The organism is Bacillus sp. FJAT-27245 (assembly GCF_001273955.1).
Classification (GTDB): domain Bacteria; phylum Bacillota; class Bacilli; order Bacillales; family Cytobacillaceae; genus Bacillus_D.
The window spans coordinates 1911112-2025643 of sequence record NZ_LIGI01000001.1 but is presented as its reverse complement, the minus strand read 5'-3'; the positions used below and the strand labels follow the sequence as shown (position 1 = coordinate 2025643).

Sequence of the window (114532 nt, the reverse complement as noted above, 5' to 3'; positions counted from 1 at the left end):
GAATTCACCTCGGATTCAGACGGGTTCTTTATGAACATCGGCTCCCTTTTACCAATTGTGATTGGGCTTGCCACAAGCTTTGTTGCTGAAAAATACTATCTCTCTAAAGTAAAGAAAAATCTTGGCTGATGTCCCGGCCAAGATTTTTTTTTATGGACGAACCTTTTTGAATATGCGGTGAATGATTAAATCGTCTGACCTTTTATCCAGCATGCTTTTCGCCAGCATGTTGTTTTCCGGCCGGCCTCACTGCCTTGAATACCCCAAAAAGGAACACGGCCATTGCAAACGCCCAAAAAACGCCTGCCAGCCCGATATTCAGGGAGGCTTCCTCTGATTGCATCGTTTCCGGCACTCCGCTCCTCACCACATTAATCGCCTCAAGAAGAAAGTAGCCAGCGGACAAGAAGAAAATCAAAAACACAATGAATGGAATCATTTTAGCTGATTTATAACGGATCATGAAGAAAACAAGCAAAAATAGTGTCACCGCCATTACGCCATAAAAACCAATTGTGAGCATCCCTGGTACTTCCTGCTCAAGAGGCATCAGGTTCCCTCCTTGCCATTTTCTTTATCTTACCAAATTTTTCTTCATGGGACCGAATCTTTTACAGTTAATCCCCGTATCATACTCAAGGAGGAGTGATGACGATGGAGAACAAAGGATGCATTAAATGCGGCAGCAGGGACGCAGGATCAAAGGATGTTGCGATGACAGGCACCGGCCTTTCGAAAATGTTTGATATTCAGAAAAACACATTCACGGTAATATATTGCAGGAATTGTGGCTATTCCGAGTTTTACAACGTGAATACAAGCATGGGTTCCAATCTACTCGACCTGTTTTTTGGCGGGTGAACTAAATTTAATTAATATCGAGGGCTTCCATTTGGAGGCCTTTTTAATTAACGTTTACTTAAAAGTTGGCCTGGTTGTCCAAGCTTGGTCCATCCGCCGGAGAAAAACCGGTTCCTTCAATACGGGTTTACGATTGTGTTAAGGTGCTGGATTTTCATATGTAATGGACGGCTGTATATTTTTAATTCGAAAAGTAAGTTGATTCTGACTCCAGCGGTAGAAACGGCAAGGTGAAGACTCTACGGAAGTAAGTTTTCTATATACCTAGTACTTAAACGCTACTCTATCATAAATTACCGAAATGAAGAATCTTGAAATTATTAGGAATTTAATATTAATTTCCGGATAAAAAGGGGAGAAATTCCGGATAAAATTGTGAACTCTCCTGGTAAAGTTGTGAACTTTCCGGATAAAACCGAAAAATCTCCGGGAATCGCTAGCAGCCTGCTAGCAAATGCAGAGAGGTTTCTACCGATTCTGTACAAAAGGTTATACAATGATGCTTTCTTCAGCCCATCGCCATGCTACATGGTTTTTTCACGCAGTAATTCCAGGTAGTTTCTTTAATCACCGTTTAAACCTCAGGACAGGCAAAAGGCAGCCTGTCCCTGGGATCATTATTCTCAGAGGTATTTCTTACGGAGCGGAAACCATCCGCAATATTCCAAAGAGAAAAAGCCGCTCAGGCTTTGCGATCTTTCAGAATGGTGTGTATGTCCCTTGCCGTCATGTCCACTGCCTGCTGGAATGTATTGACGTTGTTTTTTTTCCAAAAGTCAAAGACCTTAAGCAATGCGTTCCGATCGTATACTTTGTTGGCGAATGTTTTATAGAAATAGACGAGGAGAACATTGACGATTTCGGAGGGCTGTCTATTTTTTACAAGGACGCGCCTTAGCGCAAGCAAATCGAGCCCTCGGACTTTGCCCCCGGTTACGGTGTGTAGGACCTCAAACGGGCATGAATGCCTGCATTTTTCGTATAGGTTCAATTCTTTCTCATCGAGCACCATGCCCGCTCCCCCGCTCTTCTGAAATGGCTTTCTAGTCTCATTATAAACGGCGAGGAGGCGGGTTCCTATACTACTATAGCAGTTTTATCGTACTMCCATAGTAGTAACTTTTAATGATTCAGTATCCCCTATCATCGACCCGCCAGTTATCTGTTTTGCTGTCCCTTATTAAGATCCATTTCCAGCCGGTATGGGTTGAATTCGGCTCAAAGGTTTCTTCGGCGCCCCATGAGTTTACTTTAAAATTTGAGAACAGAACGATCGCGTTTTCCGGATTGACCCCGTTTGATGCTCCCCTTCCATGCTTCAAATAGCCTTCTATCTCTTTCTCGGAATCTTTTTCGGAGTACCATATATCGGTGAGTTCACATCCTCTATAGCTCCAAAAATTTCTCTTTACGGCTTTTACCGCATCATTTATTTCCTCGGTGGAAAACTTTTGGGATTTTTCGATGTTCACGCTGGCATTATAGGTTTTGCCAATTTGTGTGTAAAACAAAATGGCAAGTACGGCAACAATAACACCAACTATCATTCTGGCTCTTTTCATCTCATCCCCCCCCTTTCTTATCGTGTAGGCAAGTTCAACAATTCAAGTACCGGCATGGTGTAGCTGTCGAATTTCTCCTTATCATCCATGCTGATCCAGGCTGCCTCAATGATGTCGTTGTTTGCTTCGTGCTCCTTGTCCACATATAGACTGCCGCCAATGACTTCCGCTTCAAATGTATATTTGGAGGTGTTTTTCATCAGGAGCCTCGTAATAGCGACTTCATAGCCGGTTTCTTCTTTAACTTCCCTTATGCATGCCTGCTCGGGTGTTTCATAGCCCTCGATTCCGCCACCGGGAAAGTTCCAAACAATATCGCCCCTTTGGACATATTGTTTTACCATGAGGACGTGGCCGTTTTTAATGATGACGCCTTGTGAAATCATATCTGCGCCTGCTTTCCAGCTGGTTCGGAAGCTGATTCTTCAAGGAGCTCCCTGAACCAAAGCACGCATTGATACGTATTTTCCCAATCAGTTTTATCTTCTACGCACCAGCAAGCGTATAGCGTTGCGAGTGCTATTGCTGCTTTCAAAAGCAATTGCCTGTCCATTGAAAACTCGTTGCAAATCAAGTCAACCCTAAGTTTTAGCAACTCTTTAGGATTGGGCTTTTCATTTACATAGTTTACGAGGAAGGAGACGATATCGAAATACGGGTGCCCGGTAACGCCTTTCGGGTCAATCGCCACCCAGCCGCGGCCTTCCGCATAGAGGATGTTCTCGTGATGGAGGTCGCCATGGAGAAGCTGCTCCTCCCCCAACTCCGCAAGTTCTTTGAAAAATGCTGCCGCCGTGTCGACTGCTTTAAATGGAATCGGTTCCCCGCCTTTCGGGAACATGGCTCTGTACCTTTCAAGACCGGAAGCCCAGTCCATTATCGAAGGAAACGTTCCGGCTTTAGGGATGGGTGTGCGGATTTTTTTCCAAACGGTGATGTATTCCCTTGTCGCCTGCTCCTCGTCCTCTATTTTGGACAGGTTTTGGCCAGGTACAAGCCGCTCAAGCAGCATAGCGCCATTTTCGGCATCCTCGGCGAGCAGTCGCGCAAAAGAGTTCCCGTTGTATGCCTTAATAGCCTGGATTTCATTTTTGAAATCTCGATTTGGCACGCCAAGCTTTAGGATGACCGGAGTTCCATCCGCATCCTTCGCTGTTGTCACATAATTATAGGAAAGATTCGGCACGGGGCTTTCAATTGCAAGCTCCCATTTCTCGGTGTAATGCATGATTTGGCCATCCAAGCCCGCGAGCCACTTTTCGCCCTCCTCCCCAAACGCACCGGTAATCTTTGTGATAAAATCCTTCGGCAAATCCAATTTATCAAAACTCATCAGCGACTCTCCCTTTGGATGTTTAATGCCAGGCACCATTATGGGACAGAAACATCCACATATGGTACCTGGCGGCTTTATTTCTTTTTCCAATCGGGGTTGGCCGATTGGATGAATTGCTCAATTTCGTCCCGCTGTAGCTTTCCTTTGATGATTTCATAATACGTTCCGTTTATTATGAGCGGGTCGATGAACGTGATGGACAAGAATTTCTTCTTTCCTTCATAAAAATCGGCGGCGTGGATCCAGCCAACACGTGCCTCTGGATTCACCTCTTTTTTCACAACATAGCCGTCGAGCTTCCCAATGAACTCGGAAATTTTCCCGGCATCCTCAAGGCTGAATGGCTGATTCATTCCCCTTCCGTCACGGAACACAATTTTTGTCGTACTGTCCAGCTTCGCTCCAGCAGCATCTGACAGGGTCTTTTCCTTATTTGCCGCGTTCCCCGAAGCGATGAAAAAAAGCAACAGCGCAAGCAGAATAGCCAGCAGGACCACAAACCATTTTTTATTCAGAAAGCTGCCTTGGTACGCCCTTTTCCTCAAAGGAATCCCCCCAATTGGCTGTAAATTCACTCATTAACGTACTACTATTCAAACTTTGACAGCTCTATTCCTCCGTGGCCGTTTTTCAGAGTGCGAGCACCATCAAATCCTCGCTGTAAAGCTTGTCGTCTATTTTCAGCGCTGACTGGTCAACTCCGTACGTCACAAATCCGAGTGATTCGTACATTTTTTTGGCCGGCATGTTGGTGGATGTGACAGCGAGATAGACGTGCGTGACCCCCTCCAGCTTCCTGGTGTAATCAAGTAATGCGTTGACCAGATTTTTCCCAACACCTGCCCTTCTGAACTTGGGCGCAACATACATGGCGACAAGGGATACCCGGTGCTTGAACTTCTTTTTCGTTTCGGGGAAAAGTGTAACCGTTCCTGCCAATTCGTCCTCGATAAAGGCTCCGAACGTCACAGCGGGCCCGTTGCTGAAACGTTCCTCAAAAAAGGAAAGCGGATATTCGAGTTCTTCCTCATAGCTAGAACCAAACGCCTCAGGATGGCTGCGCAACGCTTCAAGCCTGGTTGTTCGGTATTTGGCTGCGTCATTAAGGGTAAGTTTTCTAATCTCCATTATTCGGTCCTCTTTTCGTAAAAATAGAATACGCTAGCGGTTTCTTTTCAATTGATATACAATTTTTAGTATTAAGACAATTTTATGGGAGATAGGGAGAGAGCACAATGCCTAATGTAGAAACATTTTTGCAGGAGTTAAATACGGAGATGGAAACGCTGTTAAAGAGCGTGACTGAAACAAGCTGGATGGCGCAGACGACGGGGGACGCTGAATGGGCCGACAAGCTGACAGAAGCAAGCACCGCGTTCAGCCTGTTTTTCGCGAATAAGGATACATACGAGAAAGCACAGCAATATTTAAAGGAAGAAGGCCTTAATGAGGTTCAGAAGCGCCAGCTTGAATTGTTCGTCAATAGCATGAAGCGGAACCAGCTTCCCGAAGAGATTCTCGCCGACCTGTCAAAGCGGTCTTCGGAACTGAATTTGCGATTCAACACCTATTCGCCGGAAGTGGATGGGAAAGCTTACTCTGCCAATGACATCCGCGACGTGCTGACGAACAGCAACGACCTGGAGCTTCGCAAAAAGGTTTGGTTCGCGAGCAAGGAAGTCGGCCGCGAAGTCGAGAAGGATTTGATCGAGCTTGTTAAGAAGCGGAACGAGGCAGCGCGCCTGCTTGGCTATACCAATTATTACGAAATGGCATTCGAGCTTCAGGAGCTTGACCAAAATGAAGTGATTGGCATTTTCAAGGATTTTGTTGAGCAGTCCGATGCTAAATACCGTTCGATGAAAGCGGAACTTGATGGTAGGCTTGCTGAAAAGTTCGGGATTGATGTGTCGGAAATCCGCCCGTGGCATTACGTCGATCCATTTTTCCAGGAAGCGCCTCCTTCCGATGCCACTAACCTGGACCGTTTTTACAAGGGGAAGGACCTTGTGCAACTGACGTCCGACACGTTCAATGCGATGGGCATCGACATTACCGACCTTTATGAAAAGAGCGACCTGTACCCGCGGGAAAAGAAAAACCCGACAGCGTTCTGTACCGACATTGACCGCGCTGGCGATGTCCGTGTCCTGTGCAATTTGACGGAAACAGCGTACTGGATGGAGACGAACCTCCACGAATTCGGGCATGCGGCGTATTTTAAGTATATCGATTCAAGCCTGCCGTTCGGCCTCCGCTCCTACAGCCACACGCTGACAACCGAAGCAATCGCGATGCTTTTCGGAAAAATGGGCAAGGATCAGCGCTGGCTGTCGAGGTTCCTCGGTCTTGACGAGGCAACCGTGTCCGAACTGGCTCCGGAACTGGAAAAATACCAGCAGCTGCAAATGCTCATTTCCGCGCGCTGGATCATTACGTTCGTCTTTTTTGAAAAAGAGCTTTATGACAATCCGGACCAGGATTTGAATTCGCTATGGTGGAAAACCGTCCAGGAAATCCAGCTCGTCACTCCTCCGGATGATGTGAACAATCCGGATTGGGCGGCGAAAATCCATTTCACGCTTGCGCCGGTTTACTACCACAATTACGCTTTGGGCGAGCTGACGGCAGCCCAGCTACAACGCTACATTGAGCGGACGATTTCTGAAGAATTCTTCACCGAAGAAACCGGAAAGCTGTTGATTGAAGAATTTTTCAAGCCAGGCGCCCTTTATCCATGGAACGAAAAAATCGCCCGGGTAACAGGCGAAAAGCTGAATCCTCAGTATTTTGTTGAGTTGTATTGCTAGTTGGATCATGCCCCGGGCCGGGTTTCGGCTCGGGGTTTTGTGTTTTGGAGCGGGGCTGCCTGGACTGGATGGTTTGGTTTTTTTCGTATATTCTTTCGTTTTAATGCGTATTTTTGTCAACGTACTTGCCGTAATCAGGTACGGCAATCTGATCAAATTCATTGACGAGTTTTTTCAGGCTTGAGGTTAGCAATTCTCCCGACATTGGCAGTCCGTGGCCGGTAACAGCTACAGATGGCCTTAATGCCTCAAGTTTGTTGACGGATTCCTTGGCGGTTTCCCAGTCTGTTGTCAGGTAGCGTGGAGGCCCGCTTATTTCCTGTTCCTGGGTAAGCACCTTATACAGGTATTCCTGCTTTACCGTAACAAATGCATCACCAGCGATTAACGCGCGGTCTTTTTCCCGGAATAATGACACATGGCCTGGAGAATGGCCGGGTGTATGGATCCATTTGAACCCTGGCATATGTGGAACAGTCCCGTCATCAGGGAGGGTTTGGACGTTGTTCCCCAAGTCTATCGGTTCGTTAGGGAATATAGGCGACATTTTCGCTACCATGCCGCCTTCAACCGTGGGGTCAGGATCCGGGTAACTTTTCTGGCCTGTCAGGAATGGCATTTCCAGTTGATGAGCATAAACCGGAACACCCCATTGTTTAACGAGTTCAATAACTGCCCCGACATGGTCGAAATGGCCGTGGGTTAAAATGATTGCTTTCGGATGGCTGTTTTCGCCGAATCGTTCTTCGGTGGCAGAAATGATTTCTGCTGCCGATTCAGGCATTCCGGCATCAACCAAAACAAAATCATCAGTTTCAGGATTCCCCACTAAACAGATGTTGACAATTTGGATCGTGTAACAGTATAAATCGGGCAAAACCTCAATCCCCATCCCACTCCCGATGGAAGTTGCCGGAATGAATTTGTAATCACTTCCGTAGTTCATTTGTTTGTCCATTGGATTTCCTCCTTTGGCGATATCAATTTCATTGGATATTGTGCCCTAATTTTTCTATTTCCTATTTCGCTTTGTTGTTTTTATCTTGTACCTGTTCATCTTAGTATGGGCTTTCTCGTTTGAGTTGATTGACTTTGATTCTGAATTTCGTTCTAACAATGTGTCACTCTCATGATCATTTGTGCGACCCCTTTTTGGGAATTCATCCATCTTTGTCTCTCTTTTCTGTCTGTATGGCAAACAAAAAATATTCATAATGATGAATTTCCACCAATCAAAAAAGAGCACCCCGGCCAACCAAGCCTGGGTACTCTCCTAATTTATACTTCCCTTCTCAAAGCGCTTAACACATCAACCTGGGTGGCGCGTTTTGCCGGACGCATGCCCGACAGAATTGTAACGATGTAACAAATAACAAAGCTGATGACTGGCAGCGACCACGGGATGCTGCTGAACGTCAAACCTTCCGGCGGATTTTCGCCGAACGCCTGCTTGATGATTAGCGGCAGGCCGAAATTGACGGCAAAACTAATTAAGTAGGCGACCGCCGTCCCAATCGCGGCGCCGATAATGCCGATGTAGCTGCTTTCCAAAAGGAAGATGCTTTTAATTGTTTTCGGGTTCGCCCCGATTGCTTTCATGATGCCGATATCCTGAGAGCGCTCGGTAACCGCCATCGTCATCGTGTTGTAAATGCCAATGGAAGCAATCAGGACAGCGATGGTGCCAATGAAGATCAACCCGGCTTTTACTATCATGAACATCGTATTCACATTCTTTAGCTCACTCACGACCGAGTAAACATAATACTTATCCTTCTCAAGTTTATCTGAAATTGCCTTTACCGCTTCAAGGTTTTTCGCGTACACCTTCACTTCATCATAGGAATTGTCCGGCCGCGGCTCAATTTCCATATCGGGATTGTTCTGGTCCTTTATCATGCCGCGTGGGGTTCCTGTGAACTCTTCAATTTGCTTCATAAGGCCTTCGGAAATAAAAACGGTTCTGTCGTGCATCCATTGCTTTGAAGGTTCTTTTCTGATGCCTGCCACTTTTACCTCGAACGGCTGCTTCACTTCTTTTCCATCCTCGAACTTCCGGACAGTCAGCGTCAGCGTTTTTCCAAGCAACGATTCGCCAACCTGGTATTCTTTCTTTATTTTTCCATGATTGTCATACAAGTCATCGCCTTCAAAATTCTTCGGAACAAACCCATCAATGAAATTGTAGCCGAGGATAATCTCGTTGTCTTTTTCAGCAACCTTTCCTTCGGACAATTCAAAGCCGGCTTTCAGCTCGGAAGGCATATGCGTGACCACCGTTTGGGCGAAAGCTTCATGCTTACCATACTCAAAGTGCCCGTCCTGCTGAAGGTTTTTCCTCCTCGTTACTGCCTTAACATTATCGATTTTCTCAAACTTGGCAATATCTGCATCGCTTAATTGATGGTATCCATCCGTACTTTCCTGCTTCCCATGCACCTGTATCTCGGTGACAATCTGCCGCTCGGTGATTTCCTTTACGACAGATTTATGAAGCCCGAATCCGACTGAGGCGAGGACGATGAGGAATGCGCTCCCCATTGCCGCCGCCAAAATCGTCATGAACACGCGTGTCTTACTTTTCTTCATATTTTGCCGGACGAACCGGAACTGGTCTTTCAGCTTCATGCGTAAACCCCCTCAAACACCCTGCCATCCCTAAGTTCAATCGTCCGATGCCCGACCCTTGCCACCTGTTCATCGTGTGTGATGATTAGGAACGTGATGCCGAGCTCGCGGTTCAGCTGGACGATGAAATCAAGGAGTTCCTTCTCCGTTTCACTGTCCAGGCTGCCCGTCGGCTCATCTGCAAGGATGATTGGCGGGTTGACGACAAGCGCCCTTGAAATGCTGACACGCTGCTGCTGGCCGCCGGACAATTCGCCCGGATAATGGTCGCGGAATTCGAGCAGCCCGACTTTCTCAAGCATCTCCTCGGTTTTCTTTTTCCTCCGCGACTCGCTCATTCCTTGTAAAACGAGCGGCAATTCAACGTTCTCGTACGCCGTCATGCTCGGGATCAGCTGAAAGCTTTGGAAAATAAAGCCCACATGCTTAATCCGGAAATCAGCAAACTTCGCCTCGCTCAAGCCAGTAACCGTTGTTCCGTTAATCGAAATTTCTCCCTGCTTCGGACGGATAAACCCGCTTACTAGGTTCAGAAGCGTCGACTTCCCGGACCCGCTCCGCCCAACGATTGTGACAATTTCACCCTCGCCGACCGTAAGTGAAACATCCTTCAGAACGGGAATCACCGTTTTATGCCCCTTTTTCCCAATCTCAAAATCATGGGACAAGTTCTTTATCGATATCATTCGAAATCTCCTAGTCTAGTAAATTTTTCAAAAAAATCATGCAGGCTGCTTATCAAGCACCGCTTTTTTCAAATGGAGCCGGGCCCGGTACAGCCTCGTCCTCACCGTTCCCGATTTCAGGTTCAGGACAGATGCAATCTCGTCCTCCTTCATCCCATAATCAATCCGCAGGACAAGAACATTTTGGTACTCCTTACCCATCCGGTAGACGGCACCGCGCACTTCTTCCTTAAGGGCCATAAATTCAATCTTCTTCTCGGTCGATTCAGCAGCTCCCTGTTCCGAAATCCGTTGCTCCATCACGGTCTGGTCCGCAGGCATCCACCGTTTCCGCTTTTCACCCCTGACGAAATCAATCGCGGTCCTTCTTGTCACTGAACCAAGCCATGCGGCAATTTTCCTAGTATCCTGCAGCGTACTAAGCTTTTTATATGCTTTTAAAAAACTCTCCTGGACAACATCCTCAGCGAGGTGGAAATCCCGAGTGATGCTGTATGCGATTTGTTGCAGCTTCCCCGCGTACGTTGAATACAGTTGGTCGAAATCCAGCTCCTTCATTTGGATGGACCCCCTTTCATCCTGAAAAATTCTCTTTCTGTCAAAAATCATTTATCAAAATGGCTTTTAATGAATTCCGGGACATTGTTTTCATCGAATGACCTCATTTCCTTCATTCCGTACTGTTTATAAACAACAACCGCGACATAGCCTTCGTTTTCGCCCCAGCCCCGCCCTGATTGTTCCAAAGCGCGCTGGATATCCTGTTTTTCTTTAATGATTAGCTTGTTTGAATACGGCATTAAAGGATTGTCGAAAAATTCACCCGTATACCGGCTCCTCCAATCCTGGGAATTTTTTAAAACTGCTATATATTCGACATCTTTCGCAGAGATGCTTGCTTCCTCCAACAGCCCCAACTCATTCAGCCAAGCCGCAAACTCGTTGTATGATTTTTTTAAATCAAGCTGGACAGAACCCTTGTAGGACTGGATTTCGATGATTGATTTTGTGCCGACAGGCTTTTTCCATTCTTCATATGACTCGTTTTCAACTTCCTTTTTTAAGATGGACAGAGCTTCTTTAACCTCGCGGCTCTCGGAAATGATTACCTTTTTGTTTAACCCAACGCCATCATGAATGACAATTTGCCTTAACGAAGATTCTTTTATTTTGAAAATTGGATTGATTGAATGTTTATATTCCTTGGAAAGCTCAAGCGGCCTGAGCCATGATTCATATTCATTGGGATTGATGTTGTATTCCCGGACAACTTTCCCGCCGTCTTTCAGTTCATACGTTATGAAAAATTGCTGGGTTATCCGTGGTTCCCGGCTGTTGGATTTTCCCTTTTCAATAATCGTAGCGTGAAGTTCCCTGGCCAGTTCAATCGCCTCTTCACCCTTCAGCGGAACCGGCCGGTAGAGTGCATCGGTATCGTCGTATATGCGTAAATAATTCGTAATCAACACGCTCTCTATTTCTTTTTGGGCAGGAATATGCTTTTCATATGGGCCAAAAGCCTGCAGCCCCAAAATCATCACGGCGATTATACCCGCATAAATCGCGAAACCACGGAAATTGTTGAAGACACGCCATGTCTTTTGTAAAACCATTTCGGCAACAAAGTATCCGATACTCGCTCCAAAGGCATAGCCAAATACCATCCATCCAAAAGAGCGCTGGAAATCACCGAAATACATCCCGCCGAGCATCATTGTGCAAACAGTCACTCCGAATTTGAAGACAACTTTCAGTGAATCGAAAGCAATCGCATCGGAGGCAGCCTCGGTTTTTCTTTTTTGATAGATGAATAGGCCGAGCACATACAGAACAGCCGAGATGGCTATGTAGACGAGCACTTCCATCCAGCCAATATGGCCTTTTGAAGTTTCAAGTACGGTAAAATTCGTGAGCGGCGACAAGTATTCAAGATTGCGGACGCCATAATAGCTGCTTGGAAACCCGTAAAGCAGCATACCAAGATTGTAGATGACCAAAAGCGATATGCCCGCGGGAAACAGGAGTAAAATATACGTGAGAACCGCCTGTACCGCGGAAATTCCGGTAACCATCGCGACAAAAACCCCCGCGAGGTAAAAAAGGAAATTAAAAACAAGCGTCAGCCCAGTCCAGATCGCAATATCCTCAACAGACATATACAAATTCCAGCCGTATACGGTGTGCAGGACAAGAATGATTACACCAATCAGCAAAATCGGAAGAGCCAAAAAGACCAATCCGGCTACAGTATAAAAATTGTAAATATGCGTCCTTTTTATCGGCAGGCTGTGCATAAGGTCCGACCACTGCCTGACGTGAAGGTAGCGGTAAAGGAAAACCGATAACAGCACAGGCGCGGCTATCAATAATACGAATTGAATACCAAATTCGTATAGGAACAAAGTTTCCTGTGGTGCCCATCCGTGGATATCCCTGTCCGCATACATCATCATCATCCGGATCGGCAAGATGAAGAGCAGGACGAGGAAGTATACGATCGAAATCCAGCCGACACTGCGTCCGATCTGAAGAATCATATCTTTATTAAACAATGACATTCTTGATGGCATACCCAATATCCCCCATTTCATAGATGAAAATTTCTTCAAGGGTAAGCGGAAGCCAATCGAAAATAACTGGGCTGGTCTTTTTAATCAAACCTACTATTTCGTCTTCGCTGCCCCTCACAATCAGGACCTGCACACTCCCCCTTCGTTCGGAGTGAAGCACATTCAATTGTTCAGTCAGGCCCTGTGGAATCCCATCCTTGTAAGCCAGCTGTACTTTGTGGATGTCTGACTTCAAATCATCAATATCTTTTTCGAGAAGGAGTTTTCCTTTATGTAAAATGCCAATATGATCGCAAAAATCCTCAATCTCGCGGAGGTTGTGGGATGATACCAAAATCGTCATTTCCCTTTCGGCCACATCCTGGACGAGCAGGTTTTTTACCTTCCTCCGGACAACAGGGTCCAGTCCATCCATCGGCTCATCGAGGATCAGGAAATCCGGCATCGCCGAAAGGCCAAGCCAAAACGCAACCTGCCGCTGAACCCCTTTTGAAAACGTATGGATTTTCTTGTTCATATCAATCTCGAAAACTTCCTTTAATTTTTCAAAACGCTGTCCGTTCCAGCGGGAATACATGCTCCGGTAAAAATGGGCCATCTGCTTCGTCGTGTACTGAGGCAAAAAATACGGCTGGTCGGGGATGAAAAAAATCCTGTCCTTCAAGGCTGTATTCCCGTAAACAGGCTCCCCGTCCAACGTGATTTCGCCGCTGTCCTGCCTGTAAATTCCGGCAAGCATCTTAATCAAGGTCGTCTTTCCTGCACCGTTCGAACCAATCAATCCATATATCGAACCATGCCCGATGTTCATGTCGACACGTTGAACGGCAGGCTGGCTGTTAAAAGTTTTTACCACACTATTCATTTGAATCATTTCAGTCTGCCCCCTTCTTGGCATCTGTCTCTACAACCATGGCCTGCAGCTCCTCCACCGTCACGCCAAGAAACAATGCTTCTAAAATAAGCTTCTCTAGTTCCTGCTTCACCTGCGAAATCTTCTCCTTCTCCATTCCTTTTGCAATCGGGTTGACAAAGCTGCCCTTGCCCTTCAGCGAGTAAATGAATCCTTGAATCTCCAACTCGCGGTACGCCTTCTGAATTGTATTCGGATTAATTGTCAAATCCTGCGCAAGAGTCCGCACCGACGGCAGCTGCTCATCAGCCTTCATCACTTCATTGACAATCAGCTCCTTCAGCTTCTCAACAAGCTGCTCATATATCGGCTTCCGGCTCCTAAGGTCAAGATCGAACATGGTGACCCCCTATCTGTACTACGTGTACTAGGTGTACTATTACTCTTAATACAGTTGATTATATTCGATGGTTTGGAAAAAGAAAAGCATTTTGTGGAAAAAATTTTAGGAACACTTTCCGCCAAACTTTTTCCAATAAAAAAAAACCTATTTCTCTTAGAAAAATGGGTTCGGTTTTGAAGTGCAAAATTAGAATTGGCAGTGCCTTTCGTAGTGTATTTCGCAAATGAATTCGCAAACACTTATGCAGTAAAATTAGCACGAAAAAAGCCCGGAGCAAGTATGCTTCGAGCTTACTTTATAGTAGCACGTTGTTTAAGATACGCACCCGATAGTTTAAGTGCAATCCTTCACAATTTAAAATACTATTTTTTCGTTACCTTAGTATATAACCAAGGAATCCCAACAAAGATAATAATTCCTGAAAGAAATGATAGGAAGATGAATTGACTTATAACCTTCATCAAGAAAAGCACCGTTAACGCAACTACGACAAATATCCTCCAATACAGAATTAAGTTTTTCAAAAAACCTCTCCTCTTTTATTTGCATCGAAAAGCCGTTTAAATATAGATTATCCCAAAAATTTTAACGACTTAATGTAGTAAATTCATCATCCTAACTGAATATTCCTTCCTTCACTATTCTACCCCGTTTGTTCAATATGTGGGCGGCAATACTCCTATTGACCAATCGCCCAATTAGTTAAAGATGCTATTTATAATGGGTGGAGAAAGAATTAAGACTATGGAACTTAGTATTAGTATTTTGGAGAGCTTTGGTGGGAGCTTTTCTCTCCCTTCACCCTTATACCAACCTGAAAACTGCCATCTATTTCTGTAAAGAACAAAAAGGATAACATAAATCCCAAGCACGCAAGCCCATCCATATTGTTCCATATTTATACCGAAATCAGAATATAATGCTCCAACTGCATATCCTAAAATACTTCCAAGAAATAAAAATATCAAAATAATACGAGTTAACTCTAATAATACCCTCAAATCAGAACCTCCCTATCAAATAGTTCTAATCCCTCTAGTTTCAACATAATTATCCATTTTTCTATTTAATGCTTTAGATAATCTTCTTCAACATAACTCCCTCTTAGTACAAGAAGGAATTCACTACATCATTCTTCAGCAGTTCATCGTATCCAGCGATTTTATTGATTTTTAGAGTTAGAATTCAGTAATTCTGCCTCTATTTCTTCATCTGGCACTAATACCTCTTTATTGTTTTGATCCTTACCTTTAGGTATCAGCATTAAAATACCAAGAATAAAAACGATTAAAATGAGCAAAACAGAAACAGTATGCAAACTTTGCCCTGCTGCCATAGCAACTTGCAATAAAATTGAGGCTGTAAGTAGTGATAAACTAATTATTAAAAATCCGAATAACTTAGACATAACTCCCCAACTCCCTTTTTCAATTACCTGCCGTTATTTATATTTATTCTAGTATTTACTACGGATTCCTTCTTCCGCTAAACTCCCTTATCTTGAATAAGTTCTCTTATCATTTTAACATAAATATCCAAAAACACGTTTATCATTTTCGCCCCCCGCTTCTTTTGGCAATTACATCCGAATTGGCAATTCGACAATTACTTATGTCAGCTTCCTAAATGGGATTCGGATTTTAGCTAAAACATCTTTAAATGCACAAAAAATCTTGTTACATCAACAAAAAGATGCAGTCCAATTCAGTTGTGAACTGGACTGCTAATTTGAGTGTAAATTAAGTTTTTGTACTCCCAAAAAAGAATTCTTATTTTTTCACCATAAAGTTTTTGAAAAGCCTCCCTAAAAGAAAAAAACCTTCAATCCGTTTCCCGGATTAAAGGTTTTCTGCTACTAAAGCGTCTTCGCTTGGAAATTTGTGTTTCTGAATGTAGAGGAGCCTGGAGGACAGCGCGATTCCTGCTGCCAAAAGACCGATTGTCAGGCCAATCCAGTAACCCGGAGCGCCAAGGCCGGTATTGTGTGCCAACATGTAACCGATCGGCAAACAGACGAGCCAGTATGCAATCAGCGTCATGATGAACGCAAGATTCACGTCCTTATAACCGCGGAGTGCGGCAAGCGCGGTTACCTGGATGGCGTCGGCAAATTGGAAGAACAATGCGTAAATCAGGAATGATCCGGTCAGTGCGATAACAGCCGCGTCATTCGAATAAAGGCCGGCGACCTGGTCGCGGAACAGCACGACAAGAGTTCCCGTACCCGTTGCGGTAATAATGGCCAGGATGATGCCAAGCCAGCTGTAAGCCCGGGCATCCCGGTACCTGCGCGCGCCTACTTCGAACCCGACGAGGACCGTTTGCGCCATCGAGATTGAAATTGGGACCATGTACAGGAACGAAACAATATTCAAAGCCGATTGGTAAGCCGCGATCGTTGTGACATTGAATTTTGAAATAAGGATCGTCACAACGGCGAACATGCTCGTTTCAAAAAAGAGCGAAAACCCCATCGGAATTCCGATTTTCAAAATTTCCGAAAAACGCCCACTCGAAATTTCTTTAAAGTTGTTAAGAGACACATAAGCGGAAAAAGGTTCCTTCGTTTTGATGATAAAGGCCGTTATTCCCGTAATAACCCAAAACGTTACGGATGTCGCAATCCCGGCACCCGCCCCGCCCAGTTCCGGGAATCCCAGATTTCCGAAAATAAGTACAAAGTTCAGAAAGAAATTGACCGGCAGCGCCATCAGGAGGATAACCATGACAATTCTCGTTTTGCCGAGCGCATAAATGAATGAACGCAGTACGTTGAAGATGAACAATGGAATGATTCCAAACCCGAGATTAACGAGGTAGTTGTGTGCAGTTTCATGGACACGCGGATGCAAATCCATCGCGTTTAACAGCGGATTCAGTACAAGCGCCCCTGCGACGATGACAATCAGCGCAATCCCGATTGCAAGGTAGATACCGTGTGAAAGGATTGAGGAAACTTCGTGGTCTTTCTTTTCGCCAAACTTTTGTGCTGCAATTGGCGAAACTGCGAGCAGGATTCCGCTCAAGCCAACGAACACCGGATTCCAAATCGACGAACCGATTGCCACTCCGGCAAGGTCGGCCGGATTGTATTTCCCCGACATAATCGTGCTGAAAAACACCATCGAAAACATCCCGAGCTGTGTAATCAGGATAGGAATCAGCATAACAAAAATTTGTTTGATTTTTTCTTTTGTTGTAAATGTCTGATACATCTCAATGCTCCTAAAATAACAATATGGCAGGTTAACCATTTAACCCATAGGATAGAGTATACCAGACTTGGCGGAATAGGAAACATTTTGCTTATGAGGCGTGAAAGCTTTTTTAAAAAATGAGGAAGCAATACCGCAGCGGGTAATCAAAGAATTATTGTGTAAGTGAAAAGCATTTTTTTGTTTAAACCAATTTGTCGATGGAAATATTTTGAATAATTCGGCTATATCGTTTATTTTGTAAATAGTGGGATTTTTTATGAAGATTATTCGAATCGCCGTGACGTCTTTGCATAACATGAACATATTTTTTAAAAAAAGCAGCTGTGTATGCATACTTTATCCCTCTTTTTGCCGCGGCAGCTTCGGCCATCCTTGTAAATGTGTCCTGGTAGAAAAAATTAAAGGGGAGTCAGTCAATGGTCTGGACCACAGTAATTCGAAAAATTAAAGCTGGCTTGCTGGCAATTCCTTTATCCACCCTTGCCGTTTACATTTATCATTATAATGAAATTGGGATAGCAACTTTGTGGATGGTCTTTCTCATTTTTGCTTTGGCGATTATGACGTATGGATTGGCGGCCGCCTGCTTCGCTGAATTTGTTTCAAGAAAACTATCCTCTGGAACACTGGCATTCCTCTCACGATTCATTCTTCACATTCTCTTTGGGCTTGTCTTAATTGGCGGCAAATTCATGGTCATCTACAGCCTTAGCGCCTCGCTGATTTTCTTATGTGTCGATGAAATCCTCCGGGTAAAGGGGCGAATTCCTGAAGAAGCCTAATCGTTTTTAAAATTGCAGGAAAATTTAAATGACTTTATGAAAATGGGGGAATTCGATGAAAAGGAAAAAATTGATTGCTATCTCATTTGTTTCTTTACTTTTGATTGTCAGTGCGATATTAATGTGGACCAAACCAACCGAAAGCCAGTATGCAAGCTGGATGGAAGAAACCTACAAAGTCCGGTGCCTGGATTATAACTGTGATACGTTTAAACTAATTTATTCAGAAGTTAATGAACGGAAGGAACTAACTATGACTTCTGTTTATGGGAGCTATTCTCCAGGTATTTTTATGATCAGAAAGAATAATAGTTATCGGAATTTGGAGGATCCTTCCTATATTTTAGACCTTAAGGTCAAAGGTATCTTTGGTAAAATCCTGATCGAAAATGAAAGAAAACAGTTATCTTTTAATTGATTGGCCTCCAGTAAAAGAGGCCATTTTTTTATGCATTTAACAGCCAATCGACAGTCTGGATTGTTATGTTGATCGCCTTTTTCCCGTACAGTTTGGTATGAAAATTATCTTTTCTTTGCCAGTTCAATAATCTCTTTCAGTTCATTCCGGAAGCCCTTAACCGCCTTATCCCCGTAAACCGTGACTGGCACCCCCAGGAAACCGTATTGTTCGACTTCTTTTTTAAAAAGAGGGTCTTCGGAAATATTTCTCGTCTCGAACGGTACTCCCTCCTCCTCGAGTACCCTTTTCACCATTGTGCACTCAATGCAGTCATTTGTCGTATAAACGAGAACCTTGTCGGCCAAATGAAACAACCCCTTTTCTATTTGTCAAGAAATTTATTTTGAAAATTCATAAAATTTACTCTTTTAGTAAGCGGTTTCACTGTTGTATACTTACAAAAATAAATGTATAAAACATTGTTTAAATGTTGCATATACATTTAACAATGATAACAGAGAAAAACAGCAAATGGGGGAAAACAGCATGATTTGTTTTTGCGAAGAGCTCGATAGCAAAAAATACGGGCTTGATGGGAAGGTTGTTATTTTGGAAGGCAGGGAGACAATCCTGCAGGCGTATGGGCTGAAAAGCGGCCGTTATTTGGAGCTGGCCGGAATTGACACACGGCTTTTGACGATGTTTTATAAATCGATGATGCCCGGAATTGACTGGTTCATCGTCGTTTACAATTACAATCAATTTTGCTCGGATCCGGAAGTAAAAGAAGCAATCATCTGGCATGAGCTCGGGCATATTGAAAATCCTGTGGAAAAGGACCAGCTGAATGTGGAATCCGAAATCCGCTGCGACGAGCTGGCAATTATGCGGGGCTACAAGGAAGGCATGAGGCGCGTCCTTGATATGACGCAGAAAATGGCCAGGGCTCTCAATAACAAGCTGCTCGACGAGATGACGAGCGAACGCTTAATGAGGATTACAGGGTAATGCCCGTGGTTGAACAATCCAAAACAAAAATGCGGCAGGAACTCGCCTACTTGAAAAAGAGGCCAATCTCCTGTCGCATTTTCTCTTTGTTCTCGGCAAATTGTTTATGCCGGTGGCCATTGCTTCCCGAAGGATGCGGAAAGCCAGACACTAAATACCGTGTATCCATCCGCCCGCTATTGCCGAGTTCCTCAATCACACGCCGGACGTTCACTCCGAGCGGAATGATGAGCGGCGCGTTCAACACCGAATGGTCCTTTGCGAAATAGGTTTCGATCTGTAACCGGAGCAAGTCCGTTTTCCACGGGTCCGGCCTTGAACCGTTATAATTTTTTCCATCAAAAAAGACCGCATGCGGCAGAATCGACGCGGTCTGGACCAAATAGTTTGATTTTCCGAAAAGGTCCATTGTCGTTGGAATCCTAAGGTGATTGGCGAGCCCAAGCTCGTCCAGCATAGCTACGAGATTTTTTCTCATTTGCCCTTCAAAGCTTGACCGCTTCTTCACTTCGTGGAGGATTTCCTCATCCGGTGCGTCCTTGCCACGAAAATCATGAACGGTTTGGTAAGCAACCCGCATCTGGTGCATGCCAGGGGTGATGCCGGCAATGAGGATTTTGGCATCTGTGTTTATGTATTCAAATGGCGAGTAAAAGATTTCGAGCTTCCGCTGTACGTCTTTTTCCAAAAGGAATTGCTCGCTCTTTAAGTCCTCGTCCCGCATTGGGGAAGGCAACGAGAAGATTTTCTGCTTATATGCTTTGAACATCGAAGTGCCAACGATTCCCATTGAGATTCCCTCCGCGAATTTTATCAAGTTTCCGTTGTTCCACAGTACTTATTACTTTTACATATTTACTATACCGATTCCATTCGATAGGTAAACCCCCCGCAACTCGCGAGGGGTCCATAGCAATTTATTTAGTTAAAACCCATTCCTTAATCGCCTTCGCAACCCCGGATTCATTATTGCTGGACGTAACCCAATCCGCCTCATCCTTCACGATTGGCTGGGCGTTCCCCATCGCGACCCCGAGGCCGGCCTCTTTGATCATCATCATATCGTTCATACTGTCGCCGACTGCCATGACATTTTCCATGCCAATCCCGAGAAATCCGCACACCTTTTTGAGGGCTTCCCCCTTATTGATCCCCACGGCATTGACCTCGATATTAACAGGGCTTGAATTGCTGATTTCAAGCTCCTTTTTTTCGCGGAGCAGCTTCAAAACCGCTTCCCGCACAGCATCATCGGGAATATCAAAACCGAACTTCAGCCACTCATGGTCGGCAAGGTTTTCCGGAATCTCGTTTCGGTAAACCCGCTCCGTGCTGATCGCCCAGAAGTCGGTCTTATGCTTTTTCGATAGGTCGAACATCCATTCCATCAACGGCAGGCTGACTGGATTCCGTTCAACAAGATCCCCCTCCGGACCCCAGATTTCCGCACCGTTGATCGTCACCAGGTAGGAAGACAATTCAAGTGAAACGGCATAATCCCGGCATGTCGCCAAATTCCGTCCCGTGCTGAGGACAACCTTAACCCCTTTCGCCTCCGCCTCCCGGATCGCCCTTTCATTTTCCTCCGAAACTTCATGACGGTCATTCAAAAGGGTTCCGTCCATATCAAGCGCAATCAATTTGATGTCCATTTGCCCCTTCTTCATTCCTCACACTCCAAATTCTCTCAATTGTTCTAGTGACCATCTTAACACGTTGCCAAAGCGGATGAAATTGTTATGCCTTGGAAGACAGCCGTCATCCCCCTAATTCCCCCGCGGCAATCCGGGCAAACTCCTCCAGCGAAGTCGAATATTTCACATATGTACGCGGTAGTTCGAAGTTCTCATTTGGCGCACTACTTTTCACAAGAGGTCCAGGCGTCGTCGTCAACCCGAACTTATAGTACTTTTTCGTTTCGTCGACCACTTTCCGGTTCACCGTCCCATAAGGGTACGAAATCGCAATCACCGGCTTCCCCGTAATCCGCTCGATTTTCCGCTTCGACTCCCCCAGCTCATACTCATAATTCGTGATTTTCGTCAGATCGGGATGGGTTGCCGTATGCGACTGGACCGAGAACATCCCCGACGACGACAGCTGCCGCAAATCCTCTTTAGACAAACGGTTCCTTTTCCCGATAAAGTCGGAAATAACGAACAAAGTCGCCGCCGGCCGGAACGTTTCACCCCTTATTTTTGAAAAAATGGCCGCCACACTCAGGTTGTTCTTATAGCCATCATCGATCGTTATGAAAATCGGTTTCACTACCCGGCCCGCTTCATCCCAGCGTTCTAACGTAAGCGGCGTAAAACCGTTCGCTTTTAAGTATTCCATCTGACTTTGAAAGTTTTCCGGCGTCACATACAGCTCCTTCTGGCCAGTGCCTGTGAATTCCGCGATTGAATGGTATACCAAAATCGGGATTTTCTTTTCGGCATATGTCTTTGCCGGGGTTAGGAGAACAATCGCCGCCACCACGATTGAGATTAGCTTCTTCATCTTTTTTCCCGCCTTTGTTAAAATATTTCTTAGTTTGAGGCAGGAATCGCAAACTTATTAGGGAAACTATTTAAAGAACATTTTTAGGAGGAGTGAGCGTTTATGAAACAAGTTATAACACCTTATTTAAGCTTTAACGGCAATGCGAGGTCCGCGTTGGAGCGGTACAAGGAGGTTTTCGGAGGGGAACTGGAGCGGGTCCAAACGTATGGGGAAGCGAATTTCCCGACGCCGCCTGAAGCCGACAATCTACTCATTCACGGTCGCCTTCGTGTTGGTGAACTGGTCATCATGGTGTCCGACGCTGGACCAGGCCGTGATGTAACAGCCGGTAACAATGTTTCGCTCGTCCTTGAATTCGAGAGCGAAGAGGAAATCAACCGCGTGTACGAGGCACTTTCTAGGGATGGGTCCGTCTTCATGGAACTCCAGGACACCTTCTGGGGCGCCAAATACGCAAAAGTCCGCGACGAATTCGGAATCATCTGGGATCTGAACTTTGAAAAGGGACAGCAGTAAAATAGTCTGAAAGAGGAAGCCGTGAATTGCGGCTTCCTCTTTTTAAACAACTAGATGACTGACAATGTTTGGGCTTGGCCTAGAAAATGTGTCGAACAGGTTTAAAAGAACATCGGCAAGTTTTAGACAATGGAGCGGTGAAATCCTTTCTGTCCAAACATCGGGGTTCTTAGGACTACTTCCATTTAGATTTCACTTTGCGTCCCAACATCGAATATCTTTGGACACACTCCCCATGAGATTTCTCCTTGCTGGGCGGCGCGAGATCAGTTGCGAATTGCTTTGCCATTCCAATAATAGCGAACCACCCAACGCAAAGAGGGACACTTTAAAAGTGCCCCTCCCCTGGCCAGCCCAATGCACAGCCAGCCTTAACTATATCAACCTGTATTCCTTAAGCCGGCGGCAATTCCGCTGATCGTAAGCAGAACCTGGGTCATGAGCTCCTCATCGGGCTCGTCCATTTTCCTCAGTTCCTTAATCAACTCGACTTGGATGAAGTTGAGCGGATCGACATATGGATTGCGGCGTTTGACGGAGTCGCGAATGTTCGGTGAGTGCTCGAGTAGCTCGTCATCCTCCGTAATCGCAAGCAGGATTTCTTTTGTCCGGTTGTATTCTTCTTCAATGTTCCCGAAAATCCGGTCCCTGATTTCCGTATCCTCCACCAGGGCGGCGTATTGCCTTGCGGTCGTGATGTCCGCCTTCATGAGCGCCATCTGGAGGTTGTCGATGGTCGAGCGGAAGAATGGCCAGTTTTCATACATTTCCCGTAGCAATGCCAAGTTCTCTTCACTTTTACGAGCAAAGCTCTCCAATCCTGTACCTGCAGCATACCAGCCTGGCAACAGTTGCCGGCTTTGCGTCCAGGCGAATACCCACGGAATGGCGCGAAGGTTTTCGAATTTGGCGCTGTTTTTCCTCGCCATTGGCCGTGAGCCGATGTTCAGCTCGCCAATTTCAAAGAGCGGCGTGGCTTGGTTGAAATACGTGAGGAAGTCCTTGTCCGCGAAAACAAGCGACTGGTATTTCTCAAGCGATACGGAGGAAATATCCTCGATTGCCTGGACAAACCGTTCATCAAGGATTCCCTGTTCCGATTCGGTTGAAACATGGGCCGCCACCTCAAGCATCGTCGATGTGGCCTGCTCAAGGCTCCGGTAGGCAATATCTTCAAGCAAGTAGCGTGAGGACAATACCTCGCCCTGCTCGGTAATCTTGATTCCATCGCCAAACGTTTCAGCCGGCTGGGACAGCAGGCTCCTGTTCAGCGGTCCGCCGCCGCGGCCGAGCGAACCGCCGCGTCCGTGGAAAAACTTCAGGCGGATGTTATGTTCCCTCGCCATTTGATGGATTTCAAGCTGTGCCTTGTACAGTTTCCAGTTGGCGGTCATCGTGCCGCCGTCCTTGCTGCCGTCGGAATAGCCAAGCATGATTTCCTGGCAGTTGMCGAGCATTTGCAAATGATTCCTGTATACTGGCATATTGAATAGCGTTTCAATAATTTTCGGCCCGGCGGTCAGGTCATCGATTGTCTCGAGAAGTGGTGCGACATTCAAATACGACTCGACCTTCCCGTCTGCATGGAGCTTATAAATGCCCGCTTCTTTTGCCAAAACAAGAACTTCAAGAAGGTCACTTACCGATTGGGTCATGCTGACGAGGTAAACAGAGATGGATTGTTTCCCGAATTCCTCATGCGCCTTTTTGATCAACTGGAAGACGTTGATTATTTCCTGCGTTTCTGCCGAATAATCTTCGTGCAAAAGCAAAACCGGCCTTGGGTCGGCGAGCAACCGTTGAAGAAGCTCCTGTTTTTCTTCTTCGCTCAGCGACTTGTAATCCTCCGCAATCCGGACCTTCCGGAGAATTTCCGTAATGGCCGCTTCATGTTCGCCGCTGTGATTACGGATATCAAGGGTTGCGAGATGGAAGCCAAACAGTTTGACTTGCCTGGACAATTTTTCTAAAAGCTTCAGTTCATGGTTTGCGGGATGGTGCTGATAAACGCTCCGTTTAATGAGTTCAAGGTCAGCGAGCAGCTCCTCGGGCAGCTTGTAACCGGACTCGTCCCGGCCAACATTTCTGACACGCTCAATCATGACAGCGAACTTCCGTCGGTACTGTTCCTCGGCGACTGACCAGCGCTTGTCTTCAGGCAAATAGGCCTGTTCATCCTTTGCGACCGACTCGATTAGCTCATCGCTCACCTTAACACGGGCGGTTGAATGGCTGAACCGCCTCATTAGTTCGACAAGCACTTCCCGGTATTTTTTTAAAACCAGCTTACGGTGCCTCGTCAGTGTTTCCCACGTCACATCGGACGTAACATGCGGGTTGCCGTCCCGGTCACCGCCGATCCAGGATCCAAATCTCAGGAAAGTCGGCACCTTCCAGGCTTCTTCCGGATAATGATCCGCGAGGCATTCCTCGACTTCCTGGTGAATTTCAGGCAGCACGTCAAATAGCGTATGATCAAAATAGTACAGGCCATTCCGCACCTCATCGATTACGGTCGGCTTTCTGTCACGGAGTTCATCCGTCTGCCAAAGGGCGGCCACCTCGTTAAATAGGCTGCCTTCAATTTTTTTCCGTTCCTTTCTTGCCAGGAGAGGATTGTCAAGGTTTTTCAAAAGGTCGGCAATCCGCTTCTGGATTTCGAGGATTGACCGCTTCGTCGCTTCAGTCGGATGCGCGGTCATCACAAGTTCCAGTGACATTCCGTCCAGCACTTTTTTGAGGACTTCGGCGCTGATGCTATGTTCCTTCAATGAGAGAATGGCACTTTCTATCGAGCCGGGTTGCGCGTTCGCATCTTCCCGCAGCTGATACTCACGCCGCCTCCGGATACGGTGGTTCTGTTCGGCGACGTTGATTAAATGAAAATAAACGGCAAATGCACGGATAACCTGGTTCCTTAGTTTCGGATCCAGCCCGGTAATTTCCTTTTTCAATTCTTCAAAAATCGTTTCCTCGAAAGTCTCGCGGAGAACCTTGAATTTAAGCCGGAGTTTTTCGACCGTTTCAAAAAGCTCCTGCCCGCCGTTGTATTGCAATATGTCCCCGAGGATTTTCCCTAGCATCTTCACATCCCGCCTAAGCGGAAGGCTGCTGTCATTTGTTTTCAATTCCGTCATCGTCTCACCTTCCTACATACTGCATTACAGTAAAGTTTTTTATTACTATAGCACGAAAGTATCTTGTTTGTTTATTTTTTTAGTATGATTTTTTTAAAAAATTAAAATAAGCCTCCACTGGAAGCTTATTTTTGGCCATACGTTTTGAATTTTTCAGCGAGCGTCGCCATTTCCTCTTCAGGCAACAGAACCGGCTCACCGATTGATTTCGTCTGATAATAAATTTGCGAGCAAAACTCGATTTCTTCGGCAATTGTGAAAGCTGTCGCGATATTATGCGCTCCTGCGATCACCCCATGATTTGCGAGCAGGACTGCGCGCCGGTCTTCCATTCCTTTGAATGCCGCTTCGGCGAGCTCCTTCGTCCCAAATGTTGCATATTCCGAGCAACGAACATTCGGCCCTGCATAGGCAACGAGATAGGAAACAGCCGGCAGTTCCCACCTTAGCGAAGCGATTGTTTTCGCAAAAGGCGAATGGGTGTGGACGAGTGCGTCGATGTCGTCCCTTTTCCGGTAAAAAATCAAATGCATCTCCAGCTCGCTCGACGGCTTGCGGACGCCATCGACCACGTTGCCATCAAGGTCGACAACGACGATATCCTCCGGTTCCGTCGAAAAGTAATCCAGGCCGCTCGGGCTGATGGCGGCAAGGCCTTTTTCCCTGTTAAAAATCGAAATGTTGCCGCCTGTCCCTTTTGTCAGGCCGCTCGTGATCAATTTTTTTCCATATTCAACGATTTTCTCTCGTTCGTGTTGCAACAGCATGCGGAATCTACCGCCTTTTTTAGTAGTTTAAGATGACCGTTTTGCATCGCCTGAACTGGATTGAAGCTGGTCCCAGTTGGTGTTGGCCAATTTTCCCAAAAAATCAATAAAATAATTTCTTCAGGTTTTCCTTATATGGCGCGCGGACGATGCCTTTTTCGGTGATGATGGCCGTTACGTTTTCGTTCGGCGTGACGTCGAAGGCCGGGTTGTAGACCTGGATGTCCTGAGGCGCGGAGAATTGCCCGAAGCGGTTGATGACTTCGTGGGCGTGGCGCTCCTCGATCGGGATGTCCTTGCCGGTTTCGGTGCGCATGTCGATTGTCGGTGTTGGTGCCGCGACATAGAACGGGATGCCGTAATGCTTGGCGAGGATGGATACGCCAAGGGTGCCGACTTTGTTCGCGACATCGCCGTTGGCTGCAACGCGGTCGGTTCCGACGATGACGGCGTCGATTTTGCCTTGCGACATGACGACCGCTGCCATGCTGTCGGTGATGACGGTTACATCAATCCCGGCGCGCTGCAGTTCAAGTGCGGTCAAGGTGGAACCTTGGAGGCGCGGCCTCGTTTCATCGGAATAGACCTTGATGTCCCAGCCTTTTTCCTTCGCCAGGTACATCGGCGCGGTTGCGGTTCCGTACTTTGTTGTGGCGAGTGCTCCGGCGTTGCAGTGCGTAAGCAGGCCCATTCCGTCGTTCATGAGGGTTAGTGCATTTTCGCCGATTTTGCGGTTGATTTCTTCGTCTTCCTTATGGATGGCAATCGCTTCTTCAAGGAGTTTCGCCTTGATTTCATTTATAGGTTTCTCCTTAAGTGATGCGGCGGTGTTTTCCATCCGCTCAAGCGCCCAGAACAGGTTAACCGCGGTCGGGCGGGATGTTGCGAGATAATCGGATACTTCTTTTACTTTTTTGGAAAAAGATTCGTAGGAGTCTTCGGGTGTGTCCTTGACGCCAAGGTACAGCCCGTATGCGGCCGCAACGCCAATCGCCGGTGCTCCGCGGACTTTCATGACCTGGATTGCGTCCCAGACGCCTTCCGCGGTCGTAAATGTTTCATATACTATTTCATTTGGTAATAGTGTTTGGTCAATCAATACAAGCCCATCATTTTTCCACTCAATCGTAGTCAACGGTTCAGCCACGCCGAATCCCCCTTTTGTCTATCATGCCTTGGTTGTTCTATCCTCTCCGCCTTCAGTCTATCACCTGCAGGTTCATACGGACAAGCAAAAATCCGTTTGAAAAATACGAACAGAGTCAGGCACCAGTAGAAAAATGTCGAAATGCGAACGGGGCCTGTCACCACCCGAATTTTGGCGAGGGGGCGTTTTATTGTTCGTCCATCAATTCACCATAATGGTGTTATGTAAACAAAACCTCTTTCTTTTATAAATTTCCTCCTTTACATAAAAAACCCAATATAGTACGTTTATTACGTAATCCGAAATAATAAGGAGTGATCGGAATGAATTATCGCAGGTTGGGGAAAACGGGGCTGAAAGTGAGTGAAATCAGCCTTGGAAGCTGGCTTACATATGGAGGATACGTTGAGGAGCAAAATGCGGAGGCGTCGATTGACAAGGCATATGAACTTGGCATCAATTTTTTCGATACGGCCAACGTTTATATCCGCGGCGAGGCTGAAAAAGTGGTCGGCAAAGCTCTTAGCAAGTATCCACGGGAGTCTTATGTGCTTGCCACGAAAGTGTTTGGCAAAATGGGTGAAGGCCCGAATGACAAAGGCTTGTCTCGCAAGCATATCATCGAGCAGGCTAATGCCAGCCTGAAGCGACTCGGAACGGATTATGTCGACCTTTACTATTGCCACCGGTATGACCCGGAAACTCCCTTAGAGGAAACGCTTCGGGCGTTGGATGATCTCGTCCGCCAGGGGAAAGTGCTGTACATCGGCGTCAGTGAATGGACTGCCGAGCAAATTTCCGAAGCGGTCCACCTTGCCGATAAGAAACTGCTCGACCGGATTGTCGTGAATCAGCCGAAGTACAGCATGCTGCTGCGTTATATCGAGGATGAAGTGCTGCCGGTCAGCATGAAGCACGGCATCGGCCAGGTTGTGTTCTCCCCTCTCGCGCAGGGCGTCCTGACCGGAAAGTACAAAAAAGGCGAAGGCATCCCAGCCGGCAGCCGCGCCTCCGTTGAGGGGTATTCTAACCTGTTCGGGCTGCTAACGGATGAAAACCTCGAGAAAGTTGAACAGCTGAAAGGAGTCGCGGCCGAACTGGATTTGAGCCTTTCCCAACTTGCCCTTGCGTGGATCCTGCGCCAGGAAGGCGTTTCGAGCGCGTTGATTGGCGCGAGCCGCCCGGAACAGGTCGAGGAAAACGTCAAAGCTAGCGGCGTCAAGCTCTCGGCCGATGTGCTTGCTGGTATTGAGGATATTCTCCGCTAGATTAACCGGGAACCTCCTTGTAGATAGGGTTCTGACTCTTTTTGACGGTTGGCTGCCGTGGCCAATGTAGTTGTTTGTTAAAAAGCCGAACCTGTTTAATTTGCGCGGTTCCAAGAAAAGATAATACTGGCACCCCTGTGATGCCAGCGTTTCACCAAAATCCTGCATAGAGGTGATAAAATGAGCTACAAGGATTATCTCGATCCGCGTTCAGGTCTTTTTCACCAGGCGTTTCAAAGCCGAAAGCACACAAAGTCGCAGCTTAACGGCCAAACGAAAATGTCACAAACAGACATCATCCTGAGGAGCAACGCAAAAGCGCACCGCTGGTGATGGCTGGCAGGAGAAACGTACATGCGGCACCCCTAATTAATGGAGGGGTGCTGTTTTTTTTATGTGCAGGGCATCCTTTAACATGATGGAGCCGTGTTTTTGTTTACGAGCAATCCTATTACTTTGAGGGAGACTGCGTTTTTTTGCGCGGCAACCTACTACATGGGGGTGACTAGTTTTTTTGCGTGGCATCTTATTGCTTGGGGGGCCGAATTTTGAAGGTGAATCCTTCTTTTTAATAAGGGGTAGCGTTCATTTGAACGGCATTTTTATTTGCGGTAGATGTTTCTTTTTCAGGTCCCCTTTTCTCACACGGCGGTGCTGTTTTCCCATCGTAATTGTGTCTAAAATTTGACAGTTTTCGATAAGTGGCTTGTAATTTTCGATAACTTGAAAATTCTTTCGATATCCCGCCTGAAACTTTCGATATCTGCTTAAAAGTGGGGGATATAATAGGTTGGCCCCAAATCTGCCTTCCCTTCCGGCGTCAATCGGACCGTTTTTTCGCAAGGTATTGCCTCTGAAATGTGCAATTCCAGATATCTATTAAAAAGTTCCGGATATAATTATAAATTCCCCGATAAAGTTGAAAAAGTCCCGATAAGCACGTAAATTCCCGGATAAACGAGGAAAATTCCCGATAAAAACGAAATTGGCGTCTCATTCATTTTCCAAACCCAGAAACCAACCCATCATATTTATTAAATGCCATCAAAACCCCTAAAAAGGGTGGAAACCTAAACCTAGAACAGCCAAGACAAACCCATTAAATTGAACAAATGCCGGCTCGCTCTTATTTCGGCCGAAACCTTCCTGCCAGCGATTTAACATCCTGCCCCCTTCCACTATCTTCCTGAACTTTGCCTAAATCCCCCTTTATTGGTATGTATCTATTTTGACATTGCCGTCTCTTTTGGTATCCTTCTGCTATAAGCTAAATCGATTGAAGGTTGGTTTCTTATGGAAAAATTGCATCCTATTTGGGATAAATTGCGTCCCTATTGGGAAAAAGTGCGCCGTTTTTGGAAAAAGCGGCATTTGACTCAGATTATTTTATTGGTTGCATTAATTACACTTCTGGTAACGATTCTGTTTTTCGCATGGCTTGCGAGCCGAGCCAATGTGGAGTCCCTGAAGGAGGGGCTCAGCCAGTCGACGGTTATTTATGATAGAGATGGGGTTAAGGCGGCGGAAGTAACGGCCAACCGTATAGGTGGGACAAAGATTGACGAATTGCCCGACCGTGTAAAAAATGCGGTCATCTCGATTGAGGATGAGCGTTTTTACGAACATCATGGTTTTGACGTCAGAGGGATTGCCAGGGCGTTCTTCGGCAACCTGTTTGCCGGACGGATTACGGGCGGCGGAAGCACGATTACCCAGCAGCTTGCGAAAAATGCACTGCTCTCTCCTGAACAAACGTACCGCAGGAAAGCCGAGGAATTGTTCCTCGCAGCAAAACTTGAGCACACGTATAAAAAAGATGAAATACTTGAAATGTACCTAAACCAGGTTTATTTTGGCAGCGGCGCATGGGGAATCGGTTCCGCTTCACAGCGTTATTTCAATAAAAACATAAAAGATGTGACGATTAGCGAAGCCGCCCTCCTGGCTGGATTGCTCCAGGCCCCTTCCGCCTACGATCCGTTCAATCACTATGACCGGGCGCTGAAACGAAGGAATGTCGTACTCGCAAAGATGCACGAACTGAACAAAATTTCCGATGCGGAATACAAGCGCGCCGTAAAAGAAAATATCGCCCTCAGCGATGGCCAGGGCACAAAGGTTAAAAGGAAATACCCGTACTATGTGGACGCGGTCATCAATGAAGCGAGCAAAAAATACGGGCTGACACAGGATGAAATTTTAACAAGAGGCTATCGGATTTATACGGAACTTGATTCCAATTTGCAAACTTCACTTGAAAAAGTATACCAGCGCGATTGGCTCTTCCCGCGCGGACGTGGTGGGGAAATCGTCCAAAGCGGCGCGGTGCTGATTTCGCCGAAAACAGGCGGGGTTATGGCCGTTGTCGGAGGGCGCGGTGAGCATGTATTCCGCGGCTTCAACCGCGCGACACAGCTTAGGGCCCAGCCAGGTTCAACGATGAAGCCGCTCGCCGTGTACACCCCGGCGCTCGAAGAAGGATTTTCACCGGACTCCGAGCTCGTAGATGAACCAATGTCATTCAATGGTTACACACCGCAAAACGCGTCAAGAAGGTTTTCCGGAAAAGTTCCAATGTACAAGGCAGCCGAGCAATCAATCAATGTGCCGACCGTTTGGCTTCTGAATGAAATCGGCGTCAGCAAAGGCGCGGAGGCAGCGGAACGGTTCGGCATCCCAATCCAGAAGGAAGACCGCAACCTTGCCTTGGCGCTTGGCGGGATGCACAACGGCATCTCCCCTCTCCAGCTCGCATCCGCCTATTCGGCATTCGCAAACGAGGGCAAGCGGCATGACCCGCATTTCATCGTCCGGATTGTCGGCCCGACCGGCAATGAAATCGCGAGCCACAAGGACAAGACCGTGAAAGTGACATCTAGAAGGGTCGCCCGCGAAATCACTTCCATGCTGCTTGGCGTCGTGGAAAATGGCACAGGGAGAGCGGCAAAGGTCCCGGGGCTCGATATTGCCGGGAAAACAGGTTCAACCCAGGTGCCAATCGAAGGTATTAATGGGACGAAGGATCAATGGTTTGCCGGCTACACGCCGGAAGTTGCCGGAGCGATTTGGCTTGGCTACGACCGGACCGACCGCGAGCATTATTTGACGACGAACGCTTCACAGGGAACCGCCCCGATTTTCAGGGCAATCATGCAGGAGGCAAAGCCATTCTTGCAGGAAGAATCGTTTGGCATCGCTGTCGCCGGCGAGGAACCGGAATCGTTTTTTTCGAAAAAAGAAATTCTCGCCCAGACCGAGAAATTGAAGGAAGAAGTTAGCCAAGCTGCTGAAACGATCAAACAGGAAGCCCCGAAATGGAAAAAGGCGCTTGATACGGGCGTTGAAGCGATGATGGACGGACTTGGCAGGCTCGCTGATAAAATCCAGGAGCTGAAGAACAGGTAGTATTCAAAGCCAGCCACAGCATGCATATGAAGTTTTAGCAAGGCAGTACACAATTCGCATATGACTAAAAAAAGGCGAATGGACATACATCATTGCCTCATAAAAAAAGTTACCCGCCGGGATCAAAATCACCTGGCGGGTTTTCTTTATTTTTCAAAGGCTATAAGTAATTATGAGGCTTAAAAGGAACAAATATGTGGATTCCATGGCAACAACATAACCTCAAGATTCCCTTTGTATAACAGCCTTGCATTCAACCAAACTAAATTTAAGATTGTTCTTTTAAAAGGAGGAGCCATGAAAGCAGCTGATGTATTAGTGACGTGTCTTGAAAACGAAGGTGTCGAGTATATATTTGGGATTGTCGGGACGGAGGTGCTCGCGCTGGCCGATTCCCTGGCGAAATCGGAAAAAATCCAATTCATTAATGTTCGCCATGAAGAGGGTGCTGCATTTATGGCCGATGTGTATGGGCGGTTTTCCGGAAAACCGGGCGTTTGCCTGGCAACCCTTGGGCCGGGCGCTACGAATCTTGTGACAGGGACAGCAAGCGCACACCTGGACCATTCCCCTTTAGTCGCGCTGATTGGCCAGGCTGCCATGAAACGCCAGCATCCTGAGTCGCACCAGTATGTGGACCTTGTTAAACTGTTTGAACCAATTACAAAGGATTGCACGCAAATTATCGACCCGGATACCTTGCCTACCATTATCCGCAAATCATTCAAGCAGGCGATGATGGAAAAGCCGGGCGCGGTGGCGATTGTTGTACCCGAAAATATTTTATCCGAGGACACGGAAAAATCGCCTTTAGAGACCACTCCCCTGCCCGCGGGCGTGCCAACCAGAGAAGCCATCAAAGAAGCGACCAAGCTGATCCACCAACATGCCAAACCGTATGTTCTTATTGGAAATGGCGTGTTCAGGCAGGATGCAACAGAGGAACTAAGAGAATTCATTGACCACCTAAAAATGCCTGTTTCCCACAGTTTTAAGGCGAAAGGAATTTTGGACCCCGACCACCCGCAAAACTACTTTACCTTTGGTTATAACGAAAAGGATGAGGCACTCCCGGGAATCGAGGAGGCGGATTTATTGATCGTAATCGGGCTCGACTTTTCCGAAAAGCTGCCCGATCACTGGAACAAGGGTAGAATCCCAGTGTTGCACATCGACTCCCTGCCTGCGGAAACGAATGAATATTACCCAGTCGCCGCCGAACTTACCGGAAACATCAAGGAGACACTCCGGTTGTTCAATCAATCGGAAATCCCGGAGAAAGCGTGGGCTCCCTCAGGTAATCTTAAGGCAACTATTGCGAAAAATTATCAAATACAGCAACCCTCCGATTCCGGCAACGGGCCAATGAAAATAGAGCAGCTCCTTCAATCGATCGAAAGGCTCGCTCCGAGTGAGACGATTTTAATCTCCGATGTCGGCGATCATAAAGTTTCCATCGCGAGGACGTATCAGCCTAAAATGCCTAACCGGCTTGTCATTTCGAACGGGCTCGCCACGATGGGAATCGCGATTCCGGGTTGCATCGGGGCCAAACTCGCCTGCCCGGATGCCCCTGTCATCGCGATAACAGGTGACGGCGGCGCATTGATGAACTTTGCCGAACTAGAAACGGCGAAGAGGCTCGGGCTTTCGTTCCTCGTCCTCGTTATCAACGATTCGATGTTGAAGCTTGAAGTCAAGCAAATGGAAAAAAAGTTCGGCGAAAGCTATGGTGTGACATTCGAGAACCCCGTTTTCGGAAAATTGGCCGAAAGCTTTGGCATAAAAGGCAAACAGGTTACTACCGTAAAGGAATTTGAAACCGAATTAAACCAATATCTTTCCAAACCGGAAGGCATTACCTTGATAGAACTGAACATGTAATCCTTTTTTCCACAGGAAGCAGGAATATGGACGACTTCTAATTGAATATGAAGGTAGAAAGGCCGGTTGCGTTTGCGGCCGGCCCGAACACCGAGAAAAACATACCGGGATTCCAATTATCGTTGATGCCCAGTCCGAATTCCTTGTTAACCATCCTAATGAATTTCATACGCCAACGTTCCAGAATGTTACCAGGGTAGGATGTCCTTCATTTTTTTAAAAAAGAACAAAGCACCTTCAACCCACAGCCATGCGTAAAGGAATGAAAAAAGCGTGATTCCGCCTGCTGCGAATGAAAACGAACCTGATGCCACTGGCCCGAGGACCGGGAAGCGCAACGCATACAAAAGAATGAGGATTCCCGCTGCTAAACTAACCGCGCCGGAAAAAATGATGCCCAATCTCCTTTTGCCAAGCGAAAAAGCAATGCCCAGTCCCATCCCGAGCAAGCCGGTTGTAAACGGGAAAATGAATAGTTCACTTGGCTGCAGGATGACGAGCAACAGGCATGTGAGGAAATACGACAGAGTCCCAGTCCAGAGCGATACGATAAAACAAAGCAAAATCGGTCCGGTCGCGAACGGGCTGACCGCGTACCCGGCCCCGGGGAAAAAGCCGCCCGCTGATTGCAGGACTGCCGCAATGCCGGCGAAAAGCGCGCCCAGAACGAGCTTCCTCGACGTTGAGTACGAATTAAATTTTGTCTGGGCGAACCGAATATCGCCTGTTACTTCTTTTAAAAAAACCATACGACCACCTCGCTTCCATACTATGCAGGCGACCCTGCAGGATAGTAATCGCGAGGAATCGGAAGTTTTAAAAACCCTATAAAGGGGGTGCTGAAATGATCACAATCAATCAGAAAGTCGTAGAGGTTAACAAACTTTACGCCGGGAAGCCTTCAAGACAGAAATTGAAGCTTCTTCAATGGATGGGGAAATCGAAGAAGGTTTATGAATTCGCGACCATCCACGAATTGGACTTTGAACTGGGAATGAGGCTTCGCATCTTGCGCGCGGCCGTATTATTGAATAAAAGCGGTGCCGGTTTTGCGACGTTTCGGACGACGAGGTGCAATGAAAAGTACTGGTTTCTGGATAGACGCGGCGCCATTGTAATCAAACCAAACGTACTGCCTCAAACCGCTCTTAACGATATTTTTATAAACGGCAAGAAATACGCCTTCGAATGCGCGACTGCGATGCTGATCATCTTTTATAAAGCCACGCTCGAGTCGATCGATGAAGCAATGTTCAACCGGCTTTTCGCGGGGCTGACGTTGTACGATTGGCAGTATGACGAGGACCTTGACCTGCAAATATTCAACAGCACAGACTTCTTGCCGGGAGATTGCCTCTACTTCAAAAATCCTGACGTCAACCCTGAAACCCCCCACTGGCAAGGCGAAAATGCAATTTACCTGGACCGCGACCTCTACTTTGGCCACGGAGTCGGAATCGTTCCCGGGAAAATCATCATTGACTTCCTTAATACGAAAAGGAAGAAAAATGCTAAACGCGAGGCCTACCTCACCGATGTCGTAGCCATCCCGAACTTCCGCTACTTAAGCCAATTTCGCCTATTGGACGAACGCGGGGCAGCCGGGTTTCACGAAATTTGCCATACCTCCAACCTCATCGTCTCGGAAATCGGCACCCAAACCTACCTCATGTAACCCACACGAAAAAAGACGTATGCACAACATACGTCTTTTTATCATGAATGCGATGAACTTTTCCGATATTTCCGCACGAAAGACGAGGCACCAGCCAAGCACAGCTTTACAACCTTAATTTGTTGAAGAGCCGCAGCCCCTTTTCGGAAAACTTGGCCCACGAACTGTGAAACTCTTTCCCATGCAGTCAGGCTTCGCACGCCACCTTTTCGGAAAAATCGGCCAACGAACAGAGAGAGCCTTTCCCATGCCTTATTGCTTCGCAACCCTCTAATTGCCTCGGCATATCTCTCTGAAAACGCACATGCAAACCTTGCAGATTTCTGCCACAAAACTTGCTTTCTAACCTTTCCAAATATATCGGCTCCAATCTCAGAAACCTTTTCAAACAAACCGGGAGCCCGCCGAATCCGCGGCGAATGGACACGGCTTCGTTGAGTTTTTATCGGTTCCTCTTCAACATACCGCTTCCAGAAATACTGTCCAGCCTCTTCAATCATGAATAATAAGACCCAAGCCCCGACAATCGAACCAATTACCCAACCAGGCATAGGCATTCTCCTTTTCGGTCTGGCTTTTAATACTCCTTTACCTCAAGGGGACAAACCTAAACGATGCATGGTCAATTATTCGGTTTAAAGACTTTTTTATTCCAGCATGAAACTAAACCAAACAGGTCGATCATTCAGTTTAAGCCAACAAGCTCTTTATTTCAGCAAGCAATAAAAACCTAAACGGAGCGCACGCATTATTCTGGCCCGAACCGTTTAACCTTTAAATTCGTTGGTCGGCATGCCTTTCACGCCTGGCTTTACCTTGAAAACGCCGCCTGCATGCGGGAACCGTTCAAGCTCTTCATCGGACATGCCGTTCCTTGCGGTTGTAATGTACAGTTCCGAGAAATCCGGGCCGCCAAACGCACAGGACGTCACATTTACAGCCGGAACCATGATATCCGCCACCTTTTCACCTGTTTCAGGATTCCACCTGCTCACCTTCCCACCGGCCCAATGCGCAATCCAAAGAAACCCTTCCTCGTCAATCGTCATTCCGTCCGGGAACCCTTCCCCGTCCGGCATCGTGACAACATCCTTTGGTTCACTGATTTCACCTGTTTCCAACTCATAATTGTACCGGGCCACTTTCCCGGTTGGCGTGTCGATTAAATAAAGGAACCGATTGTCCTGCGACCACGCAAGGCCATTCGAGATGCCTAGCCCTCCTAGCTTCTTTTTAAAAGAAAGGGATGGCTCAAGGCAATAGAGCGACCCATTCTTTCCAGAGCCGTTCTTATCCATCGTACCGGCCCAGAACCTTCCTGCTGGATCGCATTTCCCGTCATTGAACCGGTTCGTTTCCAGGCCTGTTTCCGGATCACAAATCGGCTCCAGCCGTCCTGTTTCTATGTTCAAAAAATGGAATCCCGACTCGAGTGCAACAACGGCTCCGCCTGATTCCCGGGGGACGACCGCACCGACCATCTGCCCAACATCAATCGCCCTGTTTTCCCCTGTACCCGGGTTAAAGAGATGGACCTTCTTCCCCTCAATATCGACCCAATACAGAACACCCGATTTCCTGTCCCAGCTCGGCCCTTCTCCTAGGATCGCCTTTGCGTCAACAACAAGCTCAACTTCTTTTTGCATGAAAATCCTCCTTATGTACATCATTACTAGCACATAAATGCTCTCTGTTTTACTAAACCCTCTTATATGGGTAAACAAACATCCTTCACCAAGCACCATGTGATTAACTGAACGGACTTAAGGGTAAAAGTATATTCAGCAAGTTAGGGAGGCATTTTTTTTCGGAAAGGATAGGGTACATGGTTGAAAATAAAACAATGATGCAATTTTTCGAATGGCATTTGCCCGCAGAAGGCAAACATTGGAACCGGCTGAAGGAGCTGGCGCCAGAACTGAAACGGATTGGAATCGATTCGATTTGGCTGCCGCCGCCCACGAAGGCGATTTCGCCCGATGATGTGGGGTATGCCCCTTATGACCTGTACGATCTTGGCGAATTCGACCAAAAAACAAGCGTCAGGACTAAATATGGAACGAAGGATGAGCTGGTAGAAGCTATACAGGCATGCCATGACAATGAAATCAAAGTTTATCTTGATGTTGTAATGAACCATAAGGCCGGCGCGGACGAAACAGAAACGTTCCAGGTAGTCCAGGTGGACGATATGGACCGTACCAAAGTAATCTCAGACCCTTTTGAAATCGAAGGCTGGACAAAATTCAATTTTTCCGGTCGCGGCGAAGCCTACTCTTCTTTCAAATGGAACCATCATCATTTCAATGGCACGGATTATGACGTCAAAACCGGAAAAACCGGCGTCTTTCAAATACTTGGCGAGCATAAATCGTGGAGCGACCACGTCGATGACGAGTTCGGCAACTACGATTACCTCATGTTCGCCAATTATGACTACGATCATCCCGATGTGCGGGAGGAAATGATTCGTTGGGGAAAATGGCTTGCCGATACAACCAATTGTGACGGCTATCGCCTCGATGCGATCAAGCACATCAACCATAACTTCGTCAACGAGTTCGTCCATGCAATGATGGACCACCGCGGCGAGGATTTCTTTTTCGTCGGGGAATTCTGGAAGCCCGACCTCGAGAAATGCCGGGAATACCTGGATATCGTTGACTATAATATCGCGCTGTTTGACGTACCGCTCCATTATAAATTGCACCATGCCTCAAAAGCCGGCCGTGACTTTGATTTAACGACGATATTTGATGACACACTCGTCCAGTCGCATCGGCGCAATGCGGTCACCTTTGTCGACAACCATGATTCCCAGCCGCACGAAGCGCTGGAATCATGGGTGGAAGACTGGTTTAAGCAAAGCGCGTATGCATTGATTCTGCTAAGGGGCGCCGGCTATCCTTGCGTTTTCTACGGCGACTATTTCGGAATCGGGGGACCCGAACCTTGCGAAGGAAAGAAAGCGGCCCTCGATCCCCTTCTCTACGCCCGGAAAAAATTGGCCTACGGCGAGCAGACCGACTACTTCGACCATCCGAACACAATCGGCTGGGTGCGCGGAGGCGTGCCGGAACACGAGAATTCGGGATGCGCTGTTCTCATCTCCAATGGGGACGAAGGTGAAAAGCGGATGTTCGTCGGCGAAGAGCGGGCCGGGCAAACGTGGAAAGACATTACCGGCAATCGTCAGGACGAAGTAGTAATTGAGGAAGACGGCTGGGCAACGTTTCGCGTAAACGGCGGCAGCGTTTCTGTTTGGGCGGTTAAGTAACAATTTGGCATATCACAAGTGAGAGTGCAGTATAATTCAGAGGTCAACTCGCTCGGTGGACTGATGCTTTGTTTTTTAAAAACACAATTTTCGTATGAAAAACCAATTGTCGTCTGCCTGGCTTTTCGTTCACGTTTTAACAATCCGGCTTTTACTCGTGATAATATGTAAAGCAAGACGGCTTTCCCTTTTGACAGGGAAAGCCGCTTTTCTTTTTTAAAAATTGAAGTTGTCAGGATCCGGGCCGACACGGCGGTCCTCATTCAGGCCGTTGATTTTTTCCATATCGCTCTGTGAGAGTTCAAAGTCGAAAATCGATGCGTTTTCGATGATGCGGTTCTCATTGATTGATTTCGGGATTGTGACCACTTCGTTTTGCAAATCCCAGCGTAAAATGACCTGGGCGACCGATTTATTGTATTTTTCAGCGATTCCTTTTAGTGTATCATTGTCTAGAAGCTTCCCTTGCGCAAGAGGCGACCAAGCTTCCATTTGGATACCTTGGTCACGGCAAAATGCACGAAGGTCACGCTGGGCCAATTGCGGGTGGTATTCAATCTGGTTTACCATTGGCTTGATTTCCGCGTCTTTCAAAAGGTCCTCCAAATGGTGGATGTGGAAATTGCTTACGCCAATTGCCTTGACACGGCCATCCTTGTAAAGGGTTTCGAGCGCGCGCCATGTTTCTTTGTACTTCCCTTCTACCGGCCAGTGGATTAGGTACAGGTCAAGATAGTCAAGGTTGAGTTTTTTAAGGCTTGTTTCATACGCCTCCAGTGTGGATTCATATCCCTGGTCAGCATTCCAAACCTTGGAGGTGATGAATAGTTCCTCCCTGCTCAGTCCATTTTCCTCAAGCGCTTCCTTGATTGCTTTTCCAACGCCTTCTTCATTCTTGTAGACAGCAGCAGTATCAATGCTTCGGTAGCCGTTTTTAATCGCGGCTTTCACCGCCTGGACAACCTCGTCCCCCTCCTGGACCAAATAAACCCCTAGACCAAACCAAGGCATCTTCACGCCGTTATGTAATGTCACAGTATCCTGCAAATGTTTCGCCGTCATCAGTATTCCTCCCAACAATTTTCGTAAAAATTGAATACTTTTGCTTGCACCTAACATATTGCCACTGAGCGTATTCGAATGCAACCATACTGGCTTGCGCGACGTGGATGGTGCAGGAGTGGGGTTGTAACCTGGAACCTGAAGGCGTAAGGCAATGTTTGAGTTTGGGGAAATAACTAGTTATCCGAGTAAATTCACTAGTGAGGGTCTGACCCCTACTACTTTTTGCAAAATTCTATAGTGAATAATCACTAGTGAGCGTCAGGCACCTCGAACAAAATTCACTAGTCATCCGAGTGAATTCACTAGTGAGGGTCTGACCCCTACTACTTTTCGCAAAATCCTATAGTCAATAATCACTAGTGAGCGTCAGCCACCTCGTTCAAAATTCACTAGTCATTCTAGTAATTTCACTAGTGAGGGTCTGACCCCTACTACTTTTCGCAAAATTCTATAGTGATTAATCACTAGTGAGAGTCATGCACCTCGATCAAAATTCACTAGTCATCCGAGTGAATTCACTAGTGAGCGTCAGCCGCCTCCCAAAAATTGCAATCTGAAAGAATGAACTTTTTGCAAATCCCCCAAATACTAGGTTATGATGAGAGAGACTCCACGTTTTGAACCTCTGGCAACATCGTTTTTAAATTTATTTCTCCAATTACTATTTTATAAGGAGTGATTTGCTTGCCCCGAAAAAAACGCGAATGGATTCCGGGCGGAATGTATCACATAACCTGCCGGGGAATCCGCAGGGCGCTGCTTTTTCACGATGATAAGGATAGGGAAATGTATCTGTTCATGTTGACACTGGCAAAAAGACGTTTCCGTTTTAATCTCCATACCTTCTGCCTGATGCCAAACCACGTCCATCTCCAAATTGAAATAACCACTTGCTTTCCTCCAAAAATCATGCAGTTTATCAATTCTTCCTACGCTACTTATTTCTATGAAAAACATAAATACTCGGGCCATGTTTTCGATCGGCGCTATTCGGCATTCCATGTTGGCACCAAAAGTTACGAACTGGATTTAAGCCGATACATCCATTTAAATCCTCTTAGGGCTGGCCTCACTACTAAGCCGGAAGATTACCGTTGGAGCAGTTGCCAGGCATATACCTCGCCATCTAGCGGAAATCTTGTACACACCACAAAGCTGCTTTCCTATTTTAAAGAACCCCAAAGAGGCAATTACTTCCGATTTCTCATGAGTCCAACTCATAGGTCTGCCTTCCTGAAAACAAAGTGACGCAAAGCTGCTTTTTTAAAAAAGGGTCTTCTAAAATATGCTTTGCAAACAAATTTGTTTTTATAAAAATCTATTAAACCTGCTTTAGTACAGAACAAATGGAAGATTTGGTATTGAGCCGAAATAAGTACCAAAACTATATTTAAAAAAGACACTTACATTATCTACTAAAAAGAAAGCCGCACAGGGACAAATGCTCCCAATGCGGCTTTTTCGAAGTATACAGGAACTCCTGTTTGTAACCAAGCACCTTCTGTCTGTAACGAACTCAAGTTTGCTTCCGCTTATCCCAAAAACTTAAACGTCGCATGCAGGAACGTTTTGACGCCGATTTCCAGCGCATCTTCATCGATTGTGAAGCGTGCGTGGTGGTGCGGGTAGACGATTCCTTTGTCTTTGTTGCCGGCTCCGACATAGAAGAACGCGCCAGGTGCCTTTTGCTGGAATGCGGAGAAATCCTCTCCGCCCATGTTCGGACGCATCATGTCGAGTGTTTCTTCGCCGAATACTTCACGGACCGTTTCTTCAATGACCTGCGTGACCTCGGCGTCATTGATGACCGGGCGGTAGCCGAATTCATATTTGAAATCATAGGATGCTCCATGGGCTTCGGTAATTCCCTTGATGACGCGTTCCATCAATTCAGGGACAGACTCACGCAGTTTTGGGTCAAAGCTCCGGACTGTACCGCACATTTGCACAGAGCCCGGGATGACGTTATGTGTTGTTCCGCCAATGAACTGTGTGACGGACAGGACTAGATTGTCAAGCGGGTCTGTATTCCTTGAAACGACGTGCTGAAGGTTTGTGACAACCTGGGCGGCAATCGCAATCGAATCGATTGTCTGATGCGGTAGCGCCGCGTGGCCGCCTCTACCATTTACGGTAATCCAGAACGTATCCGGCGCGGCCATCATCGGGCCGTAAACGACGCCTATTTTTCCAACCTCAAGCGGTGACCAAAGGTGGGTACCGATGACGAGGTCAACGCCATCCATTACACCGGCCGAAACCATTTCTTCCGCTCCGCCAGGGAACAATTCCTCGGCGTGCTGGAACAAAAAGCGGACTTCCCCTTTAATTTGGTCTTTCAATCCTGACAGCACTTTCGCAGTCCCGAGCAGCATTGCGGTATGGCCGTCATGGCCGCATGCGTGCATGACTCCAGGATTTTGCGATTTGAATTCGAACTCATTTTCCTCGGTAATCGGCAGTGCATCCATATCGGCACGGATAGCCAGTACCTTTCCGGGCTGCCCGCCAATCAGCCTCGCCATAACGCTCGTTTTTGTTGGCCTCGACAATTCAAGGCCGCCAAATCCGGCAAGTGTATCATAAACAAATTGTGCAGTCTTTTCCTCATGGAAGGATAATTCCGGGTTGCTGTGGAGATACCTTCTCCACTCGACCACCTGAGCCGAAATCTCCTCTGCCAGTCCGTTCAAATTCAATGTTGCGCTTGTTTCCATTTTCCCCATCTCCTTCGATTAGTTTGCCAGTTTTAGAAGAGTCCTGTACAGCACGTCCGCTCCGGCAGCGCAATCTTCCTGGGAAGTCCACTCCGCAGGGTCATGGCTGATGCCGTTTTTCGAACGGACGAAAATCATGCCAATCGGCCATAAACCAGTGAATTGCATCCCGTCATGGCCGGCCCCGCTAGGCAGGGTCATTGTTGGTAAACCGGCTTCTGCTATTGACTCACGGACCGCCTGCTGGATTTCTTCATCACATGGTGCGGGCGGAATCCGCTGCAGGTCTTCGACAGAGAGTTTGACCCCCTGTTCATCCGCAATCCGGCTCGCTTCTTTTAAAATTGCCCTTTCAACTTCATCCCGGGTTTCTTCATTGATATCCCTAAGGTCTAACGAAAACTCAACCCGGCCGGGAATGATGTTTATACCGCCTGGGAAAAGATTAAGCTGGCCGACCGTTCCAACAGACGTCCCTGTTTTAATGGCTTCCTGCTCGATCATCAACATCATCCGCGCTGCTGCTGTCATTGCGTCGCGGCGGATGCCCATTGGCGTATTGCCGGCATGGCCGGCCTCGCCTTCGACCGTAAACTTCATCCAAAGCGGCCCGGCAATCCCGGATACAACCCCGACAGCTAAATTCTCTTTCTCAAGAACCTTTCCCTGCTCAATATGTAGTTCTATATATGCTTTAACATCTTCTTTTTTCCGGGCGGCCTTGCCGAGTTCCTTAGGATTGAATCCCGATGCTTCCATCGCCTCCGCAATGGATACGCCATCCTTGTCCCTGTTTTCTAGCTCTTCACCGGTAATCAAACCGGCAATCGCTCGGCTTCCGAGCATACCGAAACTGAAGCGTGCACCTTCCTCATCCGTAAACGCGATTACCTCAATCGGATGATTAGTTGTTAGCCCTTCCTCCTCCATCGTCTGCAGCGCCTCGATTGCCGACATCACGCCAAGCGGCCCATCGAAATTCCCGCCGTCAAACACGGAATCGATATGCGAACCAGTCATTACGACAGGCGAACCTTCAACTGTGCCTTCCCTCCGGCCAATCAGGTTGCCGGCTTCATCCTCCCTAACCGAAAGGCCGGCCTCTTTCATAAATCCAGTAATTAAATTCTTCGCCTCCCGCTCTTCTTTTGTAAAAGAAAGCCGGGTAACGCCCCCGTTCTCTGTCGCCCCTACTTTACTCAGCTGCTGGAGCCTCTTCCACAGACGGATTGAACTTACCATATATCACAACTCCATTTAACAAATTATCATATAATTATAAATCTTTATAACAAAAAATGCGAACAGTGCCCTGTCACCACTCGAATTTTCTTGTTTCACAGCGCGCCTGGTCTTCTTTCCACTACGTTAAATCGTGTCTAAAATGTGACAGTTTTCGATATCCGCCATGGAATTTTCGATATAATTGAAAAAGTGGGGGATAAACTTGGAAAAGTGGTCGATAAATCCGAAAAAGTGGGCGATATATTCCATTAATCAAACGATAATCGAGGTAGCGACTTCAATCCATCCTACAAAAAGCTCCCCAACCCCTCCACCCTGCAAAAAAGACGGCATTTCGCCGCCTTATCACATTCAGAACATTATTTTAAAAGAAAAGCTCAACGGATTTCTTCGTTTCAACGGTAATCTTGCCGCTCTTCACGACGAAAAGCTTTGCTGGCATGTCGATGACCGCGTTGGTTACAGATTCAGTGTCTAGAAGGACAACATCGGCGTTATTTTCAACTTCGATGCCGTAACCGGAAACGTGCATAGCTTTCGCAGGGTTTGTTGTAATCATCGGCATTACAGTTGGCAGGTCATCCGCGCCGCCTAGGTGAGCGGCAGGGATTGCGAGCATTGCCGTCAGCATCACGTCGCCTGTTCCGTATGGAGTGAAGGCGTTGCGGATATTGTTTGTGGCAATACACATATTGACGCCGCCGTCGCGAAGTGTGCGGATTGGGGTCAATGCGCGGCGCACATTGTATTCGTCGTGCCTTCCGCCAAGGTGAAGGTCGGTTGCAGGCAAGCTCATGACGCTGATTTGCGCTTCAGCCATTTTTTCAATGATTGGCTGCAGGCGGTCTTTTGGAAGCGCGCCAAGTGCAGTCAAATGGCCGACTGAAACGCGTCCCTGGTAGCCTTCTTTAATTGTTTTATCGCAAACGTACTCGATGTTCATTCCCTCAGCGCCGTCTTTGAAGTCCTGATGGAAGTCGATTGGCTTATCGTATTTCTTCGCGATTTCAAATACGAGGTCAATATGCTTATCCCAAGGAGTATCATTGTAAGGGATTCCGCCGACAACGTCCGCGCCCATCTCCATTGCTTCGTACATCATTTTTTCTGTTCCGGGCGCTTTCAAAATCCCTTCCTGCGGGAAAGCAACGACTTGGATATCAACGATGCCCTTGTACTTTTCCTTCAGCTCCATTACTGTTTCGAAACCTGTAAAGCCTTGGGAAGGATCGAACTCGGATTGTGTACGGATGTGGGTCGTACCATGCTTGATCAGCATTTGAAGGGTTCGCTCAGCACGGTCGGCAATATCTTCTTTTGAAAAAGTAGGCTTCAGCTGGGCAGTTACCGAAAGTGCTTCCTGCAAGGTACCTGATTTGTTCGGAAGCCTGTCGGCAATCAACGCTTTATCCAGGTGGATATGGCTTTCTACAAGGCCGGGAATTAATACTTTCCCGTTGCCTTCGATTACCCTTGCAGCTTCAACATTCAATTCTTTTTCAATCGCTTCGATTTTTCCGCACTTGATGGCAACATCTTTCAGTTCTTCGCCATCTTTAAGCCGTACTTGCTTGAATAAAATATCCATCATTGCAACCTCCAAATTTTACAGTGGCCAAGCGTATAAGTATGTTTCCCCTTCAAAAAATTCTCTCACTCATCATACGAAACGTACCTGCGCTCCGCAAACATTCCGTTTTTTGAAACTAAAAGCTGCCTTTCCTGCATTCCGAACTTCCCTCGCATGTCCCGCGTTCCTAACCTTTTGTCATATAAGGTGACAGTTGCTATACTAGTATTATTTCTTATCAAGAACTTTTTAGAGAAAGAAGTTGAACTAGCATGAAAACAACTGTTGTGTACAAAACAGCCGACAACCTTGACATTAAAGGGGATTTTTATCCTGTGGAATCAAAAATGGCGCCAGTGATTATGTATATACACGGGGGCGGCCTTATTTGGGGATCCCGCGAGGATATGAAGGAAGAGCAAATCAAACTTTACAATGACGCTGGCTTTGCAGTGTTCACAATCGATTACAGGCTTGCCCCGGAAGCTAAACTTCCTGAAATCAAGCAGGACGTGGAGGATGCAATGCGTTGGCTGACATCGGAGGGTGCGGCCCAATTTGGAATAGACCCGGAGAAAATTATTGTTTCGGGTGGTTCGGCCGGCGGCTATCTTTCCCTGTTAAGCGGGACGTTTGAAACAAAGCCGAAAGCGATCGTTTCCTTTTATGGGTATGGAGACATTACGGGCAGCTGGGCGCTTGAACCAAGCCCATACTTTCAGGCGATGGCCAGGGTGCCAAAAGAACTACGGGCCATGCTTGTAAAAAAGGACGCGATTTCAGTAGGGCCAATCACTGAACGTTATGGGATTTATTTATATGGGAGGCAATCCGGAGAATGGATCGGGGATGTATCAGGAGTTGACACCCTCTTTGAGAAGAATCAGCTTCGTAAATGGTCGCCATTTTGGAATGTCGACGCGGATTACCCTCCAACAATGCTTCTTCACGGCACGAAGGATGATGATGTTCCGTATGAAGAATCCGAAAGAATGTCCCGGAAACTGACTGAAGCGGGCGTCCGGAACAAATTGATAACCATTCGCGGAGGCGCTCATCAATTCGACGAAAAGATGGACGACCCAGTGGTGAAGGATGCGTTCGCCGAAATAATCAGCTTCCTGAAATCGGTTATTTAAAGTGCCAGGGTGCCTTTATTTTTCAAAAAAACACCTTGAATTTATCAACCACTAAACCAATTAGCCCAAAAATCAAACAAACCGGACTGGACTGACCAGCCGGTTTGTTTTTTGCTAATCAGCAAGTTCTTTATTCTTAAAAATCCTCATCGCAAGGAAAAGCAATATGGCGAGGATTACGGCTGTCAATACGATTGCCATTATCCCATCTCGTTTCAGACTATCCTCGATAAGATAGGTTGAAGCGTATGCTGGCAGCAACCCCGGGCTCCATTCAAGAATGTGCGCGAGCGAATTGCTGACGAGTGATAAAATGATGCCAACTGCCGCGGCTGCAAATCCCGCCGCGCCGGGAACATTGAACACCGCGCTGAAAAACAAGGTAATTGTCAGGATGAATGTCAACCATAAGCCTTCAATGAAAAATGAACCGATAAATGCATCAAACGGAACCCAATCAAAGAGGAGCCCGGTATAATACCATGTTACAAGGTAACCGATAAAGAATGAGGCCCAAACAAGCAGTACGGCGCCAACCCATTTGGCAGCGATATAGTACCCGTGTTTCACCGGCTTGACCAGGATCATCGCCGCTATCCCGCTTTTCACCTCGCCGGCCACAAGGCTCATGCTTAGGAGAATGATAATAATGAATCCCATCATATTGTACTGCCCAATACCGCCTGCGAGTACTTCCGCCGGTGCTGGCGTCGGGATTTCGATGACCGCGCCTTCCGGAAGCCCGCCAAGCGAGTCAATAAGCTGGGGCATGTAATAGATTGACAACGGTTCCTGTACGCCGAGAATAATAAATACGATCGGAACCCAAACCCATTTAAAGTTCCGCCACATTTCAAGAATTTCTTTTTGCAGAAGGGTTAGGAACTGGCTCATTTTCCCACCACCTTCATAAAAATATCTTCAAGTGTCATCCTGCTGGATTCAATCTTCGTAACAGGAAACTCCCCATTTGCCGCAATCTTCAGTATGCTATTCGTTGCCTTATCGAGGTCAGTAACGAAAATTTTCATTTGGCCGTTTGTGACCTCGATATCCTGTACAAACTGGGCTGAAGAAAAAGCTTCTTTATATTCTGCCGCCTGCCCATTGAATTGAAGCTCCACCCTCGATTGCTTATGGCGGTCCCGCAGTTCTGCCATTGTTCCCGATTCAACGATTTCCCCATTATGGAGAAAGAGGATTTCATCGCAAACTTCCTCGGCATCATTTAATATATGTGTGGAAAATAGGACAGTCGTTTCGTTTTTCAATTTTTCAAGAAGCTCGAGTACTTCCCTTCTGCCAAAGGGATCGAGCGCGGAAACCGGTTCATCGAGCATGATGAGTTTTGGGCGGTGAATGAGCGCCTGTGCAATCCCGAGCCGCTGCTTCATCCCTCCTGAATATTTTCCAACATGCCGCTTTTTCGCATCGGCAATCCCGACCAATTCCAGTAGCTCCCCTGTTCTCTCTTTCGCTTCCTTTTTCGAAAGCCCTGCAAGCCTTCCCGCATACGACAAGAATTCCTGGCCAGACATCCAGTTATAATACACAGGAAACTGGGGCAGATAGCCGATAAACTTCCGAAGATCTTCCCCTCTTTTCGCATCCGGAAAAACAATTGTTCCTTCCGTCGGCTCCATTAGTCCGGACAGCATTCTAAGCGTTGTCGTTTTCCCGGCGCCATTTGGTCCAAGCAACGCTGTGCATTTTCCTTTTTTCAGGACAAAGTCGAGCCCCTTGATGACTTCGTTTCCCTTAAAGCTCTTTTTAAGGCCGCTAATTTCGACGAGGGGCATTAATTATTTCTCCTTCCGAAAATAAAATACAATATCGGCCCGATAAAACTGATGAATAAGATGACTAGTGCCCAAACCCATTTCGGCCCGTTCGTCTCCTCAGTCCGAATCAGGTCGATGATTGCGACGACAAGCAACACAAGTTGAATGAGCATAATCGGCACCAATAAGCCATAACCAATACCGCCAACATCCATTTTTCATTCCCCCTAAAATTTAAAAGTGATGACATTTCTGTGACTAAAGTCTTATTTTATAGTAGCATAAATAGGTAATGTGTCCATATTTTTCTAATATTTTCATAGAAAATAATAGTAAAAGGAATAAACTGATTCTCTCTAATTTTTAAGCGGTATATAACCGACCTCTTCCACAAGTTTTTGGCCCTGGGGACCTTGCATCCATTTGAGGAACGGTTCGATTGTTTGTTTTGGATTATCTTTTAGGGTAATCGCGAAAAGGTTGACCACATATGGATAGCTGCCTACTTGTATCGTTTCCGGGGACGGTTCAATCCCGTTAATCGCCAGCAATTTAATCTCCTTGGTTGGGTTCATGCCAGTTGTGAAAAAGCGGAACGAGTACCCAAGGGCATTCTTGTAATTCCTGTAGTCAGCAACCTCCTCAATGATATCACCCATTCCTCTGATTTCTTCCTTTAGCGGGTCCATCAGCGGCGTGCCTTTCATGATCATCTGCATGATGGTTTGCGAGCCAGAACCTTCGGGCCGCTGGAACGCCCTGATTTTGGCATTTCCTCCGCCCACTTCGCTCCAATTTGTTATCCCGCCGGAATAGATTCCCTTGATTTGGTTGACGGTAAGCGAATCAATCGGGTTCTTGCTGTTTGCAAAAAAGACAAAAGCTTCTTTTCCGATTGGCGTCATGACCAATTCTTTGCCCTGCGACTCCGCCAGCCGCTTCTGTTCCTCCGAAGGCTGCGCGCCAAAGAAAATATCAACCTCGCCGAATAGAAGCCGTTCAAACGCGTAAATCGTATTTGTAAAACTGACAATTTCCCCGTATTTCTCGTTTCCATCATTGATGGAGGCGATATTTTCATAAACCGCGTTAGCGAATGCCGCGTACACAGGGTAGGCTGCTTCAGCACCATCGAGAACCGGCATTTCTTCCTTCTTTTCAATTTTAAAAGTAGCCGGTTCATCGAGTTTTGGCAAAACATTGGCATTGTTTGTGACATAATAGGGGGTCAAATCGACGCTCGAATAGCCGTTTTCATACTTGAAACCATAAGATGGCAAAACTGTCTGGCTCCTTTGCCAAAGGACTGTTGCCGAAATGGCAAGGCATATCGCCACTGAAAGGCATCCGGCCCAAAAAGATTTCCACTTCGGCCGGTTCCGTTTAGCCGAAGCCACATATGCTCCCTGGAAACCAAGGAAATAAGCGAAAGGCGCGAGGAAGACAAGCATGATTTCCCCGCCCAAAACGTTTAGAAAGCTATTCGGCAGGAATGGGAAAAACAAGAAGATGAATCCTGCCCATAAATCATTGCCGAAATGCCCTTTTGTCGCAAGCATAAGGATGGCCGCCGTAAAAACGGTAAGGAATAGCGGCAGAAAGACTGGCAAGAACTTTTTTAATCCGCTTAAATCGTTTCGATCATTTTTTGAAAAATAAATGCCAGCCCCAATGCCACCGGCTAAAAATCCGGCAATACCGATAAATGATCCCGCTTCACCGACCGAAACGACCAGAAATCCTACAATCATAGATAAAACAAATGGAAAAAGCACATAAAAAATTGACACAAGAAAAACGATTCTCCGCAAGGCCCCACAACCCCTTTGGTAAGTTTAGTGTAATTTTACACCATATGCACATCAAAGTTCAATTCAGAACTTGGAATCATTTTCTTGTACGAGGTTTTAATAAACATGAAAAAGAGGGCTTGCCAAGTGGCGCGCCCTCTTTTTTGTAGAAAATTTTTCAGTTTATCACTTGTTTGGTTGGTGTTTGCTAGCAGACTGCTAGCGATTCCCGGAGATTTTTCAGTTTTATCCGGAAGTTTTTCCTTTTTATCCGGAAGTTTTCCTGCTTTATCCGGAAATTTCTCCACTTTATCCGGAAATTATTATTTAGCTCCGATTTACTTACACTCCACTTACTTTCCTGAACTGCATTTGCCCCTACGATAATTTATAAACCTCTGAATACTTCGCTTCAAGGTATTCGGCGAGGTAATCTGCATTCAATTCTTCGCCGGTTACTCGGACAATCAGTTCATTCGGCCTGTAAAGCGCACCGTACTGGTGGATTTTCTCCTTCAGCCACCCCATGACAGGCGCGAAATTCCCCTCAGCAACCGCTGCTTCGTAATCAGGCACTTCCTTCCTGATTGTATTCAGGATTTGCGCGGCATATAGGTTGCCAAGTGAATACGACGGGAAGTAGCCGATTCCGCCGAATGACCAGTGGACATCCTGAAGGACGCCTTCCCGGTCCGTCGCAGGCGTGATCCCAAGGTATTCTTCCATTTTGCTATTCCAGACGGATGGAAGTTCGTGAACCTCAAGTTCGCCGGCCATGAGCGCCTTTTCGATTTCATAGCGGACCATAATATGCAAATTATACGTCAGTTCATCCGCTTCCACCCTGATGAACGAAGGCTCGACAGTGTTAACCGCCCGGTAGAAATCTTCCTCACTTACATTTCCAAGCTGCTCTGGGAAATATTCAACCAGTCTTGGGTAAAAATAGCTCCAGAACGCCCTGCTGCGCCCGACCATGTTCTCAAGGAAGCGCGACTGGGATTCATGGATGCCAAAGGAAGTCCCGCTTGCCAACACGGTCCCGTCAAATTTCGTGTCGATGTTTTGTTCGTAGATGCCATGGCCCGCTTCATGGATGGTTCCGAACAGCGCGGAGCGGACATTGTTCTCGAGATACCTTGTCGTCAGGCGGACATCGCCGATATTGATGCTTTGCGCAAATGGGTGCACCGTTTCATCCAGCCTTCCCGCTTCCATGTCAAAGCCGATGATCGGCAAAATGAAGCGGTTGAATTCCTTTTGCTTTTCAACATTGTATTTCTGGCCGAAAATTTCCGAAGGCGTCTGGTATGGCGATTTCTTGATCCGCTCCAACAGGGCCACGCTTGTGTCCCGCAGCCTGGCGAAAATCGGGTCAAGCTTTGCCACCGTCAGGCCAGGTTCATATTCATCCAGTACAGCGTCATATGGATGGTTTTCATAGCCGAACAACTCGGCGAATTTCCTCCTGAACGCAACAATCTTTTCAAGGTACGGCGCGAAATGGCCGAAGTCATTGTGCTCTCTCGCATGCTCCCACGCATCATTCGCTTGGGCTGTCAAAATGGCAAATTCCTTGAATTCCTCAGCTGGAATTCGCTTTGAGCGATCATACTGTTCTTTTCGTTCACGAACCTGCGCGGCTGTCACTTCATCAAGCTCCACGGATTCCGAAGTCAATTCCTCAAGCAGCCTGCCCATCTCCTCCGAAACGGCAAGCTTGAACGCCTCCGTCCGCAATGTGCCAATCGCTTTGGCGAACTGGGCACGCCCTTTTTTCGGAGCCATAACTTTCTGGTCCCAATCCGTTAGGCCCGCTATGCTTTGGAAATGGGTAATTTTTTCATCAAGCGCTTTGAAGTCCTGGATTGCTTTCTGTCTATCCATCCAAATTCCCCCCTTTGAAAATTGGCCCCTACTATTGGTGGGCCGCCTACCCATTATACCCGTTTTTTCCCTGCCCTCCAAAAAATAGCTTAAATTTTCAATCTATTTTTTAAAACAAAAGGCATTAAAAAACCCGTTTTTTCGTAAAAAATATGCTAAAACTTATGTTTCCGTTATTCCAAAAATACAAAATTCGACAAATTTTGATTTTTTCTCCCTAGATTATCGTTTATTATGTATACTAGGAACGGACAACTTTAGAAACAATTCTTCCTGGAGCCTCACACAAATCATCAAAAAGGCAAATCCCCTGAAAAGGGGTGGCGCAAAACTATAGGGACTAAGGCGTAATGCTATGTTAGCCAGTTGCTGGATTCGTAAGCGCAAATGAATATTTGGCGCTTTTTTAAGGGGTGGATCATATGTTGAAAAAGCTGAGTGAAATTAAGCCAGGAGACATTCTGAACGAGAATGTGTACCTGGGTCAGCTGTTAATCTTAAAGAGGGGCATGTCCCTTTCTCCTATTTTCATAAAAAAGTTAAGCGACCTGGGGATTGAAGAAGTGAACATACTGCATCCTTCTTCCTTGCATGGGGGAACCGGAAGTCCTCCTCATCGCCTGAATGACATGAAGAATTCGAAATTGCATATCGAGCAATTTTTCAATCTTCTGGTGACCATTGGTACTGATAAAAGATATGGACACCTTCTATTTGAAATAGATGATCTTAATTTTGCCGAGACGATGTTCCTCCGCATTATGAGAGATAAAACAGTCTCTTCCCTTTTTTATAAAATGAAGGGATACGACACATTTACTTGGCAGCATTCCTTTGATGTTTTCCTTCTGGGAATCCTCCTTGCCAAAAAGATTGGCCTGCAGGACCTGGAGGAGATTGCTATCGGCTTTTTGCTGCACGACTTTGGAAAAACGAAGATCACCAAAGAGATTCTTGATAAGCCTGGAAAACTTACATACGAAGAATTCGCGGAAATGAAAAAGCATACGCTCTACGGGCACAGAATCCTTACAAAGAACGGGTTTTCCGGACCGATTGCCGCTTATGCAAAAAGCCATCACGAGCGTCTGGACGGCTCAGGTTATCCCGACGGCCTTGAAGCAAAGGATTTGGACATTTCGATGAGGATATTAATGATTGCCGATGTGTATTCCGCCCTAACCCTCGAGCGGCCGTACCGGAAGGCATACTCAGCCCAAAAGGCAATCCAGATTCTGCTCGAGGACGAAGAATGCTACGACCTTGATATTCTCCTCCAATTAATCGATTTGATGAAAATCTATCCTGAGGAAGCAGTTGTGAAGCTCTCGAATAACGAAAATGCAACTGTCGTAAAAGTGTTCGATGCAATCCCGACCCTTCCGATTATTCGGACTGAGTCAAAACGGGAAATTATCAAGCTTCCCGTTGACCATTCATTAACGATCAAGAGGCTTCTGAAATGGAAGAAGGTCAATTCCGCCCTGTTATTGGAGTCCTATACAGACGCCCTCCTCCATGGAAGAAAAACTCTCGCGGATGATTTATTCAGAGAGCTGACCGAGCATATGAAAATCGAGGAAATGTACGAAGAAGTCATCGCCAAATCAATGGAACGAATCGGTTCCCTTTGGGAAGAAGGCAGGATTTCCATAACACAGGAAAAGATCGCGTCATCCGTTACAATGGAGATCCTTGAAGGTCTTTCCTTAAAAAACCCACAAACGGGGCATAAAACTAAGGGAACTGTCATTCTTGCCGTGCCAGGAACTGAAAAGCATATCCTACCCCTTGAAATGGTGGCCGGCATATTGAATCTGCACGGAGTGAAAGTCCATAAGCTGTACAATTCGGTTTCGGATTCCGAACTAGCCGCCCTTATTTCCGAAAAGAATGCAATATGCGTTTGTTTTTCGGCAACTATGGCAGAGAATGTACCAGTTCTCAGCCGGACCTGCGAGAGATTAAAAGGCCTTTATCCTGACGTGGGAATCATAGTTGGCGGGATGGCCGTCCAAGGCAAAAAAATCAAGGCCGCCGATCTGATTGCCGAAAATGTCCTTGAAGCGGTTTGCTTTTTGAAAACATTCAGAGCTTCTATGGTGTCATAACAAGCCGCCCTATCAGCTTAGGCTGACACCTCATTACGATGGATTTGCAGAAGGTTTAGTTAGAAATTACTTTTTTCGGGTAAAAATAAAGAAACGAGTGTGGGAGGAGTCATAAGTATGTGGATTGTTTATTTAAGCATAGCCGCTATCATCCTTTCCCTGGGATACCTCGGCTATGTCGCCTTCAAAGCATTTAAAGAAGCAAAACCTGCCCTCAACAGGCTGAACGAGACGATTGCGAGAGTTCAGCAAAAGGCGGACACGCTGAAGGTTGAATCGGACCAGCTAACGAAAAGCCAGCAGGAACTTCTCGCCGACATCGATTACAAAAAAGAGGCGGTTTCCTTTACGGCGGATGCCGCCAAAGATACCCTTGCCACTGTTAAAAAGCTGGTGAAAATCCGGCCTGTGGCGAAATTGAATCGGAGAAAGAAGTCCAGAACGCCCGCCTATTAACGATTTTTCGTAAAACCCGCCTACTGCCGGCGGGTTTTTTTATTATTTCCCCTCCGTTCATCCATACTAAAAAGGAGGAGGGGCCCGAATATGTTGAAAACAGTTTTTCTGTCAGCCATTTTAACTTTATTGCCTATCAGTCATCACACGTTATTTATCGAGTCTGATGGACAGCTCATCACCGTCATTCACCGTGAGGATATAACCCTTCTCCCAGTTCCGGGCAGCGTGTTTCCAGACCCTTTCAAAGTCTCGAATTTACTGGACAGCCTTGAAAAAGAAGTGAAGGCCCCACCCGAAAACGCCAAAATTAATGGAGCCGGAACAATTTTACCAGAAAAGGCCGGCTGTGAGCTTGACCGCGTAAAAATGGAGGAGATTTTGTATTCCTTCCTTTATTCTGGAAAGCCTTTACGGACTGAAGTACCGACAAAAACGATTTATCCTGATGTTGACAGCGAGCTGCTCGACCACATTCGGACAAGGCTGATTGGCCGTTACACGACTTTTTTTAACGGGGGAAACAAGGAACGCGTCCATAACATTAGGCTGGCCACCGACACGCTTAATGGAAAAGTCGTGTTTCCTGGCGAGACTTTTTCTTTTAATAAGGCGATTGGGAAAAGGACAGCTGCACGCGGGTATAGGAAAGCCCCGGTAATCGTGCGCGGAGAATTATCGGAAGGGATTGGCGGAGGGATTTGCCAGGTTTCATCTACCTTGTTCAATGCTGCAGACAATGCCGGCATGTCAATTATCCAGCGGTATTCACATACAAAGGCTGTCACCTATGTCCCCTCTGGCCGAGATGCGACCGTCAGCTGGTATGGGCCTGATTTTGTTTTTAAAAACCCGTACAGCCAGCCGGTGTTAATCCGGGCCAATGCGTATGGCAGCACATTATCGGTTACCCTGTACTCTGCTACGAACATTGAGTTCAAGCCAAGGAGCATCCCGGGGGCGCCCGCCATCCTGCCCGAGGAAACAACGTTAAAACCTTCGGACCGATAAGGATTTAATTACAGTATTCCGAGACATTAAAAAAACCAAGGCAAACCCATTGGATTATGCGGATGCCTTGGTTTTCATTTTAAAAGAAACAGTTTTGGCTTTGACGATTTTAGTTCTCTTAATAAACATTGAAACAAAAACGTGTAAAAGGCCATAATAGCGGCTTCTTAAAAAAACTTCAATTCCTTTAACGCTTGTTCAAGGTTACTGTAAATTGAAACTCCTTTTAAATCGATTCCCAGATTGATGAATGTCTGGCTGAGCTCCCCTTTCATCCCTGTGATGACGGGCATGACGCCCAGGAGAGTGAGGGAGCGGATGAGTTTGAACAGGACTTCAATGCCGATCAAGTCCACTTCATACACTCCGGAAAGGTCGATGACAAGCGTTTCAATCCGCTTTTTCACACACGTATCTAGTGAATCAACGATCAATGTTTCCGAGCGCATTTCATTGATTTCCCCGATAAGTGGCAGAACAGCAAGTTTTTGCGAAATCGGTACAATTGGGACGGAAATCTTCAAATAAAGCTCCCGTGATTCCTGGAGGAGTTGCTCCGCATTGGTCGTAAACGAAGTACTGAAACCATGGACCATGTTGTTGAAAATATGGTCGGTTTCCATGATGATATCGAGTAATTCCTCGTTGTTTATTTGAATATTCCTACCCTCTTCCAACAAAAAGGACCAAATGACATTTTTATAAATTGTCACCCCTTTGATTGTGTTTCCAAGATCCCCCCCATTTTGGACGGACTTTGCGCCAATCAATTCTCCCCACTTAAAAGCATGGTCCTTTACATCCTCATCCTTCAGGCAATTAAGGACAATCTGGACAAGTTCCCTGAATTTTTCGGTCGTTTCCTTTTCCTGCACTTCATCATGAAAACGGAATTTGTAAAAAGAAAGCATTTCAGTTATGAGTTGATCTGTTATCCTGTCAATATTCGATTTGATTTTTTTGCTGAAGTATTTTTTCAATTGGTCCTTTTCCATTTGGCTTTTTCTCCTAAAAATTTTCTTAAATTGACCATACCATTTTCCTCGCCGGATGCAAAGCCGGGAGTGAACAAACGGGATATTTTCCTAAAATCGCTGTCCATATCCTATGTTTGATGCCTCCCGGCGGGGGTAAAAGTACAAAAGAATTCATTTGATGAAACGGAGGATGATGTACAATGGAAAAGGATCACGCGGTCCATAAGGATGGAGATTTCGAACCGTCAAAAGTGGATGAAGTTGTCGACCGGATTGACGAAGGCAAAATGTACGACAAACTTCAGGACTTCAATGAATTCCGCTCCTATCTGAGCAAGCGAATCGAGCTGGCCAAGCGGATTGGGATGGATGACGAAGAATTGGCGGTCGCAGCCCAAAAGGTTGGTAACTACCTCGCCAAAAACGCCGAACCGCAAAACCGTGAGGAAGCCCTCCTGATGGATCTGTGGCAAGTCGGAAACGACGAGGAACGCCATATGCTTGCCCACATGCTCGTGAAGTGGGCGGAATAAGAATAATTGACAGCACCGGCTTATCTGAAGCCGGTTTTTTTGTTCTGTTGGTTGCAAAAGAGCCAAATTTCATTTCAGATGCCCACTCAAACTCCGATAATTTTACCCCCTTTATTTTACCCAGAAATTGTGCTGGTTTATATTCCCCCCCTCTTTAGTTTTCCAATTTGGCACAGGAATGTAGAAAAATCGTAACAATACGCCGATTTTTCCACGATGCCCACTCTTATAATTAACTTATAGAACATCATGATTATGTTGCTTACCCAAAGGACAAATCATAGAACAAATACTAATGTGAAGCATGGTGATGAAAATGCAAGGAATGGGACATCCGAACGGAACGGGACACCCACAAGGAATGGGGCATCCGCACGGAGGCGGACACCCTGGAATGCGTACTGGCGGCCACCCCGGAGGCCACCCTGGGGGACATCCCGGCGGACATCCGCATAATATGGGACTCGGCCCGGCAATCGATTATGACGAAAATCCATTTATCGTTATTTGGGAAGTGACGCGGGCATGCCAGCTTAAGTGTGTACACTGCCGCGCTGACGCACAACTTAAGAAGGATCCTCGTGAGCTGACACATGAAGAGGGCATTAATCTTCTTGACCAGATTTATGACATGAATAACCCAATGCTTGTTTTTACAGGCGGCGACTGCATGATGCGCGAGGATTTATTCGAGCTAGCTGATTATGCCGTTAAAAAAGGCATGAGGGTTTCAATGGTTCCAAGTGCGACCGATAATGTCACGAAGGAAAAAATGCAGCGTGCGAAGGATGTTGGCCTCTCGCGCTGGGGATTCAGCCTTGATGGCCCGACGCCGGAAATCCATGACCATTTTCGCGGTACGCCAGGGTCATTCGATCTGACACTTGAGAAGATAAAGTACCTGAACGAGCTTGAAATGCCGCTGCAAATCAACACGGTCATTTCCCGCTACAACTATGACTCTCTTGAGGAGATGGCGAAGCTCGTTGGCGAATTGAAGGCGGTTATGTGGTATATTTTCCTGCTCGTACCGACAGGCCGTGGCCAGGAAGACAAGTGCATTACTCCTGCCGAGCACGAGAAGGTTTTCCGCTGGCTCTACCAGCTGAGCAAGACCGCCCCTTATGATATTAAAACAACTGCAGCCCAGCATTATCGCCGTGTGGTTCTACAGGAAAAGGCCCGCGACCACAAGATCTCAAAGGGTGAAATCCGCTACGAGGATACGATGACAATGGACCAGGAAGGCATCATTGACGGCCTGAAACGCGCACCAAAAGGCGTAAATGACGGAAATGGCTTTATTTTCGTTGACCATATTGGCGATGTGATGCCGAGCGGCCTGCTTCCGATCCCGGTTGGAAACGTCCGCGAAAAACCGCTCGCTGAGATTTACAGGAATTCCGAGGTGCTGAAGGATCTCCGCAGCCCGGATAAATACAAAGGCAAATGCGGTGTGTGCGAATACAACAAGATTTGCGGAGGTTCCCGTTCCAGGACGTATGCGGTGACAGGAGACTATATGGAAAGCGAGCCGTATTGCGTCTACATCCCGATGGCCATGCGAAAAAAAGAAACGGTTTAGTCCCAACAAAAAGAGGCGTCCCAATCGCGGGGCGCCTCTTCTTCCCTATCGTACTTCCATATACGGTAAAACAACTTTATCGAATTCCCGAAAGTCATCGAGGTAAAAGTCAGCTTCCGATTCATGGTTCTGATAGGATACGGTCCGAATTCCAAGCCTCCTTGCTGGCTCCAGGTCAATTGCCCGGTCGCCGATGACAAGATCGATGCCGTGCTTTTTATGCAAATAGGCATATGCGGCAGGGTCTGGCTTTCGCGGGAAGCCATTTTCAACCCCGACAATTTCGGCAAAATAACGGTCGAGATTGTAATGGGCAAGAACTTTTTCGACATCCTCTTTTTCCTTATGGGTCATGATTACATTTTTATCCGCTATTTTCAGGAGATCCTCGACCCCGGGGAATGGAAGGAACTCATCTGGCTTCAAACCCCTTACCTTTTCTAGCATTCTTCGGCTTTGCTCTTCGCTGATTTTAAAAAAACGGAACGCATGGCCGAATGAAATCTTCAACTGGGCCAATGTTTCCTCCTCTGTATAGCCGTCTCCCAATATTTCCATCAGCAATTTTGTGTACGACGGATAGGTGTTGAATATCGTTCCATCAAAATCCCATAATATATTCATTTCGCCACTCCCATCTTTCATTCTTCCACATCGATAATTAATTACCCCATTTAAGGGTATATAAATACTATAACCGCCTGATTGGAGGAATGCCGATGAGGAAGATTGCAACGGCAGGCCTTGCTGCGCTTGCCCTTATGGCAGGAGCCGCAGGATGCTCTTCGGATTTTAAAAAAGAAGATAACAAACCGGTCATGAATGAAAAAGGAACAAAAGAGAGTGACCGGAAATCGAACGATACAGGTAAGTAGACTTTCTCCTAACGATTGAAAAAATCACAAAATGGGAGGTAGACAATGAAGCGCGAAGAAAACCATCACGACGATCATAAGCTTGATGATGAACAAATCGCCGAAAACCTGACTGACCTTGTCAGCATCATTAATGCCAATGGCGATACGAAGAAAATCAAGAAGATCATTGACGAGAATCCAACCTCGGGTGACAATAATACAAAGAAGAAATAATAGAAAAGGATAGGTTAAGAGGGAAATCTTCCGGCTTAATCTATCCTTTTTTTAAAAATTTATTCGCCTGAATCACTCTATGGCATTTTGGAAATTGAGGAATTTCATTATTTCTTCATTTCAAAGAGATGAAACTTTAAACCGTACGGGTCGGCAAGCATCACACTTTTATCCGAGTATTCTTTCGTAATGACACACCCATTCTCCACTAAAATCTTTTTAGAAGGTTCAAAATCATCTACAGCGAATTCGAAATAAGTATTATTATGCTCGTGTTCTTCAATGAAGATATTCGTGCCGCTAATCGAAAACAAAGTCTCCCCAGCAGAGGTTTGCTTCTTTTCTTTTCCAATAATCGTTTCATAAAATTGCACAGCTTGATCATAGTCCTTCACGCCGATTGCAATATTATTTGTTAATTGGAAAGGTGAGCGGTTGTTGAGGTTTTGTTTTGCAACGACGCCTTCGGAACCGGATGGGAGAAGTTCGAACAATGGCCATGTCACACAAAAATCATCCCCTGGCCCAAAAGGTGCTTGAGCAATTAAGTAAATATTGTTTTCTTCGTCCTTACGGAATGTTGATACACCGGGGTACACGTATTTCCCTTTTTGGAAACCCATATCCTCGGCAAATGTACTTCCTTTAATTGAAACCATTTGGAACTGCCATTTTCGGCTTGCCGCAAAATCTTCCTGTATTTCAGGCGCGTCCGGACTTGAAACAACAAATCCGGCCTTCGCGATTAAATGGTGGAAAACCCCATTTAATCCATCCGCCCACATCGTACAGTACGAGCAGCCTTTCCCCATGTTATGAACGACGATCAATTCATTTTTATCGCCAAAAAGCTCCAGTAAAGAAGTGGTGCACCCGTTAGAAACTTGAAACATATAGTTTTCAACAAGTTTCTCCGGTACCGATTTTTTCAATTCATTCAACTGTTTCTTTTTTTCAATAATCTCATTTTGCAGTTCTTCAATTTGAGCTTGAACAATTGTAATCGACATTCCCTCAGCCCCCATTAACTTTTTCTGTTTATTTCTATAAAGATAACTCTTTTCCCTTTTATGTTTGTGGAAAAATTACAAAAACGACTGCTCTTCACCAAGCAGTCGTTCTGTTAACCTTTTAAGTTTAGTAGGCCTTTGCCCAAACAACCATCGACTCCGCTTTGTCGCCGCAGCATACACATGTGTCGGCCACTTTTTCCTGCTCGAACGGGATGCAGCGGGAGGTTGCCCCTGTTTCTTCCTTTATTTTATCCTCGCACTCGCGCTTGCCGCACCACATTGCTTTAATCATGCCTGGATTGTTCTCAAGCTTGTCCTTGAACTGCTCCAAGTTGCCAGCCGCAGATGTCTTTTTCTCAAGGTGCCCTTTTGCCCGGCTAAAAAGATTTTGCTGGATTTCGTCAAGCAGAGCGCCTAGTTTCTCTCCCACTTCATCAACCGCAACGATTAGTTTTTCCCCGGTATCGCGCCTTACAAGCACAACCTGGCTTTTTTCGATATCCCGAGGGCCTGCCTCAAGCCTGACAGGGACTCCTTTCATTTCGTATTCATTGAACTTCCAGCCAGGGTTTTTGTCGCTGGCGTCAATGCCGGTGCGGAATGCGCCTGACAGCCTTTCCTTCAGCCCGTATGCGAAATCAAGTACCCCTTCCTTGTGCTGGGCGATTGGGACAATCATCACCTGAGTCGGTGCCACTTTCGGCGGGATAACAAGGCCGCGGTCATCGCCATGTACCATAATTAGCGCTCCGATTACCCTTGTCGTCATCCCCCATGAAGTCTGGTGGACATGCTGAAGTTTCCCTTCCCTGTCCAGATAATTGATTCCGAATGCTTTCGCAAAACCGTCGCCAAGATGATGGGATGTCCCAGCCTGAAGCGCCTTGCCATCGTGCATGAGGCTCTCAACCGTATAGGTGAACTTTGCGCCTGCAAATTTTTCTTTTTCCGTTTTCTGCCCTTTTACAACGGGGACAGCGAGGTAATCTTCGAGCAACGACGCATAGACGTCCAGCATCCGCTTTGTTTCTTCATGGGCGTCCTCATCGGTTTCATGCGCGGTATGTCCTTCCTGCCAGAGGAATTCAAGAGTCCTCAGGAACGGACGGGTGGTTTTCTCCCAGCGGACAACATTCGCCCACTGGTTATAAAGCTTTGGCAAATCCCGGTAGGAATGGATGATGTTTTTGTAATGCTCACAGAACAGCACTTCCGAAGTCGGCCGTACGCATAGCCTTTCTGCCAATTCCTCGGAACCGCCATGTGTAACCCAGGCAACTTCAGGGGCAAAACCGGCAATGTGGTCCTTCTCTTTCTCGAGAAGGCTTTCCGGGATAAACAAAGGCATATACACGTTTTCATGCCCAGTTTCCTTAATCATCCCATCAAGCGCATCACGGATATTTTCCCAGAGCGCGTACCCGTACGGGCGGATAATCATCGAGCCCCGGACGGACGAGTAATCGACGAGATCCGCTTTTGTTACGACGTCGGTATACCATTGGGCAAAGTCTTTGTCCATGGCGGTAATGCTTTTTACAAATTCCTTTTCCATTTTTCATCCCTCATTTTTTTATATTAATGTCCGTGTTAAGGTATAGTGTTGATTTTTAACTACCGTTGATTGAAGCGGAGGGTACCGACTCCTCGAAAACGCTACGCATTTTCTTCGTGCGTGGGCGATTTCGGGGGTGCTATTCAGTGTCCTGCGGGATGCAGCGACAAGGTTGAGACCCCACAGGCGCAAGCGCCGAGGAGGCTCAACTGGCGCCCCGCGGAAAGCGTGTGCCCGGAGTGGAAATCAACAGCCAATTTAACACAGCTTTACTGAAAATCATTATCTTTTTGCAATGGCAGTGCCTATATATGAAAAGAAATACAAAAAGGCCATGAATCCCCTAAAAAAGGGACCATGGCCTGGCGGTACCACCCTATTTCGCGGGCACATGCCCACGCACTTAACGTTTAACGGAACGCTCCGCCGTATCTTCGCAATTGTCCGATACAGAACTCCGGGGCAGGTTCGAATGGCTGTCCTAAGAAGCCTTGCACCAACCGGCTTCCTCTCTGAGCAGGACAATGTTCCATTGTACTGGTCCCCATCATTGTTTCAGGTTCATTTTTTGAAAATTATATATATCCGGCCGGGCAATGTCAACCGGGAGCTGGAAATTTTTCCGGAAAAAGCTGCCTTTTAAGGCGTAAATGTTTGCCGATGTGCTTAGTTCGGATATTATGTAGAAAAAGGCACCGGGGAGATACGTATGATTCGAACACTTTCAATTAGCCATACCGGCGAGATTACCACAGCGATTCCCGTGGACCAATTAGCCGCAGAGGATTCCGCATCATGGTTCTGGATAGACTTTAACAGCCCGAGCGAGGAGGAATCGGAGCTGCTTGCCAATCCGTTGAAATTCCACCCTCTTGCAATTGAGGACTGCCTGCACAAGCTGCAGCGCCCGAAGCTTGATTATTACGATGGCTACACGTTTTTCGTTACCCATTCGATCAATCAGGATACACTCGAGAAGGAAGAGGTAAATATTTTTCTTGCAAAAAACTTCATCGTGACGTACCATAAGCAGCCTTCATTGGAAATAACCGAAATTTGGAACAGGGCCGCTTCTTCCGGTAAAAATGGTGAATGGAACCCCTCTCTTATCCTCTACCATATACTCGACCAGATTGTCGACAATTATTTTCCTCCTCTCTATGCCATTGAGGACCAGCTTGATGCAATGGACGAGAATTATACAGGCGACTCTACGGAAGATGTGCTGAAAGAGGTTTTTGAAATCAGGCAGCGGCTGCTGATGCTCCGGCATACCGTTACCCCGACAAGGGACTTGATTTACCGGATGCTCAATTCTCAAAAACTCACCGATCTCCAGACGAGGCATGCGTACTATTCCGATATCCACGACCATCTCCTGAAGCTGACGGATATGATCGATTCCAACCGCGAACTGACGAAGGACATCCGTGACAGCGTACTTTCAATGAACGCGCACGAAACAAACCGCGTCATGAAAGTGCTGACCGTCATTACAACGATTTTCATGCCGCTCACCTTCATCGCAGGAATTTATGGAATGAACTTTGAGTATATGCCGGAAACGGCGTGGAAGTATGGGTATTTTGCCTCTCTTGGTGTGATGGGGATGATTGCAGTGGCCATGTTCGCATTTTTTTGGAAAAAAGGGTGGTTTAAATAATGCCATCATTCAAGTAGAAAGGCTGCACCGGTACTTGGCCGGGCAGCCTTTTTTTAAAAAATAGAATATAAGAGCAAAAAAAGAGAAAGAAGCAAACCCGGGACATCTTACCAATCCTTGTACTCCACGTTTCCACCGGTCAGGTCGATTGTATTGCGTTCACCCTTGTACAAAAGCTTTCCGTTTTCCTCGACGATCAAATTCTCGAATGTATACACTTTATGTCCGTTCGGAAGGGTTACAATGACCTTCTGGCCGTTATCGAAAACAGGAGCCTCAATCTTGATCGTGCTCTGCGCATACCTACTGAAACCCAGCAGCATGCCGATGCAGACAAGCAGGAAAACAAATGTAAAAACCATTTTGTACACATTAATATTTTTCGGCTTCATATGCCGCATTTCGTACCTTGTCACTGGTCTCCCCCCTTATTAAAGCAGAATAGGAAATGCCCTTGAATAGCGGCTTCTTCGATATCAGTAATACCCCATTCCCACAAGTTTTAATCAAATATTGCAAAAATTTAACAGGCGCACCCTACCAGCTTATGCACCTGCTTTATAAAAAATGCCGGTAAAGACTAATAAATTGGGCAAAATTTGTCTCCATTCGCTCATTGCTGGATGTATAATTGAACAAGATGTACATGGAATCGGGTGGCTTTCTTTTTTATAAAAAAATAGCCAGTCCGTTCCCCGGCTTACTATACTGAATCATTGGAGGAGTAGCTTTATGGAACAGGAACGAATTGAAGAAATCGTCGGGATTCTGACTAACCTTGTTTCCATCCCAAGCCCTACCGGCAATACCGAGAAGGCGATTTCCCATGTGGAGAAATTCCTGCAAGAGGCTGGAGTGGAGACATACCGGAACAGGAAAGGCGGATTGATTGCGACCATCCCGGGAAAGGATAGCGGCAGGCACAGGATGCTGACAGCCCATCTTGATACACTGGGCGCGATGGTGAAGGAAATCAAACCGAGCGGCAGGCTGAAGATCGACCTGATTGGCGGGTTTAAATACAATTCGATTGAAGGCGAATATTGCACTATTGAAACTAGCTCGGGGAAAACATATACGGGAACGATTTTGATGCACCAAACGTCGGTCCATGTATACAAGGATGCGGGCAAGGCCGAGCGGAACCAGGAAAATATGGAGATCCGGATTGATGAGAAAGTACATAGCGCCGGGGAAGTAAGGGCTCTTGAAATTGAAGTCGGCGATTTTGTTTCGTTCGATCCTCGGGTCGAAGTAACGCCGTCAGGCTATATTAAATCCCGCCACCTTGATGACAAGGCGAGCGTTGCAATTTTGATGGAGCTTATAAAACGGATTAAAACGGACAATATTGAGTTGCCGTATACAACCCATTTTCTTTTTTCAAATAACGAGGAGATCGGTTATGGCGGAAACTCGAATATTACTCCGGAAACAGTCGAGTATCTTGCTGTCGACATGGGTGCGATGGGTGATGGGCAATCGACCGATGAATATACCCTGTCCATTTGTGTCAAGGATGCAAGCGGCCCGTACCATTATGGCCTCCGCAAAAAGCTAGTCAGCTTGGCGGAAGAGCATGGCATCCCGTACAAACTTGATATTTATCCATACTATGGATCCGATGCATCGGCGGCGATCCGCTCAGGCCACGACATCGTCCACGGACTCATCGGACCGGGCATCGATTCCTCGCACGCATTCGAACGCACCCACAGGCTGTCGCTCGGCCACACCGCCGCGCTGCTGTTTGAATACATCCAATCGGATTTGGTGTTATAATGTAGCCTTTGATGGTGCCAGGCACCCGCAACAGACAGATTTTATTTATAGGAAGGTTTGAAGAAGTATGGGTTCTATCCTAAAGAGCTATAAAACATCGATTATTCTCCTTGCCGCCATTATTGTGGGCGGAGCCGCAGGGCTGATTTTCGGGACGGATGCGACGGTTGTTAAGCCGCTCGGGGACTTATTTTTGAATTTAATGTTTACGATCATCGTCCCGCTTGTGTTTTTCAGCATCTCTTCGGCTATTGCCAACATGAGCGGAATGAAGCGTCTTGGGAAAATTATGGGGAGTATTTTTCTCGTCTTTTTCATCACGGCGGCCATCTCTGCGGTCGTTGCCTTTATTGGGACAACGGTTGTGAATCCGCTTGAGAATACCGACATTTCTTCGGTGAAGGAATTGATGGAAAAAGTCGAGGCGCCTGAGCACGCCGAGAAGCCGTCGCTCGCGGCCCAGCTTGTCGCCACCGTAACTGTACCGGATTTCGCCAATCTTTTCTCGAGAAGCAACATGCTTCAATTGATTGTGTTCGCGGTCATTTTTGGCCTGGCGACAGCAATGGCGGGCGAGAGAGGGAAACCAATCGCCTCCTTCCTTGCTTCGGGTTCCGAAGTTATGATGAAAACAGTCAAAATCGTAATGTATTATGCCCCTATCGGCCTCGGCGCCTATTTTGCCGCGGTCATTGGCGAACTTGGCCCGCAAATTCTGGAAGGCTATTTACGGACATTCCTGCTGTATCTTGGCCTTTCCGTCTTGTACTATTTCGGTTTCTTCACGCTGTATGCATTTATTGCCGGCGGTTCGGCCGGAGTGAAGATTTTTTGGAAAAATGTCATTGCCCCTTCCGTAACGGCCATCGCAACTTGCTCGAGCGCGGCCTGCATTCCGGTTAACCTTGATGCCGTTAAAAAGATGGGCGTGCCAAAGGATATCGCGGAAACAATTATCCCGCTCGGGGCTAATACACATAAGGATGGTTCAGTGTTCGGCGGCGTCCTGAAAATCGTCTTTCTGTTTGGCCTTTTTGGCAAGGATATGACAAGCCTTTCTAGCATCGCAAGCATCCTCGCCGTTTCGTTCCTTGTCGGGGCTGTCATGGGCGCGATTCCGGGCGGCGGTTTCATTGGCGAGATGCTGATTATTAGCGTATTCGGGTTCCCGCCTGAAGTATTGCCAATCATCGCTGTCATTTCAACTATCATTGATGCGCCGGCAACGTTGCTTAATTCTACCGGCAACACCGTTTGCGGTATGCTCGTTTCCCGCCTCGTGGAAGGAAAGAACTGGCTTCAGGCGACAATCAAAGGGAAAGCGAACCACTTCGCCTCCTAAAGGGCTGCTATGTTACGGCTCCTTCCCTTCAGAGAGAACTTGTTTTAATGCCTTCTTTACAGGGTAAAAAAAGAACAGAGGCAGAACAACAAGGAGGGTTCAATCATGAACAGAGATGAAACAAAAGGTGCATGGGACCAACTGAAAGGTGAAGCCAAAAGGACTGCCGGAAAGGTATCGGGCAATGAATCGCTCGAGGCTGAAGGCAATTTTGACAAAGGCAAAGGCGAGGTTAAAGAAAAATACGGTGAAGCCAAGGAACGGCTTTCCAGTGAGTTTAATAACATCATGGATAAAATGAGATAAAGAGTCGAACCGCCAGGGACATTCCTGGCGGCTTTTTTATAAGAGGAACCAAACTTCATTGTTTTTCTGACAGGAATTTCACCTTAGGGATGGCAGATTTCGCCACGATCCCCGAAAATCTTGATTTTCCCAACAGCTCCTAAAAACTCGATATCCCCTAATAAAACAAGGACTTTTTCATCGTTTAGAGAAAGTACGTTCGCCTGCCTTTTCAAATCAGGACTAAAGTCCCATGTTATTGCTAGTAAGGAGTGCTACTATTTGGGAAAGGGCAAATTTTACGAAAGTAAAAGACGCAAAGCCACGGGCCTAAAACAAGAAATTGTCATGGCAGCCGGGTTGCAGTACGCTTACTATCCCAAAACCTTTCCTGATTTGCCTTTTAAAACGGCGAAGGGGTTCTTGGCAATGAAATCTATTCTCGTAGCAGACCGATCGATCTTTATTCGGAGCGTACTTAAAAAGAAGCTTTACAAAAGCGATTACAGGGTAATAGCCGAAGCGGACAACGGAAAGCAGGCCGTCCAGAAGTACAGGGCCGGGTCTCCCGATGTTGTCATGCTCGAATTTTTACTGCCCCAGTTGAATGGCTTTGAAACGCTTCAGGAAATTATCCGAATCCATCCCGAAGCAAAGGTCCTGATGATGTCGACCTTCACGGATGAATGCCTTGTCCGTCAATCAAGGGAAATGGGAGCGAGCGGCTTCATCCTCAAACCGGGGTTTGAAGGGTTGCTCACCGCCCTGGATACCCTAGGGATACCAGCTTCAAATTTAAGAGGAACATAAGAAAAAACGGCAGTCATGCATGTACGCACTGCCGTTTTTTCATCCATTTTGTTCATCTGTACCGGCCAGTGCCCGCCCGGGAGGCCGTTTTCCCCTCTGCAGGTCACTGATTGAAAGCCCGAATGTCATTTGCAGATGCGGGTAGTCCTTGAACTGTTCCCAATCCCCGCCCCATTCGAATCCCAATCCTTTCGCCATTGAAGCGACTTCCTCCCAATCCGGGCGGGCATTTCCGTTCATATCATATCCCATATCCCATATAAGCGACCCGTCTTTGCCGGTTAATGCAAAATCAACTGCAAGGCCGTAATTATGATACGATTCTCCTCCGCGCGCATAGGTCACGATTTGGCCATTATCGGTTCGCCCTTTTGCATAAAGACGGTTCTGTTCTTCCACCGACCTGAACCCTTGAATCAGCTGGATTGTAATGCCTTTTTTCGCGGCGATCGCAACGAGTTCATGCGCTTTTTCCCTCACCTCGGGGTGAAGGTCCGTCGGCATCGGCACATTTCTTCCGTAGTTGTAACCCGGGTAGCCCATCGCCTTCCATACAAGAAAAAGGACTGCCGCAATTGCCATGGCAGCCGCAAACCGTTTAGCTTTTCGCATCTGTCTCTCCTACTGTGTCCAAAACATTTATACCCCTATTGTATCTCTATTTTCCCGAAAATCCACTCATTTTTCAGGTGAGGGATACATTTCCATAATGCGCTTTTCCAACAGCCTGTAGCCGTGTTTGTTCAAATGAAGCGAGTCGCTGAAATACTGCTGCTTGTCCTTCCCTTTGAAAATGTCATTCGTCGGCACATACGTAACCCCTCTTTCCTTCTCCACAAGTCGAATCGTCGCGGCATTCCATCCGTCAAACAACGGCTCAATATTTTGCCCGTTTTCAGGGTAAGGGTTGTAAAGGCCAAGGACCAATATTGGCGCATTATTGTTTGCACTCCTTAGTGTATTAAGGATGACACCGAGATTCCGCACGTATTTTCGCTTCGCCGCAGCAATCTTTTCGGGATGGATTGTTTTCAAGTTTCCTCCGTTGCTGTTGATTAAGTCATTCGTCCCAATGAATAAGATGAAACTGTCGGCGTTCTTTAGCCTGGCGGCGGTCCCCGGTTTTCGTAATTCCATAATCACATCGTCCGTTTCCCGTTTTTTCACGCCGTAATTCTCAATGGTAAAATCCATGCCTGGGTATCTTGCGTTCAGCTCTTTTTCAAGCTTTCCGACATATCCTTGCTCCTCGCGGTCGCCTTGTCCATACGTAAGCGAATCGCCGAAAGCCATGATGACCGTCTTTCCCTTTGATGCTTCACCATTAAGTGAATAGTATCCATACGCAATGGCAGCTGCCGCCAAAAGGAAGGCAGCAGCGAAAATCGTTTTTCGTTTCATGATTTACTCCCCCTGTTGCTGTATGTTCCCTTATACCCACAATTTTGGCATAGCCACACATCGCTTCGGCTGGTAAAACAAACCTCGCCATCCTACTAGTTAAAAATTATTTTAATTTTCAGATATTTAATTTACATAGCGGGCAATTTAGTGTATCATTAGAGGAAGAGTAATAGATGAAGCGGAAACTACCATTTCCCACAACGGACGCGGCTGCCTGATGACATGAAGGCGGCTATTTGTGTCCCCTGAACTCGTTTTTTCAGACCCTTTATCCTAAGCAGCAGTGATACGGCAGACAAACACATTCTTTCCGGAAAGAAGTGAGCAGGAATGAAGTATCATTTGGCGGCTGCATTGCTCTTTTGGTCAATCGGCTTGTTGCACCCTTCCCTATCAGAAGTGCTCGTTGTTTCTTCCATGATCGCCGGCCTGGTGGCATTTCTCCTTTTTATAAAAGAAGTTCTTGAAACCGTCCGCACCCGTTTTCTCGTCCTTGCGGCAAAGGCGGAACAAAAAGGGTTGGGGGAACTTTCTTCTTTCACCGGAAAGTTTGTGGAGATCAAGGATGGCCATCCCCCTTTAAACGCAGATTTCACATATATCATTTTTTCGGATGGGGAGCATGAAATTCCCTTGTATTGCAGAAGTTCAGCCGTTGCCCAAAAAGCCGCCCATTCGGCAAAGACAGTTCGTGTATATTATGATGATTATATTTTGGTGGACATTAAGGAGGTTTGATACGTTTTTTCAAAAACTATTCTTATACCCTTTCCCCCTTTCACACCTATTACAATCACATTACATTATATTAAGTTTTCACCCTGCCCCGTTTTCCAACCCCCGCGTCTGTTACTATAGAATGTGAGGCAAGGACGGTAACGCCAAAGGTGACTATTTTTCCAACCGTATGCCAAGGGTATTTTGGAATGATATAAAAAGGGGCTGGAAAAAATGAAGATAACAAAACTTCGCCATTTGGCCGAGGAACTGAAAGAAGTTCCGTATATCGGATCCGATGTCACGCATGTTTTTACCCACGATGACAAGGAATTGATCAAACTGAAATACAATAAGGAGCTTGACCTGTTCCGAGTAACAACAATTGACCGGAATCTCGAAACCGACTACAAACAGGCCTACCAGGCGGCGGAAGCCATTAAAGCAGCCCTGGATGCCTACTATGGGTGCCGAAAACACCAGCAATCCATCCTGCCGCGTTATTAGCCGGTAGAGTGATCCTTCTGGTTGCGGAGTGTTCAGTACCCGATTCTTTAAACATTCGCTTTCGTTTTACTGCCATGCATAGTAGAGTAAGCCATTCATCATAAGGCTATTAAATAAAAATTAAGATAAAACCGAAAAACATTGTGTTTTTCGGTTTTGTTTTTTGGAAAATTGGGAAAAAGATAGGATGTGAAATCGCCGTTGTCATGGGACCAATCCTTGGCTCGCTCAGGTACGGGCCTGCTTGAATAGGAGGAGATTGCAATAAAACCGGTAAATTCGATTCGAAGCGGCAGCAGCCATAGTGTCCAAAGGTATTCTACTGGCATCGGGTATTTCTCGTTCGACCAACCCAGGTTTTCAGCAAAAGTCATAAGCGAGCCGTCTACCGGCGGCTATGAAAGGGATTGCTATTCCTATAAACAGGTTGCTGGGATTCCGTACAAGTACCCAATGCAGCAATTATAAGACAATCTTGCATCATACATGAAAGAGAGGGCGCATTGTATGCGCCCTCGTTTACGTTTCCATCTTCTTTTCGATTCTTTCGTTATGCTCTTTGAAATATACGAGCATTTCGTTTAAAAAAAGCGCCGCCTGCCGGGAGTTATTTTCTTCGACTGCGATTTTCAGATTGATTGCCAGCGCATGGCCCTTCATCCCATAGTTCATTCCCATTCGGACAATCTCATACGCCTTTTTCATGTACTCTTCTTTTGTTAGCTTGCCGGACTCATATTGTTTTTTCAGGATTGTGATTTCCTTGCGCCTATCCTCCCGTTTCTTTTGGACCGCTTCACGTTTTGCCGCCATTTCAGGGCTGTTCCAGCGTTCCTTCAGCCGCTCCCTTTCCGCGAGGACTTCCTTCCATTCAGCCACACGGTCCGGGGTATATTTTTCCGCCCAGGCTACATATTCCTCATCCGTTATCCGGAATGGCCCCACTTTGAGCTGGCGGGCGCCCCCTTTTTCATGCCCGCAAAGTCTGCAATCTTTCTCTACCATTTCCGCCTTTACCGATGCCGTATCGTTCAAAGCGGAAAGCGCCGGAAATGAAAGCAGACCACATAATACAATTCCTGCTGTTATACACTTCTTCAACTTCCATTCTCCTTTTTCAAAAAATATTCTTCCGGAATACTATCCCCGATTAAATAGAAACTATGAATCGGATCTAATTGGAAAAATTTTTTATTAAAAGGCTTGCGCAATCCGCGAAAATCATTTATTCTTAAAGCATAAAGATTATGTGAAAAAATTCACAAACACACAACATGATGGTTCATTTATTTTTTTCTTCTCGTATGTGAATTATTTCACAATATAAAGGGAGCGTTTCATTATGAAGAAACCGCATATCGTCATTCTTGGCGCAGGCTATGGCGGCCTGGTTACAACAAAAAAACTCGAAAAATTGCTTCGTTCAGGGGAAGCCACAGTTACGCTAATCAACAAGCATCCCTACCATTACATTACGACCCAGCTTCATAAAGTAGGCGTTGGAACGGCACCTGACCGGAAGATCGCTCTATCCATACCGGAATTGGTCAACCATGAAAAAACCCGCTTTATGACAGGGACCGTTTCGAATGTCGATTCCTTGGCCCAAACCGTTATCCTGGAATCCGGCGAGGAAATTTCCTATGACTACCTGGTGATCGCCCTTGGCTTTGAAGTTGCGACATTCGGCATTCCCGGCATCAAGGAGCATGCATTTGAGATTCGCAGTTTCAGAAGTTCAAAGGCAATTTACCATCAAATAAAAAAACAGCTCGCCCTATATAAAGAAGACAATGATCCATCGAGGTTGACCTTTGCCGTTGCCGGCGGCGGATTCACAGGGATTGAAATGCTTGGCGAGCTTGCCGAAGGGCTTCCCGAGCTGTGCGCAGAGTATGGCGTTCCCTATGGAAATGTGAAAATAATCGGCATTGAGGCCGCTGAATCATTGATCCCTTTCTTCGGGGAAGAACTGATTGCCTATACGTCCCATATTATGGAGGCGTACAACATTGACATTTATACATCTACGAAAATAAAATCCTGTACCGAAACAGCTGTCCAGCTCGAAAACGGGCTTGAAATCCCTTGCCGTACACTGATTTGGTCTTGCGGCGTAAAAGCGAACTCGCTGCTTGAAACTTTCGGGCTGCCGCTTGTAAAAGGCAAGCTGCCAGTTGACAAGACCCTTCTCGTAAAAGGAACTGACAACATTTTCTGCATCGGCGACTGCGCCTTGTTCATGAAAGACGAGAATTCAGCGTTGCCGCCAACCGCCCAGGTAGCCATGCAGGAAGCAGATGTTTGCGGACAGAATCTTGCTGCCCTGGTACGCGGCAAAACGCTTAAAAACTTTGAATACCACCATAAAGGATCCGTCGCCTCAATTGGCGATCGGACAGCTGTCGGCAAGGTTGGCAGCTTCACAATGTCCGGCTGGTTTGCCGCCATCATGAAACGGGTGATTGAAAACCGCTATTTATTCGTCCTGGGCGGCCCGACACTGGTCCTGAAGCAAACTCTTTTCCTGAAAAAAGAGCAGCTGAACATTTCTGTAAAACAACAATCTTGAATCCTGGAAGAAAGGAATCCCCCATTCCCAACTTCCTTATATAAATCTATTACATCTGTTTGCCAGCGTCTTTCCCCGTCACTTCCCAAAGGCGCCGGTATCCCCTCCCCTGCCCTTCCTTTTTTAAGGAAGGGTTTTGCTTTTCCTCCCTTTGTTATTTGTCAAACGGTGGGCTGTCACAGAATCTTCACAAAGGATAAGCCAAATTACACGGGTTCTCTGGGGAGAACATATGTACATGTAACTGTTTTTCGCCGGTGATATTGATTTAGGACAACCGCCGTTATACAATCCATTTCGTGACTAAAAAATGGAATGGAGATTGTTAATCTTGACCCATGCAAAAGATGAAAAACTAAGCCTGTACCACGGGCTTGCTTCGACGATATCAACGACTGCCGTTAACGGATATATTCCTTTATTCGCAATCAGTGTACTAGGCGCGACAGATAGGCAAATGGGGCTGATCACGTCCCTTCCTTCCATCGTGGCCATGCTTGCCCTTATCCCGGGCGCCATCTGGCTGAACCGCTCCAAAAGCAAGAAAAATTTTGCCGTCTATACAACCTTCGCTACGAGGTTGATGTTCATGCTTATCCTGTTCGTCCCGTTTCTGGATTTACATTATGCCCCATGGGTGCTTGTCTTTTTAATAGCGGCATTGAATTTTCCAGGCGCGCTATCAGGGCTTTCGTGGCAAACGTTGATCGGCGGGCTCGTACCCGAAGAACGCCGCGGGTCTTTTTTCAGCACAAGGAACCAATGGACAACCGTCGCGGCGATGATTGTGACATTTATGACCGGCTTTTTCCTGCAGCAATTCAGCAAGTCCGATGCCTTCCCATATCAAATCCTGTTTGTGGGCGGCTTCCTGTTTGCCTTGCTTGAAGTGTTTTATCTGTACAAGCACAGTGATGTAAAAGAGGAAAAGATTGAAAAAGTTGAAGCTCAGGCCGCCAAACGGAAATTTTCATTGGACGTTTTCCAGCACAAGCCGTTCCTTGCATTCATCATATGCGCCGTCCTTTTCAACATCGGCGCGCAAATGGCCTGGTCGCTTTTCAGCATTTACCATATTCGTGAAGCAAACGCGACCGCACTCTGGTTCAGCTTTTTCTCGGTTACAAATCAAATCGCCCAAATCGCAAGCGTTAAATGGTGGGCAAAAGCCGCCGATAAACACGGAAACACGCTCGTTTTGTTCGTTGCCGCCGCCGGGATGGCCACCGCGCCAATCCTGACGATGCTCTCAACGAACCTGTTTTATCTGACGGCGCTCAACTTCTGGATTGGCCTGTTCGTATCCGGTACAAACCTGCTGCTGTTCAACCAGCTTCTTAAGGCGACTCCGGAAGCCAACAGGTCTACGTACCTCGCAAACTATCAATTTATCTTGTCAATTATCGGCTTTGTGGCGCCCCAGCTCGGCGTCTACCTGCTCGGCCAATTCGGCATGTTCTCGGCAATGTCCATCGCATCCGTTGTCCGTCTGCTCGCCGGCTGTTCCTTCCTGCTCGTCGCCCTTAAATTCGAGCGCAAGCAGCCAGCCCAAGCCGTTTAATCGAAAAACCGCATTCCACTTTGTGTGAATGCGGTTTTCTGGTGTTTTTAGCTTGATAGGTTATTGGCTGATGGGGATTGGGTTACGTACCTTGCATTGAAATTTTAGCCTGCTCGGAGCAATGTGAGTATTTCGCAACTCGGGGTATTCAAGTCTGAGTATCCTTCTGCGATAATTTCACCGTTCATGGCACCCGCGTCTGGGTAGTCTTCTGTGTTTATTTCACCGCTCATGGAACGCGCGCCTGCGTAGTCTTCTGTGTTTATTTCACCATTCATGGAATCCACGTCTGGCTAGTCNTAGTCTTCTGTGTTTATTTCACCGCTCATGGAACGCGCGCCTGCGTAGTCTTCTGTGTTTATTTCACCATTCATGGAATCCACGTCTGGCTAGTCTTCTGTGGCTACTTCATCCACTCAAGGAATTCTAGTCTGTTGCCGAATGGGTCCGCGGCATAAAACCGGTTCGCGCCAGGAAGGTTTTCATCGACAATGATGTCGACCCCATTTCCCCTCAAATGGGCCTTTAACATTTCGATATTCTCGATTTCAAAAGCGGGATGCGCCTTTTTTGCCGGAAGGAACGGATCCTCGACGCCGATATGTAGTTGGATAGTTCCGTTCTGAAACCAAGCGCCGCCTCTCTTTTTTAAAGCAGGCGGTTTTTCAATTTCCGTAAACCCTAATATTTTCGCGTAAAATAGACGCGCATCCTCCTCGCATCCTTTTGGTGCGGCTAGCTGGACATGGTCAAGTTGTTTGAAAGTGAATTTCATTTCCAATCCCCTCTCGTTTTCTTCCATTATAAACCAAAGGAGCATTTTATGAGAATTTTAATCCTATTGGTTATCCTTATCTGCGGAAAGCGGAGAGCAGGTCGTTGGGTTTTTGACTAGGCAATTTGGTGGTTGGGTTAATCTAATTCGCTACTGTGGTCTTTTGGGGGATGCACTGGGGATTCAAGTAAAACTAAAGTGTGATTATTTTTAAAAACAGGTTTTTAAGGGATGCGAGTGCAAAGGTACTTGAAGTTTGGACAGCAAATTAAGGTCTCGCTACTTCGGTGTCCAAATAAGGTAGAGATTTGGACAACAAATGAAGGTTACGCTACTTCGGTGTCCAAATAAGGCACCGATTTGGACAGCAATTGGAGGTTGCGCTACTTCGGTGTCCAAATAAGGCACCGATTTGGACAACAAATGGGGGTTGCGCTACTTCGGTGTCCAAATAAGGCAAAGATTTGGACAACAAATGGAGGTTGCGCAACTTTAATGTCCAAATAACGCACCGATTTGGACAACAAATGGGGGGTTACGCTACTTCAGTGTCCAAATATGGCACCGATTTGGACAGCTACTGAAGGTCTCGCTGCTTCATTGTCCAAATGAAGCACCCAATTGGACAGCAACTAAAGGTTACGCTACTTCAGTGCCCAAATGGCATAATGACGAATTACAACCAACCGTTTTTTTAAAATTGTTATCACTCATTTTTCTAGAGCGACACCTTTTCATGATTTAGCCTATCCTTTTCGGCCATGTTAATTCGAACGACACCTTTTTTGACAATCAGAACATTCAACAGAGATTTGATTGCCATTTGAATTCCTTTTCGCTGGTATAACCTCAAAAGGCACGGCGCCGTAAAAGCCCCGTGCCATCCAAGTATTAAAAAGTCTTTGCCAATTCCTGCGCTCTCCTGATGGCGTCTTCCTTGATTTGCTGTGCCCGGTCGGGGAACTGGTTTTGCCCTTCGACGAACAGGCCATCAAAGGATGGGATGCCAAAGAACTGCATGATGATTCCGATATAGCGGTGGCCCATTTCCATTGCCGCGGCTGGTCCTTCCGCGTAAACGCCTCCACGCGCCTGGATATGGAGTGCTTTTTTATCAGTCAACAGCCCGACTGGTCCCTTTTCTGTGTACTTGAATGTTTTTCCTGCGGTACAGATGGAATCGATATACGCTTTCATGACAGGCGGGAAGGAAAAGTTCCAGAGCGGCGTTACAAACACGTACTTGTCTGCGGCGACAAACTGGTCTGTCAATTCGCCAAGCCGGGTTACTTTCCGTTTTTCCTCGCTGGATAACTCGTCAAACGAAGATCCCGAACGAAGTTTTCCCCAGCCGCTGAAAACGTCTACGTCTATTTGCGGAATATCCTCCTTGTACAAATCAAGGTGGATCACCTCGTCATTGGGATTTGCTTCCCGGTACGCTTCGATAAAAGCTTTACCAACTGCCATGCTGTAGGAAACCGTATCGTCATGGGGATGAGCGGTGATGTATAAAACCTGCGCCATTGTATCTCCTGCCTTCTTAAAAATTGCTGCCATTATTTCTTATGAAAAATGTAAAAAACGTTATTTTTCCGAAATAATGTTGACTCCATTATTTTTCCTCTTTATGCGGCAGGTAACCATGGAAAAAGCAGGAAACGACAGTAAATGCGAATATTCCTAAAATCGCAACACATATTCACAAAAACAGCTTCTACAACTATCGCCAGAATATAAACAGCTCCTATTCCTATCGACAGAACTTTTTTGAAAAAGCAACTCCTATGTACTGCACCCCAAAAGTTAGAGTGAAGTCTAACTTTTGGGGTCACATCACTACTATCGTCAAATTTTCAAAAAAGCGCCATTAAAACCAGTATTAATAAACATCCCGATTTACAAATACATAGAATGAGATGAACAACCCGGCAGCCCACCACGCCAGAAGGACGGCGAGCGAGAATGAGAGTGTCATCCCTTCAATCGGGGGCGCGATGCCGGTCATGTAATCAGTCAGCCTCAGGTTGACCATGAACAAGTATTTGGCGGACTCCCATGAAGATACCATGTTGCTTAAAATAGCCCCTGAGATGAGTGCCGCGAGCATGATGCCCATCCCGGCCGCCGTACTTCTAATTAATACCGAGAGCATGAACGACAACGTGCCGACAACAATGGCGACGAACCAGACAAGCCCGAACTCCATCAATAAATACTGCCACTGGTCAACCAATTTGACGCCTGATGTATCAAGCGTGCTTCCCACCGCGGAAAAGCCGGTCAGGATTGGCGCGCCCCAACCTTTGTACCCGAACACAATGCCGGAGATCAAATACGAAAGAATACCCATGATTGCGACAATCACGGAAACGGAAAGGCATAGCGTTATGTATTTGCTGAGCAGAACCCGCCAGCGCTTAATGGGTCTTGTAAGCAATAGCTTAATGGTGCCCTGGCTATGCTCCGAGGACACAAGGTCGCTCGCGATGACCATGACCATCAGCGGCAGGAACAGGTCAATTGAATTTTCGATGAACATGCGCATAAAGGTTGGCGCACCGGGCTCGGATGGGTTGATGTTATGGTCCAGGTAGTATTGCTGCTGCTGAAGGCTGATTTGCAGCTGTTTCTTCCATTCCTCACTAATCCGGCTCGACGATAGCCTGTTTTGCGTGTCGATGATTTGCTGCTGAAGAATTGTCTTCCAATCGCTCGTGCCCATGCGCTCGCGCTGTGTTTCAACCTGGCGTAGCTGCGCATACGTGAACAGGGCGACTAGGACGGCGATGATGGCAGCTATAACCAGGAGTCTTTTTTTAGCCAAAAGCTTGAGCATTTCATTATGTACGAGCTTAGTCAATGGTGTCACCCCCGGTCAGCTCCAGGAACAAGTCTTCGAGGACGGGCATCTTCCGGTTCATTTCCGAGACTGCGATGCCTGCTTCAACAAGCTTCCTGTTCCATTCCGCGGCTTTATTGGCGCTGTACTCCGTTAAAATTGTGCCATCTTCAGTGACTTCAATCGCTGTAAGGGTGCCGAGGATTTTTTTGCCTTCCTCAAACGGTGCGAGCTTCCAGGCAATCCGCTCCCGGTTGCCGAGCAGGACCGCAACAGTGTCCGTCTTTATGACCCGGCCTTTTGAAATGATCGCCACCCGGTCGCATAAAAGCTGGATTTCACTCAGCAGATGGCTCGATACGAGGACGCTCAAGCCCTCTTTTTCGGCGAGGAATCGTATGAACTCCCTCATTTCGCGGATCCCCGCCGGATCAAGGCCGTTTGTCGGCTCGTCCAAAATGAGCACACTTGGGCTGCCGAGAAGCGCCTGGGCGATCCCGAGCCTCTGCCGCATCCCGAGAGAATACGTTTTCACCTTGTCATGAATCCGTTCAGACAGGCCGACAAGCCGCACGACTTCCCAAATGCGGGCATCGCTGACACCTTCGAGCATCCTCGCGAAATGGGCGAGATTGTCCCATCCCGACAAATACGGATAAAGTTCCGGATTTTCGACGATGCAGCCGAGATGACGCATGGCTTCCGGGAAATCCTTCCTGAGATCGTACCCACAGACGTAAATGGTGCCCGACGTCGGCTTGATTAATCCGACGAGCATCCTGATTGTCGTTGTCTTTCCAGCGCCGTTCGGGCCAAGGAACCCGAAAACCTCCCCTTTGTGAAGCTCAAAGGAAATCCCCTTAATAATCTCTTTTTTGCCAATCCTTTTTTTCAAATCCTTTACTTCAAGCGTTACGGAAGACATCAGTTTTTCCCCTTCCATGCCACCAATGCCGCCACCCTGTCTGCGATTAGCTGGTAGCCTTTTGTATTCGGGTGGAATTTATCCGTGTACAAATAATCGTTTACGTTCTGTTCAAACAAATCAAAGGTTGGGACGTAGACCACCTTTTCAAACTTCGCGGCAAGATTTGCGGACGCGAAATTCCATTGCCGAATGACGGCCGAGATTTCCTTCCCTTCCGCAAGTTCAATAAACGGGTTGTAAAGTCCGATGAAATAAATGGTTGCATCCTTATTCGCGGACCTGATTTCCGTGAGGATCACGTTTACATTCGCGAGGAATTTCTTCTCGATTTCTTCAGGCTTCTGCTTGTCGAATTCAACGAGCCCCTGCCCGCCCCTGAATAAATCATTTCCCCCTATTGTAATAAGGACAATGTCCGCATTTCCGAGCTGCCGCTTGACTTCAGCCTGCTGTACCTGCCGGGCGAGCTGTTCCGACCTTTGGCCATTAATGCCAAGGTTGACTAGCCTGACGTCCTCTTTGGAGCGCTTTTTCAAGCTATCGGCTAAATAGCCGACATAACCCCGGCCAGCTGCATCCCCGGTCCCTCTCGTGAGCGAATCGCCCATTGCGACAATGGTGAGGCCCCCATCCGCTTTAGCCTGGATTGGTGTTTCTGGCTCCCTTGCCTTTGGTTCCGCTGGCTTGCCCGCGTAATAATCGCCTACTGCCCAAACGAGCCCCGCCAGCCAAAGCAACAGGAACAATGCTGATGCAATCATCCAGATGCCAACAGTTCTTTTTCGCAAAAAAACCATCCCTTTCAAAAACTTCCTTATTTTATTTAATCATACAATGGGCTCATTTCAAATTTTGCAGGATTACTTCGAGTAAATTCGTTGAGGCTTTTGGGAAAAAGAAAAAACAAAAGGACTTCGGGGTGGAAGTCCTTGTTGTTAAACGTTTTTTATTAGGTCTGTTGAAAAGAGTAACATGACATCCATTTTTAAAAAAACATTTGCTCCCCGGGTTAATCGGGCATTGCCTTCAAATTATTTCTCCTGTCGTGATTGGGTGCAGGCCCCCATTGAAAGCAAAAGATATTTTCCCGGTCTCTTCAGATACAACGAGGACGAGAGCGTCGCATTTTTCAGATAAACCGAGGGCTGCCCGATGGCGTGTCCCCAGTTTTTTATCACCCACATCTCTGTGCGAGAGCGGGAGGACATTGGCAGCGGACACGATATGGTTTTGATGAACGAGCACAGCCCCATCATGCAAAGGGTTTCCCGGAAAAAAGATTGATTCCAATAAGGAATGGCTCAATTCCGCTGCGATCGGGATACCAGGATGCATGAAAGGCTCAAGGGAATCCTCACGTTTAACGACTATTAATCCGCCATGTTTCCGGGCCGACATGTTTTGTAGGCAAATCGATATTTCCGGATATTTTTCCGTGAACGGGGACAAATAGCAGTTTAGATAAAAGGTAGCAGCATTCATTTCAACTTGTATGAATTGATTTTTTATCCTTTCAAAATTTCCAAGGAGGCAATTATTTTCATCATCCATTGTTTCCAAGCTACTTTGCAAGGCCATTATCACTTGGTTAATATTCTTTTTCAATGATTGCTTCATTGGCGAAAAGTCACAATTATCCCGGTCCACGGACTCACCTCTTTTGAAATCACTTTTACTGGATAATGAAAATCAGGATGCTTCTTGCACCTTATGTTTTTCTCCAAGAACGGGAATTATTCGCCAGAATTATTTTACGAAACAACAAAAGAAAGAGGCGTGTTTTTGCAAATCTGCATAACAAAGGCAATAAAAAAAGGCCCGTTGCGATTCGAGCCCTTACTGGTGAAAAATATGAAAGATTCGTCCGTCTAGCGGATTAATCTGGAAAGCTTCCTTTTAAGCCTGAACCCGAAATCGGTTACGCGCGGGTTCTTCTTTCCCGCCAAAAAGAATGCGAGAAAGAGGACGAGAAGAATGATGCTGCTGATATAGAGGAAATTCTTCACTTGTTCGTGGTAGAGCATCCAGCCCGGGCCGATCATTTTTCCAATAATAATGAATGGAGTGGCCCAAATGAGCGATCCAAGCGCCGTGCAAATTGCGTACGTCCTGGCCGGGAATTTGGTGATGCCGGCAAAGAAACCAATTGCATGGCGGGCACCCGGTACGAAGAATACGATAATTAGCAGCTTGTTGCCATATTTTAAAAACCAGTCCGACAATTTATCAAGGGTTTTTGGTTTCAGGAAAAAGTAATGGCCGTACTTTTTAAAAAATCCATAGCCGAGCTTTTTGCCAATCCAATAGTTGACAATCATTCCGAGAAACGTCCCGGCGGCTGCGGCAAGGACGCATGTAAACCAGTCCAAATCTCCTTCAAATGACAGATAGCCGGAGTATCCCATGATCGCTTCCAACGGCAATGGCAGGATAATCATTCCCGTCGCCATCGACAAAAAGAGAAACCAATAGCCGTACTCGTTCATAAATGCCATTACTTGCTGCATTGGGCACTTCCTCCCCCGGAATACTTTATGTTCAATCAAGCTGCGAGTCTGTCCCCAACTTTCTCCAATTTAACTATAGTATCAATACGCCATTTCTGCAACAACCATTTTTTACAGAAACTGTGGTTAGGCTTTATTTTTCAAAAAAATGCACTAAAAAATACGGTCCATCCATGAAACTTATGCGAAAGGAAATCCGTATACTTGAACATCGGGAATAACAAGCAGTACAATTGCTGAGGGTTTAAAACCAACTGGCCCGAGGGAAGATACACGTATAGATTAAAAAGGTTAGGAGTGTCGTAAATGGGAAGAGGTTTTAAGGGAACATGGATCGTCATCCTCGGCATCATCGTTGTGCTTGGCGTCATGCTCATGTCCAGCTACAACGGATTCGTCAACGCCGAGGAAAATGTGGATCAATCGTACGCGCAAATTGAAAACCAGCTGCAGCGGAGGCTGGATTTGATACCAAACTTGGTAAACACGGTTAAAGGCTATGCGGCCCATGAAAAAGAAACGATCAAGGCAATCTCGGATGCCCGCGCGGGTCTCGCAGGGGCAAGATCTCCGGAAGAAGAAGCGACTGCCAACGCGGAATTGTCTGGTGCACTGAGCCGATTGCTCGTAGTCGTTGAAAACTATCCGAACCTGAAGGCGGATGCCCAGTTCAGGCAGCTGATGGATGAGCTTGCCGGGACGGAAAACCGTATCGCTGTCGCCCGGAAGGATTACAACGATCAAGTCGCCGTATTCAATAAAAAGGTAAAACGATTCCCTGGGGCGCTTGTCGCGTCAATTACAGGGTTCGATGAAAAAGAATATTTCCGCGCAGACCCGCGTGCACAGGAAGCACCTGAAGTCGACTTCGGGGGCAACGGGTAATGAAACCGGCAAAGGCCTCAGCAATTCTTGCGCTGCTTGTCCTGTTTCTGCTTGGCGGCAGCTCGGGGGCCTACGCTGCGGGCGATAAAATCCCGGAACCGCGGGGAGATATATACGTCCAGGATTTCGCCAATGTTTTAAGCCCCGCCGAGAAACAGCAGCTTATCGGCTGGGGTCGGCAAATAGAGGATAGCGCGGGCGGTGCCCAGGTTGCCGTCCTCACCGTCAACTCGCTAGGCGGCCGCGATATTGAAGGGTATGCGAACGAAGCATTCCGGAAATACAAGCTGGGCAGCGCCGAAAAGGACAATGGTGTTCTCCTTGTCCTCGCTTTAAAAGACAAGGAAATCAGGATTGAAGTCGGTTACGGCCTTGAAGGGATTATCCCCGATGGCAAAGCCGGCCGAATCCTCGATACGTATGCAATTCCCTATCTCCAGCAAGGCAAGCCAAGCCAGGCCGTGATTAAAACGTACCAGGCACTTGGCAATGAAGTGATTGGGGAAGGCGCTGGCGGAGGGACAACCGATGGAGATCAGGCTTCCCAGAAATCGGGCGGCCTTCCTGAATGGTTGATCATCCTGCTCGTCGTCGGGTTTATTATCGTCGATATGATTTTCTTCCGCGGTACATTCACCTTCCTGATCCTGTCGATGATTGGACGTGGAGGCGGCGGTGGCGGCGGAGGTCCTCGCGGCGGTGGCGGGGGCTCATCCGGAGGCGGCGGTGCAAGCCGTGGCTGGTAAAAGTTATTGGAGTGTAGTTTTTCATGATTTGCCGTCCGGGAAGCCGGGCGGTTTTTATTTTGACTGCAACCAACCCCCTCCCAAGTTTAAGACATAATGAAAAAGCTGCCCCTGTTCAGGAACAGCTTTTCTGAAAATTATTCTCCTGTTTGTATCGGGCTCCTGCCTCCCCCATCAACGAAAATCTTCATTATCATAGTTCTGCTCTTTCAGGATCCCCATTTCATCGATGTGCCTTCGGGCTTCAGCATCGCCGAGCCGGTAAATCATTGCGTAAATCAATTCAATCGACCTGTCGTAGTCTTTGTTTTCCCCCTCGGAAAATTCATGATACTGCTGCCACGGCAGATGCGTCCGCATGTAGCCGCGCTTGTCTGCATCGTAATTTTCCTCAAACAGTTCACGTAAATCCTGGATTTCATCCTCATCCGCAATAACGGTAAACGTGTTTTCTGCGGTCGGCTCCATCGTTATCTCACCTGTTTTAATATCAACGAAATACATCTTCTTTTCCTGCGGGTTGTTCAGCATCGTTTCATCTCCTATTCAGCGCAATCTACTATATTTCCTTTTACCACTTTTTGAAACTTTTAATCTTTTCGCAGATGGAAGCTGGATGTCGGTTTGCCACTTAGGGGGTTGATGGTAGACGCGGCCTTTTTTTGTGCCGGTGAAAGGGAGGTTCAAGGAGTTTAGGATCCAGTAGGCTTGTTTATCGCTTTCCAGCCTTAAAAATTGCCTCAATCCGGAATTTGTGATTTTGGGTGAAATTAAAAGGAAGTAGTCCTGGACCGCCTCCAAATGCGCGCTCCTGGAAACATTTCCGCATTGAAGGCAGAGGCATTTTCCGTAACTAAGCTTCATAGAAAGTTTAAAACATGTGGAGCAAAGGATTCCAGAAAGGATTTCTTTTGTGGAGATGGAGAAGTTTTTCAGTACGTCGGGACGGTGCGGTGTGTGTTTTGAGAGGACATACTTTTTAAGCTTTTTCAGTTCCTTGGATGAGAAAAAATCTTTCCTATGCCGCTTTTCGATTTCGGAGACTTTTTCAACGAGGCGGATGGCGTGAATGACTTTTTGAAATACCTCGTAGTAGCCCGGATCTGCCTTTAGCTTTGAAGAATGGTTGCTAATGACAACCAGATATTCGATAGGAATGTCCGGAAGGTTTTGTTTTTTGAGCCAAGCTCGTAAATTCAACGTTTGCATCCTGGCTTGAGAAACCGGGTTAGCATAAGCTGTTGTTTTGCCATCCTTCTCCTGAAATACCTGGCAAAAGTTCTTATCAAAATGGATTTCCCCTCCCCAATTCTTCGTTTCGAGTATCAATGCGAAAAATGGGGTTATTAAAAGCGTGTCGATTTGGAAAAAGTAGCCGTTAATACAAAGCCGCAACCCTTTAAAAATCATGAATTTTTCTTCATCAAGGAAATTTAGATAATAATCAACTGATTTTTCACCATTATACCCAGCTTTTTGTGTCCGATAAGCATCTTCAACCTCCTTTCTCTTCGGATGGCCGCCCGGTAGCCTCCTCAGAAGTGCTTCGAGCATCAAAATGATAAGCGGAATTGCCCTTTCCAATGCATTCAAACTCTATTCCTCCTTTCTTTCTGTTCATATTCTATTTGTTTTGTAATTTTCCTGCCGAATTTTAGTAGAATTTGAATATTAATTATGCTCTTTTTGGGAAGGGGAAAATATAACGAAAGTTTCGGACCACTTATCGAAACTTTTTTAATTTTATCCCCCACTTTTTTGAATATATCGAAACTTTCAAAGACGATATCGAAAACTGTCACATTTCCGCCACATTTACAGCGACCAATCCCCGACTATACTACACCACCACCATGCTAATAGGTGAACGAACTGCCGGTTATACAAACCCCCTCTTCGACATATGGCACTTTCCAAATGGGTGGCACTTCGGCAACCCGAATGCATCCCCTTTTGAACGAACCCCGAGGTTATAAAAAGCCTCTCCTTCAATCACAGCACCAGCTCTTCAACACAGCCTGACCTTCGGCAACTTGCATGCAACCCCCTTATGAACGAAACCCCAGGTTATAAAAAACCCCCTCTCTCAATCACAGCACCAGCCCTCCAACCCAGCCTGCCCTTCGGCAATTTGCCCTGAACAAAGCCCCAAACGCCACAACATAAAAAAGCCGCTGTATCCTCCAAGGAGCACAGCAGCCTTCCTAAAAATCACCTATTTAAAGACTCCCCACTCTCAGCAATCACTGCATCATTCTTCCGCTTAAACGGCCACCAGTTGGCTTCACCGAATGTTTTTACCATAACTGGCACAAACAATGGCAGGACGAACAATGAATAGAGCACAAGCCCGATCATCAGGATTGTTGCAATCTGTAACAGTGACAATACGCCGGATGGCATCATCGCCGCGAATGTTCCGCCAAGGATGACGGCTGCCGAGATGATGACAGTGCCCATTTTCTTCATCGCTTCGAGAATTGCGTCCTCGACACGCATCGTTTTGAACTCGCTGAACCGGTCCATCAGGAAGATGCTGTAGTCGATTCCAAGCGCGACCAGGATGACGAAAGCGAAAAAAGGAACCGCCCAGCTAATGCCCGTGTACCCAAGCATGTTCACGAAAATGGATTCGGATATCGCCATCGAAGTGTAATACGTCAGCACAAGGGAACCGATTAAATAGATTGGCATAATCACCGAACGGAACAGCACAAGCAGAATCAGGAAAATACCTGAAAGCATGAACAAGACAGTCCGTGAATAATCCTGCTTCGATATTGTATCTAGGTCACTGTGCATACTTGATACGCCGCCAACCGCTATTTGCGCGTTTTCAAGCCCCGTATCTTTCACAACCCGCTTAACTGCCTGCTTTAACGGTTCCACGGATTTAATCGCTTCGTTCGAGTACGGGTTCACGCTAAACACTACATCCATTGTCATCACTTTGCGGTCAGGTGACATGTAGGCGTCAAGCGCCTGGTCAAATTCCCCGCTAGCCAACGCTTCTTCCGGAACGTAGAAGCCGTTTTGTTTCTCTTTCGACACATCGCCAAGATAGCTCTGCGCCTGCTCGAGGCCTTTGGCAACCTCATTCAGGCCATCCGCGCCTTTACCAAGACCGTCCGTCAATTCGCCTAATTGCCCGCCAAGCTGCTTGAAGCCGTCCAAAAGCTGAAGCTGGCCATCGTTAATGCTGTCCAAACCGCCAGTCAGCTTTGAGAAATTCCCGACAATTTGTCCTTGTCCGTCAGCAAGCTGATCAAGGCCGGCCTGCTGCTTAGAAATTCCATCCACGAGCTGGCTCATACCGGCAACTAGCCTTTCCTGCCCGGCAATCAGTTCCGCCATACCACCATTCGCCGCCGCAATCCCGGCCTGTACCTTGGCCAGCTCGCCGTTCAGCGTTTTTACGCCGCCTTCAAGTTTCTCCGCCATCACCATCGCAGTCATGACTTTTTCCTTTACTTTTGCATAATTGGGATCCGTTGCCGCGGCCGGATTTTTCCCAAGCTCATCGACAAACGCATTGGCCTCCGTAATTGTCCCCTTCAATCCGGCAAGCCCCGCTGCAATCTCTTCGTAATGCTTTTGAAGCTCGCCCAATCCGGCGCCGGCATCTTTGTACCCCTGAAGAAGCTTCCTGTTGCCATCAAGAATTTTTTCGGAGTTCGCCTTCACCTCCGCAAGTCCGGAACGAAGCTGCTCCGAACCTGCAGATCCTTGGCGGATGCCATCTTCAATTTTCACAAGGCCGGCTTTCACCTGGCCGAGTCCACTTTTCAAGTCATTCGTACCGGAAACCAATCCGGAAATTCCTTCGGTTGTCTGCTTCAACTTAGGTCCTGATGCGGCAAGCTGCTTTTCCGCGTCGGACAGGCCGCCGCTGATTTGCCTGATTCCGTCATTTCCTTTTTCAAGCCCTTCGCCAAGCGATTTCACCTGCGAAGAAATATACAGTTCATCAATCGGTTCACCAGTCGGGCGTGTTACCGACCGGACCGTTTTCACATTATTCACCTTGGCGGCTTCCTGGCTTATTTTATCAGCAAGCGCCAGGTATTCCGGTTCGTCCATCGGTTCATCATTTTTAATGACAATCTGGGCAGGCATTGATTCGCCTGGGCCAAAGCCGTCCGCGATGATGTCGAACGCCTTGATCGAGTTGAAATTGTCGCCAATTTCCTCAAGCGAGTTGAACGACAGTTTCCCATCATACGTAAACAGGAATGGGAGTGAAATGCCCAATACAATCAAGAGGGCAATCAACGGCCGCGCGAGCGCGAACTTCCCTGCAGCGCCCCAAATCCTGCTATCCTTGTGTTCAAGCGTGCCTTTTGCCGGCCAGAAAAGCTTCTTGCCGAACAATGCCATGAAAAACGGCACGACGGTCACAAGGGCAAGCATCAACACCGCAACCCCGACGGCAACTGCCGCAGCCGATTGATAAAGGACGAATTCGGAAAAACCGATTGATGCAAACCCAACCATCACGGCCAGAGCGCTGAAAAATACCGTCTTGCCCGCCGTCCGGTATGTGCTGATAACCGCTTCGGCAGCGGAATCATGATGCTGCAACTCCTCCTTAAACCGGCTCATCAGCAGGATGCAGTAATCGGTCCCAATCCCGAACAAGACCGCCACCAGGAAAATTTGCGTAAACGTCGACAAAGGAAAGTCTACCTTGTCAACCAAAATCGCGACAATCGATTGGGATGCCAGATAACTGATTCCGACCGCGATCAACGGAATAACCGGTGCAAGCGCGGATCGGAATACGATAAGAAGCACCGCGAGTATGAACACGACGGTAATCGACTCCGTTTTTTTCAACCCATCCTCCGAATTCGTCACGAGGTCGTCGCCAATCATCCAGCTTGAAGTATAATAATGGCCGAGATTCACGCCAACGAGCGCTTTATAAAGCGATTTTGTGACCTCGCCCGGTTCCCTGTCCTTTAGATCAACTTTTACAGAAACGAGGATCGTCTTTCCATCCTTCGAAACGAGCTGATCCTTTAAGGATGCTTCCTTAAAGTGGGACATAACCTCCGTAACCCCAAGCTCTTTCCGCTGATTCTCGAGCATTGCAACTGCCTTCTCCGCCTCGGCAAAATCGGCGTCCGTCAGCTTTTTCTCACTGTGAAAAACAAGCGCTACCTGGGTTTCATGCCCGGCCTTCGCTTCCTGTTGGCTGTCATTCACAATTTTGCCGGCGAGGGTCGAGGAATATCCTTCCGGAACCGTAATCTGTCCTTTTTCCCTCACTAGCGTCTCCATGTTCGGGGCAATCAGCACCAGTGCCGCTATGACGGCGGCCCAGATGGCGAGCACCAGCCACTTATATTTCAAGATATGTCTCATCTGCTACTCCCCCAGTTGTTTGGAATCCAGATTTGTTAGAATGCCTGCCAATTTTTCATACGTAGCAATAAAAGCCGTAATTTCTTCCTGCTCAAATTTCGTAATAATCGTTTCGACAAGCGCATGAATCCGCTGCTCGGTTTTTTCGAACAGGTCGATGCCTTCTTCCGTCAGCGCCAGGTAGACAATCCGCCTATCCCCCTCATCGCGCGTCCGTTTAACAAGGCCCTTGTCGGTCAGCCTCGTAATAATCGCGGTAATCGCGCTCTTATTTACGCCAAATACATCTGCCAATTCCGTTGACGTGCAGTCCCCGTTTTTGCGGATATAGCGTAGAACATAATGCTGGTCATTCGTTAAATCGCTGCCGATTTGCTCCTTGATCATCGTTTCGCCCTTTTTATCTACCGTAAACGAGACCGCGATATATCGGTCAATCAGTTCCTGGATAGCCTGTTTTCCCAAAGCGCTTTACACGCTCCTTCCGAAAAATAGTTCAATAGTTTAACTATTCACCTGTTTAACTATATTTTTTTCCAATTCAACTGTCAAGATGAGCCAATATTTTTTCTAAAAAAAGACTGCCCATTAAACTGGACAGCCTTCAACAACTCTATTATTCTTTTTTGCTTTCAAAGGTGCTGAAGACAATTGGTTTCCCGCCTTCAACCATCTTCTTTCCTTTTGCAAACACATCAACAATCTCAAGGGTATCGGGTTCGACGATGACAAGGTCGGCGTCCCGGCCTGCTTCAATATAGCCTTTCTTTTTAATTTGCAAAATGTCCGCGGGATTCGCGGTGATGACACGGAGCGCTTTTTCAATTGGCACGCCCTCTTCAAGTATCGCGTCCTTCACTTCTTCGTAAAGGTATTTTGGGAGGCCCAACTTGTAGCCCGTTTGATTTCCCTCCTCATCATATGTCGGCAGTGAAATCATCCCGTCTGATGTGAAGGTGACATTTTCAAGCGGAACGCCTTCGTCAATGATTTCCCGCAGACCTTTGGAACATTTGATTTCCGTTGTTTCGAGCGACTTGTAATCCGTGCTTGTCGTCAAGTCGATGTAGCCGCCTTTTTTCGCATATTGCTTGGCTGATTCAAACAGCTCCCGGTACCGGTTGATATGGGTCACCTGGAACTGGCTAATCGGGACATTCGTTTCTTCAATCACCTTTTCGATAATGGAAAGCTTATCGGAACCAGTACCAACGTGGATGTTCAGGATGCCCGCCTTGCCAAGCATTTTTCCTCCCGATTTCGCAGCGGCGGCGATTTTCGCGATATCCTCGACAGTAGGCTGGGAAGAACGCTCATCCGCAATCGCAATCTCCCCGACGCCAATCACCTTGTCTATCAAAATCAGATCATCTTCTATCCTATCAAACAGCGTCCGAACGGGAACCTGGTAAGAGCCCGTATGAATATAGGTTGAAATCCCTTCTTCCTCAAGTGCGTACGCTTTCCCAATCAAACTTGCCATCGTCCTCGTTGTCGCATCATCCCCAATTACGCCAACGACCGTCGTAATCCCTGCCGTCGTCACATCCGTTAGCATCAATTCAGGCGTCCTCAGCCGGAACCCGCCTTCCCCTCCGGCCCCCATAATATGAACATGGGAATCTATGAATCCCGGAAATATGTACTTCCCCTCCGCATCAATCACATCAATCTCGACAAAATCCGAGGGCTGCCTAATTTCATCCTCAACAAACCCGATCTGGTCCCTCACGATTAAAATATCTTTCTTGCCAAGAAAATCAGGACTGTACACAATTCCATTTTTAATAAGCGTCAGCATGAGTACCCACCTTTTTCAGGAGTTTTTGACAATATTCTACCCCGCCGCGAAAAACCAAAACCGCAAACCTCTTTTTTCCAGTTTAGAAAATTGAACTTCGGATAAATAACCACCGAAAACCAAATTTTTCAAGGAGGCGGTCGGGATGGAAGTAAATCACGCCAAGGCACTGGCAATCAAAGTCGGAATGGTCCTCGCTGTCATGTGGATCGTTTTAACGCTCATTTTCAATGTTTCATTCCTTGACGCAACCCTTCTTGGCATTATTCTTACGTTGCTCGCATACTTTACGGGAGACATGTTTGTACTGCCAAGAATGGGAAATGTAGCGGCTACCGTAGGGGACTTTGTCCTCAGCCTAGTCGTCCTTTGGGGAGGATTGCATATACTCGGTTATAACGACTCCCTTGCCGAAGCGTTCGTTGCATCGCTCGTGCTCGCAGCAGGCGAATGGTTTTACCATAAATGGCTAGTCGGAAACAACCTCGCACACGACCGCCACGATGCAGTCTAATATTTGAAACATCGAGCCGCCTCTCCGGAAACGGAAGGCAGCTTTTTTGTTTACCGGGGTACATGAATAGGGAAAAAGCAAGGTAACAGAGAGAAAACGGAGGAATTATATGTGGATTGAAAAACCATTCTTCAGGTATGCGACAGCCGCAATCCTGTTATTAATCGTTATTTTCCTATTCGGCAAAATCGATTACTTCATCTGGCCATTCAAAAAACTAATCGCCACCATCTTTTTCCCAATGCTATTATCTGGTTTCCTATATTATATTTTGCGTCCGCCAGTGCGTCTTTTGGAAAAATTCATGCCCACGACACCAAGCATCCTGACCGTATTTTTGCTCCTTTTCGCAATCGGGTTCGCCTTCTTTCATTTCGCTGGCCCCCAAATCGCGGACCAGGTAAAGGAAATCAGCAGCCATCTCCCATCAAAGGTTGCAGAGGTTACCGACGAATCAAAAGAATTGGTAAAGGAAAACGAAAAAGCGAAACAATCGGTGGACAATATCCAGGCGAAAGCGAAAAGCATGGTTGGCGAATTTTTTACAGCAGCCGAAAAAAACATGGGCAAAGTCCTCTCCATGATTGCGGGCATCGTAACGGTCCTAGCCGTTGTTCCCTTCATCGTGTTCTATTTATTACGGGATGGAGAACGGCTTACACCTTCGTTGGTGCGCCATTTGCCAACTGACAGGAAGGACGAAGGCCGGAAAATCCTCCGCGATATCGACAAAACGCTCTCATCTTATATTGTCGGGCAATTCATCATCGCGGTCGCGGATGGCATTATGCTGTATGCCGGTTATTTGATAATCGGGCTTGATAACGCCCTTCTGCTCGCGATTTTTGCAATGTGTGTCGCCGTCGTCCCGTTCCTCGGTCCCATCATCGGGATTATCCCGGCTGTGTTCATCGCGCTCATGGACGGCCCGGGCCTTGTCGTAAAAGTTCTCCTGGTCATGTTCGTCGTCCAGCAGCTCGAAGGCAACCTGATTACACCACGGGTGATGAGCAATAAGCTGAACCTCCATCCGCTCACCGTCATCCTCGTCCTCTTGGTCGCTGGATCCCTGTACGGAGCGATTGGCGTCATTATATCGATACCTCTATTCTCGGTTTTGAAAGTGACATTCAAAAACATTCAAAAGTTTTATAATTTAAATAAAATCAAAAAGGCAATCTAGGGAAATGAAAATGCGCCAGGAAAGGTCCTGGCGCGTTTTAATAAGATAAATGAACAATTTAAAATAATTGTTACCGAAGGACAGGCTGACCACTGCCGTTCGGGCTTTAAATCTTCTTCTAACACAATTGAGTTGTCCTTATATAAAAAAATGCTCAGAAATACCTGAGCATTTTTGTTGCGTTAATTTGGGTTTGATTATGGTTGTTAACAAGATAAATTCCATTCCAAAATATACAGCTATTTAGAATTTAGCCTTCATTGCCGAACCTGTTTTACCGGGTTAAGGGTTATTCCTTTTTATTTCTGCCAAACCCGCTTATTTTCAACGCGTTTCGTGAGCCCCATGGCGTCGAGCCGCTCCAGGAAAGGGATCATGTATTTCCTTGAAAGCCCCAATGCATCCTTTGCGTCACCGACCTCAAACTCGGGGCCGGTTCTATCACGGAGCGTCCGAACTGCTTTTTCAAAAATTTCGCCATGGTAGTAATACTGCCCATCAAGCGGGACAATCTGCCCTGTTTCCTCAAGGTATCTTTCCAAATCGCCTGTGAGTGCATCAGGGATTCCGGCGGCTGAAAAATAGTCAGCAAGATATTTGACCTGCAGCCCATCCTTTTTCAGCTCTTCGACGAGGTTCTCCGCGCGTTTTTGCCAGTTTTTCGGGACATGCCTTGTAAAATCGGCCAACGAAACGAACTGCCCGCTTCGTTTAAACGCCCCCTTGCCAATCGCGTCCTCGACCGTAAAATCAAGAAGGCCGCGCGGGAAGGTTTTATTCATCGATTGGAGAAGCTCGGCTTTATTTAGCCCCTGCTTCATCGGATGCTTCTGGTGGTAGTCCTGAAGCCTGTCGTACATATCTTCTTCAATTGCATCGACCAGCTGGCGGAGCGTATATTCCTTCCCGTTATAGAGAAGGAAGCTTTCGTCCTCAAGCTCGGAGGCAAGCGTCTCGCTGTCAAGCGCGGTCCGTTTGATCAGCTCATTAAAGCCAAGGCTCTTAGCTTCATAAAGCGCCGCGGCAATCCGTTCCTTCGGCTTGCCTGCCTTCTTTTTCTCCAATTCTTCGATGGTCTCATTTCCGAACCGGTACTTATTGCCGTGCGGATCGATGACCCATCCGCCGCCAATCGTTTCCTGCGGGCTTGGGCGCCGGAGGATGAACCGGTCGCCGCGCTTCGTCAGCACTTCCTCCTCAAGCCGGAGCTGACAGAGGATTTCGCCGGACTCTTCTTTCAATTCGTTTCGGTCAAAAAAGACTATTCTCCCCATTACTTCGGCTGTGCCGATATGGAGTTTTACAGGCATCCGCTGTTTGACCATATAATCAAGGTCTTCGACGACCCGAATTGCGACATCAAGAGTTTTTGAAACGATGAAATGCTCGGAGGAAACCAATACATCGCCACGTTCGAGGTCCTCCTTCGCTACCCCGGAAAGATTGATCGCCGCCCTTTGCCCGGCATACGCCTTCTGGGCCGGTTTATGGTGAACCTGAAGCTGCCTCGCCCGGACTTCAATCCCCTTCGGCATGATCTTCAGTGCCTGGCCCTCTTCAACCGCTCCTTCATAAACAGTCCCTCGGACGACCGTCCCCTGTCCTTTTACGGTGAACACCTGGTCAATCGGCAGCCTGAACGCACCGCGGGCATCGCGCATTTCCTGTTCTTTCAACGTTGCGATAATAAGTTGCTTCAGCTCTTCGATTCCTTTTTTCGAAATGGAATCAACGAGCATGAATGGCGCGTTTTCAAAAACAGTTCCCTGGAGTTCCTCAAGGATGTCATCTTTTACAAGCTCGATGAAATCCTCTTCAACCCGGTCCATTTTCGTAATGGCCACTATGCCATTTTTAATCCCGAGAAATCCGAGAATATCGAGATGCTCCCTCGTCTGCGGCATGACGCCTTCATCAGCGGCGACGACAAGGACAACCAAGTCAATTCCAGCCACTCCGGCAATCATCTGCCTGATGAACCGTTCATGGCCGGGCACATCGATGACGGAGATTTGGATTTCATTATCTTCATAAAGCGGGGCAAAACCCAGCTCAATTGAAATTTGCCGTTCTTTCTCCTCTTTCAGCCGGTCCGTATCCACATTGGTCAGCGCTTTGGTAAGCGATGTTTTCCCGTGGTCAATATGGCCAGCCATGCCAATCGTAAAAAAGCGTTTTTCCAAATAAGCCACCTTCTTCAACCATTCTCCCTATATTCTGACTGAAACGGCTGGTTTGTTCAAGAAACTCTTTTTAAAGGCGCCCAGTATTCCTGTTTTGTCCAAGAAGTCCGCTGCAGGCTTTGGCCACTTCACGTTAGATTGTGAGAGCTTTACCGAGCCGCCGATTGGCCTGGAGGCCTGGCATCAATCAGTTCTCCGTTCCCTCTTCAGCCATCAACGCCCCGAGTGCCCCGCAATATTCACCATTCTGAAGGAAAACCGGTTTCAGGCCAAACGCCTCTGTATAGGCGGACAGGGCGTCTTTTAATGGGGCATTTCCTGCAAGTGTGCTTCCGGCATACACAACCGTATCCACCTTGCTCGCCATGGCAGACTGTGAAGCGAGCAGAATAATTGTTTCGGCAATCATATTGATAAGCGCCGCCGCGAGGTCCTCCTTTCCCGCACCCTTCCCTTTTGCAAAATTGGCAGCCGTCATATTGCCGTTCAGTGGTTCATCTCCATCGCCGTAAATATCCTTCACCAATAAATCGGCGCTCAGCCTCGAGCCGGCGGCCGCCATGCCGACAAGCTCGGTAAAATCGTCCGTTCCTGAAAGCAGGCTGCCAAGCCCCGTCAGGGTACCGCCGCCAAGGCCGCTTCCCCCGATGCGATCGCACTTGCCTTGACCTGCAAGAAAAATGGATGTTCCAGTCCCAATATTCACAAGTATAAACTGCCCAACCGAGCTGTTATCCTCTTTTTGGCGAAGAATATCAGCACCCGTGCAGATCGCATTGAATTCAGGGAAAAGCCGTGCGTTGGGGAAAAAATGTTCTTTTACCCAAGCAGCCCTTCCTCCAGTTACCGATGGAGAAGCTTCTGGCGCCAATAGTTTCAGCCAGTTCAGCAGCTCTTTCGCTTCCTTGTATCCGGCCTTACGGTACTTGATTCTCTCACTCTCTTCAAAGGCCACTTTCAGCAGTGTCCCGCCAGCATCAATCCCAATCCTGCTTCTCTCCATCCTGGTCCCCCACTTCCTTTTGACTTGATTTTATTATAGGGGAACTGCATGGGAAATCCATCCTTTAGTGCCTGGCACCTAATTTTTCGGTTGCCTGGCATTGAACTGGCAGGATAATTTTCCCCATTTAGAAGACACTAAGCGGGTAGACGTACACAATTTTACAAAAGGATGTGTTACGATGGGAATTTTGAGTGGGAATCCGCAATCAGAACCGCTGCATTACGGTGAAGTATATGCGCTTTGGTCTTATGTGGCCGGCAGCAAGGCTATGAAGGCTGCCTACCAAACGTTTCTAAACCATATTGGCGACAAGGATTTACGGAACCTTATTGAGGAATCGATCCAGACATGCCAGCAGGAGGAAAAGCGGGTTGAGGATATTTTAAAAGAGAACGGGATTGGGCTTCCTCCTACCCCACCTGAGAGGCCGCTGGCGGATTTGGAGAGCATCCCGCCCGGAGCAAGGTTCATGGACAACGAGATTTCCTATGCGGCATCGGCAAATATCGCGGCAGGACTGGTGATGTGCAGCGGCGCGATGGGAAATTGCATCAGGGAAGACATTGCGATGCTGTTCGGCGAATTCCATATGACCAAGGCGCAGCAAGCCGCCCGGTATTTGAGGCTGAACAAGGAAAAAGGCTGGCTCATCCCGCCGCCGCTCCATATGCAAAAACCTGTTGAAGAGTAAGGCAAGGACTTCACGGTCAAAAAAAGGATGGCAGCCGCCATCCTTTTTCGTATTTCCCGTATCAGCCAGTCATATTTTGCTTAAAGGCCGGTTCGCACTCGAGGCAAACCTCAAGGTCCTCGATAATATGGATATCTTCCGGACTGTACTCGATTCCGCACTGGCTGCACTCGATCATTTTTTCAGTTATCGGAATGAGATGTTCCGGGGACGCATCATTGATTTCAATCTTCTCAACCCAGATTCCGGTCGAGTGCGGAAGCTTGTTCGCCAGATAGTCATTGGCGGATTCCTCCGTTTCCCAAACCCCCAGGTCGTACAAGAATTCATTGCCGCTTCCTGTGTTTGTCATTAGTCCATATACAATTTTCATATGGAATTCTCCTCTCATTGTTGAAGCAGAATGTGAATCGTTTCGTTTGCTTTCTACATAGCCGTTTTTGGAAAAGTTCAAACCAGGAAGGAATTTCTGGGCAGGCCGGCGAATTACAACCGGCGAGGGGGAAAAAAGATGATCAATCTTGTTATAGTAAAAAAAGAAGAGGAAGAAACGCTCCATCATTTGATGCAATTTTATATTTACGAGTTTGCAGCGTTGAAGCCCGAAATCAACCTGGAAGCGGATGGAACGTATAAGCGTTTTGACTTAACTGCTTATTGGGAGGATTCCGGCTACCATCCATTTTTCATCAAACTCGGGGAGGAGCTTATCGGGTTCGCCCTTGTTTCCACAGGGCATGAAGGAAATCCAAATGCAATCGAGGAGTTCCATGTGATTCGAAAATACAATGGCTTTGGATACGGCAGGCAGGCTGCTTTGAAAATTTTTGCGATGTTTCCGGGGACGTGGAGGATTACACAAATTGAAGCCAACGACCCGGCCAAGGCCTTTTGGCGTAAAGTAATCGGCCAGTACACAAATGGAAATTATACTGAAACAATCGATGAACGGAAGACTATACAGGAATTCGAATCTATCCCTGTTTAAAAAGGGAATGCTGGAGATTCCAATTGGCTATTAAGGGCAATTGAACGAAACGCCGGATGGGAAAGGACCCGCTCGAGGACATTTCAAGGTTTACGTTATATGAAGACCGTTTCGAGGCCTTAGACTCTTTGAAACGGTCTTCATCTGTAATTTAATGGAACATGAAGACTATTTCAACAATAAACCCCCGACAAAACGGTCTTCATAAAGGCGATGAAGACCGTTTCGAGACAAGTTCCCCTTCGAAACGGTCTTCACCTGTAATTTACTGGAACTAAGTGACTCTTTCAACGACAAAACCCTAACAAAACCGTCTTCAATTATATTACTCCGCTTTAAACTCCTATCACAAATTCAGTTTTGCTTCCGGTTTGCGTTGAGATAACTTCCAACCGGGCGTCAATCCGTTCCTTCAGTTCCGGTACATGGGAGATGATGCCGACAAGCCTGCCGCTCGATTGGATGTCGATGAGCGCGTCGATTGCCTGTTCGAGCGATTCCGGGTCAAGCGTGCCGAAGCCTTCATCGATGAACATCGTTTCAAGCGACACTCCGCCAGCATTAGCCTGCACGACATCCGCAAGCCCGAGTGCGAGCGACAACGCCGCCTTGAAGCTTTCACCGCCCGAGAGCGTTTTTACATGCCGCTCCTGCGACGTGTACTGGTCGAATACTAGCAGTTCCAGGCCGCTTTGGACGTTTCCTTTCGAGCGGTCCGTTTTCCTTCGCAGCTGGAAACGCCCGGACGTCATTTTTGAAAGCCTTCCATTCGCTTCCCGTAAAATATCATCAAGGAACGCAGCGAGAACATAACGCTCGAAGGTGAGGCGATACGAATTCTGGCCCCTCGCAATATCCGAAAGGTCCCCGACAATGCGGTAACGTTCCTCAAGCTGCTTCATTTCCTGATTCAGAGTTTCCGCGCGCTGCAGGATTTCCTCGTTTTGGTTTTTCTTTAAATAAAGGTCCGTTCCGCGCTTCTGGAGGCTGTCGATTTCCGCCGCGATGGCCGTAAGCGCTTCGGCAAGGGCATTCAGGTTTGGCGGCTCCACCCCTGCAAGCTTTCCTTTCAGCTCGGACAAAAGCTCCGTGCATACTTTCACATCTTCGTTATACGCCCTTACATCCTCTTCAATCCGGGCAATTTCGTCGTCCTTCAATCTCGCCTTCTCATAAGCGGAGTAATTTTCGAAGCCCCGTGCAATCATTTGCGACCTGAAGCTTTCCCGTTCCTCGGCGAGTTCCTTTTCCTTTTTCGAAAAATAAAGTCGTGCATCGTCGAGCCGCGCCGATTCCGCACCCAATTTTTCGACCGCTTCCTGAAGGAGTTTTTGCGCCTGTTCAAGCTTCTTTACAAGCTGTTCGTGGCGGCTTTTCACATCGTTAAGCGTTTTTTCATACACAGGTACCGAGCGGAGGCCTTCCGGAACAATTGTAAGCATCCTGTTAAATTGCGCCTTCAGCTCCGCAATCCGGACGGAGAGGTCACCAATTTCCACCCTTAATGCATCCTGCTCATTCTTAAGGGCTAACCTGGTTTCCTCAATACCACCCAAGAGTTTTCCGACATGCGATTCCTGTGCGAGAATCGCCGCAATCCGGTCCTTCGCTTTTAACATTTCCGTTTTTTCAGCAAGCAACGCTGAACGGAACGCTTCTTCCCCATCAGCAATAAAGCTTGGCGCGTTTTTGCCAAGTTCTTCTGACGCTGCTTCCACATCCTCCGACAGCCGCGATGCAGCCGATTTACTTTCGAGATAGGCGCTTTCGGCTTTCACCTTTTCCTGCTCACGAAGGGACGCCTGCTGCTTGGCAAGCCTAAGTGCCTGCTCGTCAGGTATATCGCCGCCGGTTCCATGGGCTGGGGCCGGGTGATGGTTAGACCCGCATACTGGGCATTGGTCCCCTGGCTGAAGCGTTGCCGCCAAAATTGACGCCTGGCCTTTTAGCCATTTTTCTTCAAGAAGATCAACATGGCGCCTTGCTTCAAGAAAACCGTTCTCCGCTGACTCGAAGGCCGCCTTTTTTCTTTCAAGATCTGCGGATGCCTGCTGGAATCTGGTCTTAAGCCCTTCCAGCTTGCCAAGCAATCCCAGGGTATTCTCTACTTTTTCAAGGTTTCGCTCATTTTCAATCCTGGCGATTTTTGCCTCGTCAATTTCCGCCTTTTTTAAAAGAAGCGCCTTTTCCTCGCGCTCGGTCTCCGCTGCCTTCGATTCAACAGCAACGAGACGGGATTTTTTCTGTTCAAGCAAAGTGTCCGTTTTCGACAGTTTCTCCTGTACATCCGCGAAGGAATGCACATCGTCCTTCATGTTTAACAGCCTGTTTGCCTGTTCCAAAAGGTCCTGGCGTTCCTGCTCGCGGTTTTTCTCGTTCTCATATTCCTTTTCCCTGGCTGCCTTCAATTCGATGAGCCGTTTCACGTTTTCTTCAAGCCCGGACAGGGTAGCCCGTGCGCCATCGACTTCTTTTTTCAAACGGTGGCAAAGTTCCTCCTGCGATGCGAGCAATGCCGCTTTCCTTGCAAGGACAATCTGTTTTTCTTTTTCGAGGAAAAGGTCCTTCCGGCTTTCAAGCGATTGCTTCTTCGCTTCGAGGGCTTCCTTGTCGCGGAATTGCTTAAGGGTTGCTTCAGCCGCAAAATAGTGCTGCTTCAGCTTGTCCTGCTCATCCCGTTTAGCGGATACCCTTTCCGTAAGCACATCGATTTCCGCTGCCATCTCGGCAATTTCATCGGCAAGCAGCGGGAGAATGAGATTGTCGTTCACGCTGCCGGCTTCCATGAGCTCAATCAACTCTTCGTTGAAGGATGCCTGGATCCGTTTCAGTTCGTCGCTTCGTTTCGCTATCCTGTCTTCCACTTTCTTTTTCAAATCCTGGGCTTCCGTCCGCAGTTTTTCCTCGACGAGCTTGTAGATTTGCGTATGGAATAGACGCTGCAGGATAACTTCTTTGTCTTTACTGTCGGACGTCAGCAATTTCCGGAATTCGCCCTGCGGAATCATCAGGATTTGCCGGAACTGGTTGCTGTCGATGAGCATAATTTCCTTGATTCGTTCCTCAACCTCGGTCACTTTGGATGCGAGCAATTGCTGGCGGCCGTGTTCGTCGACCATGTACAGGCTGGCGGTCGCAGGAAGCGTCCTCGTCCCTTCGCCGCGTTCCTTCCGCCTTTCCTGCTGGGGCGTGCGGACAATGAAGTACCGTTTGTCCCGAAGCGAAAATTCGAGCGACACTTCCGTAATGACGTCATCCTTCGCAAATTGGCTCCGCAAGTCGGCGCCTGTCCGGTCCTCTCCGCTTGCCTTCCCATAAATCGCATAGCTAATCGCATCGAAAATTGTTGTTTTCCCTGATCCCGTCTTACCGGAAATGACAAACATCGTCCTATTGCCAAGCGTGGAGAAATGGATCGTTTCCTTTCCTGCATAAGGACCGAATGCCTGCATTGTCAATGTAATTGGCCTCATACCGGCAATTCCTCCTTTACAGCAGATTCGATAACGCTTGAGACAACCGATTTTTTCTCGTCGGTGAACTCCTGGGCTGTCATCTCCTTGTAAAATTGCTCGAATAACTCGAGTTCCGATTTCTTTTTCCTGCTGTCGCCAATTGAAAATCCATTGTTCCGTTTTTGGTCGGCGAGGTCGGATTTTCTTTCAAGATGCATCACATTCGGGTAGACCTGGCGGAGCTTGCCCATCGGGTCGAGAATCGCCCCTTCATCAAGGAGTGTCACTTTCAAGTAATCATCACTTTTTTGCTTTTCAAAAAATGAAGGGTCGAGCAGCTCGTCCAGATAGCCTTCGAGCTCGCGCATATCCTTCGTAGCCGCAAGCGACCTTTCGCGGATCGAGAAGGTGCCGTTGCGCTCCATCTCAATGATTGAAACCGACTTTTTATGCTTCGCTTCTGAAAAAGAATATTTTAATAGAGAGCCGGAATACTTAATTGTCTCATGGCGAATCGCGTTTGGATTGTGAAGATGGCCGAGCGCCGTATAGGAAAATGGCTTAAACAATTCGGCCCCTACGTTGCCGGAAGCACCGACTGATAACAGCCGTTCGGATTCGCATGTTTCCCCGCCTGTCACAAAGGCATGTCCGACAAGCACGTTCGGCTCATTCGGATTCAGTTCTTCTTCAATCCTACCAATAAGCGCCTTCATCGCATCGTGATGGGTATGTATCGAGTGGTCATCCAGCAGTTCCTTGACCGCCCCCGGTTCCGCATAGGGCAGCAAATAAAAATTAACGCCGTTCATATGTACCGGTTTAAAACTATCACTTAATTTTCCGCTCAAATAAAAATGGCTGTGCCTGTACCATGAACTCCCGAACGAGAGGCGGTCGGCGCTGTCATGGTTTCCGGCGATTGAAATAATCGGCGTTTTCAGTTCAACATTCAGTTTAAATAGAATTTCATCGAGTAAATTGACGGCATCAACCGGCGGTACGGAGCGGTCATACAAATCCCCCGCAATCACGACGGCATCCGGCTTTTCCTCCTCCACCAGGTGAATGAATTGCTCGAGCACTTCACGCTGATGTTCGGTCATGTAAACACCGTGGACCAATTTGCCAAGATGCCAATCAGCAGTATGTATAAACTTCATGTTTCCCACCTCTTCCATTATTCTTGTTATCTATTATTATAAGGCACTGCTCCACACTGTTGGCAAAACCAAAATTAGGTAACCGTTGGTTGGTGTGGTGGTCGCATCGCATCTTCTACCGTTTGTACGAAAAATACTAGAAGAAAAACCCCCACTCAAGTTTAAATACTGCTCTCGCATTAAAGAAGCAAAAAACAAGTCTGCTAGCTGGACCGTAAAACTGGAATCTCTGGCATTCCTACGGGCTCTAAAGAAAAACTTAGCGCCCGAACAGCAATGGATAGCACATCATTCGGGAACTAAAGGAAAACTTAGCGCTCCAACAGCAGCAGGCTGCACTTCATTTGGCATTAAAAAAAGAGTTAACGACCGAACAGCAGCGGCAGCACCTCATTCGGACAGTAAAAGACTAATCCACTTCTTATGTTAAAAAAGCTGTCGGACTTGAATAAGTCGGCACTTCACATCCAAATTATACCACACACTCACAAACGTACCTTTCGAGCTTTTCAAACCTTTCATAGAAAAACAGCCAGGCACTTGGGCCTGGCTGTTTTTTATCGGGTCTGGCTATTATAATTTCGTTACGTTGGCTGCTTGAGGGCCGCGTGCTCCTTCAACGATTTCGAAAGAAACTTCTTCGCCTTCCTCAAGAGATTTGAAGCCTTCGGATTGGATTGCAGAGAAGTGGACGAATACGTCGTTGCCTTCCTCTGTCTCAATGAAGCCAAAACCTTTTTCTGCGTTGAACCATTTAACTTTACCGTTTTTCATCTAACAAAATCCTCCTAGTGGCCATGTTCGGCCAAGTGTAAATTTCGCCAACAGACTTCGGCTTGCTGCGAAAACCCAATTTTCGAAGCGCCAATCCGTATAACGGCATTAACAACTATACCATATTCCTTCAGTACTGTAAAGATTTGGAGCGCCGAACTTACCGTTACATCCGGTCACTCAACCTTCCCGGCAAGTCCTGGATCGACTGGACGACCAGGTCGAGGCGGGTTTCAATCCGGTACAGCAGGTATAGCGTCACCGCGATCGGAAAGCCGACTTCACTAATAATCGGGATAATCTGATCCATTTCCTTACCTCCATTCCCTATTTTTTATCGAGTTAAACTTCCCTATACCCAAGTTCGTTTTAAATTTCTTTTTGGCTCACCAGAGGCTGCACCTTTTTAGATGGCCATATTTTAAAAAAAGGAGCCGGCTCCATAACGTAACCGGCTCCTTCCTTATTAAACGATTTCGTAATCGGTCACGTTGCGTTCGATTACCCTCGCGCCTTCAACAGCAGTATAATTTCCGTTTGGCGTGATGAAAATGCCGGCCGCGATGATATTTTCCATCGATTGTTTTACAACCGCGGGATCAATCGGTTCCTTAGGGTTATCGATTGTGAGCCTCGAAACCTTTCCGGCTTCCGTCATAAAGCTTAGCTCCAATGATTTTGCCATCCTTATTCACCTCCTGCCTGTTTAAATTTTTGATAAATTAACTGATGATTTCCGTGCGGTCGTTTCGTTCAACCACGCTCAATGGGTCCGCGGATAGAGCCCCGATTGCCGATGCAGCAAGGTACATCTGGGCCGGAGTCGCTTCCGTCTTCAAATTGTTGAACGTTTTCGACTTAAAAATCGGTTCGCCCTTTTCATTGACGCCTGTTTCAAAAACGAGGCGCAGTTTCGAATCAGCGAGAAGTGCCAGTGCCATTGTCCATCACCTCCTTTCACCATTTATATAGGTGGATGAAGGGTGAAATGGACATGGTGGATTTGAAAAACCCATCTTTTTTTAAAAAAAAACATAAAAAAAGCCTGAGAGTTCCTTCAGGCTGAAAATTGGTTTGCGCCATATGAAGGCGACTTTATTCTAGTTAAATACAGGCAAGGCCTTCTTCCATGCTGCAAATAACCCATTAAGCAGGCGGGATTTTTCCGGTTAGTAATAAGAGAAAGAAAATGAGTCCTATCGCCATAAACAGAGCGGAGGCGGTAAAAATCGGTCCCCTCCTGAACACAAACTCCTGCCGCTTTTGAATCAAGCCGGTCTGGGCGCTCGTATTCAGGTTGCCAAAATCGGACGTCGTGCCCCCACTGCTCGAAAAGTAAAACGAGGCTGCCGTAAAGACGAGGCCGATGAAAAACATAACCTCGATAAACCGCACGGAAAATTTCGCGGCAACCGCGTATGAAATTAGTGCCTCCACGACGAGCGCCAACAGAAAAATGACGATCTTCTTGTTCTTCACGTTTCTCCCCCTTTAAATCTGATTTATTCTTGCATTTTAAGGTAATTCCAATAATTTATGACACTACCTTTATTTTACATAACAGACGACTTCCTGCCAATTATTTCCCAATCTCCCTGCCACTTGGCACAATCGACAATTTTCCGGCAGGCTTCCCTTTTATGCCGAATAACGGGCGCAGGAAATGGGTTCGTTTCACAACAAATTCGTACAGGCAGACAATGACCGTGAAGGCTCCCGCCGCCAACACGGGCAGTTTCAAGCCAACTTTCCAGCCCACATCGGCCAGGAAAAAGCCAATTCCGACGATGATCGGCTGATGGAGGATGTAAAAGGGCATCGAGGCCTCATTCCAGTAGGCAAGGAATTTATTTTTCCGAGTCAAATACCTTCGCGCCAGCGTAAACAACACCATCATCATGAAATATCCGCTAACGGATTTCGCTCCCCAGAACGCCAGCCGTTCCAAAATCCCGCCGCCATAAAACGATTGCATATACAATAGAACAAACAGAATCGTCCCCGAAAAGGCAACAACACAATTCAGCCCGAAAAATCGTTCAGTAACTTCGACAAACTCATCTGTTGAAAAATAATAATAGCCGTACAAAAAGATGATTAGATAAAAAGTGATATCGTACCCACCAAGATTTACAAGATCGACAAGCGATGCGGCCGCGATCAATGGCAAAATCGCCACAATAAGCAGGCCGGCAGCTCCAATCCGTTTTTCCCTCTTCGCTGGCATCCTTTTAAAAAGAGGCAACGTACCAAGAGTAAAAAAAAGCAATACAAGCAAATACCAGAGATGGTGCCCGGCGAACGCAAAATTCCCTTCCGCGCCAATATCAAGGTAAGGCCCGTTAAAATAATTGCCCATAAAAGAAAGAAAACTTCCTTCAAATTGATGGTGGCTGATCCTTTCCGCATACACCTGCGGAGGGGTGAGGACAACTACGCCGAACAAAAGCGGGATACCGAGCCTCGCTAGCCGTTCTTTCATGTACTTTTTCACCGGACGTTTCTGAAAAGAAATAGACGCCGTCATTCCTGAAATCGCAAAAAACAATGGCATGATCCATGTGCTAATCACCAATGAGACAATCAGCACGCCCATTGAACCGGTTTCATAATTTTTCACATGCCATGGCCACGGGTTGAAAAACATTAAGATGTGATACGAAAATACAGCAAATGTTGCAAGCACACGCAGCCAGTCCAAATCATACTTCCTTGGCAAACAAACTCCCCCACTCTAAAAAACCTCTTTTTTCCAACCCTCACATTTTATTTTACATTTCTTTAATAACTTTGAAAATATTCTTTTAACTCGGGAGAGGGTACAAACCTTTTTTCAAACAGGACATATAGTAATTTGAAAGGATGTGAAAAGTCTTGGATTTCATCCAAATTCTTAATCAAAATTATTATTTTCTTGTGCCTGTCCTTTGGATTATTGGCTTCGCGCTTAAGAAAACACCGCGGGTTCCCGATTGGTCGATTATTTGGTTCCTGTTTGGTATTTCCCTTGTTCTCGCCTGGATAGCGTTTGGCTTCAATATTGACGCCATAATAAATGGAATCATCGCGGCAGGGACAGCTGTTTTCGGGCATCAGGCGTGGAAGCAATCGCTCGAAGGCCTTGATTCCTGAAACAAATGAAAAACAAAATGCTAACTTTGGCATAAATCCCATCCCAATTAAGTGGCCACAACACTTGGAACTTTCCTTCACCTCATTGGAGCCACCACAATCGTAAACGAAAATATTATCTACAACTGGGGTAACGTACAATCCTTTTTTTAACCGGGCCATAAGGTGTGGTGAAAGGATGTGAAACATATGGCACTCGTACAATTTCTTCATGCCCACTTCTTCTACCTGATCCCTATCCTTTGGATCATCGGGTATTTCCTAAAGCACTCATCAACTGTACCAAGGCATGCGATCATTTGGCTCCTGTTGGCTGTCGCCTTAATCATCGCACTTATTGTTTTCGGGCTAAAATCTGTAGCCGTGTCCAACGCCATCATTGTTGCCGCAATCGCCGTCTTCATCCATCAACTATACAAACAAACGGTCAAATGGCTTAAGGCCCGGCGTTAAAAGAAAAAAAGCGATGCATGCGGCATCGCTTTTTTCTATGATTTTCGATTTCTGTTTTCAATGAACCGGTTCCGCTCCCCGCCGTCCGACAGTTCCTCGGAAAACTCAGGAGCCTTTTCCTTGCCCAGAAGCTTCGAATTCCTGATTGTTTTCGGGGAGAGATTATTGTTCGGAGCTCCTTGTTCATCCCATTTAACCATCTGCACACCTCATGTTCCTTTTCCCCTAGTATCCCGGGAATCGCAGGAAACATGCATTGTACCGGAACCTCTATATTCCATTGTAATTGCTGAACACAACGGATGTGCTTAACACACCTTCTATATGTTTAAGGGAATCGGAAATGGTTTCGTTTTGGCCGGGAGTATCACTTTCGATTGTTACCATGATTTTCTTGTCTTCTTCAATGTGGCGTACATCGACGCCCTTGATTTTGCTTATCGCGATTGCTGCCGATAAAGCCTGGCCCTCGATTGTTTCAACGTAATAGCCGGATACGACCATGCTCTCGCCCCCTTTCCCGTAAAAGTAAAAATGAAACTTATCCATATTTATGGTAAAGGAAGAAGAGGCTGCTTCATAGTCAATAATTGATATGTTAACATTTCATTCATAAAGTTGTGGCGAATTGGTTATTTTTCAAAAAGAGGCTTTTAACATCATACTTATAGAAAAAAGCTCCCCGCGCTTAGGCGGGAAGCCTTCTAAACTCACATTTTTATAAGGACGATCCCTAACAGCGCTGAAAGAACACCAACGAGCTGATAGGCACGGATTCTTTCTTTAAAGATGACGCATCCCGTGAACACGACGATTAAACAATTGAGGCTGATCAGCGGGAAGATGATGCTTGCGACCCCGGTTTTCAGGGCGAAAAAATAACTGCTGTATCCGAAAACGCTTATCAGGCCAACGACCGCACCCGTTTTCATCTCCTGTTTCCTGGCTGTTTCCTTTCCGGCAAGGATGGAAAACAATAAATACAGGCTTCCGCCGCCGTACATCGCGACAAGCATGCTGATAGAGCTGAAGCTCATCGTGGATCCTAGCTTCATTAATATCCCAAGCGCGCCAAACGATAAAATGGCCAGGGCAATCCGGTAAATCCAGGCGTAGTAATCGGCCTTTTCTTTTCCCCTCGCCGGCGTATATTGGATGGCTGCAACAGATGAAAGGATAATCAGAATGCCGACCCACTGCATGGCGCTAATATGTTCGTCGAAAATGAGTCCCGCGCAAAGGACGGGAAATACCGCATTGGACGAGATAATCGGCGAAGTCAGGCTCGCCGGCCCCTTCTCATAGGCCTTGGACATTTGGATATTTCCGTTTGCATTCAGGATTCCAATCGCCGCGCCGAGCAGGACGGATATGGCAGAAAAATTTAAGTCCCCGGCTGAAAACCCATACCCAAGCGACAGGATAAATGCCGTTAAATAAAAGAAAAACTGCAGCGAAACTTTTGAATACCCTTTTCCGGTACTCCATTTGAAGATTGCGTTATTGACTCCGAAACAAACCGTTGTCACGATTGCCGCCAAGAACCACATGCCAAGCCTTCTCTCTTACACTATGTACTTGCTAAATTACTTTTTAAGTATAGTGAATTATCAGAGAAAAAGCGAGAGCCTTTTTTCCAAAAATGTGAAAAATTTATGTTGCTTGTAATGGGCAGCAAACAATGGCGTATATGTTTATCCAAAATTCAACCAGCTGCAACGGCTTTACATTATTGTTCCATACGATCAATCTCTTCGAACGCCTGCTGCAGGGTGGCTTTAATGACAACATTCCTGAAATCGATGCCCATCTTGATGACCGTCTGGGCAATTTCCGGCCGGATCCCTGTCAACATCGACTTGACGCCGAGAAGTTCGAGGGCACCGATGACCTTGAACAACTGGTCGGCAACCATTGTGTCGACGATCATGACACCGGAAAGATCGAAAATGAGCGTTGTCAGCTTTAGCCTTACAGCCTCCTGGAGCGATTCCTCCATGATCAGCTGCGCCCTTTCCGTATCAATGTTCCCGATCAGGGGCAGGATGGCGATTCCATTCATGAGCGGGACAACAGGTACTGAAAGCTCGAGAAAAGCTGTTTTTGAGGATTCGAGATTTTTCTGAAAATAATGGACATATGTAAGGCTGAAGCAATAGACGGCATGATCGAGAAGCGGATCAATTTTCCTCGACACAGCAAACACTGTCTTGATGCCCATATTGTGGTTCTCAATTTCCTCTTCCAGCACATCAATGATAAACATCCGGTAATAGCTCGTATCTTTCAACGCCTCATTTAGGGGGATGCCAAGGCTATACGTAAATTCCCCGGTTTCCTTGCCCCATTGCTCTATTTTCGCGTATGCTTCTTCCTTGCTCAGCCCGTGAATGAGCGTTTCGGCAAAAAGGGATATAAAATTTGCCCGAATCTTAATAATTTCCTCTTCATCTATCGTGGAAGACAGGAGCCGCCTTTGCTCAAATGTTGCTTCCGAAAGCCTGATATCGTGGACTTTTTTGGCAATCTCAAATCTCCGTTCCTCCAATTTTTTCCCAAGCAAATATAAGTCCTTTTCCATACATGCCTCCAACAGAAATATTTTACCTTTATGGTACAAGCAATCTGAAAGATTCACAAATTATTCGATTTTTGCCGCGTGCGCATTTCATTATTATTGCGGCTAACAATAGGCATAATTTTTCCATAACTAGTGCATCAATGGGAATGAATTTACAATTATTGTTTTCATATTTTGTTCACATTTACCATGATTAATTTCATAAATATTTATGTTAAAATAGCGTTGACCTTTAAGTGTGATAAATGTCACAATAAGGAGCTGCTTATATTCAATGTTCCATATTTATGGAACAATCGGAATATAGTTTGTGATTAATTGAACATATTGTTTTACTAGAAAAGGAGATGAAAAAGTGAGCAAGGTAAAGGGAATCATAGTATTTTTGCTTTCTGTTTTTACCATTTCCATTTTGGGAGGCTGTGAAAACAACATGGTTGTCTTTAACCCGCAGGGACCTGTAGCCAGGGAAATCACGGGATTAATCAACTATTCGATTGTCTTGATGCTTCTTGTCGTTGGGGTAGTGTTTGCCCTGTTCATCTATATTGTCTGGAAGTACCGCGAACGCAAGGACAATATGGGCTATGAACCACCAGAGGAGCATGGGAGCGCAATCCTTGAAACGATTTGGACCGCTATCCCAATCATTATTATCATCGCATTGACCATTCCGACTGTAAGAACAATCTATGCGACTGAAAAAATACCTAAAGGCTATGAAAATAAGGAACCGCTCGTCATTAAAGTGACGTCGGCCGACTGGAAGTGGATTTTCAGCTATCCTGAACAGGGCATTGAGACTGTCAACTATGTGAACATCCCTGAAGACAGGCCGATCGATTTCAAATTGACCTCGGCAGGAACAATGAACAGCTTCTGGATTCCAGCTCTTGGCGGACAAAAATACACAATGGCCCATGCGGAAACCCAGCTCTATCTTGTTGCTGACCACCCAGGGTCTTACGTCGGGAAGAATTCCAACTTTAATGGCCAGGGCTTCGCCGAACAGCAATTCGAAGTACAAGCCATGACCCATGAAGACTTCGACAAATGGGTGAAGGAAGTAAAGGAAACAGCACCGAAGCTGACGGAGAAAGAGTACTATAAAAAACTTGAGCCTTCCCATCTTGGCCGGGAAACGTACTCCAATACCCATCTTGAATGGGTTGACCATTCCGACCATAATTCGAAAAACTATCTGAACCCTGAAATGTATGACCGCGGACATGGATGGCCAGGGAAAATTTTCGAAGACGAGAACAACTACAAAAACAAAGATGCAGGAACGAATGAATCGGGACACAACCATGATGGTTCCGATTCAGAAGATTCACACGGAGGTGAGCACCATGGGCATTGATTGGAGCAAGTTTTTCGTTACAGGTGATCCGCTGATCTTCGCCTCGCAAATTGCAATCGCCCTAACTGGTATCGGACTAGTGGCAGCCATTTCCTATTTTAAAAAATGGAAATGGCTATGGACCAACTGGCTCACAACGGTTGACCATAAGAAAATCGGGATTATGTACATCCTTGTTGGGATCCTGATGTTCTTCCGCGGCGGCGTCGACGGCTTGATGATGAGAGCCCAGACAGCCGTACCGGAAAATTCGTTTTTGAATGCGCAGCACTATAATGAAGTATTTACGACACACGGCGTCATCATGATCTTGTTCGTTGCGATGCCGCTTTTGATCGGACTTATGAACTTTGCCGTCCCTCTCCAGATTGGTGCTAGGGACGTCGCCTTCCCGCAGCTGAACGCGCTCAGCTTCTGGCTGACATTCAGCGGTGCGATGCTTTTCAACCTGAGCTTTGTGATCGGAGGTTCGCCTGATGCCGGCTGGACATCCTACTTCCCGCTCGCCGGCAAGGAATTCAGCCCGGGAATCGGGAACAACTTTTATGCCGTCTCCCTGCAGATCGCCGGGGCCGGTACGCTGATGACTGGTATTAACTTTGTTGTCACCATCCTGAAGATGCGTACAAAAGGTATGACATTGTTAAGGATGCCGATGTTCACATGGACAACATTCATCACATCGATCATCATTACCGCAAGCTTCCCTATCTTTACGGTTGCCCTTGCACTTATGACATTCGACCGTGTATTCGGAACGCACTTCTTCACAGTTTCCGGCGGCGGAATCGACATGCTCTGGGCGAACCTTTTCTGGCTTTGGGGCCACCCGGAGGTTTACATCGTTGTCCTGCCGGCATTCGGAATGCTGTCGGACATCATTTCAACTTTTGCGAGAAAAACGCTTTATGGCTATAAATCAATGGTCGGTTCAATTATCGTCATTTCCGTATTGAGCATGCTCGTCTGGGTCCACCACTTCTATACAATGGGCAACAGCCCGGCAGCCAACTCAATCTTCTCGATTACGACAATGGCAATCGCAATCCCGACCGGAGTTAAAATATTCAACTGGCTATTCACAATGAGAAAAGGCCGGATTAGCTTTACTTCACCGATGATGTGGTCTCTCGCATTCGTACCAACATTCGTGATTGGCGGGGTAACTGGCGTTATGCTTGGAATGGCCGCAGCCGATTACCAATACCATAATACATTGTTCCTTGTGGCGCACTTCCACTACGTATTGATTCCAGGGGTTGTGTACCCTATCTTCGCAGGGCTGTATTACTGGTGGCCAAAAATGTTCGGCTACATGCTGAACGAACGAATCGGCAAATGGCATTTCTGGCTGTTCAACATCGGGTTCAACCTGACATTCATGCCAATGTTCTTCCTTGGCCTTGACGGAGCTGTACGCCGCGCGTACACCTATTCACCGGAAACAGGCTTCGGCCCGCTCATGATGCTATCCGCTATTGGCGCATTCATCCTGGCTGCAGGCTTCGCGGCGCTTTGCTACAACATTTACTACAGCGCGCGCCATGCGGACCGGAACGTCGGCAACGACCCATGGGATGCAAGGACGCTCGAATGGGCAACTGCAACACCGGTCCAGCACTACAATTTTGCCAGCATTCCTGAAGTGAAAGGCCTTGATACTTTCTGGCATATGAAAAAGAACAATGAAATCCAGCCTTTGAAAGATTCAGAGGTAGAGGAAATCCACATGCCGGGGAATTCCTGGATTCCGATTTACATGGGCGTTATCTTCGGCATCGCAGGCTTCCTGCTCGTCTTCGAATGGACGATTGCCGCTGGAATTGCCGCACTAGGCATATTTGCGGGTCTTGCCTTCCGTTCGTTTGACTATGACGAAGGCTACCATGTCCATAAGGACGAAATCATCGAAACCGAACGCAAGTGGAGAAAAAACAGCAAAGGAGTGAAGAGCCATGTCAGCTAATGCAAACACAGCATTGCCTCTTGAATTGCAAACCGAACAAAACCGGATGAACATCCTTGGTTTCTGGCTCTTCCTTGGAGCTGAAATCGTACTCTTTGCAACTCTATTCAGTGTATACGGGGTATTGGGCCACCGCCATGCGGGCGGCCCGACCCAGCAGGACATTTTCATCGTCAGGGATGTCTTGATCCAAACATTCCTGTTGCTGGCAAGCAGCTTTACAATGGGCATCTCAATTTACGAAATGCGCCGGAGCAATAAGAAAGGCATGGTCCTCTGGCTCATCCTGACACTCCTTCTCGGCGCAGGATTCCTGTTCATGGAAGTCCGTGAATTCATCCATTACGTCCATGAAGGCGCAACCTGGCAGACAAGCGCGTTCCTATCGAGCTTCTTCGTCCTGCTTGGAACGCATGGCCTTCACGTAACAATTGGTATCGGCTGGGCCATCCTGCTGATCATCCAGCTGATGAAACGCGGCCTAACGCCAATCACAGCCCGTAAAGCATTCATCTTCGGCTTGTACTGGCACTTCCTTGACGTTGTTTGGATTTTCATTTTTACATTCGTGTATTTAGCAGGGTTGGTGAACTAAATGAATCAACATACGAATCGTTTTCCTATCAGCCATGTCATTGGATTTCTCATGTCGCTCGTCCTGACACTCGGGGCAGCGTGGGTGGCACTCAAGACCTCCCTTCCAGCTAAGACAATTATGACATTTATCGGCACGCTTGCATTCGTGCAGGCAGCCATCCAGCTGTTCATGTTCATGCACCTAAGGGAAGGCGAAGACCGCAGGACGAATGTCATTAATATCATCTATGCTTTCTTCCTTGCCATCGTCATCGTCGCAGGATCCATCTGGGTCCTCACATCCGGCCACTCCCACGGATAATTCTTTTGTTATAAAAAAAAGCAGGCTTCCCTCCGGGGCGCCTGCTTTTGTCATCTAACGGGGTTTTATTTATAATTGCCGTTCCTCTCCAGGATTAAGAAACAAATGTTGGGAAACTTCTTTTGAAAAGCTCTTCATCCAGGATGAATAAATGTTACGAGATCGATGAAGACACTTTTAATGGACTATTCGCTTAGAAACTGCCTTCATACCCTTAATGAAGACACTTTCAAAGTAAAATCCATTCCGAACCTGCCTTCATACATTTAATGAAGACACCTTCAACGGGAATATTACTCCGAAACTGTCTTCATACCCTTAATGAAGACACTTCCAATGGAAAACCCACCTCGAACCTGTCTTCATACACTTGATGAGGACACTTTCAAACGGAAACGATCTTTGAAACTGTCTTCAAACCTTTCTACGAATATCCCTATCTGCGCCCTCCTTTAATCAGCCGAAACTGCGGAACGCTGCCTTCCTTTTTAAATAGAGAATAAAGTCCGAAATTGAACAATGCCAAGAAAAAAGACAAAACCATTTGCTGATATTCATGCTTGAACAAAAGCACAACGAAACTCACCGAACAATAAATCCCAAGCGCCAGATAAAAGAACTTTAAAACCCGGCCCATTCCCCCACCCTCTTCTTCCTCTTTTTTCTATATTAACAGAATAAATAGTCTTTTGTCACAAAATGTTCACATGTTTCAAAAACTTTACTTGGGAAATTTTTTTACAACCATTTCACCATTCTGACATATTCTGTTTAATTTCTCACTTTTTTCCTCGAAAAAAGAAGGGTTTTGCCAAGATTCCTAGAATAAGAAGAGGGAGTAAAAAAAGGGAGGAATGAAATTGAAGAAAAAGTTATTGGCAGTTTTATTTAGCGGAGCACTTGCATTTGGCGTATTTGCTGTACCGGGGAATGCTGTTCAGGCAGCGGAAGAACCTTGTGATTGCCATACCTGGGTTCCTATTTCCGGAGCGGACAGAAATGTAAGTGTAGCGGGTCTGCTGAGCAGCCAGGTTTTCAAGGAGGTTAAAGCCGATCTGTGGTCCAAAGGGTACAGCTGGAACGGTGCGCATTCCGTCGAGGTTATTAATCCTTTTCCTGCTTTGGTGATGATCGGGGTTCCTTTTGTTAATGCAAGTGGAGAAGTTGAATACCATGTGTTTATCAATGGAACATACGCAGGGGTTCCACAAGAATAATAGAATTCAAGAATCCAGGAACGGCATATCGCCGTTCTTTTTTATTTATCCAGCAGATATATGAATATTAAATTCATACATTAAAGAACCGTATTCGTTGTCATAATTATTTCCGAGCCGTTCTCATCCACCCACAACCACGAACAATTTACTAGCATACCCTTGTAAAAAGACTATTTAAGATGCGATTATCCTCGAAGTGGACTTGAATCCATTTCTAAAGACCGTTTCGACAAGCCACTCCCCT

Annotated in this window: 116 protein-coding genes, 2 riboswitches and 1 other annotated feature (1 of these 119 cut by a window edge); of the genes, 44 read left to right on the top strand and 72 right to left on the bottom strand. The window is 46.9% G+C overall.

Translation table 11 applies throughout. The annotated features are described in order from the left end of the window. Positions 1 to 129: the 3' portion of a hypothetical protein gene (locus ADU24_RS09755; protein WP_053366450.1), read on the top strand. 108 nt of this gene lie to the left of the window's left edge; only the last 129 of its 237 coding nucleotides appear in the window; the start codon falls outside the window, past its left edge; it ends in the stop codon at positions 127 to 129. Positions 130 to 202: 73 nt separating this feature from the next. Here the strand turns inward: ADU24_RS09755 and ADU24_RS09750 are convergent, their stop codons facing one another. Next, positions 203 to 550, bottom strand: coding sequence for a hypothetical protein (locus ADU24_RS09750; protein WP_053366449.1), 348 nt, complete (start codon positions 548 to 550; stop codon positions 203 to 205). Between the two features lie 104 nt (positions 551 to 654). Here ADU24_RS09750 and ADU24_RS09745 point away from each other — a divergent pair, with 104 nt between their 5' ends. After that, on the top strand, positions 655 to 861 hold the full coding sequence (locus tag ADU24_RS09745) for a zinc ribbon domain-containing protein (RefSeq protein ID WP_053366448.1): 207 nt from the start codon (positions 655 to 657) through the stop codon (positions 859 to 861). A gap of 682 nt (positions 862 to 1543) precedes the next feature. Here ADU24_RS09745 and ADU24_RS09740 read toward each other — a convergent pair. The 6 genes from ADU24_RS09740 to ADU24_RS09715 form a co-directional block, all read right to left on the bottom strand. Further along, a complete protein-coding gene (locus ADU24_RS09740) occupies positions 1544 to 1873 on the bottom strand; it encodes a hypothetical protein (RefSeq protein WP_053366447.1) in 330 nt (109 codons plus the stop codon). A 118-nt stretch (positions 1874 to 1991) separates the two neighbouring features. Next, entirely contained in the window at positions 1992 to 2423 is a 432-nt protein-coding gene (locus tag ADU24_RS23000) for a DUF4829 domain-containing protein (protein WP_197277492.1), read from the bottom strand. A gap of 17 nt (positions 2424 to 2440) precedes the next feature. Beyond that, on the bottom strand, positions 2441 to 2809 hold the full coding sequence (locus tag ADU24_RS09730; protein WP_053366446.1) for an NUDIX hydrolase: 369 nt from the start codon (positions 2807 to 2809) through the stop codon (positions 2441 to 2443). Then, positions 2806 to 3756 carry an aminoglycoside phosphotransferase family protein gene (locus ADU24_RS09725; protein ID WP_053366445.1) on the bottom strand — a complete coding sequence of 317 codons (951 nt, stop codon included), beginning with the start codon at positions 3754 to 3756 and terminating at the stop codon, positions 2806 to 2808. Before ADU24_RS09725 ends, ADU24_RS09730 begins: the two co-directional genes overlap by 4 nt. 77 nt (positions 3757 to 3833) lie before the next feature. After that, on the bottom strand, positions 3834 to 4304 hold the full coding sequence (locus ADU24_RS09720; protein ID WP_053366444.1) for a hypothetical protein: 471 nt from the start codon (positions 4302 to 4304) through the stop codon (positions 3834 to 3836). 85 nt (positions 4305 to 4389) lie between these two features. After that, on the bottom strand, positions 4390 to 4887 hold the full coding sequence (locus tag ADU24_RS09715; RefSeq protein WP_053366443.1) for a GNAT family N-acetyltransferase: 498 nt from the start codon (positions 4885 to 4887) through the stop codon (positions 4390 to 4392). A 107-nt stretch (positions 4888 to 4994) separates the two neighbouring features. Here ADU24_RS09715 and ADU24_RS09710 point away from each other — a divergent pair, with 107 nt between their 5' ends. Beyond that, a complete protein-coding gene (locus ADU24_RS09710; RefSeq protein ID WP_053366442.1) occupies positions 4995 to 6569 on the top strand; it encodes a M2 family metallopeptidase in 1575 nt (524 codons plus the stop codon). Positions 6570 to 6669: 100 nt separating this feature from the next. Here the strand turns inward: ADU24_RS09710 and ADU24_RS09705 are convergent, their stop codons facing one another. The 10 genes from ADU24_RS09705 to ADU24_RS09655 all read right to left on the bottom strand — a co-directional run bounded on the left by ADU24_RS09705 (position 6670) and on the right by ADU24_RS09655 (position 16924). Further along, complete coding sequence (locus tag ADU24_RS09705; protein ID WP_053366441.1) at positions 6670 to 7527, bottom strand: MBL fold metallo-hydrolase; 858 nt, start codon at positions 7525 to 7527, stop codon at positions 6670 to 6672. Between the two features lie 320 nt (positions 7528 to 7847). Continuing rightward, a complete protein-coding gene (locus ADU24_RS09695) occupies positions 7848 to 9197 on the bottom strand; it encodes an ABC transporter permease (RefSeq protein WP_053366439.1) in 1350 nt (449 codons plus the stop codon). Next, complete coding sequence (locus ADU24_RS09690) at positions 9194 to 9883, bottom strand: ABC transporter ATP-binding protein (RefSeq protein ID WP_053366438.1); 690 nt, start codon at positions 9881 to 9883, stop codon at positions 9194 to 9196. The genes ADU24_RS09695 and ADU24_RS09690 overlap by 4 nt, the downstream gene beginning before the upstream one ends. 36 nt (positions 9884 to 9919) lie before the next feature. Beyond that, the gene (locus tag ADU24_RS09685) at positions 9920 to 10441 is read right to left on the bottom strand and encodes an RNA polymerase sigma factor (RefSeq protein ID WP_053366437.1); all 522 of its coding nucleotides are present in this window, start codon (positions 10439 to 10441) and stop codon (positions 9920 to 9922) included. A gap of 47 nt (positions 10442 to 10488) precedes the next feature. Next, positions 10489 to 12453 carry a DUF6449 domain-containing protein gene (locus ADU24_RS09680; protein WP_053366436.1) on the bottom strand — a complete coding sequence of 655 codons (1965 nt, stop codon included), beginning with the start codon at positions 12451 to 12453 and terminating at the stop codon, positions 10489 to 10491. After that, positions 12428 to 13327, bottom strand: a complete 900-nt coding sequence (locus tag ADU24_RS09675) for an ABC transporter ATP-binding protein (protein WP_053366435.1) — start codon at positions 13325 to 13327, stop codon at positions 12428 to 12430. Before ADU24_RS09675 ends, ADU24_RS09680 begins: the two co-directional genes overlap by 26 nt. Before the next feature lies 1 nt (position 13328). Further along, positions 13329 to 13706: a GntR family transcriptional regulator gene (locus ADU24_RS09670; protein ID WP_053366434.1), complete on the bottom strand. Its 378-nt coding sequence runs from the start codon at positions 13704 to 13706 to the stop codon at positions 13329 to 13331. A 701-nt stretch (positions 13707 to 14407) separates the two neighbouring features. After that, positions 14408 to 14710, bottom strand: a complete 303-nt coding sequence (locus ADU24_RS09665) for a hypothetical protein (RefSeq protein ID WP_053366433.1) — start codon at positions 14708 to 14710, stop codon at positions 14408 to 14410. A 161-nt stretch (positions 14711 to 14871) separates the two neighbouring features. Beyond that, positions 14872 to 15117, bottom strand: coding sequence for a hypothetical protein (locus ADU24_RS09660; protein ID WP_053366432.1), 246 nt, complete (start codon positions 15115 to 15117; stop codon positions 14872 to 14874). Between the two features lie 430 nt (positions 15118 to 15547). Continuing rightward, positions 15548 to 16924 carry an MATE family efflux transporter gene (locus ADU24_RS09655; RefSeq protein WP_053366431.1) on the bottom strand — a complete coding sequence of 459 codons (1377 nt, stop codon included), beginning with the start codon at positions 16922 to 16924 and terminating at the stop codon, positions 15548 to 15550. 419 nt (positions 16925 to 17343) lie between these two features. Between ADU24_RS09655 and ADU24_RS09645 the strand changes: the two genes are divergently transcribed. Beyond that, positions 17344 to 17709, top strand: coding sequence for a hypothetical protein (locus ADU24_RS09645; protein ID WP_053366429.1), 366 nt, complete (start codon positions 17344 to 17346; stop codon positions 17707 to 17709). 55 nt (positions 17710 to 17764) lie between these two features. Continuing rightward, a complete protein-coding gene (locus tag ADU24_RS09640; RefSeq protein WP_053366428.1) occupies positions 17765 to 18127 on the top strand; it encodes a hypothetical protein in 363 nt (120 codons plus the stop codon). A 104-nt stretch (positions 18128 to 18231) separates the two neighbouring features. On the opposite strand, the gene ADU24_RS09635 is transcribed toward ADU24_RS09640, so the two are convergent. After that, positions 18232 to 18474, bottom strand: coding sequence for a glutaredoxin family protein (locus ADU24_RS09635; RefSeq protein ID WP_053366427.1), 243 nt, complete (start codon positions 18472 to 18474; stop codon positions 18232 to 18234). 181 nt (positions 18475 to 18655) lie between these two features. On the opposite strand from ADU24_RS09635, the gene ADU24_RS09630 reads away from it, so the two are divergent. Continuing rightward, positions 18656 to 19117, top strand: a complete 462-nt coding sequence (locus tag ADU24_RS09630) for a hypothetical protein (RefSeq protein ID WP_053366426.1) — start codon at positions 18656 to 18658, stop codon at positions 19115 to 19117. A 46-nt stretch (positions 19118 to 19163) separates the two neighbouring features. Here ADU24_RS09630 and ADU24_RS09625 read toward each other — a convergent pair whose 3' ends face one another. The 3 genes from ADU24_RS09625 to ADU24_RS09615 all read right to left on the bottom strand — a co-directional run bounded on the left by ADU24_RS09625 (position 19164) and on the right by ADU24_RS09615 (position 21619). Continuing rightward, the gene (locus ADU24_RS09625) at positions 19164 to 19907 is read right to left on the bottom strand and encodes a hypothetical protein (RefSeq protein ID WP_053366425.1); all 744 of its coding nucleotides are present in this window, start codon (positions 19905 to 19907) and stop codon (positions 19164 to 19166) included. 127 nt (positions 19908 to 20034) lie between these two features. Further along, the gene (locus ADU24_RS09620; protein WP_053366424.1) at positions 20035 to 20784 is read right to left on the bottom strand and encodes a Cof-type HAD-IIB family hydrolase; all 750 of its coding nucleotides are present in this window, start codon (positions 20782 to 20784) and stop codon (positions 20035 to 20037) included. A gap of 91 nt (positions 20785 to 20875) precedes the next feature. Then, the gene (locus ADU24_RS09615; protein WP_053366423.1) at positions 20876 to 21619 is read right to left on the bottom strand and encodes a polysaccharide deacetylase family protein; all 744 of its coding nucleotides are present in this window, start codon (positions 21617 to 21619) and stop codon (positions 20876 to 20878) included. A 102-nt stretch (positions 21620 to 21721) separates the two neighbouring features. Here ADU24_RS09615 and ADU24_RS09610 point away from each other — a divergent pair, with 102 nt between their 5' ends. Further along, positions 21722 to 22138 (top strand): VOC family protein, encoded by a 417-nt coding sequence (locus ADU24_RS09610; protein WP_053366422.1) that lies wholly within the window; start codon positions 21722 to 21724, stop codon positions 22136 to 22138. A gap of 380 nt (positions 22139 to 22518) precedes the next feature. Here ADU24_RS09610 and ppc read toward each other — a convergent pair whose 3' ends face one another. From ppc to mtnA, 3 genes are all read right to left on the bottom strand, one after another. Next, complete coding sequence (gene ppc, locus ADU24_RS09605) at positions 22519 to 25275, bottom strand: phosphoenolpyruvate carboxylase (protein WP_053366421.1); 2757 nt, start codon at positions 25273 to 25275, stop codon at positions 22519 to 22521. Between the two features lie 125 nt (positions 25276 to 25400). Beyond that, positions 25401 to 26042: an L-fuculose-phosphate aldolase gene (locus ADU24_RS09600; protein WP_053366420.1), complete on the bottom strand. Its 642-nt coding sequence runs from the start codon at positions 26040 to 26042 to the stop codon at positions 25401 to 25403. Between the two features lie 103 nt (positions 26043 to 26145). Beyond that, entirely contained in the window at positions 26146 to 27189 is a 1044-nt protein-coding gene (gene mtnA / locus ADU24_RS09595) for an S-methyl-5-thioribose-1-phosphate isomerase (RefSeq protein ID WP_053366419.1), read from the bottom strand. Positions 27190 to 27512: 323 nt separating this feature from the next. On the opposite strand from mtnA, the gene ADU24_RS09590 reads away from it, so the two are divergent. The 4 genes from ADU24_RS09590 (at position 27513) to ADU24_RS09575 (ending at position 33746) form a co-directional block, all read left to right on the top strand. Beyond that, positions 27513 to 28457 (top strand): aldo/keto reductase family protein, encoded by a 945-nt coding sequence (locus ADU24_RS09590; protein ID WP_053366418.1) that lies wholly within the window; start codon positions 27513 to 27515, stop codon positions 28455 to 28457. A 180-nt stretch (positions 28458 to 28637) separates the two neighbouring features. After that, positions 28638 to 28790, top strand: coding sequence for a YpzG family protein (locus tag ADU24_RS22540; protein ID WP_082306864.1), 153 nt, complete (start codon positions 28638 to 28640; stop codon positions 28788 to 28790). A gap of 960 nt (positions 28791 to 29750) precedes the next feature. Next, positions 29751 to 31862, top strand: coding sequence for a transglycosylase domain-containing protein (locus ADU24_RS09580; protein ID WP_053366416.1), 2112 nt, complete (start codon positions 29751 to 29753; stop codon positions 31860 to 31862). Between the two features lie 297 nt (positions 31863 to 32159). Continuing rightward, a complete protein-coding gene (locus ADU24_RS09575; RefSeq protein WP_053366415.1) occupies positions 32160 to 33746 on the top strand; it encodes an acetolactate synthase large subunit in 1587 nt (528 codons plus the stop codon). Positions 33747 to 33783: 37 nt separating this feature from the next. Here ADU24_RS09575 and ADU24_RS23640 read toward each other — a convergent pair whose 3' ends face one another. Both ADU24_RS23640 and ADU24_RS09570 read right to left on the bottom strand, forming a co-directional pair. Then, the gene (locus tag ADU24_RS23640) at positions 33784 to 33915 is read right to left on the bottom strand and encodes a hypothetical protein (protein ID WP_269432221.1); all 132 of its coding nucleotides are present in this window, start codon (positions 33913 to 33915) and stop codon (positions 33784 to 33786) included. A 19-nt stretch (positions 33916 to 33934) separates the two neighbouring features. Beyond that, positions 33935 to 34495 carry a hypothetical protein gene (locus tag ADU24_RS09570; protein ID WP_053366414.1) on the bottom strand — a complete coding sequence of 187 codons (561 nt, stop codon included), beginning with the start codon at positions 34493 to 34495 and terminating at the stop codon, positions 33935 to 33937. A 95-nt stretch (positions 34496 to 34590) separates the two neighbouring features. Between ADU24_RS09570 and ADU24_RS09565 the strand changes: the two genes are divergently transcribed. After that, positions 34591 to 35421, top strand: a complete 831-nt coding sequence (locus ADU24_RS09565; protein WP_082306863.1) for a protein-glutamine gamma-glutamyltransferase — start codon at positions 34591 to 34593, stop codon at positions 35419 to 35421. Between the two features lie 767 nt (positions 35422 to 36188). Here ADU24_RS09565 and ADU24_RS09555 read toward each other — a convergent pair. Continuing rightward, positions 36189 to 37067, bottom strand: a complete 879-nt coding sequence (locus ADU24_RS09555; protein ID WP_053366412.1) for an SMP-30/gluconolactonase/LRE family protein — start codon at positions 37065 to 37067, stop codon at positions 36189 to 36191. 179 nt (positions 37068 to 37246) lie between these two features. Here ADU24_RS09555 and ADU24_RS09550 point away from each other — a divergent pair, with 179 nt between their 5' ends. After that, positions 37247 to 38698, top strand: coding sequence for an alpha-amylase (locus ADU24_RS09550; RefSeq protein WP_053366411.1), 1452 nt, complete (start codon positions 37247 to 37249; stop codon positions 38696 to 38698). A gap of 216 nt (positions 38699 to 38914) precedes the next feature. Here the strand turns inward: ADU24_RS09550 and ADU24_RS09545 are convergent, their stop codons facing one another. After that, the gene (locus ADU24_RS09545; RefSeq protein WP_053366410.1) at positions 38915 to 39760 is read right to left on the bottom strand and encodes an aldo/keto reductase; all 846 of its coding nucleotides are present in this window, start codon (positions 39758 to 39760) and stop codon (positions 38915 to 38917) included. A gap of 723 nt (positions 39761 to 40483) precedes the next feature. Here ADU24_RS09545 and ADU24_RS23745 point away from each other — a divergent pair. Beyond that, the gene (locus ADU24_RS23745) at positions 40484 to 41011 is read left to right on the top strand and encodes a transposase (RefSeq protein ID WP_442853757.1); all 528 of its coding nucleotides are present in this window, start codon (positions 40484 to 40486) and stop codon (positions 41009 to 41011) included. Between the two features lie 284 nt (positions 41012 to 41295). Here ADU24_RS23745 and ADU24_RS09535 read toward each other — a convergent pair whose 3' ends face one another. The 3 genes from ADU24_RS09535 to ADU24_RS09525 all read right to left on the bottom strand — a co-directional run bounded on the left by ADU24_RS09535 (position 41296) and on the right by ADU24_RS09525 (position 45316). Further along, a complete protein-coding gene (locus ADU24_RS09535) occupies positions 41296 to 42480 on the bottom strand; it encodes a M20 family metallopeptidase (protein WP_053366408.1) in 1185 nt (394 codons plus the stop codon). A gap of 18 nt (positions 42481 to 42498) precedes the next feature. Next, complete coding sequence (locus ADU24_RS09530) at positions 42499 to 43722, bottom strand: Zn-dependent hydrolase (RefSeq protein ID WP_053366407.1); 1224 nt, start codon at positions 43720 to 43722, stop codon at positions 42499 to 42501. A gap of 367 nt (positions 43723 to 44089) precedes the next feature. Next, entirely contained in the window at positions 44090 to 45316 is a 1227-nt protein-coding gene (locus tag ADU24_RS09525) for an amidohydrolase family protein (protein WP_231689592.1), read from the bottom strand. A 251-nt stretch (positions 45317 to 45567) separates the two neighbouring features. Here ADU24_RS09525 and ADU24_RS09520 point away from each other — a divergent pair, with 251 nt between their 5' ends. Then, positions 45568 to 46434, top strand: a complete 867-nt coding sequence (locus ADU24_RS09520) for an alpha/beta hydrolase (RefSeq protein WP_053366405.1) — start codon at positions 45568 to 45570, stop codon at positions 46432 to 46434. Positions 46435 to 46548: 114 nt separating this feature from the next. On the opposite strand, the gene ADU24_RS09515 is transcribed toward ADU24_RS09520, so the two are convergent. From ADU24_RS09515 to ADU24_RS09490, 6 genes are all read right to left on the bottom strand, one after another. Further along, positions 46549 to 47328, bottom strand: coding sequence for an ABC transporter permease (locus tag ADU24_RS09515; protein ID WP_053366404.1), 780 nt, complete (start codon positions 47326 to 47328; stop codon positions 46549 to 46551). Next, a complete protein-coding gene (locus tag ADU24_RS09510) occupies positions 47325 to 48233 on the bottom strand; it encodes an ABC transporter ATP-binding protein (protein WP_053366403.1) in 909 nt (302 codons plus the stop codon). Before ADU24_RS09510 ends, ADU24_RS09515 begins: the two co-directional genes overlap by 4 nt. After that, complete coding sequence (locus ADU24_RS09505) at positions 48233 to 48430, bottom strand: PLD nuclease N-terminal domain-containing protein (RefSeq protein WP_053366402.1); 198 nt, start codon at positions 48428 to 48430, stop codon at positions 48233 to 48235. Before ADU24_RS09505 ends, ADU24_RS09510 begins: the two co-directional genes overlap by 1 nt. A 141-nt stretch (positions 48431 to 48571) precedes the next feature. Further along, positions 48572 to 50026, bottom strand: a complete 1455-nt coding sequence (locus ADU24_RS09500; protein ID WP_053366401.1) for a PstS family phosphate ABC transporter substrate-binding protein — start codon at positions 50024 to 50026, stop codon at positions 48572 to 48574. Between the two features lie 35 nt (positions 50027 to 50061). After that, positions 50062 to 50313, bottom strand: a complete 252-nt coding sequence (locus ADU24_RS09495) for a hypothetical protein (RefSeq protein ID WP_053366400.1) — start codon at positions 50311 to 50313, stop codon at positions 50062 to 50064. A 70-nt stretch (positions 50314 to 50383) separates the two neighbouring features. Continuing rightward, positions 50384 to 51892, bottom strand: coding sequence for a carboxypeptidase M32 (locus tag ADU24_RS09490; protein ID WP_053366399.1), 1509 nt, complete (start codon positions 51890 to 51892; stop codon positions 50384 to 50386). A 290-nt stretch (positions 51893 to 52182) separates the two neighbouring features. After that, positions 52183 to 52266: riboswitch (cyclic di-GMP riboswitch) on the top strand. Between the two features lie 48 nt (positions 52267 to 52314). Between ADU24_RS09490 and ADU24_RS09485 the strand changes: the two genes are divergently transcribed. The 3 genes from ADU24_RS09485 (at position 52315) to ADU24_RS09475 (ending at position 55470) form a co-directional block, all read left to right on the top strand. Continuing rightward, complete coding sequence (locus ADU24_RS09485; RefSeq protein WP_053366398.1) at positions 52315 to 54003, top strand: HD domain-containing phosphohydrolase; 1689 nt, start codon at positions 52315 to 52317, stop codon at positions 54001 to 54003. 117 nt (positions 54004 to 54120) lie between these two features. Then, entirely contained in the window at positions 54121 to 54459 is a 339-nt protein-coding gene (locus ADU24_RS09480; protein ID WP_053366397.1) for a DUF948 domain-containing protein, read from the top strand. A 90-nt stretch (positions 54460 to 54549) separates the two neighbouring features. Continuing rightward, the gene (locus tag ADU24_RS09475; protein WP_053366396.1) at positions 54550 to 55470 is read left to right on the top strand and encodes a VanW family protein; all 921 of its coding nucleotides are present in this window, start codon (positions 54550 to 54552) and stop codon (positions 55468 to 55470) included. A gap of 167 nt (positions 55471 to 55637) precedes the next feature. Here the strand turns inward: ADU24_RS09475 and ADU24_RS09470 are convergent, their stop codons facing one another. After that, the gene (locus tag ADU24_RS09470) at positions 55638 to 56465 is read right to left on the bottom strand and encodes an STAS domain-containing protein (RefSeq protein ID WP_053366395.1); all 828 of its coding nucleotides are present in this window, start codon (positions 56463 to 56465) and stop codon (positions 55638 to 55640) included. Between the two features lie 182 nt (positions 56466 to 56647). On the opposite strand from ADU24_RS09470, the gene ADU24_RS09465 reads away from it, so the two are divergent. Further along, complete coding sequence (locus tag ADU24_RS09465) at positions 56648 to 56980, top strand: DUF3243 domain-containing protein (protein WP_053366394.1); 333 nt, start codon at positions 56648 to 56650, stop codon at positions 56978 to 56980. Positions 56981 to 57437: 457 nt separating this feature from the next. Then, on the top strand, positions 57438 to 58565 hold the full coding sequence (locus ADU24_RS09460; protein WP_053368866.1) for a TIGR04053 family radical SAM/SPASM domain-containing protein: 1128 nt from the start codon (positions 57438 to 57440) through the stop codon (positions 58563 to 58565). Between the two features lie 45 nt (positions 58566 to 58610). On the opposite strand, the gene ADU24_RS09455 is transcribed toward ADU24_RS09460, so the two are convergent. Further along, positions 58611 to 59189: an HAD-IA family hydrolase gene (locus ADU24_RS09455; RefSeq protein WP_053366393.1), complete on the bottom strand. Its 579-nt coding sequence runs from the start codon at positions 59187 to 59189 to the stop codon at positions 58611 to 58613. 95 nt (positions 59190 to 59284) lie between these two features. Here ADU24_RS09455 and ADU24_RS22995 point away from each other — a divergent pair, with 95 nt between their 5' ends. Both ADU24_RS22995 and ADU24_RS22990 read left to right on the top strand, forming a co-directional pair. Then, positions 59285 to 59440: a hypothetical protein gene (locus tag ADU24_RS22995; protein WP_156324548.1), complete on the top strand. Its 156-nt coding sequence runs from the start codon at positions 59285 to 59287 to the stop codon at positions 59438 to 59440. Between the two features lie 45 nt (positions 59441 to 59485). After that, positions 59486 to 59656, top strand: coding sequence for a hypothetical protein (locus tag ADU24_RS22990; protein WP_156324547.1), 171 nt, complete (start codon positions 59486 to 59488; stop codon positions 59654 to 59656). A 107-nt stretch (positions 59657 to 59763) separates the two neighbouring features. Here the strand turns inward: ADU24_RS22990 and ADU24_RS09450 are convergent, their stop codons facing one another. Both ADU24_RS09450 and proS read right to left on the bottom strand, forming a co-directional pair. After that, positions 59764 to 60666: a DUF899 family protein gene (locus ADU24_RS09450; protein WP_053366392.1), complete on the bottom strand. Its 903-nt coding sequence runs from the start codon at positions 60664 to 60666 to the stop codon at positions 59764 to 59766. Between the two features lie 127 nt (positions 60667 to 60793). Continuing rightward, positions 60794 to 62224: a proline--tRNA ligase gene (gene proS / locus ADU24_RS09445; RefSeq protein WP_053366391.1), complete on the bottom strand. Its 1431-nt coding sequence runs from the start codon at positions 62222 to 62224 to the stop codon at positions 60794 to 60796. Positions 62225 to 62571: 347 nt separating this feature from the next. Beyond that, positions 62572 to 62784, bottom strand: a binding site (T-box leader). 149 nt (positions 62785 to 62933) lie between these two features. Here proS and corA point away from each other — a divergent pair. Beyond that, positions 62934 to 63887, top strand: coding sequence for a magnesium/cobalt transporter CorA (gene corA, locus ADU24_RS09440; RefSeq protein ID WP_053366390.1), 954 nt, complete (start codon positions 62934 to 62936; stop codon positions 63885 to 63887). 107 nt (positions 63888 to 63994) lie between these two features. On the opposite strand, the gene ADU24_RS09435 is transcribed toward corA, so the two are convergent. Next, positions 63995 to 64303: a hypothetical protein gene (locus tag ADU24_RS09435; RefSeq protein ID WP_156324546.1), complete on the bottom strand. Its 309-nt coding sequence runs from the start codon at positions 64301 to 64303 to the stop codon at positions 63995 to 63997. A 316-nt stretch (positions 64304 to 64619) separates the two neighbouring features. Between ADU24_RS09435 and ADU24_RS09430 the strand changes: the two genes are divergently transcribed. From ADU24_RS09430 to ADU24_RS09415, 4 genes are all read left to right on the top strand, one after another. Then, the gene (locus tag ADU24_RS09430; RefSeq protein ID WP_053366389.1) at positions 64620 to 65669 is read left to right on the top strand and encodes a M42 family metallopeptidase; all 1050 of its coding nucleotides are present in this window, start codon (positions 64620 to 64622) and stop codon (positions 65667 to 65669) included. 67 nt (positions 65670 to 65736) lie between these two features. Next, positions 65737 to 67011, top strand: coding sequence for a dicarboxylate/amino acid:cation symporter (locus ADU24_RS09425; protein WP_053366388.1), 1275 nt, complete (start codon positions 65737 to 65739; stop codon positions 67009 to 67011). A 105-nt stretch (positions 67012 to 67116) separates the two neighbouring features. Beyond that, a complete protein-coding gene (locus tag ADU24_RS09420; RefSeq protein WP_053366387.1) occupies positions 67117 to 67317 on the top strand; it encodes a CsbD family protein in 201 nt (66 codons plus the stop codon). 260 nt (positions 67318 to 67577) lie between these two features. Then, positions 67578 to 67664, top strand: a riboswitch (cyclic di-GMP riboswitch). Between the two features lie 61 nt (positions 67665 to 67725). After that, on the top strand, positions 67726 to 68106 hold the full coding sequence (locus ADU24_RS09415) for a response regulator transcription factor (protein WP_197277491.1): 381 nt from the start codon (positions 67726 to 67728) through the stop codon (positions 68104 to 68106). A 39-nt stretch (positions 68107 to 68145) separates the two neighbouring features. Here the strand turns inward: ADU24_RS09415 and ADU24_RS09410 are convergent, their stop codons facing one another. Together ADU24_RS09410 and ADU24_RS09405 are read right to left on the bottom strand one after the other, a co-directional pair. Then, positions 68146 to 68718 carry a M15 family metallopeptidase gene (locus ADU24_RS09410; protein ID WP_053366385.1) on the bottom strand — a complete coding sequence of 191 codons (573 nt, stop codon included), beginning with the start codon at positions 68716 to 68718 and terminating at the stop codon, positions 68146 to 68148. Between the two features lie 66 nt (positions 68719 to 68784). Continuing rightward, a complete protein-coding gene (locus ADU24_RS09405) occupies positions 68785 to 69507 on the bottom strand; it encodes a GDSL-type esterase/lipase family protein (protein ID WP_053366384.1) in 723 nt (240 codons plus the stop codon). 333 nt (positions 69508 to 69840) lie between these two features. Between ADU24_RS09405 and ADU24_RS09400 the strand changes: the two genes are divergently transcribed. Both ADU24_RS09400 and ADU24_RS09395 read left to right on the top strand, forming a co-directional pair. Next, positions 69841 to 70248, top strand: coding sequence for a hypothetical protein (locus tag ADU24_RS09400; protein ID WP_053366383.1), 408 nt, complete (start codon positions 69841 to 69843; stop codon positions 70246 to 70248). Positions 70249 to 70461: 213 nt separating this feature from the next. Next, positions 70462 to 70734, top strand: coding sequence for a hypothetical protein (locus tag ADU24_RS09395; protein WP_053366382.1), 273 nt, complete (start codon positions 70462 to 70464; stop codon positions 70732 to 70734). Positions 70735 to 71253: 519 nt separating this feature from the next. On the opposite strand, the gene ADU24_RS09385 is transcribed toward ADU24_RS09395, so the two are convergent. Continuing rightward, positions 71254 to 71835 carry a hypothetical protein gene (locus ADU24_RS09385; RefSeq protein ID WP_053366380.1) on the bottom strand — a complete coding sequence of 194 codons (582 nt, stop codon included), beginning with the start codon at positions 71833 to 71835 and terminating at the stop codon, positions 71254 to 71256. A 241-nt stretch (positions 71836 to 72076) separates the two neighbouring features. On the opposite strand from ADU24_RS09385, the gene ADU24_RS09380 reads away from it, so the two are divergent. After that, a complete protein-coding gene (locus tag ADU24_RS09380; protein ID WP_053366379.1) occupies positions 72077 to 73306 on the top strand; it encodes an NAD(P)/FAD-dependent oxidoreductase in 1230 nt (409 codons plus the stop codon). 331 nt (positions 73307 to 73637) lie between these two features. Further along, complete coding sequence (locus tag ADU24_RS09375) at positions 73638 to 74867, top strand: MFS transporter (RefSeq protein ID WP_053366378.1); 1230 nt, start codon at positions 73638 to 73640, stop codon at positions 74865 to 74867. Positions 74868 to 75270: 403 nt separating this feature from the next. On the opposite strand, the gene ADU24_RS09370 is transcribed toward ADU24_RS09375, so the two are convergent. The 7 genes from ADU24_RS09370 to ADU24_RS09335 form a co-directional block, all read right to left on the bottom strand. Beyond that, positions 75271 to 75642, bottom strand: a complete 372-nt coding sequence (locus ADU24_RS09370; RefSeq protein WP_053366377.1) for a VOC family protein — start codon at positions 75640 to 75642, stop codon at positions 75271 to 75273. A gap of 891 nt (positions 75643 to 76533) precedes the next feature. Beyond that, a complete protein-coding gene (locus ADU24_RS09365; protein ID WP_053366376.1) occupies positions 76534 to 77169 on the bottom strand; it encodes an FMN-dependent NADH-azoreductase in 636 nt (211 codons plus the stop codon). Positions 77170 to 77524: 355 nt separating this feature from the next. Beyond that, entirely contained in the window at positions 77525 to 78505 is a 981-nt protein-coding gene (locus tag ADU24_RS09355; RefSeq protein ID WP_156324544.1) for an ABC transporter permease, read from the bottom strand. Next, positions 78498 to 79409, bottom strand: a complete 912-nt coding sequence (locus tag ADU24_RS09350; RefSeq protein ID WP_053366374.1) for an ABC transporter ATP-binding protein — start codon at positions 79407 to 79409, stop codon at positions 78498 to 78500. Before ADU24_RS09350 ends, ADU24_RS09355 begins: the two co-directional genes overlap by 8 nt. Further along, positions 79409 to 80209, bottom strand: a complete 801-nt coding sequence (locus ADU24_RS09345; RefSeq protein WP_156324543.1) for an SGNH/GDSL hydrolase family protein — start codon at positions 80207 to 80209, stop codon at positions 79409 to 79411. The genes ADU24_RS09350 and ADU24_RS09345 overlap by 1 nt, the downstream gene beginning before the upstream one ends. Before the next feature lie 229 nt (positions 80210 to 80438). After that, positions 80439 to 81059 carry a sporulation-specific diadenylate cyclase CdaS gene (gene cdaS / locus ADU24_RS09340; RefSeq protein WP_082306861.1) on the bottom strand — a complete coding sequence of 207 codons (621 nt, stop codon included), beginning with the start codon at positions 81057 to 81059 and terminating at the stop codon, positions 80439 to 80441. 221 nt (positions 81060 to 81280) lie between these two features. Beyond that, positions 81281 to 81919 carry a DedA family protein gene (locus tag ADU24_RS09335; protein ID WP_053366373.1) on the bottom strand — a complete coding sequence of 213 codons (639 nt, stop codon included), beginning with the start codon at positions 81917 to 81919 and terminating at the stop codon, positions 81281 to 81283. Between the two features lie 306 nt (positions 81920 to 82225). Here ADU24_RS09335 and ADU24_RS09330 point away from each other — a divergent pair, with 306 nt between their 5' ends. Continuing rightward, positions 82226 to 82804, top strand: a complete 579-nt coding sequence (locus ADU24_RS09330; RefSeq protein ID WP_053366372.1) for a LemA family protein — start codon at positions 82226 to 82228, stop codon at positions 82802 to 82804. After that, complete coding sequence (locus ADU24_RS09325) at positions 82804 to 83550, top strand: TPM domain-containing protein (protein WP_053366371.1); 747 nt, start codon at positions 82804 to 82806, stop codon at positions 83548 to 83550. Before ADU24_RS09330 ends, ADU24_RS09325 begins: the two co-directional genes overlap by 1 nt. Positions 83551 to 83724: 174 nt before the next feature. Here the strand turns inward: ADU24_RS09325 and ADU24_RS09320 are convergent, their stop codons facing one another. From ADU24_RS09320 to iadA, 5 genes are all read right to left on the bottom strand, one after another. Further along, entirely contained in the window at positions 83725 to 84081 is a 357-nt protein-coding gene (locus ADU24_RS09320; RefSeq protein WP_053366370.1) for a hypothetical protein, read from the bottom strand. A gap of 15 nt (positions 84082 to 84096) precedes the next feature. Continuing rightward, complete coding sequence (locus ADU24_RS09315) at positions 84097 to 85143, bottom strand: nuclease-related domain-containing protein (protein WP_053366369.1); 1047 nt, start codon at positions 85141 to 85143, stop codon at positions 84097 to 84099. Between the two features lie 618 nt (positions 85144 to 85761). Beyond that, on the bottom strand, positions 85762 to 88917 hold the full coding sequence (locus tag ADU24_RS09305) for an MMPL family transporter (RefSeq protein ID WP_053366367.1): 3156 nt from the start codon (positions 88915 to 88917) through the stop codon (positions 85762 to 85764). 3 nt (positions 88918 to 88920) lie between these two features. Continuing rightward, positions 88921 to 89382: a MarR family winged helix-turn-helix transcriptional regulator gene (locus ADU24_RS09300; RefSeq protein WP_053366366.1), complete on the bottom strand. Its 462-nt coding sequence runs from the start codon at positions 89380 to 89382 to the stop codon at positions 88921 to 88923. Between the two features lie 151 nt (positions 89383 to 89533). Next, positions 89534 to 90718 carry a beta-aspartyl-peptidase gene (gene iadA, locus ADU24_RS09295; protein ID WP_053366365.1) on the bottom strand — a complete coding sequence of 395 codons (1185 nt, stop codon included), beginning with the start codon at positions 90716 to 90718 and terminating at the stop codon, positions 89534 to 89536. 145 nt (positions 90719 to 90863) lie between these two features. Between iadA and ADU24_RS09290 the strand changes: the two genes are divergently transcribed. Together ADU24_RS09290 and ADU24_RS09285 are read left to right on the top strand one after the other, a co-directional pair. After that, positions 90864 to 91232, top strand: coding sequence for a DUF2512 family protein (locus tag ADU24_RS09290; protein ID WP_053366364.1), 369 nt, complete (start codon positions 90864 to 90866; stop codon positions 91230 to 91232). Positions 91233 to 91341: 109 nt separating this feature from the next. Next, entirely contained in the window at positions 91342 to 92415 is a 1074-nt protein-coding gene (locus ADU24_RS09285; protein ID WP_053366363.1) for an AI-2E family transporter, read from the top strand. A 299-nt stretch (positions 92416 to 92714) separates the two neighbouring features. Here ADU24_RS09285 and selB read toward each other — a convergent pair whose 3' ends face one another. Next, on the bottom strand, positions 92715 to 94571 hold the full coding sequence (gene selB, locus ADU24_RS09280; protein ID WP_053368861.1) for a selenocysteine-specific translation elongation factor: 1857 nt from the start codon (positions 94569 to 94571) through the stop codon (positions 92715 to 92717). Between the two features lie 214 nt (positions 94572 to 94785). Further along, entirely contained in the window at positions 94786 to 95601 is an 816-nt protein-coding gene (gene coaW, locus ADU24_RS09275) for a type II pantothenate kinase (protein ID WP_053366362.1), read from the bottom strand. Between the two features lie 181 nt (positions 95602 to 95782). On the opposite strand from coaW, the gene ADU24_RS09270 reads away from it, so the two are divergent. Then, a complete protein-coding gene (locus ADU24_RS09270) occupies positions 95783 to 96295 on the top strand; it encodes a DUF3231 family protein (RefSeq protein ID WP_053366361.1) in 513 nt (170 codons plus the stop codon). Between the two features lie 61 nt (positions 96296 to 96356). On the opposite strand, the gene ADU24_RS09265 is transcribed toward ADU24_RS09270, so the two are convergent. Next, positions 96357 to 96668: a hypothetical protein gene (locus tag ADU24_RS09265; protein ID WP_053366360.1), complete on the bottom strand. Its 312-nt coding sequence runs from the start codon at positions 96666 to 96668 to the stop codon at positions 96357 to 96359. Between the two features lie 138 nt (positions 96669 to 96806). On the opposite strand from ADU24_RS09265, the gene ADU24_RS09260 reads away from it, so the two are divergent. Further along, positions 96807 to 97283: a GNAT family N-acetyltransferase gene (locus ADU24_RS09260; RefSeq protein ID WP_053366359.1), complete on the top strand. Its 477-nt coding sequence runs from the start codon at positions 96807 to 96809 to the stop codon at positions 97281 to 97283. Positions 97284 to 97618: 335 nt separating this feature from the next. Here ADU24_RS09260 and ADU24_RS09255 read toward each other — a convergent pair whose 3' ends face one another. The 8 genes from ADU24_RS09255 to ADU24_RS09220 form a co-directional block, all read right to left on the bottom strand. Further along, entirely contained in the window at positions 97619 to 100756 is a 3138-nt protein-coding gene (locus tag ADU24_RS09255; protein WP_053366358.1) for an AAA family ATPase, read from the bottom strand. Next, positions 100753 to 101901 (bottom strand): exonuclease SbcCD subunit D, encoded by a 1149-nt coding sequence (locus ADU24_RS09250; protein ID WP_053366357.1) that lies wholly within the window; start codon positions 101899 to 101901, stop codon positions 100753 to 100755. Before ADU24_RS09250 ends, ADU24_RS09255 begins: the two co-directional genes overlap by 4 nt. A 573-nt stretch (positions 101902 to 102474) precedes the next feature. After that, complete coding sequence (locus ADU24_RS09245; protein ID WP_053366356.1) at positions 102475 to 102675, bottom strand: cold-shock protein; 201 nt, start codon at positions 102673 to 102675, stop codon at positions 102475 to 102477. A gap of 166 nt (positions 102676 to 102841) precedes the next feature. After that, on the bottom strand, positions 102842 to 102985 hold the full coding sequence (locus ADU24_RS09240; RefSeq protein WP_053366355.1) for a YvrJ family protein: 144 nt from the start codon (positions 102983 to 102985) through the stop codon (positions 102842 to 102844). Positions 102986 to 103141: 156 nt separating this feature from the next. Further along, the gene (locus tag ADU24_RS09235) at positions 103142 to 103360 is read right to left on the bottom strand and encodes a DUF2922 domain-containing protein (RefSeq protein ID WP_053366354.1); all 219 of its coding nucleotides are present in this window, start codon (positions 103358 to 103360) and stop codon (positions 103142 to 103144) included. Between the two features lie 37 nt (positions 103361 to 103397). Further along, positions 103398 to 103616 carry a DUF1659 domain-containing protein gene (locus ADU24_RS09230; protein ID WP_053366353.1) on the bottom strand — a complete coding sequence of 73 codons (219 nt, stop codon included), beginning with the start codon at positions 103614 to 103616 and terminating at the stop codon, positions 103398 to 103400. Positions 103617 to 103821: 205 nt separating this feature from the next. After that, complete coding sequence (locus ADU24_RS09225; RefSeq protein WP_053366352.1) at positions 103822 to 104154, bottom strand: hypothetical protein; 333 nt, start codon at positions 104152 to 104154, stop codon at positions 103822 to 103824. A 100-nt stretch (positions 104155 to 104254) separates the two neighbouring features. Next, entirely contained in the window at positions 104255 to 105394 is a 1140-nt protein-coding gene (locus ADU24_RS09220) for an acyltransferase family protein (RefSeq protein WP_053366351.1), read from the bottom strand. A gap of 155 nt (positions 105395 to 105549) precedes the next feature. Here ADU24_RS09220 and ADU24_RS09215 point away from each other — a divergent pair, with 155 nt between their 5' ends. Together ADU24_RS09215 and ADU24_RS09210 are read left to right on the top strand one after the other, a co-directional pair. Beyond that, positions 105550 to 105807 (top strand): phage holin family protein, encoded by a 258-nt coding sequence (locus ADU24_RS09215; protein ID WP_053366350.1) that lies wholly within the window; start codon positions 105550 to 105552, stop codon positions 105805 to 105807. 189 nt (positions 105808 to 105996) lie between these two features. Further along, positions 105997 to 106260 (top strand): phage holin family protein, encoded by a 264-nt coding sequence (locus ADU24_RS09210; protein WP_053366349.1) that lies wholly within the window; start codon positions 105997 to 105999, stop codon positions 106258 to 106260. Positions 106261 to 106295: 35 nt separating this feature from the next. Here the strand turns inward: ADU24_RS09210 and ADU24_RS23300 are convergent, their stop codons facing one another. The 4 genes from ADU24_RS23300 to ADU24_RS09195 form a co-directional block, all read right to left on the bottom strand. Then, positions 106296 to 106460 (bottom strand): hypothetical protein, encoded by a 165-nt coding sequence (locus tag ADU24_RS23300; protein ID WP_197277490.1) that lies wholly within the window; start codon positions 106458 to 106460, stop codon positions 106296 to 106298. A gap of 70 nt (positions 106461 to 106530) precedes the next feature. Beyond that, positions 106531 to 106764 (bottom strand): chaperone NapD, encoded by a 234-nt coding sequence (locus tag ADU24_RS09205; protein ID WP_053366348.1) that lies wholly within the window; start codon positions 106762 to 106764, stop codon positions 106531 to 106533. A gap of 206 nt (positions 106765 to 106970) precedes the next feature. Continuing rightward, the gene (locus ADU24_RS09200; RefSeq protein ID WP_053366347.1) at positions 106971 to 107810 is read right to left on the bottom strand and encodes an EamA family transporter; all 840 of its coding nucleotides are present in this window, start codon (positions 107808 to 107810) and stop codon (positions 106971 to 106973) included. 179 nt (positions 107811 to 107989) lie between these two features. Beyond that, a complete protein-coding gene (locus tag ADU24_RS09195; RefSeq protein WP_053366346.1) occupies positions 107990 to 108841 on the bottom strand; it encodes an STAS domain-containing protein in 852 nt (283 codons plus the stop codon). Positions 108842 to 109196: 355 nt separating this feature from the next. Here ADU24_RS09195 and qoxA point away from each other — a divergent pair, with 355 nt between their 5' ends. The 5 genes from qoxA (at position 109197) to ADU24_RS09165 (ending at position 114285) form a co-directional block, all read left to right on the top strand. After that, a complete protein-coding gene (gene qoxA / locus ADU24_RS09190; RefSeq protein ID WP_053366345.1) occupies positions 109197 to 110204 on the top strand; it encodes a cytochrome aa3 quinol oxidase subunit II in 1008 nt (335 codons plus the stop codon). Then, positions 110194 to 112170 carry a cytochrome aa3 quinol oxidase subunit I gene (gene qoxB / locus ADU24_RS09185; RefSeq protein WP_053366344.1) on the top strand — a complete coding sequence of 659 codons (1977 nt, stop codon included), beginning with the start codon at positions 110194 to 110196 and terminating at the stop codon, positions 112168 to 112170. Before qoxA ends, qoxB begins: the two co-directional genes overlap by 11 nt. Continuing rightward, positions 112160 to 112765 (top strand): cytochrome aa3 quinol oxidase subunit III, encoded by a 606-nt coding sequence (gene qoxC / locus ADU24_RS09180; RefSeq protein ID WP_053366343.1) that lies wholly within the window; start codon positions 112160 to 112162, stop codon positions 112763 to 112765. The genes qoxB and qoxC overlap by 11 nt, the downstream gene beginning before the upstream one ends. Continuing rightward, entirely contained in the window at positions 112766 to 113068 is a 303-nt protein-coding gene (gene qoxD, locus ADU24_RS09175) for a cytochrome aa3 quinol oxidase subunit IV (protein ID WP_053366342.1), read from the top strand. Positions 113069 to 113928: 860 nt separating this feature from the next. Then, a complete protein-coding gene (locus tag ADU24_RS09165) occupies positions 113929 to 114285 on the top strand; it encodes a hypothetical protein (protein WP_053366340.1) in 357 nt (118 codons plus the stop codon). Positions 114286 to 114532: the final 247 nt, after the last annotated feature.

What these genes read in the sequence shown, in the direction of transcription:
- ADU24_RS09695 (WP_053366439.1), bottom strand. Translation starts at nt 9,197, where the DNA reads ATGAAGCTGAAAGACCAGTTCCGGTTCGTCCGGCAAAATATGAAGAAA.
- ADU24_RS09575 (WP_053366415.1), top strand. Translation starts at nt 32,160, where the DNA reads ATGAAAGCAGCTGATGTATTAGTGACGTGTCTTGAAAACGAAGGTGTC.
- ADU24_RS09260 (WP_053366359.1), top strand. Translation starts at nt 96,807, where the DNA reads ATGATCAATCTTGTTATAGTAAAAAAAGAAGAGGAAGAAACGCTCCAT.
- ADU24_RS09660 (WP_053366432.1), bottom strand. Translation starts at nt 15,117, where the DNA reads ATGTCTAAGTTATTCGGATTTTTAATAATTAGTTTATCACTACTTACA.
- ADU24_RS09370 (WP_053366377.1), bottom strand. Translation starts at nt 75,642, where the DNA reads ATGAAATTCACTTTCAAACAACTTGACCATGTCCAGCTAGCCGCACCA.
- ADU24_RS09465 (WP_053366394.1), top strand. Translation starts at nt 56,648, where the DNA reads ATGGAAAAGGATCACGCGGTCCATAAGGATGGAGATTTCGAACCGTCA.
- ADU24_RS09200 (WP_053366347.1), bottom strand. Translation starts at nt 107,810, where the DNA reads ATGTGGTTCTTGGCGGCAATCGTGACAACGGTTTGTTTCGGAGTCAAT.
- ADU24_RS09625 (WP_053366425.1), bottom strand. Translation starts at nt 19,907, where the DNA reads ATGGGAATCGTTGGCACTTCGATGTTCAAAGCATATAAGCAGAAAATC.
- ADU24_RS09330 (WP_053366372.1), top strand. Translation starts at nt 82,226, where the DNA reads ATGGGAAGAGGTTTTAAGGGAACATGGATCGTCATCCTCGGCATCATC.
- ADU24_RS09455 (WP_053366393.1), bottom strand. Translation starts at nt 59,189, where the DNA reads ATGAATATATTATGGGATTTTGATGGAACGATATTCAACACCTATCCG.
- ADU24_RS09425 (WP_053366388.1), top strand. Translation starts at nt 65,737, where the DNA reads ATGGGTTCTATCCTAAAGAGCTATAAAACATCGATTATTCTCCTTGCC.
- ADU24_RS09535 (WP_053366408.1), bottom strand. Translation starts at nt 42,480, where the DNA reads ATGGAAACAAGCGCAACATTGAATTTGAACGGACTGGCAGAGGAGATT.
- ADU24_RS09415 (WP_197277491.1), top strand. Translation starts at nt 67,726, where the DNA reads ATGAAATCTATTCTCGTAGCAGACCGATCGATCTTTATTCGGAGCGTA.
- ADU24_RS09615 (WP_053366423.1), bottom strand. Translation starts at nt 21,619, where the DNA reads ATGAAGAAGCTAATCTCAATCGTGGTGGCGGCGATTGTTCTCCTAACC.
- ADU24_RS09365 (WP_053366376.1), bottom strand. Translation starts at nt 77,169, where the DNA reads ATGGCGCAGGTTTTATACATCACCGCTCATCCCCATGACGATACGGTT.
- ADU24_RS09305 (WP_053366367.1), bottom strand. Translation starts at nt 88,917, where the DNA reads ATGAGACATATCTTGAAATATAAGTGGCTGGTGCTCGCCATCTGGGCC.
- ADU24_RS09195 (WP_053366346.1), bottom strand. Translation starts at nt 108,841, where the DNA reads ATGGAAAAGGACTTATATTTGCTTGGGAAAAAATTGGAGGAACGGAGA.
- qoxC (WP_053366343.1), top strand. Translation starts at nt 112,160, where the DNA reads ATGTCAGCTAATGCAAACACAGCATTGCCTCTTGAATTGCAAACCGAA.
- ADU24_RS23640 (WP_269432221.1), bottom strand. Translation starts at nt 33,915, where the DNA reads ATGAAATTCATTAGGATGGTTAACAAGGAATTCGGACTGGGCATCAAC.
- ADU24_RS09555 (WP_053366412.1), bottom strand. Translation starts at nt 37,067, where the DNA reads ATGCAAAAAGAAGTTGAGCTTGTTGTTGACGCAAAGGCGATCCTAGGA.
- ADU24_RS09675 (WP_053366435.1), bottom strand. Translation starts at nt 13,327, where the DNA reads ATGATTCAAATGAATAGTGTGGTAAAAACTTTTAACAGCCAGCCTGCC.
- selB (WP_053368861.1), bottom strand. Translation starts at nt 94,571, where the DNA reads ATGGCTGGCCATATTGACCACGGGAAAACATCGCTTACCAAAGCGCTG.
- ADU24_RS09685 (WP_053366437.1), bottom strand. Translation starts at nt 10,441, where the DNA reads ATGAAGGAGCTGGATTTCGACCAACTGTATTCAACGTACGCGGGGAAG.
- ADU24_RS09485 (WP_053366398.1), top strand. Translation starts at nt 52,315, where the DNA reads ATGTTGAAAAAGCTGAGTGAAATTAAGCCAGGAGACATTCTGAACGAG.
- ADU24_RS09460 (WP_053368866.1), top strand. Translation starts at nt 57,438, where the DNA reads ATGGGACTCGGCCCGGCAATCGATTATGACGAAAATCCATTTATCGTT.
- ADU24_RS22990 (WP_156324547.1), top strand. Translation starts at nt 59,486, where the DNA reads ATGAAGCGCGAAGAAAACCATCACGACGATCATAAGCTTGATGATGAA.
- ADU24_RS09730 (WP_053366446.1), bottom strand. Translation starts at nt 2,809, where the DNA reads ATGATTTCACAAGGCGTCATCATTAAAAACGGCCACGTCCTCATGGTA.
- ADU24_RS09210 (WP_053366349.1), top strand. Translation starts at nt 105,997, where the DNA reads ATGGCACTCGTACAATTTCTTCATGCCCACTTCTTCTACCTGATCCCT.
- proS (WP_053366391.1), bottom strand. Translation starts at nt 62,224, where the DNA reads ATGGAAAAGGAATTTGTAAAAAGCATTACCGCCATGGACAAAGACTTT.
- ADU24_RS09725 (WP_053366445.1), bottom strand. Translation starts at nt 3,756, where the DNA reads ATGAGTTTTGATAAATTGGATTTGCCGAAGGATTTTATCACAAAGATT.
- ADU24_RS09470 (WP_053366395.1), bottom strand. Translation starts at nt 56,465, where the DNA reads ATGGAAAAGGACCAATTGAAAAAATACTTCAGCAAAAAAATCAAATCG.
- ADU24_RS09710 (WP_053366442.1), top strand. Translation starts at nt 4,995, where the DNA reads ATGCCTAATGTAGAAACATTTTTGCAGGAGTTAAATACGGAGATGGAA.
- ADU24_RS09345 (WP_156324543.1), bottom strand. Translation starts at nt 80,209, where the DNA reads ATGGTTTTTTTGCGAAAAAGAACTGTTGGCATCTGGATGATTGCATCA.
- ADU24_RS09655 (WP_053366431.1), bottom strand. Translation starts at nt 16,924, where the DNA reads ATGTATCAGACATTTACAACAAAAGAAAAAATCAAACAAATTTTTGTT.
- ADU24_RS09395 (WP_053366382.1), top strand. Translation starts at nt 70,462, where the DNA reads ATGAAGATAACAAAACTTCGCCATTTGGCCGAGGAACTGAAAGAAGTT.
- ADU24_RS09325 (WP_053366371.1), top strand. Translation starts at nt 82,804, where the DNA reads ATGAAACCGGCAAAGGCCTCAGCAATTCTTGCGCTGCTTGTCCTGTTT.
- qoxB (WP_053366344.1), top strand. Translation starts at nt 110,194, where the DNA reads ATGGGCATTGATTGGAGCAAGTTTTTCGTTACAGGTGATCCGCTGATC.
- ADU24_RS09285 (WP_053366363.1), top strand. Translation starts at nt 91,342, where the DNA reads ATGTGGATTGAAAAACCATTCTTCAGGTATGCGACAGCCGCAATCCTG.
- ADU24_RS09550 (WP_053366411.1), top strand. Translation starts at nt 37,247, where the DNA reads ATGGTTGAAAATAAAACAATGATGCAATTTTTCGAATGGCATTTGCCC.
- ADU24_RS09670 (WP_053366434.1), bottom strand. Translation starts at nt 13,706, where the DNA reads ATGTTCGATCTTGACCTTAGGAGCCGGAAGCCGATATATGAGCAGCTT.
- ADU24_RS09580 (WP_053366416.1), top strand. Translation starts at nt 29,751, where the DNA reads ATGGAAAAATTGCATCCTATTTGGGATAAATTGCGTCCCTATTGGGAA.
- ADU24_RS09430 (WP_053366389.1), top strand. Translation starts at nt 64,620, where the DNA reads ATGGAACAGGAACGAATTGAAGAAATCGTCGGGATTCTGACTAACCTT.
- ADU24_RS09240 (WP_053366355.1), bottom strand. Translation starts at nt 102,985, where the DNA reads ATGGATCAGATTATCCCGATTATTAGTGAAGTCGGCTTTCCGATCGCG.
- ADU24_RS09630 (WP_053366426.1), top strand. Translation starts at nt 18,656, where the DNA reads ATGATTTGTTTTTGCGAAGAGCTCGATAGCAAAAAATACGGGCTTGAT.
- ADU24_RS09570 (WP_053366414.1), bottom strand. Translation starts at nt 34,495, where the DNA reads ATGGTTTTTTTAAAAGAAGTAACAGGCGATATTCGGTTCGCCCAGACA.
- ADU24_RS09255 (WP_053366358.1), bottom strand. Translation starts at nt 100,756, where the DNA reads ATGAGGCCAATTACATTGACAATGCAGGCATTCGGTCCTTATGCAGGA.
- ADU24_RS09350 (WP_053366374.1), bottom strand. Translation starts at nt 79,409, where the DNA reads ATGTCTTCCGTAACGCTTGAAGTAAAGGATTTGAAAAAAAGGATTGGC.
- ADU24_RS23300 (WP_197277490.1), bottom strand. Translation starts at nt 106,460, where the DNA reads ATGGTTAAATGGGATGAACAAGGAGCTCCGAACAATAATCTCTCCCCG.
- ADU24_RS09590 (WP_053366418.1), top strand. Translation starts at nt 27,513, where the DNA reads ATGAATTATCGCAGGTTGGGGAAAACGGGGCTGAAAGTGAGTGAAATC.
- coaW (WP_053366362.1), bottom strand. Translation starts at nt 95,601, where the DNA reads ATGGAGAGAAGCAGGATTGGGATTGATGCTGGCGGGACACTGCTGAAA.
- ADU24_RS09265 (WP_053366360.1), bottom strand. Translation starts at nt 96,668, where the DNA reads ATGAAAATTGTATATGGACTAATGACAAACACAGGAAGCGGCAATGAA.
- ADU24_RS09405 (WP_053366384.1), bottom strand. Translation starts at nt 69,507, where the DNA reads ATGAAACGAAAAACGATTTTCGCTGCTGCCTTCCTTTTGGCGGCAGCT.
- qoxD (WP_053366342.1), top strand. Translation starts at nt 112,766, where the DNA reads ATGAATCAACATACGAATCGTTTTCCTATCAGCCATGTCATTGGATTT.
- ADU24_RS09320 (WP_053366370.1), bottom strand. Translation starts at nt 84,081, where the DNA reads ATGCTGAACAACCCGCAGGAAAAGAAGATGTATTTCGTTGATATTAAA.
- ADU24_RS09745 (WP_053366448.1), top strand. Translation starts at nt 655, where the DNA reads ATGGAGAACAAAGGATGCATTAAATGCGGCAGCAGGGACGCAGGATCA.
- ADU24_RS09520 (WP_053366405.1), top strand. Translation starts at nt 45,568, where the DNA reads ATGAAAACAACTGTTGTGTACAAAACAGCCGACAACCTTGACATTAAA.
- ADU24_RS09690 (WP_053366438.1), bottom strand. Translation starts at nt 9,883, where the DNA reads ATGATATCGATAAAGAACTTGTCCCATGATTTTGAGATTGGGAAAAAG.
- ADU24_RS09475 (WP_053366396.1), top strand. Translation starts at nt 54,550, where the DNA reads ATGTTGAAAACAGTTTTTCTGTCAGCCATTTTAACTTTATTGCCTATC.
- ADU24_RS09510 (WP_053366403.1), bottom strand. Translation starts at nt 48,233, where the DNA reads ATGCCCCTCGTCGAAATTAGCGGCCTTAAAAAGAGCTTTAAGGGAAAC.
- ADU24_RS09565 (WP_082306863.1), top strand. Translation starts at nt 34,591, where the DNA reads ATGATCACAATCAATCAGAAAGTCGTAGAGGTTAACAAACTTTACGCC.
- ADU24_RS09400 (WP_053366383.1), top strand. Translation starts at nt 69,841, where the DNA reads ATGAAGTATCATTTGGCGGCTGCATTGCTCTTTTGGTCAATCGGCTTG.
- ADU24_RS09250 (WP_053366357.1), bottom strand. Translation starts at nt 101,901, where the DNA reads ATGAAGTTTATACATACTGCTGATTGGCATCTTGGCAAATTGGTCCAC.
- ADU24_RS09640 (WP_053366428.1), top strand. Translation starts at nt 17,765, where the DNA reads ATGAAAAGGAAAAAATTGATTGCTATCTCATTTGTTTCTTTACTTTTG.
- ADU24_RS09715 (WP_053366443.1), bottom strand. Translation starts at nt 4,887, where the DNA reads ATGGAGATTAGAAAACTTACCCTTAATGACGCAGCCAAATACCGAACA.
- ADU24_RS22540 (WP_082306864.1), top strand. Translation starts at nt 28,638, where the DNA reads ATGAGCTACAAGGATTATCTCGATCCGCGTTCAGGTCTTTTTCACCAG.
- ADU24_RS09620 (WP_053366424.1), bottom strand. Translation starts at nt 20,784, where the DNA reads ATGAAGAAGGGGCAAATGGACATCAAATTGATTGCGCTTGATATGGAC.
- ADU24_RS09410 (WP_053366385.1), bottom strand. Translation starts at nt 68,718, where the DNA reads ATGCGAAAAGCTAAACGGTTTGCGGCTGCCATGGCAATTGCGGCAGTC.
- ADU24_RS09610 (WP_053366422.1), top strand. Translation starts at nt 21,722, where the DNA reads ATGAAACAAGTTATAACACCTTATTTAAGCTTTAACGGCAATGCGAGG.
- ADU24_RS09505 (WP_053366402.1), bottom strand. Translation starts at nt 48,430, where the DNA reads ATGGATGTTGGCGGTATTGGTTATGGCTTATTGGTGCCGATTATGCTC.
- ADU24_RS09600 (WP_053366420.1), bottom strand. Translation starts at nt 26,042, where the DNA reads ATGCTGTTGCAACACGAACGAGAGAAAATCGTTGAATATGGAAAAAAA.
- ADU24_RS09290 (WP_053366364.1), top strand. Translation starts at nt 90,864, where the DNA reads ATGGAAGTAAATCACGCCAAGGCACTGGCAATCAAAGTCGGAATGGTC.
- ADU24_RS09450 (WP_053366392.1), bottom strand. Translation starts at nt 60,666, where the DNA reads ATGTCGATTACAATTGTTCAAGCTCAAATTGAAGAACTGCAAAATGAG.
- ADU24_RS09490 (WP_053366399.1), bottom strand. Translation starts at nt 51,892, where the DNA reads ATGGATAGACAGAAAGCAATCCAGGACTTCAAAGCGCTTGATGAAAAA.
- ADU24_RS09530 (WP_053366407.1), bottom strand. Translation starts at nt 43,722, where the DNA reads ATGGTAAGTTCAATCCGTCTGTGGAAGAGGCTCCAGCAGCTGAGTAAA.
- ADU24_RS09645 (WP_053366429.1), top strand. Translation starts at nt 17,344, where the DNA reads ATGGTCTGGACCACAGTAATTCGAAAAATTAAAGCTGGCTTGCTGGCA.
- ADU24_RS23745 (WP_442853757.1), top strand. Translation starts at nt 40,484, where the DNA reads ATGTATCACATAACCTGCCGGGGAATCCGCAGGGCGCTGCTTTTTCAC.
- ADU24_RS22995 (WP_156324548.1), top strand. Translation starts at nt 59,285, where the DNA reads ATGAGGAAGATTGCAACGGCAGGCCTTGCTGCGCTTGCCCTTATGGCA.
- ADU24_RS09230 (WP_053366353.1), bottom strand. Translation starts at nt 103,616, where the DNA reads ATGGCACTGGCACTTCTCGCTGATTCGAAACTGCGCCTCGTTTTTGAA.
- ADU24_RS09335 (WP_053366373.1), bottom strand. Translation starts at nt 81,919, where the DNA reads ATGCAGCAAGTAATGGCATTTATGAACGAGTACGGCTATTGGTTTCTC.
- ADU24_RS09750 (WP_053366449.1), bottom strand. Translation starts at nt 550, where the DNA reads ATGCCTCTTGAGCAGGAAGTACCAGGGATGCTCACAATTGGTTTTTAT.
- iadA (WP_053366365.1), bottom strand. Translation starts at nt 90,718, where the DNA reads ATGCTGACGCTTATTAAAAATGGAATTGTGTACAGTCCTGATTTTCTT.
- ADU24_RS09525 (WP_231689592.1), bottom strand. Translation starts at nt 45,316, where the DNA reads ATGATGGATATTTTATTCAAGCAAGTACGGCTTAAAGATGGCGAAGAA.
- ADU24_RS09235 (WP_053366354.1), bottom strand. Translation starts at nt 103,360, where the DNA reads ATGGCAAAATCATTGGAGCTAAGCTTTATGACGGAAGCCGGAAAGGTT.
- ADU24_RS09205 (WP_053366348.1), bottom strand. Translation starts at nt 106,764, where the DNA reads ATGGTCGTATCCGGCTATTACGTTGAAACAATCGAGGGCCAGGCTTTA.
- corA (WP_053366390.1), top strand. Translation starts at nt 62,934, where the DNA reads ATGATTCGAACACTTTCAATTAGCCATACCGGCGAGATTACCACAGCG.
- ADU24_RS09420 (WP_053366387.1), top strand. Translation starts at nt 67,117, where the DNA reads ATGAACAGAGATGAAACAAAAGGTGCATGGGACCAACTGAAAGGTGAA.
- ADU24_RS09380 (WP_053366379.1), top strand. Translation starts at nt 72,077, where the DNA reads ATGAAGAAACCGCATATCGTCATTCTTGGCGCAGGCTATGGCGGCCTG.
- ADU24_RS09515 (WP_053366404.1), bottom strand. Translation starts at nt 47,328, where the DNA reads ATGAGCCAGTTCCTAACCCTTCTGCAAAAAGAAATTCTTGAAATGTGG.
- ADU24_RS09270 (WP_053366361.1), top strand. Translation starts at nt 95,783, where the DNA reads ATGGGAATTTTGAGTGGGAATCCGCAATCAGAACCGCTGCATTACGGT.
- ADU24_RS09680 (WP_053366436.1), bottom strand. Translation starts at nt 12,453, where the DNA reads ATGCCATCAAGAATGTCATTGTTTAATAAAGATATGATTCTTCAGATC.
- ADU24_RS09740 (WP_053366447.1), bottom strand. Translation starts at nt 1,873, where the DNA reads ATGGTGCTCGATGAGAAAGAATTGAACCTATACGAAAAATGCAGGCAT.
- ADU24_RS09545 (WP_053366410.1), bottom strand. Translation starts at nt 39,760, where the DNA reads ATGACGGCGAAACATTTGCAGGATACTGTGACATTACATAACGGCGTG.
- ADU24_RS09245 (WP_053366356.1), bottom strand. Translation starts at nt 102,675, where the DNA reads ATGAAAAACGGTAAAGTTAAATGGTTCAACGCAGAAAAAGGTTTTGGC.
- ADU24_RS23000 (WP_197277492.1), bottom strand. Translation starts at nt 2,423, where the DNA reads ATGAAAAGAGCCAGAATGATAGTTGGTGTTATTGTTGCCGTACTTGCC.
- ADU24_RS09480 (WP_053366397.1), top strand. Translation starts at nt 54,121, where the DNA reads ATGTGGATTGTTTATTTAAGCATAGCCGCTATCATCCTTTCCCTGGGA.
- ADU24_RS09705 (WP_053366441.1), bottom strand. Translation starts at nt 7,527, where the DNA reads ATGGACAAACAAATGAACTACGGAAGTGATTACAAATTCATTCCGGCA.